83 protein-coding genes and 2 pseudogenes (1 of these 85 only partly in view) are annotated in these 85,234 nt (G+C 59.3%); 50 read left to right on the top strand and 35 right to left on the bottom strand.

Annotated features, from left to right (window positions below):
- From repC (NXC24_RS34985) to NXC24_RS34970, 4 genes are all read right to left on the bottom strand, one after another.
- Positions 1 to 1,311: a plasmid replication protein RepC gene (gene repC / locus NXC24_RS34985; protein WP_104827808.1), complete on the bottom strand. Its 1,311-nt coding sequence runs from the start codon at positions 1,309 to 1,311 to the stop codon at positions 1 to 3.
- A gap of 386 nt (positions 1,312 to 1,697) precedes the next feature.
- The gene (repB, locus tag NXC24_RS34980; protein ID WP_104827807.1) at positions 1,698 to 2,726 is read right to left on the bottom strand and encodes a plasmid partitioning protein RepB; all 1,029 of its coding nucleotides are present in this window, start codon (positions 2,724 to 2,726) and stop codon (positions 1,698 to 1,700) included.
- Entirely contained in the window at positions 2,723 to 3,946 is a 1,224-nt protein-coding gene (gene repA / locus NXC24_RS34975; protein WP_104827806.1) for a plasmid partitioning protein RepA, read from the bottom strand. The genes repB and repA overlap by 4 nt, the downstream gene beginning before the upstream one ends.
- A 333-nt stretch (positions 3,947 to 4,279) precedes the next feature.
- Positions 4,280 to 4,645, bottom strand: a complete 366-nt coding sequence (locus NXC24_RS34970) for a DUF488 family protein (protein WP_104827805.1) — start codon at positions 4,643 to 4,645, stop codon at positions 4,280 to 4,282.
- Between the two features lie 202 nt (positions 4,646 to 4,847).
- Between NXC24_RS34970 and NXC24_RS34965 the strand changes: the two genes are divergently transcribed.
- Positions 4,848 to 4,997, top strand: a complete 150-nt coding sequence (locus tag NXC24_RS34965) for an entericidin (RefSeq protein WP_104827804.1) — start codon at positions 4,848 to 4,850, stop codon at positions 4,995 to 4,997.
- 134 nt (positions 4,998 to 5,131) lie between these two features.
- Positions 5,132 to 5,848, top strand: a complete 717-nt coding sequence (locus tag NXC24_RS34960) for a hypothetical protein (RefSeq protein ID WP_104827803.1) — start codon at positions 5,132 to 5,134, stop codon at positions 5,846 to 5,848.
- Here the strand turns inward: NXC24_RS34960 and NXC24_RS34955 are convergent.
- Positions 5,786 to 6,646: a tetratricopeptide repeat protein gene (locus NXC24_RS34955; protein WP_104827802.1), complete on the bottom strand. Its 861-nt coding sequence runs from the start codon at positions 6,644 to 6,646 to the stop codon at positions 5,786 to 5,788. The two genes, NXC24_RS34960 and NXC24_RS34955, sit on opposite strands and share 63 nt — an antisense overlap.
- Before the next feature lie 220 nt (positions 6,647 to 6,866).
- Here NXC24_RS34955 and ftsZ point away from each other — a divergent pair, with 220 nt between their 5' ends.
- Positions 6,867 to 7,889: a cell division protein FtsZ gene (ftsZ, locus tag NXC24_RS34950; protein ID WP_245464136.1), complete on the top strand. Its 1,023-nt coding sequence runs from the start codon at positions 6,867 to 6,869 to the stop codon at positions 7,887 to 7,889.
- 122 nt (positions 7,890 to 8,011) lie between these two features.
- Positions 8,012 to 8,227: a hypothetical protein gene (locus NXC24_RS34945; RefSeq protein ID WP_104827801.1), complete on the top strand. Its 216-nt coding sequence runs from the start codon at positions 8,012 to 8,014 to the stop codon at positions 8,225 to 8,227.
- A 34-nt stretch (positions 8,228 to 8,261) separates the two neighbouring features.
- Here the strand turns inward: NXC24_RS34945 and NXC24_RS34940 are convergent, their stop codons facing one another.
- On the bottom strand, positions 8,262 to 8,852 hold the full coding sequence (locus NXC24_RS34940) for a YigZ family protein (RefSeq protein WP_104828001.1): 591 nt from the start codon (positions 8,850 to 8,852) through the stop codon (positions 8,262 to 8,264).
- A 316-nt stretch (positions 8,853 to 9,168) separates the two neighbouring features.
- The gene (locus NXC24_RS34930; RefSeq protein WP_104827799.1) at positions 9,169 to 9,777 is read right to left on the bottom strand and encodes a TetR-like C-terminal domain-containing protein; all 609 of its coding nucleotides are present in this window, start codon (positions 9,775 to 9,777) and stop codon (positions 9,169 to 9,171) included.
- A 110-nt stretch (positions 9,778 to 9,887) separates the two neighbouring features.
- Here NXC24_RS34930 and NXC24_RS34925 point away from each other — a divergent pair, with 110 nt between their 5' ends.
- The 4 genes and pseudogenes from NXC24_RS34925 to repC (NXC24_RS34910) form a co-directional block, all read left to right on the top strand.
- Positions 9,888 to 10,577, top strand: a complete 690-nt coding sequence (locus NXC24_RS34925; RefSeq protein ID WP_104827798.1) for a PspA/IM30 family protein — start codon at positions 9,888 to 9,890, stop codon at positions 10,575 to 10,577.
- A gap of 37 nt (positions 10,578 to 10,614) precedes the next feature.
- A complete protein-coding gene (locus NXC24_RS34920; RefSeq protein WP_104827797.1) occupies positions 10,615 to 10,896 on the top strand; it encodes a YiaA/YiaB family inner membrane protein in 282 nt (93 codons plus the stop codon).
- A gap of 90 nt (positions 10,897 to 10,986) precedes the next feature.
- A complete protein-coding gene (locus NXC24_RS34915; protein ID WP_104827796.1) occupies positions 10,987 to 14,382 on the top strand; it encodes an acyl-[ACP]--phospholipid O-acyltransferase in 3,396 nt (1,131 codons plus the stop codon).
- Between the two features lie 34 nt (positions 14,383 to 14,416).
- Positions 14,417 to 14,614: pseudogene (gene repC / locus NXC24_RS34910) on the top strand (replication initiation protein RepC); the annotation flags it as partial.
- Here repC (NXC24_RS34910) and NXC24_RS34905 read toward each other — a convergent pair.
- The 16 genes from NXC24_RS34905 to NXC24_RS34835 form a co-directional block, all read right to left on the bottom strand.
- A complete protein-coding gene (locus NXC24_RS34905; protein ID WP_104827795.1) occupies positions 14,611 to 15,495 on the bottom strand; it encodes an MBL fold metallo-hydrolase in 885 nt (294 codons plus the stop codon). The pseudogene repC (NXC24_RS34910) and the gene NXC24_RS34905 overlap by 4 nt on opposite strands.
- A gap of 202 nt (positions 15,496 to 15,697) precedes the next feature.
- On the bottom strand, positions 15,698 to 16,936 hold the full coding sequence (gene serA / locus NXC24_RS34900; RefSeq protein ID WP_104827794.1) for a phosphoglycerate dehydrogenase: 1,239 nt from the start codon (positions 16,934 to 16,936) through the stop codon (positions 15,698 to 15,700).
- Between the two features lie 261 nt (positions 16,937 to 17,197).
- On the bottom strand, positions 17,198 to 17,836 hold the full coding sequence (locus NXC24_RS34895; RefSeq protein ID WP_104827793.1) for a YcxB family protein: 639 nt from the start codon (positions 17,834 to 17,836) through the stop codon (positions 17,198 to 17,200).
- A gap of 418 nt (positions 17,837 to 18,254) precedes the next feature.
- A complete protein-coding gene (locus tag NXC24_RS34890) occupies positions 18,255 to 19,625 on the bottom strand; it encodes an MATE family efflux transporter (RefSeq protein WP_104827792.1) in 1,371 nt (456 codons plus the stop codon).
- A 92-nt stretch (positions 19,626 to 19,717) separates the two neighbouring features.
- Entirely contained in the window at positions 19,718 to 20,521 is an 804-nt protein-coding gene (locus NXC24_RS34885) for a MoaF C-terminal domain-containing protein (RefSeq protein WP_104827791.1), read from the bottom strand.
- A gap of 38 nt (positions 20,522 to 20,559) precedes the next feature.
- Positions 20,560 to 22,197 (bottom strand): ABC transporter ATP-binding protein, encoded by a 1,638-nt coding sequence (locus tag NXC24_RS34880; RefSeq protein WP_104828000.1) that lies wholly within the window; start codon positions 22,195 to 22,197, stop codon positions 20,560 to 20,562.
- Positions 22,198 to 22,217: 20 nt separating this feature from the next.
- On the bottom strand, positions 22,218 to 23,114 hold the full coding sequence (locus NXC24_RS34875; protein ID WP_158704622.1) for an SMP-30/gluconolactonase/LRE family protein: 897 nt from the start codon (positions 23,112 to 23,114) through the stop codon (positions 22,218 to 22,220).
- 11 nt (positions 23,115 to 23,125) lie between these two features.
- Positions 23,126 to 24,022 (bottom strand): SMP-30/gluconolactonase/LRE family protein, encoded by an 897-nt coding sequence (locus NXC24_RS34870; protein ID WP_158704621.1) that lies wholly within the window; start codon positions 24,020 to 24,022, stop codon positions 23,126 to 23,128.
- Positions 24,019 to 24,873, bottom strand: a complete 855-nt coding sequence (locus NXC24_RS34865) for an ABC transporter permease (RefSeq protein WP_104827788.1) — start codon at positions 24,871 to 24,873, stop codon at positions 24,019 to 24,021. Before NXC24_RS34865 ends, NXC24_RS34870 begins: the two co-directional genes overlap by 4 nt.
- Positions 24,870 to 25,886 (bottom strand): ABC transporter permease, encoded by a 1,017-nt coding sequence (locus NXC24_RS34860; protein ID WP_245464135.1) that lies wholly within the window; start codon positions 25,884 to 25,886, stop codon positions 24,870 to 24,872. Before NXC24_RS34860 ends, NXC24_RS34865 begins: the two co-directional genes overlap by 4 nt.
- A 5-nt stretch (positions 25,887 to 25,891) precedes the next feature.
- The gene (locus NXC24_RS34855) at positions 25,892 to 26,206 is read right to left on the bottom strand and encodes an isochorismatase family cysteine hydrolase (protein WP_104827787.1); all 315 of its coding nucleotides are present in this window, start codon (positions 26,204 to 26,206) and stop codon (positions 25,892 to 25,894) included.
- A 34-nt stretch (positions 26,207 to 26,240) separates the two neighbouring features.
- Positions 26,241 to 26,453, bottom strand: coding sequence for an isochorismatase family protein (locus tag NXC24_RS34850; protein WP_104827786.1), 213 nt, complete (start codon positions 26,451 to 26,453; stop codon positions 26,241 to 26,243).
- Between the two features lie 8 nt (positions 26,454 to 26,461).
- Positions 26,462 to 27,349, bottom strand: coding sequence for an SMP-30/gluconolactonase/LRE family protein (locus NXC24_RS34845; protein WP_158704620.1), 888 nt, complete (start codon positions 27,347 to 27,349; stop codon positions 26,462 to 26,464).
- Entirely contained in the window at positions 27,342 to 27,638 is a 297-nt protein-coding gene (locus tag NXC24_RS35385; protein WP_158704619.1) for a hypothetical protein, read from the bottom strand. The genes NXC24_RS34845 and NXC24_RS35385 overlap by 8 nt, the downstream gene beginning before the upstream one ends.
- Position 27,639: 1 nt before the next feature.
- Positions 27,640 to 28,416, bottom strand: a complete 777-nt coding sequence (locus tag NXC24_RS34840; RefSeq protein WP_104827784.1) for an SDR family oxidoreductase — start codon at positions 28,414 to 28,416, stop codon at positions 27,640 to 27,642.
- On the bottom strand, positions 28,413 to 29,984 hold the full coding sequence (locus NXC24_RS34835) for an ABC transporter substrate-binding protein (protein ID WP_104827998.1): 1,572 nt from the start codon (positions 29,982 to 29,984) through the stop codon (positions 28,413 to 28,415). The genes NXC24_RS34840 and NXC24_RS34835 overlap by 4 nt, the downstream gene beginning before the upstream one ends.
- A gap of 415 nt (positions 29,985 to 30,399) precedes the next feature.
- Between NXC24_RS34835 and NXC24_RS34830 the strand changes: the two genes are divergently transcribed.
- The 18 genes from NXC24_RS34830 (at position 30,400) to nuoG (ending at position 50,554) form a co-directional block, all read left to right on the top strand.
- Positions 30,400 to 31,404 carry a helix-turn-helix domain-containing protein gene (locus NXC24_RS34830; protein ID WP_158704618.1) on the top strand — a complete coding sequence of 335 codons (1,005 nt, stop codon included), beginning with the start codon at positions 30,400 to 30,402 and terminating at the stop codon, positions 31,402 to 31,404.
- 353 nt (positions 31,405 to 31,757) lie between these two features.
- Positions 31,758 to 32,840, top strand: a complete 1,083-nt coding sequence (locus NXC24_RS34825) for a substrate-binding domain-containing protein (RefSeq protein ID WP_104827782.1) — start codon at positions 31,758 to 31,760, stop codon at positions 32,838 to 32,840.
- A gap of 80 nt (positions 32,841 to 32,920) precedes the next feature.
- The gene (locus tag NXC24_RS34820) at positions 32,921 to 35,176 is read left to right on the top strand and encodes an ABC transporter permease (RefSeq protein WP_104827781.1); all 2,256 of its coding nucleotides are present in this window, start codon (positions 32,921 to 32,923) and stop codon (positions 35,174 to 35,176) included.
- Positions 35,169 to 35,951, top strand: coding sequence for an ATP-binding cassette domain-containing protein (locus NXC24_RS34815; RefSeq protein WP_104827780.1), 783 nt, complete (start codon positions 35,169 to 35,171; stop codon positions 35,949 to 35,951). The genes NXC24_RS34820 and NXC24_RS34815 overlap by 8 nt, the downstream gene beginning before the upstream one ends.
- 189 nt (positions 35,952 to 36,140) lie before the next feature.
- Positions 36,141 to 36,641, top strand: a complete 501-nt coding sequence (locus NXC24_RS34810; RefSeq protein ID WP_104827779.1) for an NADH-quinone oxidoreductase subunit J — start codon at positions 36,141 to 36,143, stop codon at positions 36,639 to 36,641.
- Entirely contained in the window at positions 36,641 to 36,943 is a 303-nt protein-coding gene (gene nuoK / locus NXC24_RS34805; protein ID WP_104827778.1) for an NADH-quinone oxidoreductase subunit NuoK, read from the top strand. Before NXC24_RS34810 ends, nuoK begins: the two co-directional genes overlap by 1 nt.
- A gap of 4 nt (positions 36,944 to 36,947) precedes the next feature.
- Positions 36,948 to 38,411: a monovalent cation/H+ antiporter subunit D family protein gene (locus NXC24_RS34800; protein ID WP_104827777.1), complete on the top strand. Its 1,464-nt coding sequence runs from the start codon at positions 36,948 to 36,950 to the stop codon at positions 38,409 to 38,411.
- Positions 38,408 to 38,662 (top strand): hypothetical protein, encoded by a 255-nt coding sequence (locus tag NXC24_RS34795; protein ID WP_104827776.1) that lies wholly within the window; start codon positions 38,408 to 38,410, stop codon positions 38,660 to 38,662. Before NXC24_RS34800 ends, NXC24_RS34795 begins: the two co-directional genes overlap by 4 nt.
- Positions 38,655 to 40,430 carry a Na(+)/H(+) antiporter subunit D gene (locus NXC24_RS34790; RefSeq protein WP_104827775.1) on the top strand — a complete coding sequence of 592 codons (1,776 nt, stop codon included), beginning with the start codon at positions 38,655 to 38,657 and terminating at the stop codon, positions 40,428 to 40,430. The genes NXC24_RS34795 and NXC24_RS34790 overlap by 8 nt, the downstream gene beginning before the upstream one ends.
- 8 nt (positions 40,431 to 40,438) lie before the next feature.
- Positions 40,439 to 41,914 (top strand): NADH-quinone oxidoreductase subunit M, encoded by a 1,476-nt coding sequence (locus NXC24_RS34785; RefSeq protein WP_104827774.1) that lies wholly within the window; start codon positions 40,439 to 40,441, stop codon positions 41,912 to 41,914.
- Positions 41,911 to 43,350 carry an NADH-quinone oxidoreductase subunit N gene (locus tag NXC24_RS34780; RefSeq protein WP_104827773.1) on the top strand — a complete coding sequence of 480 codons (1,440 nt, stop codon included), beginning with the start codon at positions 41,911 to 41,913 and terminating at the stop codon, positions 43,348 to 43,350. The genes NXC24_RS34785 and NXC24_RS34780 overlap by 4 nt, the downstream gene beginning before the upstream one ends.
- A 150-nt stretch (positions 43,351 to 43,500) precedes the next feature.
- Complete coding sequence (locus NXC24_RS34775) at positions 43,501 to 43,866, top strand: NADH-quinone oxidoreductase subunit A (protein ID WP_104827772.1); 366 nt, start codon at positions 43,501 to 43,503, stop codon at positions 43,864 to 43,866.
- The gene (locus tag NXC24_RS34770) at positions 43,854 to 44,357 is read left to right on the top strand and encodes an NADH-quinone oxidoreductase subunit B (RefSeq protein WP_104827771.1); all 504 of its coding nucleotides are present in this window, start codon (positions 43,854 to 43,856) and stop codon (positions 44,355 to 44,357) included. Before NXC24_RS34775 ends, NXC24_RS34770 begins: the two co-directional genes overlap by 13 nt.
- Positions 44,354 to 44,917 carry an NADH-quinone oxidoreductase subunit C gene (locus NXC24_RS34765; protein ID WP_104827770.1) on the top strand — a complete coding sequence of 188 codons (564 nt, stop codon included), beginning with the start codon at positions 44,354 to 44,356 and terminating at the stop codon, positions 44,915 to 44,917. The genes NXC24_RS34770 and NXC24_RS34765 overlap by 4 nt, the downstream gene beginning before the upstream one ends.
- Before the next feature lies 1 nt (position 44,918).
- Positions 44,919 to 46,133, top strand: a complete 1,215-nt coding sequence (gene nuoD, locus NXC24_RS34760) for an NADH dehydrogenase (quinone) subunit D (protein WP_104827769.1) — start codon at positions 44,919 to 44,921, stop codon at positions 46,131 to 46,133.
- 16 nt (positions 46,134 to 46,149) lie between these two features.
- Positions 46,150 to 46,662, top strand: coding sequence for an NADH-quinone oxidoreductase subunit NuoE (gene nuoE / locus NXC24_RS34755; RefSeq protein ID WP_104827768.1), 513 nt, complete (start codon positions 46,150 to 46,152; stop codon positions 46,660 to 46,662).
- Positions 46,663 to 46,664: 2 nt separating this feature from the next.
- Positions 46,665 to 47,930, top strand: a complete 1,266-nt coding sequence (nuoF, locus tag NXC24_RS34750) for an NADH-quinone oxidoreductase subunit NuoF (protein WP_104827767.1) — start codon at positions 46,665 to 46,667, stop codon at positions 47,928 to 47,930.
- A gap of 32 nt (positions 47,931 to 47,962) precedes the next feature.
- On the top strand, positions 47,963 to 50,554 hold the full coding sequence (gene nuoG / locus NXC24_RS34745) for an NADH-quinone oxidoreductase subunit NuoG (RefSeq protein ID WP_104827766.1): 2,592 nt from the start codon (positions 47,963 to 47,965) through the stop codon (positions 50,552 to 50,554).
- Positions 50,555 to 50,604: 50 nt separating this feature from the next.
- On the opposite strand, the gene NXC24_RS34740 is transcribed toward nuoG, so the two are convergent.
- Genes NXC24_RS34740 through nuoH form a run of 3 tightly spaced genes read right to left on the bottom strand, consistent with a single transcriptional unit; the run spans position 50,605 to position 52,672 of the window.
- A complete protein-coding gene (locus NXC24_RS34740; protein WP_104827765.1) occupies positions 50,605 to 51,045 on the bottom strand; it encodes a CBS domain-containing protein in 441 nt (146 codons plus the stop codon).
- Positions 51,046 to 51,088: 43 nt separating this feature from the next.
- Positions 51,089 to 51,655, bottom strand: coding sequence for an NADH-quinone oxidoreductase subunit I (locus NXC24_RS34735; RefSeq protein WP_104827764.1), 567 nt, complete (start codon positions 51,653 to 51,655; stop codon positions 51,089 to 51,091).
- A gap of 30 nt (positions 51,656 to 51,685) precedes the next feature.
- Positions 51,686 to 52,672, bottom strand: coding sequence for an NADH-quinone oxidoreductase subunit NuoH (gene nuoH, locus NXC24_RS34730; protein ID WP_104827763.1), 987 nt, complete (start codon positions 52,670 to 52,672; stop codon positions 51,686 to 51,688).
- Between the two features lie 153 nt (positions 52,673 to 52,825).
- Between nuoH and NXC24_RS34725 the strand changes: the two are divergent.
- Positions 52,826 to 53,044 (top strand): annotated as a pseudogene (locus NXC24_RS34725) (acetyl-CoA hydrolase/transferase C-terminal domain-containing protein); the annotation flags it as partial.
- Between the two features lie 82 nt (positions 53,045 to 53,126).
- On the opposite strand, the gene NXC24_RS34720 reads toward NXC24_RS34725, so the two are convergent.
- Positions 53,127 to 53,852, bottom strand: coding sequence for a GntR family transcriptional regulator (locus NXC24_RS34720; protein WP_104827762.1), 726 nt, complete (start codon positions 53,850 to 53,852; stop codon positions 53,127 to 53,129).
- Positions 53,853 to 53,976: 124 nt separating this feature from the next.
- On the opposite strand from NXC24_RS34720, the gene NXC24_RS34715 reads away from it, so the two are divergent.
- The 6 genes from NXC24_RS34715 (at position 53,977) to NXC24_RS34690 (ending at position 61,742) form a co-directional block, all read left to right on the top strand.
- Positions 53,977 to 54,915, top strand: coding sequence for an amidohydrolase family protein (locus tag NXC24_RS34715; protein WP_245464134.1), 939 nt, complete (start codon positions 53,977 to 53,979; stop codon positions 54,913 to 54,915).
- A gap of 4 nt (positions 54,916 to 54,919) precedes the next feature.
- Positions 54,920 to 55,813: a VOC family protein gene (locus tag NXC24_RS34710; protein ID WP_104827760.1), complete on the top strand. Its 894-nt coding sequence runs from the start codon at positions 54,920 to 54,922 to the stop codon at positions 55,811 to 55,813.
- A 32-nt stretch (positions 55,814 to 55,845) separates the two neighbouring features.
- The gene (locus tag NXC24_RS34705) at positions 55,846 to 57,423 is read left to right on the top strand and encodes a bifunctional 3-(3-hydroxy-phenyl)propionate/3-hydroxycinnamic acid hydroxylase (RefSeq protein WP_281060728.1); all 1,578 of its coding nucleotides are present in this window, start codon (positions 55,846 to 55,848) and stop codon (positions 57,421 to 57,423) included.
- Between the two features lie 52 nt (positions 57,424 to 57,475).
- Positions 57,476 to 58,786, top strand: a complete 1,311-nt coding sequence (locus NXC24_RS34700; protein ID WP_104827758.1) for an MFS transporter — start codon at positions 57,476 to 57,478, stop codon at positions 58,784 to 58,786.
- A gap of 44 nt (positions 58,787 to 58,830) precedes the next feature.
- Complete coding sequence (locus NXC24_RS34695) at positions 58,831 to 59,679, top strand: fumarylacetoacetate hydrolase family protein (RefSeq protein ID WP_104827757.1); 849 nt, start codon at positions 58,831 to 58,833, stop codon at positions 59,677 to 59,679.
- A 95-nt stretch (positions 59,680 to 59,774) separates the two neighbouring features.
- Complete coding sequence (locus NXC24_RS34690; RefSeq protein WP_104827756.1) at positions 59,775 to 61,742, top strand: glycoside hydrolase family 3 N-terminal domain-containing protein; 1,968 nt, start codon at positions 59,775 to 59,777, stop codon at positions 61,740 to 61,742.
- Between the two features lie 126 nt (positions 61,743 to 61,868).
- Here NXC24_RS34690 and NXC24_RS34685 read toward each other — a convergent pair whose 3' ends face one another.
- From NXC24_RS34685 to mdcA, 7 genes are read right to left on the bottom strand one after another with little or no spacing between them, the layout of a single operon-like run.
- Positions 61,869 to 62,789 (bottom strand): acyltransferase domain-containing protein, encoded by a 921-nt coding sequence (locus tag NXC24_RS34685; protein ID WP_104827755.1) that lies wholly within the window; start codon positions 62,787 to 62,789, stop codon positions 61,869 to 61,871.
- A complete protein-coding gene (gene mdcB, locus NXC24_RS34680; RefSeq protein ID WP_104827754.1) occupies positions 62,786 to 63,640 on the bottom strand; it encodes a triphosphoribosyl-dephospho-CoA synthase MdcB in 855 nt (284 codons plus the stop codon). The genes NXC24_RS34685 and mdcB overlap by 4 nt, the downstream gene beginning before the upstream one ends.
- On the bottom strand, positions 63,637 to 64,278 hold the full coding sequence (gene mdcG / locus NXC24_RS34675; RefSeq protein ID WP_104827753.1) for a malonate decarboxylase holo-[acyl-carrier-protein] synthase: 642 nt from the start codon (positions 64,276 to 64,278) through the stop codon (positions 63,637 to 63,639). Before mdcG ends, mdcB begins: the two co-directional genes overlap by 4 nt.
- On the bottom strand, positions 64,271 to 64,993 hold the full coding sequence (locus NXC24_RS34670) for a biotin-independent malonate decarboxylase subunit gamma (RefSeq protein ID WP_104827752.1): 723 nt from the start codon (positions 64,991 to 64,993) through the stop codon (positions 64,271 to 64,273). Before NXC24_RS34670 ends, mdcG begins: the two co-directional genes overlap by 8 nt.
- Entirely contained in the window at positions 64,980 to 65,891 is a 912-nt protein-coding gene (locus NXC24_RS34665) for a biotin-independent malonate decarboxylase subunit beta (RefSeq protein ID WP_104827751.1), read from the bottom strand. Before NXC24_RS34665 ends, NXC24_RS34670 begins: the two co-directional genes overlap by 14 nt.
- A complete protein-coding gene (gene mdcC, locus NXC24_RS34660) occupies positions 65,888 to 66,199 on the bottom strand; it encodes a malonate decarboxylase acyl carrier protein (RefSeq protein ID WP_104827750.1) in 312 nt (103 codons plus the stop codon). Before mdcC ends, NXC24_RS34665 begins: the two co-directional genes overlap by 4 nt.
- A gap of 10 nt (positions 66,200 to 66,209) precedes the next feature.
- The gene (gene mdcA, locus NXC24_RS34655) at positions 66,210 to 67,859 is read right to left on the bottom strand and encodes a malonate decarboxylase subunit alpha (RefSeq protein ID WP_104827749.1); all 1,650 of its coding nucleotides are present in this window, start codon (positions 67,857 to 67,859) and stop codon (positions 66,210 to 66,212) included.
- 176 nt (positions 67,860 to 68,035) lie between these two features.
- On the opposite strand from mdcA, the gene madL reads away from it, so the two are divergent.
- The 5 genes from madL to NXC24_RS35380 all read left to right on the top strand — a co-directional run bounded on the left by madL (position 68,036) and on the right by NXC24_RS35380 (position 72,511).
- Positions 68,036 to 68,458, top strand: a complete 423-nt coding sequence (madL, locus tag NXC24_RS34650) for a malonate transporter subunit MadL (protein WP_104827748.1) — start codon at positions 68,036 to 68,038, stop codon at positions 68,456 to 68,458.
- Positions 68,459 to 68,469: 11 nt separating this feature from the next.
- Positions 68,470 to 69,234, top strand: a complete 765-nt coding sequence (gene madM, locus NXC24_RS34645; protein WP_104827747.1) for a malonate transporter subunit MadM — start codon at positions 68,470 to 68,472, stop codon at positions 69,232 to 69,234.
- A 246-nt stretch (positions 69,235 to 69,480) separates the two neighbouring features.
- Positions 69,481 to 71,439, top strand: a complete 1,959-nt coding sequence (acs, locus tag NXC24_RS34640; RefSeq protein ID WP_104827746.1) for an acetate--CoA ligase — start codon at positions 69,481 to 69,483, stop codon at positions 71,437 to 71,439.
- A gap of 74 nt (positions 71,440 to 71,513) precedes the next feature.
- A complete protein-coding gene (locus NXC24_RS34635; RefSeq protein WP_104827745.1) occupies positions 71,514 to 72,182 on the top strand; it encodes a GntR family transcriptional regulator in 669 nt (222 codons plus the stop codon).
- A gap of 137 nt (positions 72,183 to 72,319) precedes the next feature.
- Positions 72,320 to 72,511 carry a hypothetical protein gene (locus NXC24_RS35380; protein ID WP_158704617.1) on the top strand — a complete coding sequence of 64 codons (192 nt, stop codon included), beginning with the start codon at positions 72,320 to 72,322 and terminating at the stop codon, positions 72,509 to 72,511.
- A gap of 41 nt (positions 72,512 to 72,552) precedes the next feature.
- Here NXC24_RS35380 and NXC24_RS34630 read toward each other — a convergent pair whose 3' ends face one another.
- The gene (locus tag NXC24_RS34630) at positions 72,553 to 73,350 is read right to left on the bottom strand and encodes an IclR family transcriptional regulator C-terminal domain-containing protein (protein WP_158704616.1); all 798 of its coding nucleotides are present in this window, start codon (positions 73,348 to 73,350) and stop codon (positions 72,553 to 72,555) included.
- 230 nt (positions 73,351 to 73,580) lie between these two features.
- On the opposite strand from NXC24_RS34630, the gene iolD reads away from it, so the two are divergent.
- The 12 genes from iolD to hisD form a co-directional block, all read left to right on the top strand.
- A complete protein-coding gene (gene iolD / locus NXC24_RS34625) occupies positions 73,581 to 75,428 on the top strand; it encodes a 3D-(3,5/4)-trihydroxycyclohexane-1,2-dione acylhydrolase (decyclizing) (RefSeq protein WP_104827743.1) in 1,848 nt (615 codons plus the stop codon).
- Between the two features lie 3 nt (positions 75,429 to 75,431).
- The gene (locus tag NXC24_RS34620; RefSeq protein WP_104827742.1) at positions 75,432 to 76,265 is read left to right on the top strand and encodes an NAD(P)-dependent oxidoreductase; all 834 of its coding nucleotides are present in this window, start codon (positions 75,432 to 75,434) and stop codon (positions 76,263 to 76,265) included.
- Between the two features lie 12 nt (positions 76,266 to 76,277).
- Positions 76,278 to 77,255 carry a hydroxyacid dehydrogenase gene (locus NXC24_RS34615; protein ID WP_104827741.1) on the top strand — a complete coding sequence of 326 codons (978 nt, stop codon included), beginning with the start codon at positions 76,278 to 76,280 and terminating at the stop codon, positions 77,253 to 77,255.
- Positions 77,245 to 78,015 carry an aldolase/citrate lyase family protein gene (locus NXC24_RS34610; RefSeq protein WP_104827740.1) on the top strand — a complete coding sequence of 257 codons (771 nt, stop codon included), beginning with the start codon at positions 77,245 to 77,247 and terminating at the stop codon, positions 78,013 to 78,015. The genes NXC24_RS34615 and NXC24_RS34610 overlap by 11 nt, the downstream gene beginning before the upstream one ends.
- A 57-nt stretch (positions 78,016 to 78,072) precedes the next feature.
- The gene (locus tag NXC24_RS34605) at positions 78,073 to 79,008 is read left to right on the top strand and encodes a sugar ABC transporter substrate-binding protein (protein WP_104827739.1); all 936 of its coding nucleotides are present in this window, start codon (positions 78,073 to 78,075) and stop codon (positions 79,006 to 79,008) included.
- Positions 79,009 to 79,065: 57 nt separating this feature from the next.
- The gene (locus NXC24_RS34600) at positions 79,066 to 80,181 is read left to right on the top strand and encodes an ABC transporter permease (RefSeq protein ID WP_104827738.1); all 1,116 of its coding nucleotides are present in this window, start codon (positions 79,066 to 79,068) and stop codon (positions 80,179 to 80,181) included.
- Positions 80,182 to 80,192: 11 nt separating this feature from the next.
- Positions 80,193 to 80,996: an ATP-binding cassette domain-containing protein gene (locus NXC24_RS34595; RefSeq protein ID WP_104827737.1), complete on the top strand. Its 804-nt coding sequence runs from the start codon at positions 80,193 to 80,195 to the stop codon at positions 80,994 to 80,996.
- A gap of 20 nt (positions 80,997 to 81,016) precedes the next feature.
- Complete coding sequence (locus NXC24_RS34590; RefSeq protein WP_104827736.1) at positions 81,017 to 82,150, top strand: Gfo/Idh/MocA family oxidoreductase; 1,134 nt, start codon at positions 81,017 to 81,019, stop codon at positions 82,148 to 82,150.
- Positions 82,150 to 83,064, top strand: a complete 915-nt coding sequence (locus NXC24_RS34585) for a TIM barrel protein (RefSeq protein ID WP_104827735.1) — start codon at positions 82,150 to 82,152, stop codon at positions 83,062 to 83,064. The genes NXC24_RS34590 and NXC24_RS34585 overlap by 1 nt, the downstream gene beginning before the upstream one ends.
- Before the next feature lie 2 nt (positions 83,065 to 83,066).
- Positions 83,067 to 83,936 (top strand): SMP-30/gluconolactonase/LRE family protein, encoded by an 870-nt coding sequence (locus tag NXC24_RS34580; RefSeq protein ID WP_104827734.1) that lies wholly within the window; start codon positions 83,067 to 83,069, stop codon positions 83,934 to 83,936.
- A 30-nt stretch (positions 83,937 to 83,966) separates the two neighbouring features.
- Positions 83,967 to 84,971 (top strand): inositol 2-dehydrogenase, encoded by a 1,005-nt coding sequence (gene iolG / locus NXC24_RS34575; protein WP_104827733.1) that lies wholly within the window; start codon positions 83,967 to 83,969, stop codon positions 84,969 to 84,971.
- A gap of 121 nt (positions 84,972 to 85,092) precedes the next feature.
- A protein-coding gene (gene hisD / locus NXC24_RS34570) for a histidinol dehydrogenase (RefSeq protein WP_104827732.1) crosses the window boundary here: on the top strand, positions 85,093 to 85,234 show its start. Its footprint extends 1,169 nt past the window's final position; 142 of the gene's 1,311 nt are visible here — the first part of the coding sequence; its start codon is at positions 85,093 to 85,095; its stop codon lies beyond the right edge, outside the window.

Raw genomic sequence — 85,234 nt, 5'->3', positions numbered from 1 at the left:
TCATGCCGCATCTCGTCCTGGCAGCCTGTGTGACCGCGCCAAAGCCATCAACATTGGGCCAATAGCGAATTCACCACATTGCGCTCTTCGCGTCAGATTGCGCAGATAACCTCCTGCCGAATTGATATGCTCTGCCCTCTGCAGCATGCAGGCGATGACGGTTGCTGCATTTTCAGGTCCCATGACGTTGCAAGCGTCCTGGTAAGCGGATGGGCTGATGCCCAACATGGTACGAATGACGATTGCCGCCGTCATGAGGTCTCGCCAGCTCTCGACCTTACCGGCGTGGCCGTATGATGCGACTTCAGGGCAAGCCTGGATCACAAGATCAAGCGGGAAAGACTTCAGCGGCTGAATAGAAGGATTACTTGGTCTTTGGGCTGTGGCCACTCGATATACGTTGCCTGTGGGTATGGAAAGGTGATGCGAACTCTCCTGGCTGTCGCACGCACCAACGGTGTCGTCCTGGGTTGCGTCTCGAGCTGGTTGCGTGCTGGAGGCCGGTTCAGATTCAAGAATGTTTTTTAAATCTGTATTCTGTATATGGCGCTCAGTTTGGGATTCGGTGGCGCTTTGTTTTTGTGTTTCTAGCTGCTTTTCCAATCGGATAAGGATTTCACCCCGCAGCATCTCCAGCTCGTCGAGCACTCCGCTTAAGTCGCCGACATGCGGCGCGCGCGGGATGGCTGCGAGGATCGACTGGAATGTCTTTTGGATCATCATCCAGTCGCCCGGGGCTTGTTCCTGCAGGGCGATCTCGATCAGCTTTGCGATGTCACGGCGGCAAATCGACAGACGTTCCTTGGTGACGCGCAGGCGCAGGCGATCGGCGACGATCCTTGCCGCATGGGCAAAGATTTCATCGGCGCGGGCGATGAGAGACGCCACGCTGAAGCCGAAGGCCTCGTCGATTTCGCCTTTCCGGTCCCGCCTTGCATAGCGTTTGCCGTTCGGGCTGTCTTTGCGGATCAGCAGACCTGCCGCCACCAGAGCAGCGAGATGGCGTCTCAATGTCGCCGGAGCAATGCCATGCGCCCGCAACGACAATTGCGCATTGGACGGAAAAACCACCAGGCCGTTTTCCTCCGACAAGGCATTTTCCGGATAAAAGCTCAAGAGTGCGTTCAATACGGCAAGGGCGCGGTCGGAAATTCCGAAAACGCTTCTGGCCTCGCAGAGAGCGCGAAACAGCTTCCACTTGTCGACGGATTTCCCGGGTTCGATATCCTTGGCGTCATACTGATTTGACAACATGCCAAGCGTCATCGACCGCCGCCCAAACGGCGTCGTTATGAAATTCGAATTGTGCATATCTTCGCCTCTGATCTCAGGCAAAGCGAATACGGCCACCGAAACGACTTCGATGCATTGACAACTGATTCGGGGGGAGCTATTGATATCTTCGCTACAAGAATGCAAAGGCTCTCGAATGGTTCGCCGTTTGGGGGCCTTTTCTTTTTGCCGTCGCTTACCTTTCTCTCTTCGTTTCAATCATGGTTTCTCGGTGTTTGACCGAGCGATTTCCGCTGATTAGCGGATACCAAACAGATCGAAGGTCGCGGCAAAAGAGCAATGATATCTTCGCTACAAGAATACAAAGGCTCTCGAATGGCTCGCCGTGAGGGCTTCATCCGTTGATAAGTTTATTCCAAATCCGCGCGGGGGCGCGGCGATAAAACCCTGTCAACTGACAGGGTTTATGAATCATCCTGTTTATCTGCGGCATCGAACTTCGCGATCAGCGCCGGTATTTCGCCTTCCAGGAAGGCTGCAAACCGGACACCTCGGTCGGTCTCTGGCATAAGCTTCAGTTCTTTCTTCGAAATCTGAAGCCTCGCCAGGGATTTGCCGCGTCCATCACGAATATCTCGACCGGGCAGGCGAGCCGCAGGAGTTTTCAACATTCCCATGGCCTGACTGAACCGCTCATTCGACATCAAGCGCAAAACCCTGTCAGATGACAGGGTCTCTCTGATCGCCCTAAGTGCATCAGGTTTCGCTTTTAACGATCCGCCGAATTCGACCCATCGCGGGCGCCCAATTTTAGGCGCCCTGCCAATGGCCTCGATGACGTCGAGAGGGACGACGCGATAGACGGAACGCATACGTGCAAGCTCTGCGTCGTCGATCCCAAGCGCTGCATAAATATCTCTCGGGCGGATGCCGGCTTCGTCCATACGCCATGCAAACAGCGCCCGTTCGATCCAGCTCAAATCCTGACGCGCAGCATTCTCGATCCCCTGAACGACAACAAGATCTCGATCAGACATGTCCAAGGTCAACGCCTTGATGGGGCGCTGAAGCTCACGGGCGGCGCGCAGGCGGCGATGGCCGTAGATCACCTGATATCGGCCTGCCAACGTCGGATGAAGGCGGACCTGGATGGGGATCTTCTGCCCATCTTCCTCGATGCTCTTCTTGAACTCCGCAAAAGACTCGTCGTTGTCGTCAGGAAGCCGGTCAGGAAAGGGCGACGGATCGATCAGATCAGTGTCGATTTCGGTCGAGCCGCCGGAGCCCGCCTCCAGCATGGCAAGAAGCCGGTCGCGTTCGTCCCTGATGTCACTGATCGCCTTATGGGTCGCGCCAATGACGCCGGCGCCCACACGGACAGGCGCCGAAGCGGACACCTGCTGCTCAACGCTGTTCTTCGTATCGGCATTGATATCGGCTGCCAGCAATCCGAAGCTTGCGGCAAGCGATGATCTTTTTGGGGACTTCGTCATCGCCTCCCCCAACTGCTTTTGATCAAATCCAGGATGGCATCGTTTACGGCATCCATTGCATCGCGGGCACGGCGATGGGTATCGCGGCCGACCTGACCCATCTCCAATTCGTACAGGCTGCGCTTGGCAAGACCTGCGGCCTCGACTGCCGTGCTTTCGATCGCCGTCGGCAAGATGACGTCGTCGCCAAAAAGATGGCGAAGCATGGCCACCACCTGCGACTGCGGCTGATCGTTCGGATCGTGGCGGGTGATGAGGTAGCGGAAAAAATCCTGCTTCAACACGGCACCGCTCTCGCCCAAAACCTGGATGAGATCTCCCATCATCAACAGGAACTGGCTCATCGACGAGACGTCCAGCATTGCCGGGTGGACAGTTACAATCATCCCCGTCGAAGCGTGAATGGCGCCAAGCGTCAGGAAACCCAGGGATGGCGGAGTGTCCAAGATCACCACATCGTAACGATGTCTGACTTCGTCCAATGCGAGCTTCAGCCGTTCGAAAAACATCCCCTCGCGACTGCCCAATCGCTGCGCCAGAATGCGAGGCGTCTCATGCTCGTATTCCATAACCTCGAGATTGCTCGGAATGAGATCGATGCCATCGAAGTAGGTTCGATGGATGATCTCTTTCATCGGCCGGCGTTCGTCGTCATACCGCAAAGCGGCATAGATGGTCTCGTTGGCTTGCACGTCGATCTCGGGCTGGAAACCGAACATCGCAGAAAGCGAGGCCTGCGGGTCGAGATCGATCGCCAGAACACGATAGCCGTGGAGCGCGAGATATTGTGCAAGGTGGACGCTGGTTGTCGTCTTGGCGCTGCCGCCTTTGAAGTTTGCGACCGCGAGCACCTGAAGATGCTCCCTGCCCTGCCGATAAGGAAGAAACCGCAATGCGTCCGAAGGCTTCTGCTCGGCAAACATGGCACGCAACTGATTGATCTGCTGCAGCGTATAGGCGCGATGGTTATTCTCTAGCCGGCTAGGAACCGGGCCGCGGCCCTCATTGGACAGCAGCTTCAGGGTCGAGTCGGGAATGGAGGTCAATTTCGAGACCTCATTCGTCATGAAATATCGCAGGCTCTTTTCCGCCTTCGGCGGATACATGCGGGTTCGCAGAGCCTGGAGCTGGTTCGAAAGCATGCCAGCATGCCGGACGATCTTCGTCGCAGCATCCTCGGAAAAAGCATTCTCCTGCTCGATTTGTTCTGTTAGCGCCATCTGTCCCTCTTGGCGGCCTACACTCGTTCTATCGGCCGCCACCCGCTAACAAAGGCCATGATTCTGTGTTTTCGTCCAGCAAAATAAGGTTAGAGCAATCCTAACGCCGTTTCCCGGCTAAGCAACGAATCACGATTCTCCCTGTTTTCTCCATCGGTTAGCCGCATTGCCCGATGAAGCGCCCATCTTGATTAGCGCTTTGGCATAAAGAGAAATGGTTGCGTTCGAGCGACCGAATTCGCCTTCGAGCCTCCAAACATTATGATGAGTCGCGACTCATTTTCGTGTCGATCGCCCGCTAACATTCTTCGTTTCCTGTTTAAACCGCGCTGGTCACGAGCCCCGATCTTCCAAGGTCTTCAGAAACTCCAGAAGCACCACTGCATGGTTGTGAACCGGATCCTTCGCGCCATACAGCAGTGTCACCGGTCCATCCTCAAAATGAAGCAATGCCTGCACCGCCGGATTCGACGCCAGTTCCTGCCGGTATCTTTCCCGTAAGTCCATGAACCGCTCCGGCCTGTGATCAAACCACTTCCGGAGCTCCGGCGATGGAGCCACTTCCTTGATCCAGTCGCTCAGTTCCGCATCTTTCTTGGATAGACCGCGTGGCCACAACCGATCGACAAGCACCCTGCGACCGTCTTCGTTCGAGGGTTCGTCATATACGCGTTTCAGTTTCAGAAGCGAATGAGCCATTCCGAAAGCCCTCGCTATTTCAGAGCCTATTGCCGATTACATAGCCCGCAACCATCACACCGGCAATCCGAGATGCTGCCATCTCCATACCCTCCACGTCCGTTGAGAATCGACCCCTATGCGAGTTTCGGATCGGCCTTCCTTGAAAAGAAAAGATGCGCGGTTAAATTGAATCCATACCATTCCATGGGGAGATTTAACGATGCTCAAAGTCTCACTCGCCACTGCAATGCTGGTCCTGTTGACGCTATCGTCTTGCGCAAACACGGTAAAGGGAATGGCGAAGGATGCAAAAGAAACCGGCCAGGCGATGGATTCGAGTACGCATCGGGTGCTGAAGGCGTCGAACTAGCCTAGTTCTCTGACGCCGGCCGCAAATTGCTCTGCGGGAACGAGCGCACGGCCGTGTATCAATGCGAAGATTCCCATGATAGCGTCCCCCAACTCGTCGGTCTTGACCGGCGGACAGCACTGGAGGCGGGCGCAATGCGTATTATTTTCCGATGTGACCCGGCTTTGGCCGAATATCTGCCGCGTCCCGTCCTTGCTCGCAGTGCGCTGCCGGACTGGCTGCGCACTATGCCCAACACCGCCTATTCGGCAATTCACGGTCGCGACGTGCGCACTTTGAAGCAGTGCCCTCCCGTGGTCGATGCGATGGCGTATGGCTTCACGATACTTTTGCCGTGCGATGTGCTTGTGGATAAGGGTGCCTTTTCCTGGAATTGGGATATTCCGTCGCCAGCCACCGAGCGACATCCTCGATCGCCGCTCAGTTTTCATACGCCTGGGCAATTGACCGGCAGCCCGTTTGAAATCGCCGGGCAGGCGGCGGTCAAATTCAACAGTTTCTGGACAATCCAGCTCGATGATGGCTGGTCGCTCTTTGCAACACATCCCATCAACCGTGCCGATCTTCCCTTTCGGCTTGTCACAGGCCTTGTGGATTCCGACCGGTTTACTGACGGCGGGATCAATTTCCCGGCAATTTGGACTGAACCTGAATTCTCGGGGATCCTGGCCCGCGGAACGCCGGTCGCACAGTGTTTTGCGGTTCCACGCAGCATGCCCGAACTTGTTTTTGAGGAGTTGGATGAGCAACGGCAGGAAGCGTATACGCAGACGGTTGCCACCGTGCTTTCAACACCGGGCGTCTACCGCAAGCGATTTCGGGCCAAGCGCGGTCGCTCCGCTAACCAATGATTGACGCAGAACCTCCTCGTCGAGCCACAGCCGACCGCACGGCGCCGAGGTAAGAGCCATGGCAATGACGCCAAACGTGGATGCGTCCAGCGCATAAGCCGTCGAGAAGGCCGCCATCGCCTCGTCCATTCTGCCCGCCTCTTGCAATACGACACCCAAGTTGACGGCCGCCTCCGGCGCATCTGCGTTCATTTCGAGCACACGTTGGTAAGCCTCGGCTGCGCCGTCCAGGTTCTGCAGATCGTGCCGCACGAGTGCTAACTCAAACCAAATTTTTGGATGGTCTTCGAGGGCAACGGCGCGTTCGAGCAGTTGCTCTGCTTCAACGAGGGCGCCACGTTCTCTCGCTAGCGAACCGAGCCGATTCAAAGCTTCCAGGGATGTCGGCTTGGCATTGAGAACCATGCTCCAAGCATCGCGTGCAGCCGACTTGTTGCCCACCTGGTCGAAAATTCGGGCTTTCTCGACAAAAATCTCCAGCCGGACTTCTAGGCTTGCCGCTTTCTCAAGCTGCATCAATGCCGCTTCCAGTTTATGCTCTGCTCGATAAATTTTACCCGCGAGAATGAGGGCGGGGGCGTTCCTTGGTTGAGCTGCAAGACTCTTCTCTATTTTTTCCCGAGCACCGGAAAAATCTTCTTCTGCAAACAGAATAGCTGCCAAAAGATGAGAGAGCGACGGGTCCGATGGAAACTGATTTAAACCGGCTTCGCAAAGCTGCTTTGCCAGCTCACGATTGCTCTCATTGAACGCCGCTATCGCGTTCGCAATGATCGCCAAACGCTCACTTTCTTTCATGCGCAAGCCATCCAGATGCTCCCGACCGCAATACCCCGTATCGCCATGACGGAGTTATCCGCCGCCGATATCGAGCCGTCAATTGTGGAATTTCATCCGCCCGATTGCGCTCAAACGGTCGGCCTTTGCCCTGTCAACGCCTTGTTGCGCTTCTACGATGAACCGCGACTCGCTGTTCGAAGCGATAAACGTGCGACCAAGATGGATGAGGGAAGTAAACATGACGGACGCCAAGAGCGGCATCTCTGGCCTAAGGCCAAACATTACTGTCATTGGCGTAGGCGGTGGCGGCGGAAACGCGATCAATAACATGATTGCTGAAAATCTGGCGGGTGTGGACTTCATCGCGGCAAACACGGACGCCCAGGTCCTCGCGACATCGAAGGCAGCTCGCCGCATCCAGCTCGGAGCAAATGTAACCGAAGGTCTCGGTGCAGGTTCGCTGCCGGAAGTTGGCCGCGCGGCTGCCGAGGAATCGATCGATGAGATCATGGATCATCTGAGCGGTTCGCACATGTGCTTCGTCACCGCCGGAATGGGCGGCGGAACGGGGACGGGTGCGGCGCCGGTGATCGCACAAGCTGCCCGTTCGGCTGGCATCCTAACCGTCGGCGTGGTCACCAAGCCGTTTTCGTTCGAGGGCAATCGCCGCATGAAGACAGCGGAGCTCGGCATCGAGGCGCTGCAGCAGGCAGCCGATACCGTCATCGTAATTCCCAATCAGAATTTGTTTCGCATAGCCGATGCAAAGACCACTTTCGCGGATGCCTTCATGACCGCCGATCGCGTGCTTTATTCCGGCGTTGGATGCATCACCGATCTCATCGTCAAGGAAGGCCTGATCAACCTTGATTTCGCTGACGTGAAATCGGTCATGCGAGGTATGGGCCGAGCTATGATGGGCACGGGCGAAGCGACCGGGGAAAACCGTGCGATGAGAGCGGCCGAGGCGGCAATCGCGAATCCGTTGCTGAACGACGTTTCAATGAGAGGTGCGAAGGGTGTTTTAGTCTCGATCTCCGGCGGCTCGGATATGACGCTCTTTGAGGTGGACGAGGCAGCGAGCCGCATTCGCGACGAAGTGGAAGGCGATGCGGAAATCGTCATCGGTGCGATCTTCGACCGCAATCTCGACGGTAGGTTCCGCCTCTCTGTTGTGGCGACCGGATTGGATGGCCGCAGAATGCTTGAACCGATGGACGCCTTTGTTCGGGATTTGGATCTGAAGCATACGCTACAGTAGCATGCGAGATTTTCGATGGGGCGGGAGAGAATTGAACGCCGAGGTGCCGGTCGGTCGCTTCGGCAGGCGACGGTCCTGCGAGGTGATGCTAGGATCAGGGCGGCAAAGATAAGGGAACTGAGATGCGCAAGTTTAACGTTATCGTCGCGAACGAAATCGAAGCTGATACCGCCGAAGAGGCCGCCCTGCTCATGTACCAGGAGCTGACGAAAGGGCAGCCACCGCTTCATTTTTCGGTCATGGATGACGCAAACTCCACTACCAGCATAACGCTGGATCGTGAAAAGGCAGATGAATTTGCCAGCATCGACCATACCGCAGACCCCGGCAACTGGTAACGAGATAGGTTCAAGAGGAGCGATCGAATTAAGATCAGTCGTCCATACGAAGCGACGAGCGCCCGTTTGTAAGATCATTTATGAGTTGTGCGACGGCTTGGACATCCTCTTGAGGCAATTGGATTGTCGCGTCGCAACCTTCGTCGGTGAAGTGCTGTTCGACAATGCGAACCTGATCGAGCGAGGCGAGGCGTGCCTTTACGAGAGCCAGATCGCTAAACTGAATTTTCGCTTGTCCGGCGATCATCGGCGTAAAAGCGATGAGCTTCGCTGCCCGCAGGCAGGCTGCGGCGCTCCCGCCATAGGCTCGCACGAGACCTCCCGTCCCAAGCAGAACGCCGCCGAACCATCTGGAAACGACCAGAATCACACGGTCAACTGACTGCCCGTCGATTGCAGCCAATATCGGCTTTCCGGCCGTACCGCTCGGCTCGCCATCATCCGAAAAGCGGTAGGCTTGTCCGATGCGCCAGGCCCAGCAATTGTGATTGGCCCCTGTTGCTGTGGCGACGGTCTGAAGAGCCAGTTTCGCGGTCTCCTCGGTATCGACCGGGATTGCGACGGCGCGAAACGTGCTCTTCTTGATGATCTGTTCGAAACTGCACTGCTCTTCAAGGCGAAACATCTTAATCCCAGCGATATGGAGTGCGGTGCTTGGTTCCAAATCCATCGCAGGAACCATGTGCAGCAACCATAGTTTCTCCATAAATGATGGAGGCGCAAATGTATCGCGATTTAAATGGGTTCTATGGAGGAGGAGGGAGCCCTCGGAAGCCGGAAAGAAAGCCTCCGCACTTGACGCCGGGTCAGCAGAAATTGCTGATGTGGGCGCTCGGACTTGAACTCCTGCTCCTATTTTTAGCCCCGATCGGCGGCGTCTCTGTTGTCAGCGCGTTGCTGTACATCGCGCGATGATCGGGCACGCCATCCCGGTCCCTGCTTTAGCCCTGCCTTGCCGCGGCTCCGGCCGCGACCGTCAGGATGAAGTCGTCGAGCTCCCGTTCCAGGCTTTCAACCGGCAGGCCGACGAACCGCCCTTCGAGGCTGATGCTGACGACGCCGTGAACGGCGCCGAACAAGGTTCGCGCACGGATGGCGCGCGCCGTCTCCGACATGGTCGGCTGCAGTTCGGCAAGCGGCTCGGCAATGATGCCCATCAAAAACATGTGCTCTTCCAGATGCCATTCGGGGCTCGGGCGATTATCCGGCGGCCGATGGTCGAAGAGCGCCTTCCATAGATTGCGATGAGCGACCGCGAACCGCAGATAACCGCGTGCGAGGTTGCGCAGGCGGTCCGTCGGCGTGTGATCCTTGACCTCCGCCAGCGTCAGCGAGGCTTCAAGCGCCTTCAGCGTCGACGAATTGACGTGAATGACGAGATCGTCGAGATCGGCAAAGACCGTATAGAGACCTCCAAGAGCGCAGCCGACATCCTGCGTGACGTCGCGTGCCCTGAGGTTGGAAAGGCCGTCGGTCGCGATGCGATTTCGCGCCGCCTCGATCAGCCGCAACCTCAGATCCTCGCGCTTTTCCAGGGTTTTTCTCGCCATTAACCATTCCAATCCGATTTTTGAACGTCGTTCAAAATTATTCTTGAACGACGTTCACGATTCTGGCATACATCATTTCATGAACATCGTTCATAAACGGGAGACGACAAATGTTCAATTCAATTCTGACGCTCATCCGCGGCCGGGCCTACGATGCGGAGCAGGCGTTCATCGATCGCAATGCCGTGCCGCTGCTTGCGCAGCAGATCCGCGACGCGGCGAGCGCCATCCAGTCGGCGCGGCGAGCAGTGGCGGTTGCCATTGCGCAGAATGAGCAGGAAAAGAGCCAGCACATGGCGATCACCGCGCGCATCGCGGATCTGGAAACCCGGGCCATTGCCGCCCTGCAGAAGGGCAGTGACGAGCTTGCCCGGGAAGCGGCAGAAGCGATTGCCCAGCTCGAGGCTGAGCGCGATGCCTCCGAGAAGGCACAGGCGCAATTCATCCAGACGATCGGTAAGCTCAAGGCAACCGTCCGCGCATCGGAAGCGCGTCTGCAGCAATTGCAGCGTGGCGAGCGGCTGGCTCGTGCCACCGAACAGACACAGAAGCTTAATGCCGTTAGCGACGCCGCCGCTGGCCTGGTTACGCTCGACGAGGCCGAGGAAACGCTTGCCCGCCTCCAGGCCTATCAAAATCGCTGCGAGATCACCGCATCGGCCATGAAGGAAATGGACGCCGCGAGCCGGCCCGAAATCGTCATCGAAAAACTCGCCAGCGCCGGCTTCGGCGCACCGCTTGGCCCCTCGGCCGATGGCGTGCTCGCCCGCCTTCGCGAACGCATGAATTCAGCAGCCTGAAACCAAACACATCAAACACATAAGAGAGGATACGATCATGAACGACAGCTTCCAGAAACACTCCCAGGCTTGGGTCAGCTTTTCCTACATCTCCTTCGGCGCCGCCGCCTTCATGCTGTTCGTCGGTCTCTACATGATGCCGATCGATCTCTGGGGCAAAGGCTATCTCGCCATGGGCATCCTGATGCTGGTGCAGACGGCGGTCAACGTGACCAAGACGATCCGCGACAATGCCGAGGCTGACAGGCTGATCCGCAAGGTAGAGGATGCCCGCACGGAAAAGCTGCTGGTTAAGTTCAATCGTGACGGTCAGGACTAAACTTTATTAACGACGCCGCAGAGTTGTATCGGCGCTCAACCTTTGCGTAATAACTCTGTGGCGTCTTGTTGGCTGAATGAGGGGTACGCCATGCAAAAGCACTTAATGAGATCGAGGAAGTTTGCGCCGCTGTTTTGGACGCAGTTCCTCACCGCTTTCAACGATAATTTTCTCAAGCAGACTCTGGTTTTTGTCATTCTAGCGGAGATGGCGACGGAGGGTGCGGCGCTGGTGACGCTTGCCGGCGGCATCTTCATCGTGCCGTTTCTGCTCTTGTCGGCGATTGCCGGCGAACTCGCCGACAAATATGACAAGGCGAAGATGGCTGAGCTTCTGAAGCGATGTGAGCTTGGCGTGGCAGCGATCTCCGTCGTCGGCATCGGCTTCTCGTCCATCTGGATACTGATGCTCGCCCTTTTCGGCTTTGGCGTCATCTCCTCGCTCTTCGGGCCGATCAAATACGGCATCCTGCCGGATCATCTGGAAAGCCGGGATCTTCCCAAGGCCAATGCCTGGATCGAGGGCGGCACTTTCATCGCCATTCTCACGGGCACCATGGTTGCGGCAGTCGCCTTCCGCGAGGGCGAGAATGTCTGGATCTTCGGCCCGATGATGATGGGGCTTTCCATCCTCTGCTGGTTTGCTGCGCGCATGATCCCCTCGACCGGTTCCAAGGCGCCGGATCTGGTCGTCGACACCAATGTCGTGCGTTCCAGCTACAGGCTCGTGAACGAACTTCGCGCCGATAGCCGCATCTGGCGCGCCTCGTTGATGAACTGCTGGTTCTGGTTCGTCGGCTCCTTCATCATGTCGATGCTGCCGGTCATGGTGACCGACATCCTCGGCGGCTCGGAAATTGTCGTCCCTGCTTATCTGGCGATCTTTGCCATCTCCGTCGCCATCGGCTCGGCCATCGCCGGCTGGATGGCTGCAGGCCGTATCGTGCTGCTGCCGGCGCCCGTCGGCATGCTGATTGTTGCGCTCTTCGGTCTCGATCTCGCCTGGAACCTGTGGGGCCTTCAGTCGACCGCCCATGCCGAAACCATTCTTGCCTTCTTTGCCGGACCGAAGACCATTCGCGTTGCCATCGACCTCGCCGGTATGGCAATCGGTGGTGCCTTCCTGGCCGTTCCGACTTTCTCGGCCATGCAGAGCTGGGCACATGAGGATCGCCGCGCCCGCGTCATCGGCGCATCGAATGTCCTGTCCGCTCTCTTTATTGCCGTTGGCTTGGCGCTTGTGGCTGTGCTGCAGGCAGTCGGGCTGTCGGTTCCGGTCATCATTCTCAGCATCTCCGTGCTTAACATCGCGATCGCCTGGGTCATGCTGAAAATGCTGCCGACCAACGCCTTCCGCGATCTCATCTCCATTATCTTCCGCGCCTTCATGCGGCTGGAAGTCGAAGGTCTTGAAAACATCCGCAAGGCCGGCCCGGCGCCGATCATCGCGCTCAACCATGTGAGCCTGCTCGACGGTGCTCTGGCGCTTGCCATCACCGAGGAAGAGCCTGTCTTTGCGATCGACTATGCCTTCGCCAAGAAATGGTGGGTGCGGCCGCTTTTGACGAAGTGCAAATTCCTGCCGCTCGACCCGACGAAGCCGATGGCGACGCGCTCGCTGATCAAGGTGATCCAGGATGGCAGCCCGGTCGGCATCTTCCCCGAGGGTCGCCTGACCGTCACCGGCACGCTGATGAAGGTCTATGACGGCGCGGCCATGGTCGCAGACAAGACCGGCGCGATGATCGTGCCCGTTCGCATCGATGGCCTGGAAAAGAGCTACGCCTCCTATCTGACCTCGAGTCACGTTCGTCGCCGTCTCTTCCCCAAGGTCAAGGTGACGATCCTTGAGCCGGTCAAGCTCGACGTTCCGGCAGAACTCAAGGGCAGGAAACGGCGCATCGCGGCCGGTGCCGCTCTCTATCAGATCATGTCGACGCTGATGTTCCGCACCGCCGACACCGACAACACCGTCCTCGGCCGCGTCATCGAAAGCGCCCATGAATATGGCGGCAAGAAGCTCGCCGTCGAAGATCCGATTGCCGGCAAGCTGTCCTATGCCAAGCTCCTGACCGGTGCTGCGGTGCTGGGCGCGAAGTTCCGGAAGATGTTCCCGAACGAGAAGACGCTCGGCGTCATGCTGCCGAACGCCAATGGCACGGCCGCGACCGTCCTCGGCGTCATGTCGGCGGGCAAGGTTCCGGCCATGCTGAATTTTACGGCCGGCGCTGCGAACATCCTGTCGGCCTGCCGGACGGCAGAGGTCAAGCATGTGCTCTGCTCACGCGCTTTCATCACCCAGGCCAAGCTCGGCCCGGTGGTCGAGGAACTCGAAAAGCACGTGACGTTCGTGTGGCTGGACGAACTGCGCACGCAGGTCACCTCGCTCGACAAGATCGTCGGCCTCGTCCGCAAGTACCGGCCGCTGGTCAAGCGCAGTGCCGATGATCCGGCCGTTATCCTCTTTACCTCCGGTTCCGAAGGTGCGCCGAAGGGCGTGGTGCTGAGCCACCGCAATATCCTATCGAACGCAGCCCAGGCGGCCTCGCGCATAGACTTCCACCCCGGCGACAAGGTGTTCAACATTCTGCCGATGTTCCATTCCTTCGGCCTGACGGCGGGCACGATCCTGCCGCTGGTTTCGGGCGTGCCGGTGTTCTTCTATCCGTCGCCGCTGCACTACCGCATCGTGCCGGAGCTGATCTACGTCTCGAACGCCACCATCGTCTTCGGCACGGATACGTTCCTGAACGGCTATGCGCGCACCGCTCATCCTTACGACCTCCGGTCGATCCGCTACATCTTCTCGGGCGCCGAGCCGGTGAAGGCGTCGACCCGCGAGGTCTATATGGAGAAATTCGGCCTGCGTATCCTGGAAGGCTATGGCGTGACCGAAGCAGCCCCAGTGATCTCGCTGAATACGCCGATGTACAACCGCACGGGAACGGTCGGCAAGATCATGCCGGGGATGGAATGGAAGCTCGATCCGGTTCCCGGCATCGACGAGGGCGGCCGTCTTCTTATTCGCGGCGCCAATGTGATGGCCGGCTACCTGCGCGCCGACAATCCCGGCGTCCTCGAGCCGCTGCGGGAGGGCTGGCACGATACCGGCGACATCGTCACCATCGATGAGGACGGTTTCGTCAAGATCCGCGGCCGTGCCAAGCGCTTTGCCAAGATTGGCGGCGAAATGATCTCGCTTGCCGCCGTGGAGACCCTTGCCGCGCAGCTCTGGCCTGGTGCTCTCAGCGTCGTATCGGCCGTGCCGGATGCGAAGAAAGGCGAGCGTCTTATCCTGCTGACCGATGCGCCGGATGCGAACCGAAGCGATTTCCTGGCATTCGCCAAATCGAAGGGCGCCACGGAAATGATGGTCCCTGCCGAAGTCACCGTCGGCAAGGTGCCGGTACTCGGCTCTGGCAAGATCGATTTCGTGACGGCGCGCGCCGTGGCGATGGAAGGACTGTCGCAGTCGCAAGCGGCGTAAGTTTCGTACCTGGGCAGCAAAGCGGTCGGTGGTTAACGCCTGCAATGCGCCCGGGCCGAAAACCGCGACCGCGGTGACGAGGGCAGGGCACATCAACAATGCGGGTGGTTATTTGCGTAACTTCACCCGCAAGGCGGAACGAGGCGAGCTTTCGCTTCGACCGATGTTGATGGTGTGTTTCAGGTTTCTGCTTAATCGAGCGGATAGGCCGACAAAAGCCTATCCGCACTAAATGAACGCAAACGTGGCTTTTCGCGCTTCGACAGCCGCGCGAAGGTTCGATTTGTGGCAGTTCTCGTAGAAGACGGCGGTCTCCGCCGGCATCGCAGCCGGGACGTTGACAAAATCCTGTAGTCGTAGGCCGGGTCGCTCGTTTAGAGCCGGATCAGCCAAGTGTTCATCAGCTAGTTCGGCGACGCGGTCGCGCAATGCTGCGAAGTAGGAAAGGTTTTCGTCCACGACGGATGGTGCGGAGGTTTGGCCGTGCGCGAGGACAACGTGATTTGCCTTCAAATCACGGATCCGCTGCAACGATGAGCAAAGCGCATGAAGGTCAGCCGGAGCTTTGCTCCAAACTTCCGGAATCGGCGTCTCGACTGCGTCGACGGCCAGGCAGACGCGAATCTCGGGAATCCACACAGACACATGGTCGGGAGCGTGCCCGGGCGTATGAATGAGCTCCAGCGTGAGGTCCCCGCCATGAAGCGCCATCTCCTCGCCAGCGAAGGTGATATTGGGTGCGATGATCTCGACATCATGGAACCGCGCGCTTTCCTGCATCTTGTCGCTGAGAGTTTGCCGGGATGACGGATCATGCAACCGCTCGAGTGCTTTGGCATGCGCGACGATCGGCACTCCGCCGCGGAGTGCCGCATTGCCCCAGAAATGATCCCAGTCCATATGGGAGTTGACGACAACGAGCGGTCGATCCTGCAAATGACCGCCAAGCAGTTCGAGTGCCCTCGCACAGAGGGCCGGGGTCGCCAGCGTATCAATCAGAACGTTGAATCTCTCGGTGCGGACGAAGACGCTGTCGACTTCGTCCGCTGCTCTGATAATGGCGATGCGATCGTCGAGATCGGGATAAGAACACAATTCAACGGTGATATCCATCAAGGGCAGCTTTCAGTGGTTTTCGGCATAAGGCCTGTCGAAAGATCGCAATGCCGCGCCAGAGCGCATGTCGCTGTTCTTCCACACCATCGGCTTTTCTTAAGTGACGGGACTCGCCCCTTGCGTGAATCTTAGCCTGATTGGGTCGCTGGCGACAAAGCTCTCTCAGAAACACCTAGAGAATGCCAATTTCCCACCGGCGTCAGTAAACCAATCGAGCTCGTATCGTCCCCGGAATCTGGCGAAGCGCGTCAAGTATGTCATCCGGCGTCTCGCCAACGTCCTCGACTTCAATGACCACGTAACCCGTTTCGCCGTGCGTCTGTAGGAACTCACCGACGATATTCAGTCCACGGGACGAAAAAATCGTATTCAGATTGTTCAGGATGCCAGGGCGATTTTCATGAACATGGATGAAACGCGTTCCATTTGGACGTGGCGGCAATTGAACCTGGGGAAAATTGACCGCGCCCAGCGTCGAGCCGACGTCGGAATACTCGACAAGCTTCCTGGAGACTTCCCTTCCAATGCGCTCCTGGGCTTCTTCGGTCGACCCGCCGATGTGCGGAGTGAGAATGACATTATCCAAACCCTGCAGCGGCGTGTCGAAGCGCTCGCTATTTGATGCCGGCTCCTTCGGGAACACATCCACAGCCGCACCCGCGAGATGTCCTTCTTTCAAAACCTTGGCAAGCGCTTCGAGATCCACCACGGTCCCGCGCGAATTGTTGATGAAAATGGCTCCCTTTTTCATCCTGCGCAGTTCGGCTTCAGTGATCATGTTTTGCGTCGAACTGGTTTCCGGAACATGCATCGTCACATAATCCGAGATTTCGAGAAGCTCGCCGAGCGTTGCCATCGACTCTGAATTGCCGTGGCGAAGCTTATCTGAAGGATCGAAATAGCGCACAATCATGCCCATGCTTTCCGCAAGGACGCTAAGCTGCGACCCAATGTTGCCGTAGCCGACGATGCCCAGCGTTTTCCCGCGCACCTCACGACTGCCTACGGCCGATTTTTCCCACCCACCTTTGTGGGCGGATGCTGAACGCGGGAAAATCTGCCTGGTCAGCATGATGATTTCGCCGATCACAAGCTCTGCAACCGAGCGCGTGTTCGAATAAGGAGCGTTGAATACGGGGATTCCGCGTCGACGCGCTGCATCCAGGTCGACCTGATTGGTCCCCACGGAAAAACAACCGACGGCGATAAGCTTTTTGGCGGATCTGAAAATTTCGTCTGTCAGATGTGTGCGTGAGCGAATTCCAATGATATGCGCATCGGCTATATGACTTTTGAGATCCTTGTCATCCAGAGCCTTCGGCAAATGCGTGAGATTGACGTAGCCGGACGACGAAAAGTAGTCCACGGCGCTCTGACTGATGCCCTCAAGCAGAAGTACGGAAATCCGATCGCGCGGAAGAGAAAGATGTCGGGTCATTTGAATTGCCTTCGATTGTCGCATTCGATTAAGCCGAGGTCGCTTGTCGGCCAGAGAAACGCACAGATATGGCAACATGCTTTAGCGACCATCCGGCGGACAGCGCAAGAACAAACTCAACCATATTTGGCGGCAAAGGACCACGCCCATGGTCGACGACTTTTGGGGAATCGGCTCATAACCGATCGAAGATGAGAAAGCACGTTCGGCGATGTTTTGCGAGCGAGCGCAAGTGTTGTCGCTGCCCGAGGCTGCGTTCCTTCAATCGGGAAGATTGGCCCGCCCGCCAGCGCCGAGTCTGGCGAGAACTGGCGGCGAGGCGATCGGACGCCCGGACCACTTCAAAATATAGTCGCGGAAATGCTGTCGTTCCTCTGCGGAAGCGAAAATGCGATCAGGCCAGACATGCGCCCATGTCTTGGACATCCAGAAATAAAAAGTGCCATTCTCTTCCTCGATCGCGCGGAGCGACGGCCACGGGCAGCTCAGCGTCTGACCGTTCGCTGTAAAGCGGATACCTTCCTGATCCACCCATGCCTCGACCGGTACGCCCGCTCCGCCATTTTTGACCAGCCCTCGACGATACATGGCGCGCAGCAGTGCGCGCGCCGGCTTGATCAGGACGACCGTTGCCAGAGCGCATAGAGCCACCGTCGCGACGACCACCAAGGCAAACCGCACCACGTTGCCGGAGCGCCAGCTATCGTAGCTTGTGATGAGAGCGACGAACAGCGCAATGAACGAGATGGCAAGCACGGAAGGCCGCAGTGGCAGTAGCTGGCGCGTCGTGTGCTGAATCGCCAGATGATCATCCAGGGTTAGTTCAAACACCTTATGGAAACCCGGCTCACGGCTTGCCGGCCAGATTTTGGGAACCGAAGTGCGGGGAATCTCAGACATAAGATGACCTATTGCAGAGTGGAGACTTCTCTTCCTGACACACATGGCCGAGGTGGATCGTGCAATGCGGGGTAGCAGAGCCGACCATCTCTTGCTCGGATTATTTCGACAAGCCCCTGGTTAAATACGCGGGCTATTTTTGTCACGGAAACCGAACCGCGAAAGTCTTAATTTTCATCAATACCTATTTAGAAACCTACAGCCGATAGACTCCCTGCCGTCTGAGTTAATATGGAAACGCGGAGTGACATGCTGATTGGCTACATGCGCGTCTCGACCGGCGAGCAGAATCTCGATCTCGCCGGCGCGATCCCTTTCCAATCCAGTCAATGAGGTTCAGGTACTCGTCACAGCCGTGGCAGCAAACAACTAATACTTGTTTGCTCCGGGCGCGGCCGTAGTTTACTCAGCCAGCCCTTCATCGAGGTCGCCGAGCAAGTATCGCGAAGCGAACGATCAGCGAAACGGCGGCAGCACCGAGACCGGCGACGAAACCAAACCATATCCCAATGCCGCCTAAGCCGAGCGGGAATGCGAGGACGTAGGCGCCGAGGAAGCCTATACCCCAATAGCTGGCGATTGCGAGTGTCATCGGCACGACCGAATCCTTCAGGCCGCGAGTGAGACCCGCCGCGACCGTTTGCAGGCCGTCGAACAGTTGAAAGGCGCCCGCAAGCGTGATGAAGGGTATTGCCAGCTCGACAACCTTCCCGGCGTCGGGCGCGGATGCATCGATGAAAAATCCCGCGAGAAGCCGTGCTTGCGAAAGCAGCAGGCTACCGCTTAGCAATGCGAATAGCGCTGCCATGGCGAGTGCGGTGATCCCGGTCCTGATGATGGCGCTGCGGTCGGCGCGGCCCGCTGCCAATCCAACTCTGACGGTTGCGGCCTGCGAGAGGCCGAGCGGGACCATGAACGCAATGGCGGCCAATTGCATGGCGACGCCATGTGCGGCGAGTTGAAGTGTGTCGATCCAGCCGATCATGACGGCTGCTACGGAAAACAGGCTCATTTCCGACAGGATCATCATGCTGATGGGTATGCCGTGGCGGAGCACTTCCGCGAGCGCTGGCCAATTCGGCGTGAGCATCTCCTTGTGAAGCGCAAATTTCCTGCACTCCGGAACAAGTGCGATGTAAATGGCGAGACAGAGTGCGAACAGCACTTCCACTGCAACGGCAACCCAGGCCACACCCTTCAGGCCGTATGTGGGAAAGCCAAAATGGCCAAGCGCAAATGTGTAGCCAAAGATCGCGTTGAAGACGACACATATGAGGTTGACGTAGAAGATGATGCGTGTCCTGCCCATGACACTCAAGAACGACTTCAGCACCATGAACGCCAATGCAGGTGCAACGCCGAAGCCCATGATCGTCAGATAGGACGCAGCCTTCGCGACCACGTCAGGCTTCTGTCCCATCCAGAGCAAGACGGGCTCGCAAAACAAAAATAACGGCAAAACCAAAACGGAATAGGCCAGCGAGGCCCATACTGCCATGCGGATAAAGCGGCGCGCGCCATCCCTGTCTCCGCGTCCAATGCCTTGGGCGACGAGCGGCAGGATTGCGATCGAAAACCCTGAGCCAAAGTACAGGATCACGAAGAAGTATTGGATCGACAGCACGATGCCGGCCAGGTCCATTGCACCCAGACGACCGACAATCATGACATCCGTCGTATTGATGGCAAGCTGCGCCAATTGTGCGCCTATGAGAGGCAGGCCGAGGCGGAGCGTTCCGGAAAAGTGCTCGCTCCAACTTTGCCGGTGCGCATTGTTTGATTGATCCATGTCTAACCGCCTCGCTCGCCGCGACGTCGGGCGACGCGCGGCTGCCCCCTTGCTGCTCTTTTGATTTCGGCAGGCGCCGTCGGCATGTTCGGCTACGGAGCGAGCGCCGCCGGTTTCACAAGCGGTTCGGGATAGTTTGTCTGGCTGAGGATCATTCCGTACGCGCCGAAGGTGAAATGGGTGATCTCGTTCGTCGCAGGATCCCGTCCGAGTGCCGCGCAGTACGAACGCAGCCCGGAAAAGTCCAGTACCATGCCAGCGGCCATGACCATCACTTTCTCGGAAAATGTGAGGAGATAGATGTCTTCCCGCAGCCTGAACATCTGGCAAGGATCGATGTCGGCCTTCGGATATTCCTCACCTTTGAGGCAGTGCCACGCGTACCATTCGGCGTTGAGGTATATATGTTCGTAAACGTCGTCCTCGCTGTAGATCCACATCGCGCGACGACCAAACAGATCGCTCGTTTGCGCAATCTTTTCCCCCTGCAGCGCCTGGTCGGCGACCCTGCCGAGAGTGACGGTCTGAATGACGGCCGGTTCATTGCCGATTTTTTCACCCACGACGTTTTGAATGAAGACGACTTCGCCGGAACGGAGATCAGCGACGACGCTCATCGATGTACGAAGATCGTCCGCATGCTGGAAGGCAATGAGAAACAGGTCATCGGCGACCCTCTGTGCTTCATAGGTTTCATTGCGCTTGACGGCCGCTCCCCGCGAGCTCCAGCGCATCTTCTCCGCATCGACGAACTCGAAAGAAAAATCCTGGCCGTTGCTCAGTTCGAGATCGATCTTTCGCCCGGCAAGCTCGGCGCTGCGCTCAGCTTTGTTGGCAGTAAAATTCGCACCAAGGCCGAGGGCATTGTCGGACTGCGGCATTACCTGTTCGTTCATCGCAATGTTCCTTTACGGGATGTGAATGTTTGGCGGGCCTATCCGGCAGTCGGCGCCGACTTTCCCCATCGTTCCTGCGAAATGGTGGAAATAGACAGCGTGTTCGCGAGCAGGGACCGGGTGTAAGGATGGCTTGGCCGTGTCAGCACATCCTCAGTCATGCCAATTTCCGCGGTCCTGCCCTTGTCCAGAACCAAAACCCGATCCGCAAGATTGCGGACGACCGCCAGATTATGGGTGACGAAAACCATCGCCAGCCCTTCCTCGTCCCGAAGCCTGGTCAAGAGATCGAGTATGGCTTCCTGTACAACGACGTCGAGAGCGGAGGTGATCTCATCGCAAACGAGGACTTTGGGCTTGCAGATCAGCGCGCGTGCTATGCAGACACGCTGACGTTCGCCACCGGAAAGGCGATCCGGCCGCAGGTTCGCTTGATCCGCGCGAAGCCCGACTTTCGACAGCACTTCAACAATGGCGTCCCGCCGCCTTCCCCGATCGCCTTCAACGAGGTCATAGGCTGCCCCGATGCTCTCGCCGACCGTCCTCCGCGGATTTAAGGCGGAAAACGGGGACTGAAAGACGTATTGCAGCTCCCGCCGCGCTTGCAGAGAACGTTGACGGGCGCGTGCTGGCAGGGCGATGCCTTCAAGCTCTACCAAACCGTTCTGTTGCACGTGCTGCCCGACGATGCTCTTCGAGAGGGTGCTTTTTCCCGAACCCGATTCGCCGACAACGGCCAGGCACTCGCCCGCATGGACATCGAAAGTGACTCCGGCCAGCACCGAGATCGTGCCGTAGTGCGCCGCAAGGTCAACGACCCTCAACACTGGTCTTGCGGACGCATCACCACCCGGCCGAATGTTCCTGTGCGGTCCGGTGAGTGCGACATCCGGGGCGGCGGCCAGGAGCTCGCGGCTATAGATATGTGCCGGCGCCTTGAAAAACGGGCCTGCCGCTTTCTCCTCCACGATCTTTCCATCGCGCATAACGACGATGCGGTCGGCTATCGCTGCGACCACAGAGAGGTCGTGCGTCACATAGAGGGCGCCGATGCCATGATCCGTGCAAAGCCGGCGCACGAGCTTCAGCACGACTGCCTGGGTCGCAACGTCAAGGCCTGTCGTCGGCTCGTCGAGCACCAGTACCGCTGGTTCCAGCAGCATGGCGATGGCTATGCCGAGACGCTGAAGCTGGCCGCCGGAAACCTGATGCGGAAAGCGGGCAAGAAATTCGTCGTGGGTGGGAAGGCCAACTTCACCGAGGATCTCGGTTGCCCGGATTCGTGCCGTCCTACGATCCCAGCCGTGACACAGGGCGACATCGATCATCTGATCGAGGATACGGATGGCCGGATTGAACGCAGAGGCCGGGTCCTGCGCAACATAGGCAATGATCTTTCCGCGAACCGATAGGAGGGATTGCGGTGTCTGAGAGAGAATATCGATCCCTTCGACGCATACGTGACCGGATGCGATCGTTGCGCCGGTGCGGGTGTGTGCCAGGAGGGCGGTGCTGACTGTCGTCTTGCCCGATCCCGATTCTCCAATCAGGCATAGGATTTCGCCGGGCGAGATCTCAAAATTGACGTTTGAGACAATTTGCCGACCGTCCTTCAGCGCGACGCAGAGATTGGTCACCTTTGCGCGGGAAGCCCTTGCTGGATCTTGGTCCGCCATCGTCAGCTCCTCTTCCACGATCATTGCAATGTGATCGCGCCGCGCGCGGTCGAAGCGCCCAGCCGTCCGGTGTGGAGCCTCAGCAGTTGGCCGACCATGTTGTCCGCATCGGCAGCCCGGAAGGCGGCGATCAAGAGACCGTCGCCGTCGAATGCGAGATGCATCGGGTGGCCAGGGACTGGATGGGATATCAGGCTGCTTCCGTCCGGGGCGACTTCATCGATCGAACTGGAACCGAAGGAAGCGATCCAAAGCGTCCCGTCCTCGCCGACGCGGATGCCGTGCGGCGTGTGGCCTTCAGGCAATTGAATGACGTCTTCGATCCTTCCGTCCTTGCGCAGGCGACGAACCCTGTCCGAATAAGCTTCCGTCCAGACGACGGCCCCATCCGCCTCGACCACAAGTCCGCAAGGGAATGTGCATCCCGTATTGACGAGAAGTTCCGCGCTGCCGTCCGGATTGATCGCGAAAATCCGGCCTTCGCCTTTCCGGTTCTCCTTCTCCCACTCCCAAATGTGGGAGTCCGCGACATAAAGCCGGCCGTCCGGTCCGAAAGCGATATCATGAGGAGAAACAAGAGGCACTCCGGCAACCTCGGTCAGGATGGTTTCGGCTTGATCCTGACCAGGCGATATCTTCTGTATGCAGGGTGCGATCTGGTCATCCGCCGCCCAGAAATTGCCGAGGACACCGCCCGTATGGGCGAGATAGAATGCGTCGTCGCTACCGCGAAGGATGGCAATCGGGCCACTTGTGACCCTGGAAATAACCTCCCGCCCACTCCGCAGCGAATAAGCGACGATCTCGCCAGTCATTACGTCGACCGTGAGGAAGCGTCCATCTTTCAGGGTGTCGCCGCCCTGCGGCATCTCACCGAAGTTCCGCTCCAGGATATGAACCGTGTTTTGATCGCTCATTTTGGTGTTCCTCATAACCTCATGAAGCCGCGCGTCATCGGCATGCCCTTGGCATCGACGCGCATGCGAAGTAAGCGGCCCGGTCGCAGCGAGTCCTCATCGCCGGGATCGACCGGCGATCCGAAATCGGTAACGTAGAGCCAGTCATCGACAAACGTGCAATTGACGGGTACGCCGCCGACTTCGATTTCCCTGAGCGTCCTGCCGTCGCGCGAAAGGACCGCGACAAGCCCTGCTTCGAACGTCGTGATCCAGAGATTTCCCTCGCTATCGATGGCAACACCCTCGGGGGTCTGGCCGGCGGGCAGGCGAGCGACGACTTCGCGTCGGCCATCGGGACGCAATCGTCCGATCACCCTCGTGTAGGATTCGAGCCAGATGATCGACCCGTCCGCTTCGCAGCCGATGCCGTTTGCGAAAACAGGTCCGAGATCAATGATCTTCTCGGCCAAGCCATCCGCGCTTACGGCGTGGATGGCGCTCGATTGTGTCGGATTGTCCGGTTCCCAGAGGCCGGAATCGGTGAAATACAACCGTCCGTCCCGTCCCCAGACCAGATCGTTGGGTGCGAAATATGGCTCGCCATTTGATGCCGAGCAAACCGACTGCACGACAGCGCCATCCGGCGAAATTCGTTGTATCGAAGGCATCTGCGGCCGCGGAAGGGCATGGCCGCCGTAATTGGCTCCACTTTGGGTGACATAGATCCAACCGTCGGAGCCGAGCGTGGAGCCGTAGGGAGCGCCACCTGTGGCGGCAAGCGTTACAACGGCTCGATCCGGATACCATACGCAAACCCGGCCGCTATCGGCCTCGACGAACAGGATACCGCCATCCCGCAAGACATCGGGACCTTCCGGATGGCCAAGGCCCTCAGCCAGAATTTCGATTTCCACGACCGCTGTCACAGCACGTCTCCGATACCGAGTATGTCGCTGACGGCATCCGTCAGTGAATTCACTGCCAGCGCGAAGAAGGCGATCATTGCGATCGGTGCGATAGTTCCCCACGGGGCGATCATCAGGCCGCTTCGGTTCTCGTTGACCATCAGGCCCCAATCGGCATTCGGCGGCTGAATGCCGAAACCGAGGAAGCTCAATCCCGCGATGATGCCGATGGACCAGGTCAGGAGCGCTCCGAATTGGACGATCAGCGGCGTTGTGACGTTGGGCAGGACTTCCTTGAGCAGAATTTTGTAGCGAGGCATCCCCACGAGCTCCGCCCAGGCGACATATTCCTGATGGATGACAGACAGCGCCACGCCGCGGCTAAGCCGCGTCACCGTCGGAAGCCAGCCTATGGCGACGACCACGACGATCAACGACGGATCGTGGCCGAGCATGGACAGAAACAATATGACGAGGACGATCAAGGGAAACGCCAGCAGAATGTCGTTAAACCAGCCAACTGCCGTGTCGACGAGCCCGCCTGCATAGGCCGCGAACAAGCCGAGGGCGGCACCGAAGACGATCGCGATGAGGCTTGCCAGCGTGGACATCCAGACAACCGACCGGCCTCCGCACAGAATTCGCGAGAATATGTCTTGCCCGAGGTAGTCGGTCCCGAGCCAGACACCGACGCCTGCCACGTCGAAGGGTATTCCGACAATATCAGATGGCTCGTGGGGTGCGAACAAAGGTCCGAGATATGCGATCGCCAGCAACAGAAACGTCGCCACAGCCGCACGGCGTACCCGCCCCGAGGCAAGCAGTTTCCGACAGAATCCGGTTCCGGTCGCGTCGTAGGATGGATTACTCATTTGCTCCACTCGATGGTTCGCAGGCGGGGTGTGAGCAGGATCGTCAGCAGATCCGCGACGATGTTGAAGATGACGACGCCGGTGGCGAAGATCAGGGTCACGGCCTGCAGGACCGGCAGGTCACGAAAGCGGACCGCATCATTCAGCAACCCTCCGAGACCGGGATAGTTGTAGATGTATTCGATGACGACAACGCCACCGAGGAGATAGCTGAGCATCAGGGCGCTTCCCTGCACCATCGGCACCAGGGCATTCGGAAGCGCATGCCGCCACACCACTCGCCGTTCGTTGATGCCGCGCAGCCGCGCCTGGACCACATATTCCGATTCAAGCGCCTCGATCATCGCGGCCCGCATTTGGCGTATGAGATAGGGCGCGGTGATCAGCACGCCGGTCAGCACGGGCAAGACGAGCTTGTAGGGATGTCCGAAGCCGTTTTGCCCCGGTGGAATCAGAGAAACGGCGGGAAAGATCTGGAAGACGAGCGTGGCGAGCGAAATCAGCAATATGGTGCCGATCACGAAATCCGGCAGCGCCATGAGGCTGAGAAAAACCAGCATTAGCGATCTGTCCACAATGCGGTTGCGCCAGACCGCCATTGCGACGCCCACAGCGATGGAAAGCGGAATGAGAATTGCCGCTGAGAAGATGAGAAGAGCCAGAGAATTGAGAAGCCGGGCTCCGATCAAGGAGACGACAGGCTGCTTTGCCGCAATCGAAACGCCAAGATCGCCCGTCAGGAGGCCGCCAAGCCAAGAGACGTATTGAACTGGCAACGGACGGTTCAGCCCGAGCTGTTCCCTCAGATTGGCCAGGAGTTCGGGTGTCGCCTGCCGGCCCAGAATGGTCTGTGCCGGATCCGAGGGCAACGCCTGGGTGGCTACAAAAATCAGAATGGAAACGACAAAAAGAACGAGGACGCCGCTCAACATCCTCCGGAACAGCCATTTGAGCTGTGCCGCTGCGTCTGAACTCGCCGGCATGCTTACGGTTCTTGCTTCGGCGTCAGACATTGGCTTCATCGCAGCGCACCAATCACCTCGTCGCAGGTCGCTATTTCGGCAAGCATGGACAGGCCGCCGCTCAATGCGATCTCGTGCATTTCAGCGCTTTGCGATGCTGTGCCATCACTGGCGATGATTACGCGATACCCGAGATCGCTCCCGTAGCGCGCGGTCGATTCGACCGAAAGATTAGTCCATGCGCCAGTCAAGACGAGGGTGTCGATCCCCATCGCCCTCAGCGTCTGGTCGAGATCGGTGCCGGCGAAAGCGCCCGCCCGCTGCTTCTCGATGACGATATCGCTAGGGCCTACCGAAAGCTCCGGCAGCATCTCCAGTCCAGGGGCGCCCGGCTGAAGATCGGGATCAGCGTGCCCTCAGGCCCCGTGGCCTGCGATGATGAATGAAGACGACGGCGACGTCTTTCTTGTTTGCTGCGTCACGCAGAGCGACAATATTGGCGACCAAATTCTGCTCGGTCGCGTGAGGTTGTGCATTTCCCTCCGGGCCGACGATGCAGACGTGCATGTCCAGAATGATCAGTGCCGTGCTGGCTGCGTCAATGTCTTGCAAACGCATGACTTTCCTCACATGTCGATCGTTGAGCGAAAAGCCGGCCAGGGGCGGGCATCGCATTGCACCGCTTGAATACGGCCGAGAAATTGTGGAGCCGGCTGGCTTTCGTCGAATGGCCCCAAGTCGGCAACGTAAAGTCGTCCGCCATGAAGTGTTCCGTTCAGCGGCAAACCACCGGTTGGAATGAAGCCGATGATTTCGCCGTTTGGCGTGATGATATCGAAGCCCGCGGCTTCCAGGGCAGCGACCCAGAAATTGCCATTCTCGTCGATTTTGAGCGACTCCGGCGTATGGCCGGGAGGCAAGGTGCAAACCTCAGCCGGCGAGCCTCCCTTTTTCATGCGCATGATCCGCCGAGTATAACATTCCGCCCAATAAACGGTCCCGTCCCCGGCAAGTGCGATTCCGCTCGGGAACACATGGCCGGTGTCGAGGATCAATTCGGCATGCCCGCGTGGCGAAATGGCAATGATGGCACCGGGTTCCGTATCTCCGTCGGGAGCCCATGTCCCTGAATCTGTCATATACAAGGATCCGTCCGGACCCCACGCCAGATCGTGAGGGGCAAGTAGAGGCCGTCCCCCCACTTCGCGGCAGATTTCCGTCACCTTGCCAGTGGACATGTCAAGGCATTCTAGTGCCGGTGGGCGTTGATGGTCGGCGCGCCAATCACCCGCCTGTCCGCCATTCTGCGTGAAATAGACCTGCAGGTCGCTTCCGAGCAGCACCGCATTTGGTCCTCCGCCGCAGCGATAAAGCTCGGACAGTCGTCCCGAGGCGCTGCACAGCATAAGACGGGACCTGTATGTTTCCGCGAAAATCACGGTGCCGTCGTCCATGACGTCAGGTCCTTGAGGATGCCCGAGCGACTCCGCAATCGTAGCCGCAAGTTCAGGCATCGACAGGCACTCCTGTTTCCATCGAAATGATTTCGACCTTGTCGTACCATTCCTCGAGCAGCGGATGGTTTTCGTCCACGGCCTCAAGCGATGCCGCGTCAGTCCACAAAACGACGTCGAGAAACGTGCCATCGGCCATCTGATAGAAGGCGTTGGAAATGAAGCCGGGTGTCTTTTCCCTCAAATCGCTGCAGAAGCGCGGGCGCATGGCCAGGATCGCGTCGGCCATGCCCTCTTTCGGGCGAATATGCACGACTTCGACCAGGCCGGTTTTCTCTGATGCTGTCATTTCATCCATCGATTACGTGGTTCATGATAGTTTGACCGCCATCCACCGTGATGGTCGATCCGGTGAGGAAGTCCGGGGCGTCCACCACCAGGAACCGGACCACTTTCGCAACTTCGTCAGGGTTAGCCGCGCGTGCCTGAGGGTTCATGACCGAGAGTGCGCCGGGGGGCAGGGATTCCACGAACTCTCCGATCATGGGCGTGTGAATCCAGCCCGGGGCGACAGAGTTCGCAACGATGCCGTCGGAGGACAGGTCGACTGCAAGGGACCGCACGAGCGCGTCGACGCCCGCTTTCGCCGCGCAATAATGCGCAAGACCCGGATCGGCGACACGCGCGCTGATCGAGGAGATGAACACCATGCGCCCATGCGTACCGGCGGCGAGAAAGGCCTTTGTCGAAGCCATGGCGATCAAGGCCGCGCCGCGAAGCACGGTGGCGTTCATGTCGTCCCAATCCTGCAACTTCATATCTTTGAAATTGGCGACATGAAGGGCAGCCGCTGCACTGACAACAGCGTCCAGACGGCCGTAAGCGCTTGCCGCGCGAACGAAAACCGCATCGACATCGGACGAGTTGGCGACGCTGCCGCTGACCGTTTCTATTTCCGCGTCGGCGACCGTGCTGAGGATGGAGTGCGCCGCCTCATCGAGTGTGCGTTGACGCCGGCCGTTGATGACAAGCCGATATCCGGCCAAGGCGAGTGACCTAGCACAAGCAAGGCCGATGCCGCTTCCGCCACCTGTCACGATCGCTACGGGCTTCCCGGTCCTCGTCATTGCTCTTCAATCCAGAGATCTGCGGACCGGTAGGTGGAGAAACCGGACACATCAGGTGCGATTCCAGCCACACCACGAGTGAAGTCGACTGAATTTTGGAAGCCCCAGATAATCGTGCCACCTTTTTGGTATTGGATTTCCTGCATACGATGGGCCATCGATGTCCGCTTTGCATCGTCTGCTTCAGCAAGCGCCTTGTAGAACAGGCCGGAGAATTCCTCGTCATTGAAATGCGAGAGATTGAGGCTCGAAGTCGGACCGTCCGCCTGCATCAGTGTGACGAAATAATTGTAGGGCGGCTGAAGGTTCGGAGAAAAGCTCCACTTTCCATACTGATCGCCATAGAATGCGGCGGAATCCACCTTGTTCAGCTTCACGTCGACGCCTGCCGATCGCGCCTGCGCAGCGTATAGTTCGGTCGAGGTGAGCACGCCGGAGCCGAGATCGCTGGTCGTCAATTCGACTTGAAGATTTTCGAATCCGGCCTGCTTGAGCAGGAACTTCGCCTTATCGGGATCGTGCTGACGCCGCGGCAAATCCTTATTGAACAAGGGGTCAAGAGGCGCATAGAGATCGTTAGCGATGCGGCCTTCGCCCAGATAGGCACCCTTAACCATGGCATCGCGATCAACGAGCAGTTTGAGTGCTTCGCGAACCCGCACATCGTCATAGGGCTTCTGGTCGACCCGCACGTTGAGTGGGATAAAGCTGACTGTCTCGCTGCGATTAATCTGGAGGCTGGTGTCCGCAGCGAGGACGCGGATCAACGGGAAGGATACGAAATCGGCCATGTTGATCTGGCCGCCCTGCAAGGCATTGATCCTTGCGGTTTCGTCGTTGAAATTGACATGCGTAATGCCGTCCACATAGGGACGTCCATCGCGCCAGTAGTTCTCGTTCCGCACCATGACGGATTGCTGGCCCGGCACAAAGCTTTGCAGTTTGAATGGACCGGTCCCGACTGGCTTTGCGAGGTCGAAGTCCGTCGGGACGATCGGCAAGGCAAGTGATGCGGCCTCCGGAAAACAAATCATGCCGGATTTGAGCTTGAAGCGCACCGTGCGCTCGTCGAGCTTCTTCGTTTCCTTCAGATCGAGCGTTGCCAGCAGACCGCCATATATGGCTCCCGTCGCCGGATCGAGGCAGCGCTGGGCACTGTAGATGACATCGTCGGCGCTCAGCGTCTTGCCGTGATGGAACTGAATTCCTTTCTTGAGACGGATTGTCCATTCGTCCAGCGTTGCGTTCGGTTCGCCCGATTCAATCAGCCACGGATCGATCGTATAAGCTGCGGAAGCCGACCATAATGTCTCGTAAAGTGCCGTGAACCGCGCGTAGTCCGCCGCCGAAAGCACCTTGAACGGATCGAGTGAATCGCCGGCGCTGCCGCCCTGAATACCGTGGATAAGCATGCCGCCGCGCTTTGGCGTTGCGGCCCGGGCCTCTGTGACAAGCGGATTTCCAAAATGATCGACGAAGGAGGTCCCGCCGGCGAGGGCAGCGCCCGCTAACGCCCCGGCTTTCAAGAAGTCGCGGCGCCCGTAATTCCCAGTCAAAAAATTCTTCATTTCCTCTCCCCCATATTATTCTCCCTCCCGGAGAATGCCGGCTCTCTGCCGGCCCTCGACTACATACGCAATGTGGCGTTGACCGCCGTTTCCTCGTCCTGCGCGCAGGACCGATGCACCGCATTTTCAAACAGCAGGCAAGCTGCCGCACAACGGCACGAGCGCGTCGGCTATGGATTGACCCGGATTTGCCTTAAATGCGGCTCGTTTCTCACGACTTGCGAGCGCGTTATTTGTCTCGCTTGCGCGTGCCGAATGGGGTTTCATTACGGCTATTTAAGACCAATCGTTTCATGTAAGCTTGGTCAAAAGTGACGGAAAATGCGGACTGTAGCGACAGATCGTGTTTTCAGTGGGCGTGTTGACCCAAATGCGGTCGCAGACCGACTGGTACGATAAACAGGATGTGCACATAATGTCGGATATCGGGGCTTTCGAAGCGGATTTGCGCAAGATGTGCGGCTACTTCGTCCTTTTGAGTGCCCGCAACAAAAAGGCTGAGGGCCAGGTATCGATCGAGATCGGCGCAGGCATCAGCTTCGTGGAGGTGTGCTCCAATCTCCAGCAGGCGTCGAGAAGTCGGCGGGAGATAAACCTCGATTTCAGAGATGATTTCTTCCTGATCATTCAGCGGGAAGGCAATGCTTTGGTAAGCCAGCATGAATTGTCTCACTGGCTGCAACCCGGGGACATGGTTCTCGTCGATAGCCTCGAACCTTCGGAATTCACCTTCTTCGGGGAATTCAACAAGCTCTGCTTTGTCATGTTGCCTCGCGGCGATGTCTTGGGCAAGGCGTTAGGCGGATCGGTGGTCGGCGGAAATTTTCTTCCACGGCTGGATCCGATCAACGGCGCGATCTCTGCAATGCTTCAGAAAATGAGGCAGACGACATCATCGGAAAACGGGCTCGATAGCCTGCTGCGTGATGCCCTTCTTAGCGTTTTGACCATCATGCTTCGCGAGACGCCAGACCGCGAGCAGGAGTACAAGAGCCCTGCGGGCAATGGCATGGATCACGCTCTCAGAATAAGCCGGCAATATATCAATAGCCGCTATCGTGATCCCGACTTCAAGATAAGGGAAATGGCAGACACGCTACGCCTGTCGATGCGGCAGGTTCAACGTAGCTTCGCCTCGTTGGGAACGACGCCGACGAAGTATTTGCTGATAAAGCGGCTTGAGCATGCGAGAAAGGAAATAGACCAGATTATCGCGGGAAGGCGGGTCGAACTCATATCCACAATTGCCTTCGAGGCCGGCTTCTCAGATCTTTCTTACTTTCAGCGAACATTCCGAAGAGCGTTCGGAAATACGCCGCGGGACTACCTCTCCGGTATCGCCGAAAGGGTTCATATCGATCTGGACGCCTCCCTCAACCATGATGGATCGGGTTCAGTTAAAGTCACATTGGTCGCGTGAGGGACCAGCGAGTTGCTGTTGGCGGCATACGAACCCAAACGAGCCTTCGCGCAGCGGCGAACTCCGCTCGGATTCTTCGGCTTGGGCTCGCCCGTCAGATCCTAAATCGGATCGGGGAACGCGGTCGGAACTGACCTGCCAGAAACTTTTCCAGGCTTGCCGACCCGTCGAATTCCGCCAAAAACGATCATCGGGTGTTTTCGGAGCGAACAAATTCGCCAATACGATGAGTTGACCGTTTACTTGCATCAGAATTGCGAAGAATATTAGCAAATGGGAAAAAGCCTTCGGCCCCATTCCCGATAAATTGCGCCCGAACGGCTTTTCTCCCTCGGTTCAAGGGAGGACCAATCATGAGGCGGATTTTGCTGTACACGGTATCGGCCGCGGCACTATCACTTGGCATCTCGCATGCATTTGCGCAGTCCGGCAGCGTCGAGAAGGCGGTTGGCGGCTACAATTTCGCTGAAGCCGCCAAGGAAGATCCCGGCACGAAGAATTTCCATTCGGCTGATGGTCATTTGACCTTCGCAATTGTAACGCACACAGCGGGCAACGGCTTTTTTGACCCTGTCTATGTCGGCGCGACCGTTGCCGGCAACATGATCGGGGCCAAGATATTGCTGCTGGGTTCGGAATCGCCCGTGGACGATCCCGCCCGCGAGATCGAGATCCTCAACCAGATCGTTCAAGATCCGACCATTGACGGGATTATCATGACGACGCCGCAGGTCGGCGCCTATAATGATATCGTCAAGGCTGCCGAAGCGGCTGGTATCCCAGTTGCCACAACCAACTCGTTCGATGCGAACCTCTTGGACCGGAGCAGCATAAGCCATACCGGTCAGGATGCGTCGGCGGCGGCAATCGGCGGTGAGGCGCTCGCAAAATGCGTGCTCGCAAGCGGAGCGACCAGCGGCTCGATTGTCCTGCCGTCCTCCACTGCGATGGGCAACATCGAGGTGAACAATCGCGTGACCGCCGCTTTCAACGCCATCGTCAAGACGCTGAAGGACGCCGGTAAGCTCGACGCCTTCAAGGTTGACGCGGGTCCGGAGAATGTCGGCATCGACACCAACCCGAACGATCCGGTCAACGCACTTGTTTCGCTTTTCGAATCCCGCGGCGACGTGGTCGGCGCCTTCACAGCCAACAACGTCTTTACGCCACCGCTCGTCAAGGCAGTGGCTCAGATGGGGCGGACCGGCAAGTTCTGCAGTTTTGGTTTCGATCTCGGCCCGGCGCAGCAGGAAGGTATTGCCGCTGGAAATCTGACCGGCTCGCTGGGACAGCAACCTTTCCTGCAGGGCTTCTGGCCTGTCATGCAGCTCTATCTGCAAATTGATCGTGGCATTGCGGCCGCCAATCTCGACACGCGAGCCCAGCTCGTGACGAAGGACACGGTCGCAAAGGTTGGCAAGCGCTTCGAAAACTAAGCCGCTCGAAGCATCTGGAGAATGCGGGAGGGCACAAGCCCTCCCGCAACGCGGGTGGCAAGGATTGGTCGGTAGAAATCATGGCGCTTACTGCGACGACATCGCTGGGCCGTGCGCCACCTCAGCTCGCTGGTGGCTGGGAGGTCGGGCTGTTGATCTTCCTTGCGTTGCTCTATCTTGGCGGCACTCTCGTCAATCCGGCGTTTTTCGGATCAACCGAAGCCCTGCATGCGCTTCTCCGTGACACTTCCCGTGTGGGGATCATCGCGGTAGGAATGACGTTTGTGATCGCCAACAGGGATCTCGATCTTTCGGTCGGATCGACATATGGCCTGGTCGCTGTCGTCTTTGCCAGACTCTTTGCCCCGAACTTTCTCGATTTCAGCGTTACGACGTCGGTGATCCTCTGTGTGCTGCTGGGCACGGCCATTGGCTTGATCAACGGCGCGTTTGTTACGATCCTGAAGGTACCTGCGTTCATAGCGACATTGACAATGCTTTTCATCGGTCGTGGCTTCGTGCTCGCGTTCACACATGGACAGGCGATCTACTATTCCGACAAGGCGAAAGACCATCCGCTGCTCTTCCACCTGGGGGAGACAAATGCTTTGGGGTTCAACAACCAGATTGCGATCTTCTTCCTCATCGCTGCCATCGGGGCCTATGTGCTTGCCGGGACCCGCTGGGGTTACGAGACTTTCGCCACCGGGGGAAACGAACAAGCGGCAGTCTATGCCGGCATTCGCACGCGCTGGGTGCGCATTCGCGCATATCTGCTCTCGTCGCTTTGCGCCACACTTGCCGCTCTCCTGTCGGCTGCGCAGGACAAGGGCGTGACGCCTCTCTACGGCGTAAGCTGGGAGCTCACCGTCATAGCATCTGTCATTATTGGTGGTGCGTCGATCCTTGGTGGGCGCGGGCGGGTCATCGGATCGTGTCTTGGCACTGCGGTCGTCGTCCTGATCGACAAGGTCTTGCGTGAAGGCTGGCCGATCACGCGGACTGTCGTTATCGACGGTGAAAGCATTGCCGTCGGCGCCAAGTTCACGCTGCCCGCGGGTGCGGTGCTGGTTTTTCTAGGTCTGCTTCTTGTTATCGCCGTGCTTGTTGAGCCTATCCTCATTCGCCGGCAGATCGCGGGCCGGCTTTGGGCGTGGCTTCGCGGTAGGCCGCCGCCGCCCGCTTATGAAATGGGTGGCGTGGCACTTGAGGGCGTCCAGACCAAGGGAGCTATGGCGACCGATACGGCACTGTCTGCGACGGGACTCGGCAAATTTCTCGCCCGACGCGACGCTCTCGCGATTATCCTCACAATCGTGTTGTGGCTGACGGGCCTTGCACTAAGGCCGGATTACTGGTGGTACCTGTCCAACACCTTTGCCATCCTGCTCAACTACACGGAGCTGGCAATCATTACAGTCGGTCTCACCTACGTCATCGCGGCCGGCGACATCGATCTCTCCGTCGGTGCGGTGCTCGCCTTGGCCGGCAGCACCGCAGCCTATTTCTTGAAGGTGCTGGGTGCCGATCCGCTCACCGCAGTTACCATGGCCTTGCTGGTGGGGATGGTCGCCGGACTCGTCAACGCCGTCGTGACAATCGGCTTCAAACTCCCCGCCTTCATAGCCACGCTCGGCATGTTTTACATTGCACGCGGCATGGCCGCCTGGTTTGTCGCCGGACAACAATTGACCGGCTGGCCGGAAGGTTACAATCTTCTTGGTCGAAAAATGAATGACGTTCTCCTCCATTTCGGCCTTACGTTGCCGCAGGGGATCATTCGCACGGTGGCTGAGGTCGTCAGCGTCCAGACGATCTGGATGTTTTTCGTCGCCATCATCGCCGGCATCGTGCTTGCCTACACACCGTTCGGGCTGAAGGTCTGTGCCGCCGGCGGCAACGTCCGTGCCGCTGCCTACGCCGGCATCAACACGAACCGGGTACGCTTCATCTCCCTTTTGCTGGCCGCGCTCTGCGCAACGATGGCCGGCATTATCAACGTCGCATACTTCCGCAGCTTCAATCCGGTCGCCGGCCAGTTCCGTGAGCTTGACGCCATAGCGTCGGTCATCATTGGCGGCGGATCAATCTTCGGCGGTTATGGCACGGTGATCGGTTCGCTGGCGGGCGCGGCTGTTATCACGCTCGTTCGGGCGCTCCTTCAGCTCAACGTTCAGGGGTTCAGCATGCCGCAGCACTGGATCAATGTCTTCATCGGCGTCATCCTCATTGTCGCGGTGCTGATCGATATATGGGTGCGCCAGGCCAATATCTTCGGACGCCTGCGAGCGCGCCTCGCAAGGCGCGCGCGAACAGAGGAAGGCATCCATGGCTGACGAGATAACACTACAGCCGATTGTGGAAATGCGAGGCGTCGAAAAGGCTTTCGGAGCTGTGCAGGCGCTCCGCAAAGTCGACCTGGTGCTCTATCCCGGGGAAATTCTTGGCCTGGTCGGTGACAACTCCGCCGGCAAATCCACTCTGATGAAAATCCTGACCGGTGCCTATCAACGGGATGCGGGTGAAATCCTTGTTGCCGGTCAAGCGGTGCACTTCAAGAGCCCGCATGAGAGCCGCGATGTCGGCATTGAAATGATCTATCAGGACTTCGCGCTTTGCGGGAACATGGACGTCGGTCAAAACATCTTTCTCGGCCGTTGGCCGCTCAAGGGCCCCTTCGTCAACCGCCGGAAGATGTATGCGGAAGCCGATGGCGTGCTGAAACGGCTCAAAGTCGACGTCAACTCCGTCTATCAAAAGGTTGAGAGCCTGTCGGGCGGCCGTCAGCAATCCGTGGCGATTGCCCGGGCGATCTCGTTCGACCCGCGCGTCGTAATTCTCGACGAGCCGACCGCCAACCTCTCCGTGATGGCGACCGAACGGCTGCTCGAAACCATGCTCGAGTTGAAGAAACAAGGCGTTGCTCAGATCATCATCTCGCACCGCCTGGTCGATATTTTCGCTGTGGGTGATCGCGTTATGGTCCTCAAGCGCGGTGAATATGTCGGCGACCGCTACATCAAAAACACTGACGAGCACGAAGTCTTGGAGATAATTGTTTCCGGCACGCGGGAGACTGCGCTGACAGCCGATGAGGCAAGAAATACCTGATCGGCCACCTTATAGACCTTCGGAGGTGTTTTCATCACATTCGGACCGGCTTGGTTGCTCCGCTAGCGACAACAATCTTGTGAAAAACCTAATACTAGGGCACAATTTGTGAATGCACCTGAAGTGCGGAGCTAACTCGAATCCGGCCATCTCGCGCCGAGTGAGAGCTCGCGTGGGAGGGTCGCGTCGATGGATCAGGGGTTCTTTCTTCTGTTCGCTACGGTGTCCGTGATCGCGGCCCTGATGGTCGTCGTGGCGCGCAATCCGGTTCACAGCGCATTGGCGCTGATGGCGTGTTTCCTGCAGGTTTCCGCAATTTTCGTCTTGCTCGGGGCGCCGTTGCTCGCGGCCATCCAGATCTTCGTCTATGTCGGCGCGATCATGGTCCTGTTCCTATTCGTGATCATGATGATTGATGTGCGCGAAGCGGTGTTGCAGCGGTTCTTGCCGGGTGGCAATCTGCCGGCTCTGGTGCTGCTCGTTCTGCTTGGCGTCGAGATGCTCGTGCTGGTTCTCCGGAGCCCGCGCTTTTTGGCCACGGAGCCCGTCGTTGCGCGTGGCGGCGATGAGATTAGGCAGCTCAGCACGACACTTTTTTCCGACTATCTTCTGCCGTTTGAAGTCGCCTCTGTCATTCTGCTGGCGGCACTGATCGGGGCTATCGTTCTGGCGCGGAAGGAGTCGAGCTGATGGTTCCGCTCTGGTGGTATATTTTGCTCGCAGTGATCCTCTTCGTGATCGGAGCAGCGGGCGTGCTGCTCAGGCGCAATATTCTGGTCGTGCTGATGTCGCTGGAACTACTGCTCAACTCGGTCAACATCAACTTCATCGCTTTTGGACGTCAATACGACGATTTCCGCGGGCAGATCTTCGCGATCTTCGTCATTGCAATTACCGCGGCGGAGGTTGCCGTCGCCCTCGGTATCCTGGTCGCCCTTGTGAGGAACAAATCCACCCTCAAGGTCGACGACGTTACCATGATGAAAGGATAGCGGCTTGGACCCGGTGATATCGATCCGGCCACTGCTTGCCGTCGCCGTCCCAGGCCTGGCGGCCCTAATAATTCTGCTTCTGAACAACCGCGAGAAACTCCGCGATATCGTATCGCCAATAGCAGCAATTGTTCTGTTTGCGATTGTCGCTTCAATGGCGCCGACGGTGCTGGCGGGCGGGACCGTCGACTTGCGCCTGTTCGAAATCTTGCCGGGGGTCGAGTTCGCTTTCCGGGCCGACGCGCTCGGCATGGTGTTCGCCACTATCTCGTCGCTTTTATGGATCGTGGCCGCATTCTATTCCATCGGCTATATGCGGCACTTGAACGAACATGCGCAGACCCGCTTCTTCGCCTGCTTCGCCACCAGCCTCGCGGCGGCTGTCGGGGGTGCCTTCGCCGCCAATCTGTTCACCTTGGTCATCTTCTACGAGGTGCTCAGCCTCGTTACCTATCCGCTTGTCTATCACCACGAGGATGAAGAGGGGTGGAGGGGTGCCCACAAATATCTCGTCTATTTGATGGGAGCCTCGAAAAGCGTCCTGCTCGCCGCGCTGGCACTGACCTACTCCATTGCGGGATCGCTCGATTTTAGGGAGGGCGGGCTGTTGGCGGGCGTCAATGCCTCGGCGGCGCTGCTGACGATCGTCTATTTCTGCTATCTCTTCGGCTTCGCCAAGGCCGCGGTGATGCCGATGCACGCCTGGCTGCCTGCCGCGATGGTGGCGCCGACGCCGGTCAGCGCGCTCTTGCATGCCGTGGCCGTGGTCAAGATGGGCGTGTTTTGCCTGCTGCGAGTGGTGTTTCATGTCTTTGGCGTCAAGTTGGTCGGGGAGCTCGGCCTCGGCATCGCCACGGCCTATCTGGTCTCGTTTACGATCCTCATGGCGTCGATCTATGCCCTGACGCGAGACGACCTTAAGGCGAGGCTCGCCTATTCGACAGTTAGCCAGCTCTCCTACATCGTGTTGGGTGCGGTTCTGCTGTCGCCGGTCGCGATGGTTGGCGGCATTATCCACATGGCTGCCCACGCATTCTCGAAGATCACACTGTTTTTCTGCGCGGGGTCGATCTATTGCGCGTCCGGTAAGCGCAACATCAGCGACATGGCGGGCATCGGCCGCAGGTTGCCATGGACGATGGGCGCATTTTTCATCGCTTCGCTGAGCATGATCGGGATACCGCCGACCGCGGGCTTCATCAGCAAGTGGTATCTGACTTTGGGGTCCGTGGAGGCAGGGCAGATCGCGTTCCTGGCCGTGCTCCTGGTGAGCTCGATCCTGAATGCTGCCTACTTCCTGCCAGTCAGCTATGCCGCCTTTTTCGGGGCGGAGGCGGAGGAAAACCCGGCGACGATCCGTGAAATCCCTATGGTCACGATCCCGCTCGTCGCGACCGCCATCCTGTCGGTGCTGATGGGCATCTTTCCCGGCTATTTCCTTACCCTGGCCGACGGAGTGGTCAAATGATCAAGCGTGTCATCGACTTCTTTGGTGACGAGGAATATGCGAGGCGCCGGCGCCGGCTATTCTATCTCGTGCTCATTCTGATCGTCGCGGCTGACTTTCTGGTCTCTCACGAACATGCCGAATATCTGTGGGACCGCCTGCCTGGCTGGTCCGCCGTCTACGGCTTCGGCTCCTGCATACTGATCATCTTCGTTTCCAAGTTTCTCGGCCATCGGGCCGGGCTGATGCGGCGCGAGGATTATTATGACTGACTTCATCCATCCGGCTTTGCTCTTCATTCTGGGCGCTCTACCGATCCCGTTCCTCAGCGGGTCGATCCGCAAGGCCTATTTGCTCGTAATCCCGGCGCTTGCGATCCTCGCCGTGCTGGCGATGCAGCCGGGTAGCTATGGCGAGATGCGGTTCATCGGGCAGGAAATCCTGATCGCGAAGGTCGACAAGCTGAGCATCGTCTTCGCTACCGTTTTCACCATCATGGCGCTGATCGGCATGGTCTATGCGCTGCACCTGACGGATGCTGGTCAGCACGTGGCGGCCTTCATCTATGTTGGCGGGGCGCTCGGCGTGGTGTTCGCCGGTGATTACCTGACCCTCTACATGTTCTGGGAGGCCATGGCATTCGCTTCCGCCTACCTGGTCTTCGCGCAGCGCGGCGGGCCGGCGATCCGGGCAGGGTTCCGGTATCTCATGGTTCATATCACCGGCGGTGTCGTTCTGCTCGGCGGCATCATTCTCCATGGTCTCGCCACCGGCTCGCTGCTCTTTGGCCCGATGGAGTGGGGGCCGATCGACGGTGGAATGGGCGTGGGCGCCTATCTGATCCTCGCCGGGTTCATCCTTAACGCAGCGGTGCCGCCACTCAATGCCTGGCTGACCGATGCCTATCCGGAAGCGACCGTCACCGGGGCGGTGTTCATGAGCGCCTTCACCACCAAGACCGCCGTCTATGCCCTGGCGCGGGCGTTTCCAGGCACCGAGCTTCTTGTTTGGCTCGGCACGGCAATGGCGCTTTACGGTGTCATCTACGCGGTGCTGGAGAACGACTGCCGCCGGCTTCTGGCCTATCATATCGTCAGCCAGGTGGGCTACATGGTGGCGGGCATCGGCATCGGGACGGAGATGGCCGTGAATGGGGCCACCAGCCACGCCTTCGCGCATATCCTCTACAAGGCCCTGCTCTTCATGGGAGCCGGCGCAGTGATCTATGTTACCGGGCGGCGCAAGCTCACCGAGCTTGGCGGCCTCTACAAGAGCATGCCGCTTACCGTGGCACTCTACATGGTCGGCGCTTTCGCGATCTCGGCGTTTCCGTTCTTCTCGGGCTTTGTGACCAAGTCGATGGTGATAGCCGCCGCTGGAGCGGATCATCGGGCGCTGGTAGTGCTGGCGCTGACGATGGCGTCGTCTGGAACGTTCCTGCACACCGGGCTCAAGCTGCCGTATTATATGTTTTTCGGCACGGATCGGAAAATCGAGGCGCGGGAGGCGCCACGCAACATGCTGGTTGCAATGGCCATGGCGGCAGTGCTCTGCATTGGGATCGGAGTGTTCCCCCAGCCGCTCTATGCGCTTCTGCCTTATCCGGTCGACTTTGAACCCTACACAGGCCTCCATGTCACTGAGAGCCTCGGCCTCTTGATGTTCACCGCCCTGGGATTTGTGCTGTTCCTCAAGGCGCTCGATCCCGAGAACACGATCAGCATCGATACTGATTGGTTCTATCGCAAGGGCGCTCGGCTCTTCATGTGGCTCGCCGAAAAACCACTGGCGCGCTACGAGAAGGCGGTGAGCGACGTGTCCGAGACCGCAGCCCTGCCCTTCCTGCATGGAGCGGCGCGATCGGGACTGCAGATCGATCTCAGCGGGGTGGATGCCGCCGTGAACGGCGTTGCTCGCTCGATTCTGCGTGGTGGCGGGGCGCTGCGGCGGCTCCAGACCGGGGTCGTCACCCATTATGCGCTGGCGATGATCGTCGGTGTGATCGCAGCTACCGTCGTCTTCGCCGTGGTGTGGCGGTAGGGGGTGCGATGGGATTCCCGCTTCTTAGCCTGATCGTATTCACGCCCGCCGCGGGTGCTGCGGTTCTGATGTTTCTGCGCGGCGATGAAGCGGCGCGCTGGACGGCGCTTACCGTCACCATTCTCGACCTTGCTCTCTGCATCGTCATGCTTGCGAACTTTGACACCACCAGCCACGCGATGCAGTTCACCGAGACGCGCCTGTGGGTGCCCGCAATCGGGATCAGCTATGCGCTTGGGATCGACGGAATCAGCGCGCTCTTCGTGTTCCTGACTGCGCTGTTGGGCTCAATCTGCGTACTCGCCTCGTGGGTCGCGATCGACCGCAAGGTTAAGGGGTTCATGGCCAGTCTCCTGGTCATGCAGGCTCTTATGCTGGGGGTGTTCTGCGCGCTCGACCTCTTCTTGTTCTACGTCTTCTGGGAGGCCATGCTGATCCCGATGTATTTGATCATCGGCGTCTGGGGCGGCGACGGCCGGATCTATGCAGCGTTCAAATTCTTCCTCTACACGCTGGCGGGCAGCCTTCTGTTCCTGATCGGTGTCATCGTGCTCTATCTCCAGGGCGGCAAGACCTTCGACATCCTTGCGCTCACAGCACAGGATTTGCCGTTCCGGCTCCAGTCCTGGCTATTCTTCGCCTTCCTGATCGCCTTCGCGGTCAAGGTGCCGATGGTCCCGCTTCATACTTGGCTGCCCGACGCTCATGTGCAGGCGCCGACGGCGGGCAGCATCATCCTTGCCGGCGTGCTCTTGAAGATGGGCGCCTATGGGTTCCTGCGGTTCTCGCTGCCGATGCTGCCGCAGGCGTCGGTGTATTATGGGCCGCTGATGCTGGGGCTTTCGGCGCTTGCGATCGTCTATGGCGGGTTGCTTGCGCTGGCGCAGGACGATCTGAAGAAGCTGGTGGCCTATTCCAGCATCAGCCACATGGGCTTCGTGACGCTGGGAATTTTTTCGCTGAACCTTCGTGGGCTCGAGGGCGGCATTCTGCAAATGTTCAATCATGGCATAACGACGGGTGCGTTGTTCCTGTTCGTCGGCCTGATCTACGAGCGAACACATACTCGCAGCATCGCGGATTATGGCGGGCTGATGAAGGTGGCGCCCGTTTACACAGCGTTTCTCGCGCTGTTCACCCTGTCATCAATGGCGCTGCCGGGAACGAATTCGTTCGTGGGCGAGTTGCTGGTGCTGTCGGGCGGGTTTGCGACCAACCTGGCGGCCGGCGCGGCCGCTGTTTTGGGCGCATTGCTGGGTGCCGCCTATCTGCTTGGCATGTATGGGAAAGTCGCGCTCGGTCCGCCCAGCGTCGGCATCCGGTTCAAGATACGCGATGTGAATGCCCGCGAAGTGGCTGCGATCTTGCCGCTCGCCGTCTTTGTTCTTTGGGTCGGGCTCTACCCGAAACCTTTTCTCAACATCATAGACGTGTCGGTAAAGCATCTGCTGGCGCACGTACACGGTGAGGGGAATGGCCAATGACCGACGCCGCGCTTTTCCAGTCGATCCTGGCGAGCATACCCGAGATCGTGGTGGTCACCGGAGCCTGCGTCCTGCTGATCCTGGGACAGTTTGTGCGAAAGGAGCAGGAATATTTCCTTGTCTGGGCTTCCGTCGTGGTCGTGCTGATCGCCGCCCTGGCGACACTCATGCTGGCGAGCGAGGTGCGGCCGGCCTATGCAGGCATGTTCATCGCCGACCGCTTCGCGGTCTTTTTCAAGTTCGTGTTCTACCTAGCCACTATCCTGACATTCCTCCTTTCACGAAAATATGCCGATATCGAAGGGATCGGCAGCAGCGAATACTATGTCCTGCTGCTCTTCGCGCTTTCGGGAATGATGATCATGGCCTCGGCGACCGATCTCCTGTCGATCTATGTGGGGCTCGAACTGATGGTGCTTTGCACCTATGTGCTGACCGGGTTCCTGCGCCAGCAGCGTCGGTCGAACGAAGCGGCGCTTAAATATGTGATCCTCGGCTCGGTCTCGACCGGGATTTTCCTTTTCGGCGTTTCCCTTGTCTATGGGCTCACCGGCACGACGCAGCTAGACGGGATGGCTGCGGCAGTGACCGGTAATCCGCTTGACCCCGGATTACTGCTGGCGGTGGTTTTCATCGTCGCGGGGCTGGTCTTCAAAGTCGGCGCGGTCCCGTTCCATATGTGGGTGCCGGACGTTTACGAAGGCGCGCCGACGACGATCACGGCTTTCATGTCGGTTGGCCCCAAGGCTGCGGGGTTCGCGGTGATCCTGCGCGTGTTCCTCAATCCGCTCGTTGCAGCCTCGAATGTTTGGATCATCGTTGCGGTCATTGCGGTGGCGACGATGGCGCTCGGCAGTTTCGTGGCGCTGGTGCAGGATAATTTCAAGCGCCTCCTGGCCTATTCCAGCATCGCCCATGCCGGGTTCGCGATTTTTGGCGTGGCGGCAGGCGGCCCGGACGGCATCGCCAGCGTGATGCTCTACCTATTGATTTATTCTTTCATGAATCTCGGCATCTTCGGCACCGTCATCATGATGCGGAATGGCGATTTTTCGGGCGAAGTCATCGAAGACTATGCGGGGTTGGCCAAGTCGCATCCGGGGCTGGCACTTCTGATGCTGCTCTATCTCTTCTCGCTGGCCGGCATTCCGCCCACGGCCGGGTTCTTCGCCAAGTTCTACGTGCTGGTCGCGCTCGTCGAGCGAGGTTTCGTCATGCTGGCGGTGATCGCAGTGCTGCTGAGCGCCGTTGCCGCCTACTTCTACATCCGCATCGTCATGGTGATCTATATGCGCGAGCCAGGGAGGGCCTTCGCCCCGGCGCTGACGCCATTGGTGCGCGCCACGCTCGCCTTCACCGCCGCCGGTACAATCGGTATCGGCCTATTTCCATCGTGGTTTCTGAGGCTTGCCCAGCATTCGGTGTTTGGCGGTTGATCAATTGGATTTGCAATGACCCGCCCGACGGAATAAACTGACAATTCAAGAAAGGATTGCCCAAGCCGCTTTCCGGAGCGACGCTTACCGGTCCAAACGAGGTCGGTTTGCCGAGGAAAGCCTCCAAGTGGGTAACCGGTGCAGTGTGCTATGACTGCAATGGAATTCTTGCCGGTTCTTTTCATGGTCGCCGGAGTCGTTCTGGTGGCGGGGCTGACGCTTTTCGTCTCCTCGCTACTGCGCCCATCCAATCCCTATCCCGCGAAGAACATGCCCTATGAATGTGGGATGGACGCGGCGGGGGAGGCGGCCGGTGGCCGTTTCAGGGTGCCGTTTTTTATTCTTGCAATCCTGCTGGTCGTCTTCGATGTCGAAGCAATGTTCCTCTTTCCCTGGGCTGTCGTCCTGAAAGAGATCGGGCTGGTCGGCTATGTCGAGATGTTCGTCTTCATGTTGCTGCTTCTTGTGGGCTTCGCCTACGCCTGGCTGAAGGGAGCGCTGGAATGGGAGGCGTAAACAATGCGATCCGCGACAGCGTGCTTTTCACAACGGCCGACAGCATTATTAGCTGGAGTCGAAGGTCGGCGCTGTGGCCCGAGACTTTCGGAATTGCCTGCTGCGCCATCGAGATGATTTCGGCGGGTTGCGCTCGCTATGATCTTGACCGCTTCGGCGTGGTGTTCCGTCCTTCGCCTCGACAGTCCGATGTGATGATCATCGCGGGTACTGTGACCCGGAAATTCGCGCCCGTCGTGCGGCGGCTTTATGACCAGATGCCGGAACCGCGCTGGGTGATCGCAATGGGTACCTGCGCTATTTCAGGCGGGGTCTACAACACCTACGCCGTGGTGCAGGGGTCGGAAACCTTCGTGCCCGTCGACGTGCATGTGCCCGGCTGTCCACCGCGGCCGGAGGCGCTGATGCATGGCTTCCTCCTGCTTCAGGAGAAGATCAAGAGGTCCCGCGCGCTGGCCGGAACGCCCCTGGACCGGGTTGCAACGTCATGAGCGTGAAGCAGCCTCTCAATCCCGCCCTGATCATGGAGCGTTTCGGAGAAGCAATCGAGGATCTCGGCGTCGCCCACGGCATTCATGCCTTTGCTGTCCCACCTGCCGCGATCGTCGAGTTCTGCCGATTCCTGAAAGAACATCCGGCGCTGCAGTTCAATTTTCTTTCGGACATCTGCGGAGTCGATCATTATCCCGAAACGCCGCGGTTCGAAGCGGTTTACCACCTCTATTCGCTATCCAACAGGTGGCGAGTTCGCATCAAATGCCGGCTTGGCGACCCACCGCAGCTTCCCTCGGTCACAGGCGTCTGGCGCACGGCCAACTGGCATGAGCGCGAGGCCTGGGACATGTATGGCATCAGGTTCGAGGGGCATCCCGACCTGCGCCGGATCTACATGTGGGAGGGCTTCGCGGGGTTTCCCCAGCGCAAGGATTTTCCCCTGCGCGGATACAAGGACAAGCTGAATCCCTTTGGTGCCGAAGGCCCGCCGCCAACGCAGCCGGACCTCGCCACCAGGGACATTCCACAGGGGGTCCGTTCTACGCCGGAAAGTTGAGATGACCGAAGTCACCGAGCTCAGCAGGCCAGAGGGCGAAGCGCTCAATACCAGGGAAGTGCTTCTCAATCTCGGCCCGCAGCACCCCAGCACTCATGGGGTTCTCAGACTCGTCCTTGAGCTGGATGGCGAGTGCGTCGAGCGCGTAGACCCGCATATCGGCTACCTCCATCGCGGGACCGAAAAGCTGGCGGAGAGCTTCACCTATACCCAGATTTTCCCGCTGACGGATCGGCTCGACTATCTCTGCCCGCCCTCGAACAATCTGGCCTTTGCACTGGCGGTGGAGAAACTCCTCGGCATAGAAGCACCGTTCAGGGCGCAGTATGTCCGCGTGATGATGGCCGAGCTGGCGCGGATATCCGGTCATCTCCTGATCACTGGCGCGTTGCCGATGGACCTCGGCGCCATGACCGCGCTCCTTTACGCCATGCGCGAACGCGAAATGATCATGGACCTGATGGAAATGATTACCGGTGCACGCATGCACACCTCCTTCTGCAGGGTCGGCGGGTTGCGCGAGGACCTGCCTGACGGCTTCCTGCCCAAGATCAGGGAGTTCTGCGACATCTTCCCGAACCGTATCCGCGACTATGAGCGGTTGCTCGAGAAAAATAGGGTGTTCCTCAAGCGCACCGAAGGAGTTGGCGTGATCTCCGCCGAGGACGCTATCGATCTCGGCTTGAGTGGCCCGAACCTGCGCGCTTCCGGAGTCGACTGGGACATCCGGCGCGACGAACCCTATGAAATTTATGACCGGCTCGATTTCAACGTCATCACCCGCAGCGAGGGCGATTGTTACGCACGCTGGAGGTGTCGGGTCGATGAGATGCGCGAAAGCATCCGGATTATCGAGCAATGCATCGAGCAGATGCCCGAGGGGCCGTTCCAGATCGACATGCCGACCATCGCCTTCCCGATGGATAAGGATCGGGTGCACTGTTCGATGGAGGCGCTCATCCAGCATTTCGACCTGTCTGCTTACGGCTTCAAGGTGCCGAAGGGCGAGGTCTATTCGGCGATCGAAGCGCCGAAGGGCGAACTCGGCTTCTACATCATCAGCGACGGGTCACCAAAGCCATTCCGCATGAAGGTGCGAGCACCCTCCTTCGTCAACCTTCAGGCACTTTTCGGGGTCACCAACGCTCGTTACCTGGCGGACATGATCGCCGTGCTGGGCAGCCTCGACCCCGTGATGGCGGAGGTGGACAAGTAGCAGGGATTTGGACGCAATGACCATGCGCGAAAAGATCGAAGAGGCGGCAGTGCGGTATCCCGACCGGCGCTCGGCGATCATGCCCGCGCTTCTGATTGCCCAGAGGGAACATGGCCATCTGCCAGGCTCTGTGTTGGAAGAGGTTGCAGACATTCTCGGGGTCGAGCGGATCTGGGTCTACGAACTGGCGACCTTCTACACCCACTTCCATACCGAGCCGGTGGGGATTTTCCACCTGCAGCTCTGCGACAATGTCTCCTGCATGCTGTGCGGATCCGAGAGCCTGCTGACGCATCTGGAAACGGTGCTGGGAATCAAAAAGGGCGACACCACCCCGGACGGGCTGTTCACGCTTTCGACCGTCGAATGCCTTGGCGCTTGTGAAATGGCTCCGACGATGCAGGTCGGCGACGACTATCACGGAAACCTCGACATCGCGCGGATCGATGCACTCTTGGACCGCCTTCGGGCGACAGCCGAGCGGGCAGCGAGCATTGAGCATGCCTCTGTGCGACCGCCGGGAGCGTAGCCATGTTCGAGCAGGTTCTACTCAAAAATGTCGGAATGCCCGAAGGCCATTTGCTCTCGACCTACGAGGCTGGCGGTGGCTACCAGGCGCTGGCAAAGGTGCTGCGCGAGTCCGCGCCCGACGAGATCGTCGAACTCGTCAAGAAGTCCAACCTGCGTGGTCGCGGCGGTGCAGGATTCCCTACGGGCATGAAATGGAGCTTCGTGCCGAAGCGGGCCGATAAGCCGAAATATCTGTGCTGCAACGCCGATGAAGGCGAACCGGGTACCTTCAAGGACCGGATCATCATGGAGCGTGACCCGCATCAGCTCATCGAGGGGCTGGCAATTAGCGCTTACGCAATTGGAGCCGAGATCGCCTATGTTTATGTTCGCGGAGAATATGTAACGGCGATACGGCGCCTGGAGCAGGCGATCGCCGAGGCTCATGAAAAGCATTATCTCGGAAGGGGCATTCTGGGGTCGGACTTCAATTTCACCGTACACATTCACGGCGGCGCAGGCGCTTATATCTGCGGCGAGGAGACTGCGATGCTCGAGTCGCTCGAGGGCAAGCGGGCTCAGCCGCGACTGAAACCGCCATTTCCCGCTGTGGCCGGGCTCTATGCCAGCCCGACCGTTATCAACAATGTCGAGACGCTGGTTTGCGTGCCGCACATTGTTATGCGAGGGCCTGATTGGTTCCGCAGCATCGGCCCGGAGAAGAGCCCCGGCCCGAAGCTCTATTGCCTCAGCGGACAGGTGCGCAAACCCGGCCTCTTCGAGTTGCCGATGGGCATCCCGCTTCGCGAACTGGTCGAGGAGCACGCCGGTGGCGCGCTGCCCGGGCGCAAGATTAAGGCGGTGATCCCCGGCGGCGTTTCTGCGCCGCTGATCCCGGAAAGGGGTCTGGACGTTGGAATGGACTTTGACTCGCTGGCGGCTGTCGGCTCGATGCTAGGCTCGGCCGGGGTGATCGTGATCGACGACTCGACCTGCGTGGTCAAGGTCGCCACCAGGATCATCGAGTTCTTCCACCATGAGTCCTGCGGCAAGTGTACCCCTTGCCGCGAGGGGCTGAACTGGGTGGTGAAGGTGCTGCGCCGGCTTGAGGCCGGGGAGGGCGCACCGGGCGACCTGGAACAGTTAAAGGCACTCTGCAAGGGCATTTTCGGCAATACGTTCTGTGCGCTCGGCGACGGCGCGGCCATGGGGCTGAGGGCGGCGCTGCAGCATTTCGAGCCTGAATTCGTCGCCCATATAGAGGAGCGGAGGTGTCCGTTTCACTGAGCAGAGCGTTGGGTGAGACGCGTGAGGAAGCCATGGTTAGCATTACGATCGACACACAAACGCTGGAAGTTGAGGCTGGCTCGACCGTGCTGCAGGCCGCCCAGCGTTTGGGCATCGATATCCCGACCTTCTGCTATCTGAAGCGCCTGCCGGCGCTGGCCTCCTGCCGCATGTGTCTGGTGGAGATCGAGGGGCTGCGGCGGCTGCAGCCGTCCTGCGCCACCGCGGTCACCGACGGCATGGTGGTACGGACGACCACGCCGCTCATTGAGGAAACGCGCTCTTCGATGCTCGACATGCTGCTCGCCAACCACCCTCTCGATTGCCCGATCTGCGACAAGGGCGGCGAATGCGAGCTTCAGAACATGGTGATGGCCTACGGGCCCCGTGAAAGTGGATTCCGCGATGAAAAGCGTGTGTTCCACTCCAAGGACATCCGCCTCAGCCCCGTGATCATCATGAACGTCAACCGCTGCATCCAGTGCCAGCGCTGCGTCCGGATGTGTGAGGAGGTCGTCGGCGCGGTCGCGCTCGGAACCGTCGAAAAAGGCATGGATACCGCCGTCACCGGTTTCGAGGGTAGCCTCGCGAGTTGCGATCAGTGCGGCAATTGCATCGAGGTCTGCCCGGTCGGCGCGCTGATGAGCTTCCCCTATCGCTATAAGGCGCGGCCCTGGGATCTGGTTGAAACCGATACTGTCTGCCCGCATTGCGGCACCGGTTGCCAGCTAACGGTGGGCACGCGCAAGGGCGAGTTCATGCGGGTGCGCTCGAAGTGGGATCAGGGGCTCAACCGCGAAACGCTCTGCGTGCGAGGACGCTTCGGTCTGGATTTCGTCTCGAGCAGAGACCGGATCAAGCGGCCGATGATCCGTCGCGATGGCGCCCTGGTCCCGGTTTCCTGGGACGAAGCAGGGGACTATCTGCGCCGGCGGTTGTCGGACGTCAAGAGTAAGGCTGCCAGCGGGCTGGCCTCGCCGCGTTTGCCGAATGAAGTGCTGTATCAGTTCCAGAAGCTGATGCGGACGGTGTTCCGGACCAACAACATTGACTGTTCGACGCGCTGGTCCACGCCCTTCGATATACTCGGCCCGTTGGCGGCAAGCTTCTACAGCCGCGCACCGCTCGAGGAAATGATCGGCAATGACTGCGTGCTGATCGTTGGCGGCAACGTCACCGAAGAGAACCCGGTTACCGAATACCTGCTGCGGGACGGCGCCCGGCGGCGACATACCGCATTGCTGATGCTTTCGGCGCGGCCATCCCGTCTGGATGCCGATGCCCGGGTGGTCGTTCGCGTTTCCCCAGGTGGAGAACCGGCGAGCCTCGCGGCGGTAGTAACCGGGCTCTTGGCAGCGGCCGACCAGACTTTGCAGCGTGACGCTTTGGCCGACATCAGCGCAAAAATTGGTAGATCGGCGGCGAGTACCGGCAATGACCGGCCGGATCACCTCGTCGAAGCCCTCAATAACGGCGGCAGCGTCAGCGTGCTCGTCAGCATTGAGCTGCTGAGATCACCCGAAGCGCGGGCGACGTTGCAACAGCTCAACAACCTGCTGCGGGTTCTCCGCCTGCTCGGCAAGAACCCTGCAATGCAGTTCCTCTTCGACCGCGCCAACCAGATGGGCGCCTGGGATATGGGGGTTTTGCCGGCGGCTCTGCCGGGGTTGCAGGCGATCCATGATGACGCGGCGCGAGCCACACTCGCACGGAGCTGGGGTACCGAAATCCCGTCTGAATCCGGCGCGGGTCTCGACGCCATGTTGGAGCTCTGCGTCAGTGGGGAGATGGGCGCACTTTACATAGCCGGAGCCGATCCTCTGATCGCTTATCCCGACAGGGATTTCGTGACCCGGGCGCTTGGCGCCGCCGATCTGCTGATCGTGCAGGACACTTTCCTTACGGATACCGCGGGTCTTGCCGAGGTCGTCCTACCCGCGGCAGGTTACGGCGAAGAAACCGGCACCTTCACCAATAATGAAGGCCGGACTCAAACGGTCCGCAAATTTCGCGAACCCGCCTTCGAGGCGCGAGGCAATCTGGCGATCTTCGACTTCGTCGCGGCGCTTCGCAACCAAGCTTTGCGGCCATCGATACAAGGCGAAATTTTTGCCGAGATTACCCAATTGGTTCCCGCCTATCAGGGGCTGACACAGGCGGGGCTTGGCGCCGATGGCGCATTCACCAAGGCAGTCCCCGCAATACCGGCCGGCGAGTTCTTCGCGTCACCACCGGCGCCGAAAGCAGCCGACCGGCTCATGCTCATCACCGGAGACTGCCTATTCCACAACGGGTATCTCTCCGAGCGCTCGGAAATCCTGAATACGGTCGCAGATGACCCTTATGTCGAGATGAGCGCGCAGGATGCCGCTCAACTCGGCCTTTCGGATCTTGATCAGGTCACCGTGCGATCTGCTCGGGGCGAGTTGACGGCGAAGCTCAAGGTCAACAGGCGCTTTCCCGAAGGGCTCGTATTCATTCCCGAAAACTACAGAGCTCTGCGCCTCAACGCATTGATGCGGCGGGGCGAATATCCATGCCCCGTCGACGTTCGAAAGGCGTACGCGACCTTCGCGATTCCCACGGTCGTCGACGGAGACGCAAAATCCAATAGCTTGCGCTGAGGGCTCCTACTGCCAGCCTGGTCCCGCGTCTCTATATCAGGCCGGCATCATCAGTGATAACCGGTTCCGGCAATATAATCATGCAGTGCCTGCTCGTTGCGCAGCGATTCATCGAGCCGGTGCTTGACCACGTCGCCGATGCTCACCACCCCGACAGGGCTGCCGCCCTCCATGACCAACACATGGCGCGTGCGTCGTTTGGTCATAAGCGCCATCACAAAGGGCAGCAAATCCTGTGTCGAACAGGTCGCCACCCTGCGGTTCATGATGTCGGCAACCCGCATCATCGGAGCCTCGGTTCCGTATTCAGCCACCGCATTGCAGCAGTCCCGCTCCGACAGCGTACCCAGGCATTCCCCCGGTTTGCGGCCGACGACCACGAAGCCGATGTTGTTTTCCCTAAACAATCGCAGGACCTCCAACATGGGCCGATCTGGCCTGATCGAGATGAGCTCGGGCGATTTGGTTTTCAAGATTTGGCAAACAAGCATCTGAGCCTCCTGTCTGCGCGCTCCGGCTTGCCCGCGGGCGCGCTCATGTTCGCCGGATATTTCGCCACCAGTTGTAACCCTGCGGATCGTTCGTCTCGACCCGAACGTCCTGTCCGGCGTTCAGGCGCGCAGCGACCACGCCGCCGCCGGTTGTCGCCTTGCCCGGCTTGCCGAGCAGATCCTCGCGTCCGATCACCAGGTCACGGGAGGAAAAACTAGAGAATTCGTACTGCTGGCCAAGCGCGATCGCATCCGCGGGGCAGGCATCCTCGCAAAGCCCGCAAAACAGGCACCGGGCCGTGTCGATCTCGAATTTTGCCGGGTGCCGATTGCCCTTCGCATCCTCGTAGGGGACGACTTCGATGCAGTCGCAGGGACAAATCCGGGCGCAGAGTTCGCAGGCCACGCATTTGATCTCACCCTCGTCGTCGCGCGTCAGGAAGTGGTGCCCACGATAACGCGAGTAGGGCAGCCATTTTTCCTTGTCAGGATATTGCATGGTTACGGATCTGGAGAACATGTAGCCGAAGGTCAAAGCCAAGCCGCCCGCCAGATCGGCGAAGAATGCCCAGCCGATCCATGTTCCAAGTCTGTCCTGTGCGCGCGACATTGTCGCCTCGCTGCGGAGCCGCCGTGGCCCCTAAAAGAAAGCGATACCACTTATGATTATGTTCGCGATCGACAGAGGAAGCAAGACTTTCCATCCGATCGCCATCAGTTGATCATAGCGGTAACGGGGGAAAGTGAAGCGGAACCACATAAACAAATAGACGACGAACGCGACCTTGAGCAGAAACCAGAGGAGTGGCGGCAAGGGGAGTAATATGCCGTTCCAGCCGCCCAAGAATAGGATCACCACCAGGACGGACACCAGCAAGACGATGGCATATTCGCTGACCATGAAGAACGCAAAGCGGATGCCGCTGTATTCGGTATGGAACCCGGCCCCTAGATCGCCTTCCGCTTCCGCCAAATCGAAGGGAATGCGCTGCGCTTCGGCCAGGCCGGCGACGAAGAACACGAAGAAGCCGATCGGTTGATAGACGATGTTCCAAACATCGGCTTGCGCTCGCACGATCTCAAGGAGACTCATGGATTGCGCCAGCATCACCACGCCGATGACCGAGAACCCCATCGGGATCTCATAGCTGATCATCTGCGCGCACGTCCTGAGACTGCCGAGGACAGCATATTTGCTGTTGGCGGCCCAGCCGCCGAAGATGACGCCATAGACCTCGATCCCGATCACCGCGAATACGAACAGGATCGCCACATTCATGTTGGAGACGTAGAGCGTGATCTTGGTGCCGAGAACCGAGACGGTTTCGCCGAACGGGATCGCGACGAACACCACAAAGGGTGGGACAAGTGCCAGTATTGGCGCCAGTTTGAACAGGAAGCGATCGGCCTCGGCAGGGATATGGTCCTCTTTGGTGAAGAGCTTGATCCCATCCGCCATCGGCTGCAGCAGCCCGTGCCACCCCACGCGCATCGGGCCCATCCGCTGCTGCATGTGCCCGGCAATCTTGCGTTCCAGCCAGGTCAGCGGCAAGGGCAGCAGTAAAAGGATCGCAATCAGAAACGCGACCTTGAAGATGATCAGGCCAAGGGCGACAATAAGTTCCATATCCGCGGCTACTTATTCACGGGTTGAAACGCGATCGGACTTCGGCTCGGCTATCAATCGAGCACGCTACGCACTTGTCACCCTACAGAATACAACGGCGAAGCACCTCACACAATTGCCGTCCACCGATGGCGCCTATGACGGCAAAAACCTGGCCCGCTCTCGCGCATTGTTCCGGCACTGACCGGGCCGGTGACTACATCGCGCAACGACATGCATATCGTCGTCACGGAATATGGATGGACGAACCTCAAGGGCAAGTCCGTGGCCGAGCGAGCAAGGGCACTGATTACGCTGGCCCGGGCAGCCCATGGGGCAGGATTTTATGCTGATACCGTGTTGAATTCACGAAGCTTTGACAGCCAGCATTGAGACGAGAAGGCCGTCGGTTCGGGTACCCTTCAAGAGCCCGGTTTTGTTATCCCGTTACCTGCCGAGCTCTTTCATGACGGGATCAGGCTACTCTGCCTCGCGGGTCAGGGCTGACTGTTTCGGCTTCAAGATCAACGCGGATGATCTCTGCCGTCTTCTCATAATGTTGCTGCAATAGCCGCTCAGCTTCAGCGGTATCTCGATCAAGCACGGCTTTCAGGATACGAGCATGCTCGTCGCTGACCTTGCGGACCCGAAAGGCCTTGCGAATTGAAAGGGCTCGATAGCGGTAAAGCCGGTCAGCAAGCTGTTCGCAAAAGCCGATCAGAGGCTTCGATCCGCAGCCGCCAATGAGAAGCGCATGAAAGGCGCGATGGAACCTTTCCCATTCCGGATTGTCTTCAAAATGGTCCGGATTGAGCGAGCGCGGAGTGCGCTCCAGCCGGTGATGCGCCACCAGAAGCGCCTCCTCCCACTCGGGCGTTGCGTTCGCCATGGATTCGCGCAGCGCCAGCCCCTCCACCCAGCAACGCGTTTTCGTCAGTTCGTGTAATTCATCCAGACTGATCGGTTTCACGAAGAAGCCGCGCTGTTCCTTTCCAATGACGAGATCCTCCGTCGTCAGGCGGTTCAGTGCCTCGCGCAATGGCGTCTGGCCGGCATCGTAATGCTCGATCAGAAAGCGCAATTGCAGCTTCCGGCCGGGCTCCAGTCGCGTTGAGAGGATGTCGGCCTTCAGCCGCTCATAGATGCTGGTTGCCAATGTCGCGGGGCTTTCGGCCCCTTTCTTCAGCAGGTTGACGTTCATGGTGCTCTCTGGCTTGCAAATCGCTTTTTATATACACGATGAAGCGTCCGCGCGAAATTTATAAATTTTTGCTTTACGCAGAAAAGTTTATACATTATGAGGGGTGCTGATGAGGGAGGATCCAATGAGCGGAGCGGAAAAGGGAGCGCCGGGCGCCTTTTCGAACGGCTGCACCTGCCGTGGCATCGATGACAAGCCATACCGCACGGTCAGCGATGCCTGCTGGGTTGCTGAAAGACGGCTGGAGGAGATGGACAGGACCGGCGTTCGGATTCAGGCACTTTCGCCCATGCCGGAACTCTTCGGCTACTGGATCGAAACAAGCGCTGCCTGCGACCTGGTCCGACACGTCAATGATTCGATCGCCGCGATTGTTACCGAAGGAGAGGGGCGCTTCGTCGGACTTGGGGGTGTTCCCCTTCAGGATATCGATCTTGCCATCCTCGAATTGCATCGCATCGTCGGCGAACTCGGCTTTCGCGGTGTCGAGATCGGCAGCAACATCAATGGTGTCACGATCGGCGATCCGCGTTTTCATCCGTTCTTTGCGGAAGCCGAGAAGTTTGGCGCCGCCGTGTTCGTACATGCGGTGCGTCCGACCGGTATGGACAGGCTGTTTGGGCCGGCTCCGCTTCAGCAGGTGCTCGGCTACCCGACCGATGTCGGATTGGCAGCCGCATCCGTGATTACCGGCGGGCTACTTCGGAAATTCCCGAAACTGCGGATCGCCTTCAGTCATGGCGGTGGCACGTTCGCTTCGCTGCTGCCGCGGCTGGAGCAAGGTTATTCGGCTTTCCCGGCCCTCAATGAGACCATGCCGGAGAGGCCCGCGGAGCAGGTACGGCGGCTCTACGTGGACTCGCTGGTCTTCGATGCGGACATGCTGCGCCGCTTGGTTTCTATTTTCGGCGAGGAGCGCGTGCTGCTCGGCACCGACTATCCCTTTAATTTCCGCGAGAACGAGCCTGTTACTCGCATCGAGGAAGCGTTCGCAGATACAGGTTTGCGCGAGCGCCTGACATTTGGGAATGCGCAAGCCTTTCTGGCTCTGGATGAGGTTTGATCCTATGACCGAATTTCCTGTTATTGCTCTGCGCAGCGTGGAACTGGGTACGCCCGATCTTGCGGCGTCGGTCGATTTCTACACCCGCGTGTGGGGGCTGGATGTCGTTGCCGGGGTGGGGAACAAGGTTTTCCTAGCGGCAACGGGCGATGATTTTCATGTGCTGGAATTGAAGCAAAGCGACCGCTCGGAATTGCGCAAGATCAGCTTTCGCGTGAGTACGCCCGAAGAATTGAGATCGCTCTTCGCAAAAACAGTTACTGCAGGCTGCGCAGTCCTGCGCGAAATCGGGCCCGCCGATGCGCCCTCTGGCGGCGAGCGTTTCGTCATCCGCGAGCCACAAGGTTCGGTTCTGGAATTTGTGTACGGTGACCACCGCAAGCAAGGGCATGTGGTCCCCAATCGGCCCGGGCGGCTTGCCCATGTGAATATCAACAGCGCTCAGATCGAGGCGCTTTCGGAATTCTACCGCGATGTTCTTGGTTTCCGCTTGACCGACCGATCGAAGCTTATGGCCTTCCTGCGTTGCAACGACGACCATCATGCGGTCGTGCTGGCTGAAGCACCGGCAAATGGGCTGAATCATGTCGCCTTCCTGATGCCCGATCTCGAATCCGTCATGCGAGGCTCGGGCCGCGTCGTCGATCACGGCTATCCGATCGGCTGGGGCGTCGGCCGGCATGGGCCGGGCGACAACGTCTTCGCCTATTTTGTCGATCCGCATGGCGTGGTGATCGAATACACCGCGGAAGTCCTGCAGGTCGATGACAGCTACCGAGCCCGAGGTCCGGAGGAATGGGTCTGGCCGCCCGGTCGGACCGACCACTGGGGCATTGCGCCTCCAAAGAGCGACGCCTGCAAGAAGGCGCAGATTTCCATCGGATTTTCCGGCGCCTGATGCGCCCAGTAGACACTTGCAGAGGCATGCCTGTGAAGAACGACAACGATATTTCAAATCATTATGACGTGCTGGTGGTCGGGTTCGGCCCGGCGGGAGCCGTGGCTGCCGGCATGCTTGGCGCACGCGGCCATTCCACGCTCGTCGTCGATCGGCTGACCGGTATTTACGACAAGCCGCGCGCCATCGCGCTCGACCACGAAATTTTGCGCCATTTCGACAATATGGGCATTGCCGACGAAGTGCTTCCCCATATCGCACCATTCACGGCATCCCAGCACTTTGGCGCTGAAGGGCAGCTCATTCGCCGTATCGATATGGTGCCCGAGCCCTATCCGCTCGGCTATACCCCCAGCATGGTGTTTACCCAGCCTCCGGTCGAGGCCGTCTTGAGGCGTCATGCGGAGAGCTTCGACTGCGTGACGATAGAGCTTGGTACGGAAATGGTCGCTCTTCAGTCGCGGTCTGATGAGGTCGTCGCAACGCTTAAGAATGCCTCCGGCGAATATCAGACGATCACCGCAAAATACGTGACCGGCTGCGATGGTGCCTGGAGCCGCGTGCGAGAATTATCCGGAATGAGGCTCGAAGATCTCGTCTTCGACGAGCCGTGGCTCGTCGTCGATGTGCAGGTGCATGAGGCTGCACTTGGTAACTTGCCGCAGACTTCGGCCCAGTTCTGCAATCCGGCGCGTCCGACCAGCTACATCATGGGGCCGAAGAACCACCGCCGGTGGGAAATCATGCTTCTGCCAGGCGAAGACCCACGCGAGATGGAAAAGCCGGAGAATGTCTGGCGGCTGCTGTCGCCCTGGTTGACGCCGGACGAGGGTAAGCTTTGGCGCGCCGCCGCCTATCGCTTTCATGCGCTGGTCGCCGACGAATGGCGACGGGGCAGGGTAATGATTGCCGGTGATGCCGCGCACCAGCAGCCGCCCTTCATCGGCCAAGGCATGTGCCAGGGCCTGCGCGACGTCTCCAATCTCGTCTGGCGGCTTGATCGCATCCTGAAGGGGCAATCTTCCGAAAAGCTGCTGGACACTTACACGGTCGAGCGCAAGCGGCATGTGCGGGCGCTGACCGGCAAGATCAAGGCGATCGGCCAGACGATCTGTGAACGCGACCCGGCGGCAGCTGCCGCACGCGACGCACGCATTCTCGCGGAGGGCGGCGGCAAACCACCCGTCCTGACCCGTCAGGAAATCGTACCGCCGATCGAGGAAGGTCTGATCGCAGCGGAAGGCACACCGGCGCGAGGATTGCTATTCCCGCAGCCGGTAATCGTCGAAGGCGCTTCTGCGCGCCTGTTGGATACCTTTACCGGACCGGAATGGCGGCTTGTTCTCGACGGCCGTCGGATCAGGGCGGGAGAGGGAGAAGCCCTGGCCGAAGCGATCGACGGGATCGTTGTGAAAGCCGTTGCGCGTCAAAACGATGATGCAGCCGATCCGTCGGCGCTTCGTGAAAAGGACGGTGTGCTTTCGGCCTGGTTCGACCGCCATGGCGCGGTCGCCGCGCTGGTGCGCCCTGATCATTATGTTTTTGGCGCCGCCAGCAACGTCGAGACGCTTCGCCAGCAGATCGCCGATCTGCGTACTCGTCTCGCCTGACAGATGCGCCCGTCAGGAATTGCAGTTTTTTGTGGGGTTCTGGGAGGAACATATGACCAAGTCAACCGCTGATACCGCCAGCAATTGGCGACCTTTTGCCGTCCTTATCCTTCTCTTTCTGTTCCAAACGCTGAACTTCTTCGACAAGCTCGTCTTCGGCCTTTCCGCCGTGTCGATCATGAAAGACCTCGGTATTTCGCCGCAGCAGTTCGGCCTGATCGGCAGCAGCTTCTTTCTCTTGTTCTCGATATCCGGCGTCCTCGTCGGCCTCTTCGTGATCGGCCGCGTTCCTGTCAAATGGATCCTTGTCATTCTTGCGGCAATCTGGTCGATCGCGCAGATCCCGATCTACTTCACCAGTTCGGTGACGGTTCTTGTCGCCTGCCGCATCCTGCTCGGCCTTGGAGAAGGACCTGGGCTGCCGACGGCATTGCATGCCTGCCACAACTGGTTCAGCCCGCAAAAGCGCAGCGTGCCGAGTGCCGTCGTGCTGCAGGGCATCAGCGTCGGCTTGCTCGCCGGCGGGCCGATCCTGACCTATGTGATCGTCAATTATGGCTGGCGTTCGGGCTTCCTTTTCTGCGGGCTGATCGGTGTCGCCTGGATCATCGCCTGGCTGCTCATCGGCGGCGAGGGACCGCATGCGGTCGCGGAGAATGAAAAAGCTCGCGTTGTTGGCGAAGAGTCCCCGATTCCGGCTCGCAAGCTCTGGCTCGACCCGACCGTGATCGGCGTCATCATCATGTCGACCATGTCTTACTGGATCGTCGGCATGTCGGCCACATGGCTGCCGCCCTTCCTGCAGCAGGGTCTCGGCTATTCGCAGACTGAGACCGGTTCGATCATCTCGGCTGTCTATATCTTTCAGTCGCCGCTGTTGCTCATCGGATCATGGATCGCGCAGCGGATGCTTCAGAAGGGTGTCAGCAAGCGTACCGCCCTCGGCAGCGCCTCGGGCTATGCATTGCTCGTCAGCGGCCTGGCGCTGATCGCCTCGGTTCATGTCAGCGGCCCGCTGCAACTGGCGCTGATCGCGATTGCTTTTGCCGCTCCGAGCCTGACGACCATCTACGGCCCAATCACACTCGGAAGCGTCGCGCCCGCCGTCCAGCGCGGCCGGCTGATCGTTGTGATCTATTCGGCAAACGCTGTCTCCGCGCTCGCATCCAACGCCGTCACCGGCATGATCGTGCAGGCCGCCGGACCCGATCATGTCGCCGCCGGCTATGCAAATGCCATGCTGTTCACCGCCGCAATCCTCATCATCGGCGCAATTTCCGCCTTCGCGCTGATCTTTCCGGATCGCACCATTGAGCGCTTCGGCAAGATGACGCGCTTCACCGATCAAATGCAGCGGGTGTGAAAGCGCCCGCCGCCAAGTCTGATCCCACTACAGGAGCAAGAACCATGAGACTGTCCACCGTCAAGATCGCCGGCCGCACGACCTGGGGCGTCGTGGAGGGCGATCGCTTCCTCGATACCGGCGTGGCTCTCGCATCGCGCTATGCCGATCTCAAATCGGCTGTGGCCGCCGGTCTTGCCGGCGTTGCCGAGGCAGCCGCTTCCGCCCCTGCCACGCCGCTTAGCCAAATCGAATGGCTGCCGGTCATTCCCAATCCCGACAAGATCCTCTGCGTCGGCTTGAACTATGAAATGCATCGCAAGGAGACGGGACGTGCGGAGGTGGAAAATCCGACGATCTTTGCTCGCTATGCCAATAGCCAGATAGGCCATCTCGGCCCGATCGTGCGTCCCAAGGTCTCGACGGAACTCGATTTCGAAGGCGAGCTGGCAGTCATTATCGGCAAGTCCGGCCGTTACATTACGCGCGATGAGGCCATGGGCTATGTCGCCGGCTATGCCTGCTACAACGATGGCAGCGTGCGCGACTTCCAGCGTCATACGCACCAGTTCACCCCGGGCAAAAACTTTCCCGACACCGGCGCTTTCGGGCCGTGGATGATGACGCCGGACGAGCTTGGTCCGCTGCCCGATCTTCGTATTCAGACGCGTCTCAATGGAACAGTCGTGCAGGACGCGACCTTCGGCCAGATGATTTTCGATATCGCCCAGCAGATTGAGTATTGCTCCAGTTTCACTCGGTTGGAGCCAGGCGACGTCATTGTCAGCGGCACGCCGGGCGGCGTTGGCGCCAAGCGCCAGCCGCCGTTGTGGATGAAGCCCGGAGATGTCGTCGAGGTGGAAGTCGACAGGCTCGGTATTCTCAGCAATCCGATCGTCGATGAGTTACGTTAGTTTTTGCTTACGGATTATATGATTGCACAATGACGCGGCGCAGTCTGCGCCCCTTCAGCTTAGGGATCGATTAGGATGCTTTTGAGAGGGATGCCATGAAATATTTCATCGCCATGTCCGTGCTCGGATCGCTGTTCGCTTCGACGGCTTTGTCGCAGGAGCAGCCGGCGCTCTCCGCCCGCATCGCCAAAACGCTGAACGTGGACGGGCTGTCGTTCAAGGATCTCGATAGCAACGGCAAACTCGACCCTTACGAGGATTGGCGGCTGCCGGCCGCTGAGCGCGCTGCCGATCTCGTCAGGCGTATGACTCTCGAGGAGAAGGCGGGCTTGATGATGCACGGCACGGCGCCTTCCGTCGGTCCCGGAGCCGGCATGGGTGTCGGTTCCCAATATGATCTCGACCGCGCTAGCGAGATGATCGACAAGCGCAAGGTCGTCACCTTCATCACCCGATTGTCTGGCGATCCTGCTGTTCTCGCCGGAGAGAACAACAAGTTGCAGGAGATCGCCGAAGCCGGCCGTCTCGGCATTCCGGCGACGATCAGTACTGATCCTCGCAATCATTTCCAATTCGTGCTCGGTGCGAGCGTTTCTGCCGGCGGCTTCTCGAAGTGGCCTGAGACTCTTGGTTTCGCGGCCATCGGCGATGCGGCGCTCGTGCGAAGGTTCGGCGACATTGCCCGCCAGGAATATCGCGCCGTCGGTATCCAGGAGGCGCTCTCTCCCCAGATCGACCTCGCAAGCGAACCCCGCTGGCCGCGCATCAACGGCACGTTCGGCGAGGATGCGCAACTTTCCAAATCCATGGCGGAAGCCTATGTCGCCGGTTTTCAGAACGGCGAGACCGGCATCAACCGCGATAGCGTCGTCGCCGTTGCTAAGCACTGGGTCGGTTATGGTGCTGCAAAGGACGGTTACGACAGTCACAACGCCTATGGCCGCCGTTCCGTTTTTCCCGGCAATAATTTCGCCGAGCATCTGATCCCCTTCGAAGGAGCGTTCAAGGCCAAGGTCGCAGGCGTGATGCCCACCTATTCGATCCTCGAGGGCGTCAACCTTGACGGCAAGCCGCTGGAACCGGTCGGAGCCGGATACAGCAAGCAGCTTCTGACCGACCTGCTGCGCGGGAAATACGGTTTCGACGGCGTCATCCTCAGCGATTGGCTTATCACCAACGATTGCAAGGGCACCTGCCTGGAAGGTGAGAAGCCGGGTGTGAAGCCAACTCTGAACGAGGAAACCTTCGGCATGCCCTGGGGTGTGGAGGACATGAGCCGTGTCGACCGGTTCGCAAAAGCCGTCAATGCCGGCGTCGATCAGTTCGGCGGCGTGACGTCCTCGGACCTTCTCGTGGAAGCGGTGAAGGATAAGAAGATCAACGAAGAGCGCATCGATCAATCCGCGACCCGGATCCTGATCCAGAAATTCGAGCAGGGCCTGTTCGAGAATCCCTATGTCGATCCGGAGAAGGCACGCTCGATCGTCGGCAATCCGACATTCGCAGCGGAAGCGACTGCCGCGCAGGCCAAGGCAATGGTGTTGCTCGACAACAAAGCCAAGCTTCTGCCGGTCCGGAGCGACAAGAAGGTGTTCCTTTATGGGGTCGATCCGAAAGTGGCAGCGGCCCGCGGCTTTACGGTCGTTGCTACGGCCCGCGAAGCTGATTTTGCGCTGGTGCGGCTGAGTGCACCCTATCAACAGCCGCATATGAACTATTTCTTCGGCTCCCGTCACCAGGAGGGCGATCTTGATTTCAAGGACGGCAATGCTGATTTCGAGGCCTTCAAAAGCGCCGCCAAGGAGGTTCCGACCATTGTCACGATCTATCTGGCGCGGCCGGCGATCCTCACCGGCCTCCGTGATCGGGCCGGTGCTATCCTTGCCAATTTCGGTGCCAGCGACGAAGCCCTGTTCGATGTGATCGAGGGTAAGCAGAAGGCGCAAGGCAAGCTGCCGTTCGAACTTCCCTCATCCATGGCCGAGGTGTTGGCGCAGAAATCCGACGTTCCGCACGACACGGCCAATCCGCTGTATCCGATCGGTTTCAGCATGCAGTACTGACATAGGGCCGTCCACTTGTCTGAATGAAATCGGTCCCAAGGGTCGTCTGCATCCGTTTCCACCGTCACTACGAGAGAGGTATCTGTGCCGCGGTCGCTTCGAGGAATCGAGGCAGAGGTCTTGATTTCAGCGAGCAGCCAGCCAGGCCCTAACACCTGCAAGACTGTGGAAGTCATCCACTGCGCGCACCATGACTGAAGGCAGGGCAACGGCTGCCATTTCCGCCAGAGCACGGCCAGGCCCCAGTTCGAGGATCGCGGTCACGCCACGTTCGGCCACGGCTTCAACCATGCCTGCCCAATCGATCCTCTCGGCCAGTTGCCGTGCCAGACCTTTTCGAGCGCGATGCGGATCGGTAACAAGGGTGGCACCACTGGCGGTCATGAGGCGGAGGATCGGGCGGTTCATGACCGCCGAGGCAAGAGCGTTGTCAAACTGTGCGACCGCACCGGCGAGCCGTGGTGTATGAGAGGCGACATGTACCATCATCGGGGCGGCACGCGCGGCACCTTCCTGCAGCGCCGCTGCGCAGAGCGCATCGATTGATCGTCTGTCACCGCCAACGATGAACAGGAGATCCGGGTTTACAATGGCGATTGCGCAGCCGAACCGGTTGGCTAGATGTTCCACGGCCGCCTCTGGCAAACCGCGCACATAGCCGAGCCCGTCATTTGGCCCGCCCGCTGCATCCATTGCCCGTGCCCGCTGATCGACAAGCCTGAGAGTATCCATGGGCGACCAGATGCCGGCCACCCCCCATGCCGCCATTTCGCCGACGCTGTAGCCGGCCACCAGCGTTTCGCTGGGCGCGCCGGTCGGGAAAAGGGCGCGAACAATCGCAAGCGCGCGCGTCACGCACAGGATCTGGCCCTCGCGGTTTGCATGCAAGGCGGCTTCGGGAGCAGTTCGGCAGAAGTCCATTGGGTGGATCCCGAGCACGGCGGTCGCGGCCTCGAATATGGGCTGCGCTTCGGGTTCCGTTGCCAGCAGCCGGAACATCTCCCGGTTCTGATGGCCTTGGCCCGAACAAAGCAGCGCAAGGGTCACAATTCCAACACCTCGGTAAATAGCGCCATGGCAAGGAGATCGGCGCACCCGCCCGGGCTGAGGTTGCGCGCGACGAACGCCTCGTGAATGGCTTTGGCATCCCAGCGCCAATTCGCCCGTCCGACCCCGCCATCCGCCAGGAAGGCGCGTGCCTTGTCGCGGGCGAAATTCAGCCCTTCAGAGCCGGCACGATAGAGCAAATTGCTGTCGTCGACCACCGCGATCAGAGCCATGCACGCATGGACCCTTGCCGCTTCCTCGTCACCCATGGCCAGACGCCGTCCTTCGGCAAGCGCCGGGCGGGCAATATCGTAGACGGACGGCATGCCGGCGGCAGCCTCCGTCCTGGCGCCGCCGACATGGTAGCGTCGCGCCACGATACTGCCGTGACTGTCATGCTCCGGCGCCTTGCCGATGATATCCTGTCCCCAACGCAGCTTGATCAGGGCACCGAGCGGTGCCTGCCAATCGCACGTTGCCGCCAAGCCGGCTGCCGCCGCCAGCAGGCCAAGACCGAAGATGGCGCCGCGATGGGTATTGACCCCTCCGGTCGCACTCCGCATTGCGCTTTCCGCCTCTATACCGACTTGGCGCAGACGATCCATGCTCGCATCCATGGCGCCCGCCTCGGCAAGCGCGATGAAGAATGGTTCCAGCGTCCGAGCGCTCAGGCGCAGGAGATCAGCGTCCATGTCGGCGTGAGCGCCGTTGTCGATGTGGCTGACCAAGCCGGGCTTGGGCCAAGTTTCCACCTCCAGAACCAGCGCTCGTGCGGCATACTGTCCGATCAGCTCGGGATCGCAATGCTCGATGGCGACAGAGCGTCGTTCAGCCAACAATGGAAACGTCATGCAAAGAGCGCCTCCCGCGCAATCAGGGCCGATCCGGTATGGGATTTAACCAGTAGCTCCGGGTTTCCCGACAGCCATTCCCGCCATTGCACGGCCGTGCCGCAAGGCGTGATCAATTCCGCGTCGATACGCATCGGCGCGCGTTCGGCAACATGGTTCAGCAAAGCCGTCGCTCGCATTGCATCTGTGCTCGAGCGACACTCGATCAAAAGATCGAGATCGGAAGTATCGATCAGATAGGAAAGGCCGGTCAGGTATTGCCAAGCCAAACTCCCGAAGCAGCGACACGAGGCATTTGCCTCCAACAGCGCGCCAATGGTCGGGCGCCATCGTGCCGGTGCCGCGGGCAGCACATCCCTCAGCAGAGGAGGAGGCGCTGTCCGTATCACGGCAGTCGGTGGGCAGGCGAGCGCAAGCCGTTTGCGCCCCATGCCCGGTGGAAGTGGCAGCCCCAAGGGTATGATATCTGTTGGATCGCTGCAGATTCGACGACGGAAAATTGTCGGTCGCCCCAATGTTGCCCATGCCAGCAGATCGGGCTCCATTTCCGCCTCGACTCGGCCTTGCAGCAGGCCGGGCCATGCCTCGGAGCGCACATAGGCGAGATCGTGACGGCGGAGGGCAGCGACATCAATCATGGAGCAAAGCCAGCCGTTCCACTTCGGCCGCAATCATGGCGGCCTTCGGCCGGCCGCCTCGATCGGCGCCCAATCTTGCGCGCAGATCACTTGAAGCAGGCTTGGCAAGAACTGCTGCGAGTTGAGCGTTCAAAGAAGCCGCTGGATCCCAAACCTCTGCTATGGCGCCGGTTGCAAGAAGATTATCGAGGCCGGGCGCGAAGACGGGGGTTGTCTCGGCCTTTTCCTTCAGCGTAGCGAGCGGCAGCTTGGTCACTCGCGCCATGGATGGCAGATCCATGACTTCAGGCCAGGCGGTGGGCAGGGCTGCGAGCGATCCGCAGGCCAGCGCGGTGGCAATGAAGGCGCCGGCAGCGCTGCCACCGTAGAGCAGGCCGACCGTGCGATGTCCGGCACGCTCTGCCTGCCATAATGCCTTCGCCAAGTGCGCCAACGCCTCGCTGAGACCAAGGAGTTCATCACGCCGGCTCATCCGTTGGCTGCCGGAGTCGACCAGGAAGAGCAGGGGCGACCTGTCCGGCCGCCGGGCGACGGAAAGGACATGCGCGGCCACGGCTAGCGCCTCATCGACGCCGGGATAGGTCTTGTCGGCTACGCCGATCAGATCGATCCGGTTTTGTTGGTCCAACCGGCCCCAGCCGGTAACAAGCCCATCCGCCTGCGTTATCTCGTAGCCGGCTGGAAAGAGTGAAGGAAGAATATCAGCGAGCTGCATCGGCACTCTCCCGATGGATATTGGCTGTGGTGAGGAAAGTCTCGATATCCCGGTCCGGTATTTCGGCGGAATGCTCAATATGCAGCCGGGCCCATATCTCGGTGGCATCACGGGCATCACCAAAACGGCGCAATCGATATTCGAGCCGCGTCTGTTCCGCTTCGAGCACCGCTTGGTCCAAGATGGCTGGCCGTTGTAGCGCGGCAATTGCACCAACCCGGAAAGCGGGGATATCGTCTTCGACGAAGACATCAACCCCGCCAATCAGGTAGCGATGCTTGCCGCCCATGGTTCGCCAGACCAAGGCTCGATCGCGGGAGTCGAATTCTTCCACGCCTTTGTTCGTCTCGATAACCTCCGGCCCGGAAACGGATAAACGCCCCTGCTCGGAGATGACGAGCGCGGAGCAGCAGCCGGCAATCAGGCTGCCGCCGCCATAGCAGCCCGCCCTGCCGCCAAGAAGGCCGATGACACGCACGCCCCCGGATCGCGCCTCCAGCACGGCGCGCATGATCTCGGAGATCGCCAGCTCGCCGGCATTGGCCTCCTGGAGGCGCACGCCACCGGTGTCGAAGAGAATGACGATATCCCGCCGCATCTTGGCCGCGGCTTGCAGCAGGCCTGTCAGCTTGGCGCCGTGAACTTCGCCAATGGCGCCGCCCATGAAGCGCCCTTCCTGGGCGGCCACCAGCACGGGGCGACTGTCGATGCGGCCGGCACCGACGATGATGCCGTCGTCGAACTGCCGAGGCAAATCGAAGAGCGCAAGGTGCGGGCTTGTCTCCCGCCATTCCGGGCCTAGGAATTCGGTGAAGCTGCCGGCATCGAGCAGATGCAGCAACCGGCCGCGGGCAGATTCTTCGTACCAGCTTCGGCGTAGCGTGCGAGGATCGTTCATTCTGGCTTCTCCATCAGCCGCACGCCCTGGGCCAGGCGCAGCGCCACCATGTCAGGTCGTGCGCCGCCATCATTGATCGTGATGCGCAGACCGCCGGCGGCAGAGCGTGCCGCGAAATCTTCGGTGACCGCCGCCCACAACTCGGCGAAACCATGAGCCGGCGTTGCGATCTCGATGACGCACCGGTCGGGCGCTTCCCGCCGTTCAAGCAATATTTCGAGGTTACCCGAAGCGACGACGCCCACCAGAGCGACGGCGCGGGTTCCGCCGGTCTGTGTCGATTTCAATTCATAGAGCAGATTTTCCATGGTATCGGCCTTACCAATTGCGGAACCGGGTGGGCGGCCTGTAGAGGCCGCCGGAGGCAAGCATCAGATCTTTGATGGAATGGGCAGCCAGCAGACTGCGATCGGCATCCAATGGATCTATTCCAAGGTCTTCGGGACGCTGGATGACTTTGCGCTGACGCAGATGCTCCACCATCTTGCGGTCCCGGGCGCGACCGACTTCGGTGTAGCCGGCCACGCCGCGGATCGCCTGCTCCCGTTCGTCCTTGTCACGGCACAACAGCAGATTGGCGATCCCCTCTTCCGTAACAATGTGGGTCACGTCGTCGCCGTAAACCATCACAGGAGCCAGATCGAGTTGCAGCTTGTCGGCCAAATCCAACGCGGCCAAACGCTCGACGAACATCGGCACCATGCCGTCGCCAAAGGTCTCGCCAATCTGAACAACCAGTTTACGTCCTCGACGCAGGGCAGGGGTGGCTGCGGCGGGGTCGGCTTCCCTGCCGGCACGCAACCAGGCTTCGCTCGGATGACGCCGACCTCGGGCGTCCGATCCCATATTGGGGGCGCCGCCGAAACCTGCGACCCTGCTGCCAGTCACGGTCGAACTGTTGCCGGAAAGGTCGATCTGCAAGGTCGAGCCGATGAACATGTCGCAGGCATAAAGTCCGGCGGTCTGGCAGAAGGCACGGTTGGAGCGCAAGGAGCCGTCGGGTCCCGTGAAAAAAATGTCAGGGCGAGCCTGCATATAGTTTTCCATGCCCACTTCGGACCCGAAGCAATGAATCTGCTCCACCCATCCTGCTTCGATGGCAGGGATCAGAGTTGGGTGAGGGTTCAGCGCCCAGTGCGTGCAGACCTTGCCCTTCAATCCCAGCCGTTCGCCATAGTTCGGCAGCAGCAGTTCGATGGCTGCGGTATTGAAGCCGATGCCATGATTGAGGCGACGCACGCCATAGGGCGCATACAGTCCCTTGATGGCCAGCATTGCCGTCAGAATTTGCGTTTCGGTAATGGCCGCGGGATCGCGCGTGAACAGCGGTTCCACATAGAAGGGGCGCTTGGCGTCCACCACGAAATGAACCTGGTCGGCAGGAATGTCGACGCGCGGCACACGCTCGACGATCTCGCCCACCTGGGCGACGACCAGTCCCTTGCCGAAGCTCGTCGCCTCGACGACCGTTGGCGTGTCTTCCGTATTCGGCCCGGTGTAGAGATTTCCGGCCTTGTCCGCGCTGACCGCGGCGATGAGGGCCACCTGTGGCGTCAGATCAATGAAGTAGCGGGCGAAGAGTTCCAGATAGGTGTGAACGGCACCCAGTTCGATCTGGCCGCCGAACATCATGCGCGCGATGCGGGCCGACTGCGGGCCGGAATAGGAAAAATCAAGCCGCCGGGCGACGCCACTTTCGAAAATGTCGAGATGCTCCGGTAAGACCACGCCCGACTGCACCATATGCAGGTCGTGTACGTTGTCGACATCGACCTTAGACAGCGCCTTGGCCAACAGGTCGGCCTGCTTCTGATTGTCGCCCTCAAGGCAAACTCGATCCCCGGGTCTCAGGATCGCTTCCAGGAAAGCTACGAGGTGCTGCGGGTCGACAAGCTTGCCGGCAGAGAAGCGCTGGCCGGCTTCTAGACGTGCCAGCCTTTCACGGCCCTTTGTGTTCCAATCTCGCATTTTCGATTGCCCTTTGTATGCGCAAGAGAGCGTTTTCGTGCGTTCACTATATATACAATTGCCAGGAACGCAATAATGTGTATTTTAATTTCGATATACGGCATCTTTGTATTCATGGGAGGAGAACAAATGTCGATCTTGTATTTCTTCGGGCACGCATATGGGGAGGATCATCCATGGTGATCTCCGGTGTCGCAATGCTTGCCCTTTGTACCCTCTTGGGGAGTATCCTCGGTGACCTCCTGGGGATGGTGCTTGGCGTAAAGGCGAATGTCGGCGGCGTCGGCATAGCCATGATCCTGCTCATCGCCACGCGGTTATGGCTGAGCAGGCGGGGTCTGTTGACGCTGCCGCTCAAACTCGGCGTCGAGTTCTGGGGCGCTCTCTATATTCCGATCGTCGTTGCCATGGCGGCTCAACAGAACGTGTTGGTGGCTGCGCGTAGCGGTCCGCTGGTGCTGATTGCCGGGATCGTGACGGTTTTCGTTTGCTTCGCGACCGTCGCGCTGATGAGCCGTCTCGGCGAGAGAGGCGAAACGATGGATGAAATCGAAGCGAGGGCCAGGGGTGAGCTTGCCACCTCCGGCAACGCGGCCTGAGGGAGGCTTTCATGGAGATCTTGAAACACGGCTTGACCGCCAACAGTCTGCTCACCGCGTTTGCGATCGTTGGATTGGTCATGTGGCTGTCGAACGCCATTTCTAAACATATCCTGTTTGGCCGCGTCCACGGCTCAGCCATTGCAATCGTTCTGGGGCTCGCGGCAGCCTTTGCCGCTGGTCTGTGGACCGGAGGCGAAAAAGGGGTTGTGGATATTCCCATCCTCAGCGGCATCGGCCTGATGGGCGGAGCCATGCTGCGCGATTTCGCCATCGTCGCCACAGCCTTTGAAGTGGACGTTGCGCAGGCGCGTAAGGCTGGTGCCGTCGGTGCACTGGCCCTTGGCCTCGGCACGCTGCTCCCGTTCATCATCGGGTCGTTGCTCGCCGTCGCTTTCGGTTACACGGATGCCGTATCCATAACGACGATCGGTGCCGGTGCCGTTACTTACATTGTGGGACCTGTGACGGGTGCCGCTCTGGGCGCAAGCTCAGCGGTGATCGCGCTGTCCATCGCGACCGGTGTTTTCAAGGCGGTCCTTGTCATGGTCGGAACCCCGATTGTCGCCAGGGCGATCGGTCTCGACAATCCCCGTAGCGCCATGGTGTTCGGTGGCCTGATGGGAACCGTCAGCGGCGTGTCGGGCGGCTTGGCGGCGACCGATCGTCGTCTCGTTCCCTATGGCGCATTGACTGCGACGTTTCATACGGGGCTGGGCTGCCTCGTCGCACCTTCGATCCTTTATCTTGCCGTACGGGCGATTGTGGGAGGCTGAAGTGGCGTGAACATGCCGGCCGGCATGCGGCTCAATGAAAGGGATTTGAGGGAGATCGAGGCGACATGGGTGCGTTTGGTGACCTAAACCATGACTTTGGGACGCAATCGCTCGATGAAGCCGCACCATGAACCTCATCCACGACTTGGGCGACAAAGATGCTGAGAGGGTGCCTATGTCGAATATTTTAGAGGCTTGATAAGGCCGCTGCGGGATCCCCCAGCGAGCCCACGGGAGGAGGAAATGATGTCGGAAAAGATTCATCCGGTGACGAAGCCGGTTCAAGCGCGCGCTTTGATCGACGCGGCGAAATATCAGAAATGGTACAAGCAAAGCGTCGAGGATCCCGACAGGTTCTGGGGCAAGCACGGCGAACGCATCGACTGGTTCAAGCCCTACACCAAGGTCAAGAACACGTCTTTCACGGGCAAGGTCTCAATCAAATGGTTCGAAGACGGACTGACCAACGTCTCTTACAATTGCATCGACCGCCACCTGAAGAAGCACGGCGATGACGTGGCCTTCATCTGGGAGGGCGACAATCCCTATATCGACAAGAAGATCACCTATAACGAGCTCTACGAGCATGTCTGCCGGCTGGCGAATGTCCTGAAGAAGCAGGGCGTCAAGAAGGGCGATCGCGTCACCATCTACGTGCCGATGATCCCCGAGGCCGCCTATGCGATGCTTGCCTGCGCCCGTATTGGCGCCGTGCACTCCGTCGTCTTCGGTGGTTTCTCCCCGGAGGCGCTGGCCGGCCGCATCATCGATTGCCAGTCGACCTTCGTCATTACCTGCGACGAGGGCCTGCGCGGTGGCAAGCCGGTGCCGCTCAAGGACAATACCGATACGGCGATCCACATTGCCGGCCGGCACTATGTCACCGTGGAAAAGGTGCTGGTCGTGCGCCGCACCGGCGGCAAGACCGGTTGGGCGCCGGGTCGCGATCTCTGGTATCACGAGGAGGTCGCCAAGGTGAAACCGGACTGCCCGCCGGCGAAGATGAAGGCGGAAGACCCGCTGTTCATCCTCTATACGTCGGGTTCGACCGGCAAGCCGAAGGGCGTGCTGCACACGACGGGCGGCTATCTTGTCTATGCGGCGATGACGCATGAATATGTCTTCGATTATCATCCCGGCGACATCTACTGGTGCACGGCCGATGTCGGCTGGGTGACCGGCCATTCCTATATCGTCTACGGGCCGCTGGCGAACGGCGCGACCTCGCTGATGTTCGAAGGCGTGCCGAATTTCCCGGATCAGGGCCGCTTCTGGGAGGTCATCGACAAGCACAAGGTCAATATCTTCTATACGGCGCCGACGGCGATCCGCTCGCTGATGGGTGCCGGCGATCAGTTCGTCAAGCGCTCGTCGCGCTCCAGCCTGCGCCTGCTCGGCACGGTCGGCGAGCCGATCAATCCGGAAGTCTGGGAATGGTACTATAACGTCGTCGGCGATGGCCGCTGCCCGATCGTCGATACCTGGTGGCAGACGGAGACCGGCGGCCACATGATCACGCCATTGCCGGGTGCGACCGACCTGAAGCCGGGTTCGGCGACGACCCCGTTCTTCGGCGTCCAGCCGCAATTGGTGGACAATGAGGGCAATCTGCTGGAAGGGGCGGCCGACGGCAATCTCGTCATCGCCGATAGCTGGCCCGGCCAGATGCGCACGGTCTACGGCGACCACGAACGCTTCATCCAGACCTATTTCTCCACCTACAAGGGCAAATATTTTACCGGCGACGGCTGCCGGCGTGACGAGGACGGCTATTATTGGATCACAGGCCGCGTCGACGACGTGCTGAACGTCTCCGGCCACCGGCTCGGCACGGCCGAAGTCGAATCGGCCCTCGTCTCGCACCAGCATGTCTCGGAAGCCGCCGTTGTCGGCTATCCACATGCGATCAAGGGGCAGGGCATCTATTGCTACGTGACGCTGATGGCGGGTCAGGAGGGTTCGGATACGTTGCGCCAGGAGCTCGTCAAACATGTTCGCGCCCAAATCGGCCCGATCGCCTCGCCCGACAAGATCCAGTTCGCCCCGGGCCTGCCGAAAACCCGCTCCGGCAAGATCATGCGCCGCATCCTGCGCAAGATCGCCGAAGACGATTTCGGCGCACTCGGCGATACCTCAACGCTGGCCGATCCCGCTGTTGTCGATGATCTGATCGCCAACCGGCAGAACAGGGCGGATGCGGCTTGATGCTTTATATTGATTGCTATCTTTCGAATTGGATGGTGTAAAACCGAACCGCCAAATCGGAAGTAAGGTTTGAAATGACTGAAATTGACGAAGCCGGATCGATCGGTCAGCGCATTAAATTAGTGCTGATGGATGAGATTTCCTCCGGCGCCATAAGGCCTGGTACGAGTCTGGACGAGGCAACGCTGAGTAGCCGCTTTGGCGCTTCTCGTACGCCGGTAAGGGAGGCTCTACGTCAGCTGGAGGCGATCGGCTTGGTTGAGATCCGCCCCCGACGCGGTGCAACGGTCCTGCCGCTGACCTTGCCGCGGCTTATGGAGATGTTCGAAGTGACTGCAGAGATGGAATGCATGTGCGTCCGTCTGGCAACTCATCGCATAACTGGCATGGAACGCGCGGTTCTGGCTGAGATTCACGAGCGTTCCGACCTTGCGGCAAAAGCGGACGACTTTGAACAATATGACAAACTCAATTTATCTTTCCACGAAACGCTGTATCGCGGCGCACATAATGAGTTTCTGTTTGATGAATTGATGCGGCTGCGTGCAAGGCTCCTGCCATTTCGCAGAACTCAGCTACGTCAGCCGAAGCGATTGGAAGCGTCATTTCATGAGCATGAGGCGATCCTGCGAGCCATGATGCGCGGTGATGCGACGGAAGCAGCTTTGATCATGCGCGAGCACATGCTGAATGCGGCCCTGGCATTGGCACGCTATATGGAAATCGGCGAGGAAGCCGAATAGAGACAATAGCTATTAAGATCGTAGAGGCCAGCTTGTCGCGAATGTCGGCGAGCAGCCGCTTCCTCGCCTCCAGCAAATCTTCCAATATCACAGCATCGACTGTCATCCCTTCAAATTCCTGCCGAAAGGTGGCTTCGATGTCCGTGATGCTTGGTGCCAGCAGTTCGTGCGACGGTCGGTGTAAAGAGGTTCTCGAAGGAAAGAACTTGCATTTCGGCGAAGCCGAACTCTTCTTCGACCTTTTTTCGCCGATGGTCCGGATCTCGACTGGATGCACGGTTTCTCTTGCCACCGGAGAGGGGCTCGACTTTGATGACGGTTGCACCTAGCTGACTTCAAGTCTAGTTTCGTTGCCGCCGCCGGGCGCCTTCTAAAGTACCGCCCAGTTTCGATCTTGGTAATCTCGCAATATGTCTTGAACCTCCCGTGCGGAACGTCGGAGCGGCGGCAGAATTCTTTCTTCCAACTCCCCAGGTGCCATCCGGTCTCGGTGAGACGCAACGCTCATCGCAGCTACGACGCGACCGCCCCTCTCGCGAAGTGGAACGGCTATCGAGATGGTGCCGTTCTCCATCTCATCGACTGCAGTTGCGAAATCGGCCTGCCGAGCCTCGCCCAGTTTCAATTTCAGGATATCGACATCCGTAATGGAGGCAGGCCCCTGTTTACGCAGAGTGACACCGTCGAGCCTTTGGTCCAATTCGTTGAAAGGTAATGAAGCAAGCAGCATCTTGCCACTGGCCGAACAGTGGGCGGGAAGGCGATCGCCGACACCCAGTCGAGACGTATAGATCCGGCGCGTGGCGTCGCGGCTGACGAACAGGATGTCGAGCCCTTCCAGCACCGAGATAGAACAAGGTTCGTTCAACTCATCGGCAAGACGCATGATGATCGAGGACGCCGCCGTCCAGACATTCGTCCGATGAAGTACGCCCCGTCCAAGCGATAGGACCTTTGGTGTGGAAGCGTATAGACCGCGCTCCTCCTTCACGTATCCCAGGCTCTCTAATGTAAGCAATATCCTTCGGGCCGCGGCGCGGCTGACATCCATCGCGCGGGCGACCTCAGTGCATGTTGCCGGAGCATCCGTTTCGGCCAGCTTTTCCAAGCAGTTCAGGCCTCTCGCGAGGGTCTGCGCGAAGTCGCGCTTTTGAATGTCATTGTCCATGAGCATCTAATCTCACGTCCTTGATATCATGTCAATGTGCGATAATCGCGCAGTTGCGCGATATGTTGACAGCGTGTTTTGAATGTGAAATATGTATCGCCATCGCTTCCGAAGACCTCCGTCGATGGACGCGAAGACAGATGAGGAGGTGATCAGTCGCAGCAGTGAATAGCGGCCAGCGGTCGCTAACGTCACGCGATCTGATTAGAGGCGCCTGAAGGAGGAAATTCATGAGTACCGTTCGGTTGACGCTCGCGCAGGCGATTGTTCGTTTTCTAATCGCGCAGAGGATCGAAGATGAGGGCGATGTCCTCCCGCTCTTCGCCGGCGTCCATGCGATCTTCGGGCATGGGAATGTGACCTGCCTCGGTTCCGCTCTCGAGGAGGTGCAGAACGAACTTCCGACCTATCGCGGCCAGAACGAGCAGTCGATGGCGCTCGCGGCAGTGGCCTATGCCCGCGCCCGTCGCCGCAAGCAGATCCATGTATGCTCGGCGTCGGTTGGTCCTGGCTCCTCGAACATGGTGACGGCCGCTGGCGTCGCGATGTCCGATCGCCTTCCGGTCCTCTTTCTGTGCGGTGACAACTTCGCCTCGCGCCTTCCGGATCCGGTTCTCCAGCAGGTCGAGCATTTCCACGATATGTCGCTGACGACCAACGACGCCTTCAAGGCGGTCTCGTCATTCTTCGATCGCATCACTCGCCCGGAGCAGATCCTCAATTCCCTGCCGCAGGCAGTTGCTCTGATGCTCGATCCGGCCGCTTGTGGTCCCGCCACCATCTCGCTTGCCCAGGATGTGCAAGGAGAGGCCTTCGACTATCCGGAATCCTTTTTCGCCGAGCGTGTGCACAAGATCCCACGTTATCCGGCCGCTGATCATCAAATCGACGCTGCTGTCCGCCTGATCAAGGAAGCAAAACGGCCGTTGATCATTGCTGGAGGTGGCGTTCATTATTCTGGCGCCACTGACGAGCTCGCAGATTTCAGCGATCGCTTCGGCATCCCGGTCGCAGAGACGATCATGGGCAGATCCGCACTTCTTCATAACCATCGGCTCAACATCGCGTCGATTGGTGTCATGGGCGGAAACGCTGGAAACAATATCGGCCAGAAGGCTGATCTGGTAATCGCGATCGGCACGAGGCTGGCGGACATGATCACCGGTTCCTGGAGCGTGTTCCGAGATCCGGATGTCAAGTTCCTGTCGCTGAATGCAAACCGCTTCGATGCCAACAAGCACATGGCGCAACCCGTCGTCGGAGATGCGAAGTTGTCGCTGGAAGCCATCACAGCGAAACTCGGTGACTGGCTTGCTCCGGCCGCTTGGGCCGACGAGGCCGTCCGGGAAAAGGAAGCCTGGGACGCCATTGTTGAACAGCGCACGGGCCGGACGAACCAGGATGTCCCGAATTATCCGCAGGTCATCGGCGCGGTTCAGCGGAATGCGAAGCCGGATGATGTGATCGTATCCGCGGCCGGCGGTCTTCCAGGCGAGCTTTATTGCACTTGGAAGTCCATCGGGGTTGGGACGTTCGAATCCGAATACGGGTTTTCCTGCATGGGTTACGAGATCGCCGGAGCCTATGGCCAGAAGATCGCAAACCCTGAGCGGGAGATCATCGCCATGCTGGGTGACGGCTCCTACATGATGTTGAACTCCGACATCTATTCATCGGTTCTCACGGGCAACAAGATTATTTGCATCGTCTGCGATAACGGCGGATTCGCCGTCATCAATCGCCTGCAGACTGGAAAAGGCGGGGCGGAATTCAACAATCTTCTCGCTTCGTCGAAACATGCCGGCGAGGTCCCGCGTATCGACTTCGCCATGCACGCCCGTTCGATGGGCGCGGAATCCGAAAACGTCACGACGATCGAAGAGCTCGAGGCGGCGATCGGTCGCGCGCGCCAGAGCGATCGTACTTACGTCATCGCGCTTCGCACGCATCCGTACGAGTGGATGGACGGCGGCTCCTGGTGGGATGTCGGGATGCCGGAGGTGACAAACCGTCACTCGATCGCCACGGCGCGTGACGCACAGGAAGCTCAACGCAAGCACCAGCGCAAGGGAGTCTGACGGATGTCAGCGCCGACCACGACCCGCGTTCTCATGACGGGATCGACGGGAAACCTCGGGCACAAGGCGACGATGGCGCTCCAATCGGTGGAGGGTGTGTCGTTGACGCGCATCGGCCGAAACGGTGGTGCTGATCCCGAGGTCATCACAGCAAACCTCGAGGTCTACGACGAAGCCTGGGTTGAACACTTCAAGGGCGTCGACACAGTTCTGCATCTAGCCGCCGACCCGCGCGCCGCCGGGGATTGGGACACCGTGTCGCCTCTCAACATCGATCTTGCGCTCAATGTCTTGCGCGCAGCGCGACATGCGGCTGTCAAGCGGTTTGTCTTTGCCAGTTCCAACTGGGTACTCGGTGGATATCGCTTCGGGAAGGATCGGCTGAATTCGGCGCTGCCGCCGCGGCCCGTCAATCCATACGGCGCTTCGAAGCTCTTCGTTGAACGCTATGGCCGCATGGTCAGTGACGAGACGGGCATGGCGTTTCTGTCGCTTCGGATCGGCTATTGCCAGCCGGGCGAGAACAAGCCCGGCCCACAGATGGCATTCGGCACATGGGGCCAGCAGATGTGGCTCGGAAATCAGGACTGGGCGCAGGCTGTCGAGAAGTCGGTTACCTCCCGGTACGAAGGTTTCCACGCGATCAACATCGTCTCTCGCAACGACGGAATGCGCTGGGACCTGGAGGAGGCTGGTCGTGTCATCGGATACGCGCCGCTTGAGCGGCATCGGCCGGAATTGAGTTTCTCAGGTTGGCTGAAGGATCGGACTGCGTGTCTTCGCGAGAAGCTCGCTCCGTCCGGTTCCTCGGTGCCGCCCTTGGGCAGGCGTTGGTGAGGGAGGACTGAATTGAAGAAGATACTTGTTGTGCAGCCGCTTCGGCCAGAAGCTCTGCGCCTGTTCGACCAGCGAACCGACGTCTCGTATGAAGTCGTTGCCGATTTTTCCAGGGACAATCTCCTGAAGCACGTCGGCGATGCCGACGCCATCACTGTCCGCGATGCCCCGCTACCGGCGGATGTCCTTGCTGCGGCACCGAACCTGAAAATCGTATCGAGGCATGGCGTCGGCTACGACAACATCCCGATCGACTACTGCACCTCGCGCGGAATTCCGGTCACCGTCGTCGGCGACGTAAACGCCATCTCCGTAGCCGAACAGACTATGTTTCTCATGCTGGCCGCGGCCAAGTCCGGCGTCCAGCTCGATGCAGCCGTCCGCCGGGGGGATTTTGCCGCACGGTCGAGACTGATCGGGATAGAGTTGCGTGGACGTACGCTCCTCGTTGTGGGCTTTGGACGCATCGGACGCGAAGTGGCGAAACGTTCCGCGAGCTTCGGCATGGATATCGTCGTCTACGATCCTTATGCCAAGCGTTCCGAAGTCGAGGGTGCCACCTTCGTGGATAGCCTCGAAGATGGCTTGGCCGCAGCAGACGTCGTCACTCTTCATATTCCTCTGTCGGATACGACGCGCAATCTCATCGACGCCGACGCCCTCAGACAGTTGAAGCGCGGCGCCATCATCATCAATACCGCTCGCGGCGGGATCATCGATGAAGACGCGCTCGGCGATGCGCTGGCGGACGGACAAGTGCGGGCGGCGGGCCTGGACACCTTCGCGACGGAGCCGCTCCCCACGACCGATCGCCTGGTCTCGGAAGAGCGGGTCGTCCTCAGCCCGCACTCGGCCGCGCTCACCGAGGAATCCCTGATCGCAATGGGCGTGATGACTGCGCGCAATGCGCTTGCAGGCATCGACGGAAACCTCGATCCGCAACTGGTGGTCAATCGATCCGTTCTGAAGGTTTCCGTCGATGCGAAATAACAACATCCGCGATGTCTGGGAACGTGGCGAAGCGGTCGTGTCCGCTTGGCTCTCGATCGGAAATGCCTACACCGCAGAAATCGCAGGATGGTCGGGATACGATTGTGTCCTCGTCGACCTTCAGCACGGCATGACAGACGTTCGGACCATGATCTCGATGCTGCAGGCGATTTCGGCAACCCCGGCAACGCCGATGGTGCGTGTTCCGTCGTGCGATCCACCAGTCATCATGAAGGCATTGGACGCGGGCGCGTTTGGGATCATCTGCCCGATGATCAACAGCGCTAGGGAAGCGGAGGCCTTTGTTGCGGCGACGCGATATCCGCCTCTTGGGAACCGCAGTTTCGGTCCAGCTCGCGGGCTTCTCTACGGCGGCGCCGACTATTTCCAGCATGCTGACAGATCGATCGTTCGCTTGGGCATGATCGAAACGCTGGAAGGCTTGAATGCACTCGACGAGATCTGTGCGGTTGATGGGCTCGATGGGATTTTCGTCGGCCCGAACGACCTGGGGCTCGCCTTGGGAAAAGGCACGCTCGGCGATCCGACGGACGAAACCGTGCGGGAAGCAATCCTGCGCTGCCTTTCGGTTGCAAGAAAACACGGCAAGCATGCTGGGATCTTTTGCCCGTCGAGCGCCGTCGCAGCGCGCCGCAGCAGCGAGGGCTTCGACTTCGTCGTTCCAAACAGCGACGCAAACCTTCTGAAATCGGCTCTCAACGCGGAGGCGAGCGGAGCGAGAGTGAATGTCCGCAAATAGGTGCGGGTAACTGATGGTGCACGGGATGCACCATCTCCATCGTGGGAGGAGAATGGCATGAAAAACTTTATGAAGATCGCGGTTCTTGCTGGCGCGGCACTGATTGGAGCTGCGACCAGCAGCTTCGCCGAGGAACGCATCATCATGATCAGCCACGGCCTTGCGAACGATCCGTACTGGAACATCGTCAAGAACGGTGGCGACATGGCCGCCAAGCAGATGGGCGTGAAGTTTGACTACGTGGCTCCGGAGACGTTCGACATGGTCCGCATGTCCGAGCTGATAACCTCGGCGGTCAACCAGAAGCCCGATGGGATCATCGTGACCATCCCGGATGCCGATGCACTGAAGGATGCCATCAAAACCGCCGTTGCGTCGGGCATTCCGGTGGTCTCGGTCAACTCGGGTGCAACTGTCGCAAAAAGCTTCGGCACTTTGATCCACATTGGTCAGGACGAATATCCGGCCGGCAAGCGTGTCGGCGAGAAGCTCAAGGAGCTTGGCCAGAAGAAGGCGATCTGCATCAACCACGAAGTCGGCAACACGGCCCTCGACGACCGTTGCCGCGGTGTGGCCGACGGTTTCGGAGGACCGGTCACTGTGTTGCCGACAACCAATGACTTCCAGGAAGTAAAGTCGAAGGTCACGGCAGCGCTGGCCAGCGATCCGCAGATCGATACCATCGTCGCGCTTAGCGCCGGCCAGGCCGGCGAACCCGCAGTTGATGCGGTTCAGACAACGGGCAACACCAAGGTAAAGGTCGTTTCTTTTGACCTTTCACCGGGCTTCCTGCAGGCCATCATCGATGGCAAGGCGTCGTTCGCGGTCGAACACCAGCCGTTCTTCCACGGCTACCTCAGCACGGTCCTTCTGACGAACTACATCCGCTACGGGCTGATGCCGACGAACGATCTGATCGAAAGCGGACCGAAGTTCATCACTGCCAAGGAAGCGCCACAGGTGCTCGAACTCGCCAAGAAATCAATCCGATAGCATGAGAGAAGGCATGGATGGTGTTGGAGCCGTCCATGCCTGATCGGGAGACGAAAAATGGTTGACATAACCAAGGCACCTCATGGTGCGAAAGACGAACGATTGATCCGCATTTCATTGATGGCATCGCTTATCCGGCGGCCTGAACTTGGGGCGCTCGCGGGCCTGATCTTTGTCTTCGTGTTTTTCCTCACGACCGCAAGCCCTCAGATGTTCACCCTGGCGGGCGTGATGAATTTCATGGCGCCTGCCTCACAGCTCGGTATTCTGGCCGTTGCTGCCGCTCTTCTCATGATCGGCGGCGAGTTCGACCTGTCGATCGGCTCGATGATCGCATTCAGCGGTATGATTTTCGGGACCGCGGTTGTCGCATGGGGGCTGCCGCTCAGCCTTGCAATCCTCATGACTCTTGCCGTGGCCGCCCTTCTGGGGATCACCAACGCCCAGATCGTCATGCGAACCGGACTGCCATCCTTCATCGTGACACTCGCCTTTCTGTTTGTACTGCGCGGCCTTTCCCTGGTGGGTCTGAAGTGGGCGACGGGCGGCGCAACTCAAATGCGCGGGATCAAGGACGCCGTCGCCGGCAGTCCCTTGGCGCCGATTTTCTCCGGAGACGCCTTTAAGGGGTTCTTCCAGTACCTCGCGGACAAGGACGTCATTTCCAAGTTTCCCAATGGCTCTCCGACGGTCCCCGGTGTTCCAGTTGAGCTCATCTGGTTCCTGGTCATCGCGCTGGCGGCCACCTATCTGCTCATCCGCACGGGATTCGGCAACTGGATCTTCGCTGCCGGCGGCGACGCCAATGCGGCTCGCAATTCCGGCGTTCCGGTGGCTCGCGTCAAGACCATCCTGTTCATCATGACCGCCTGCGCGGCGGCTTTGGTTGCCATTTTGACGGTTCTCGATGCTGGATCAACAGACGCGCGTCGCGGTTTCCAGAAGGAATTCGAAGCGATCATCGCCGCTGTCATCGGTGGCTGCCTTCTGACGGGCGGTTATGGCTCAGCGATCGGGGCGTTCTTCGGCTCCATCATCTTCGGTATGGTCCTCATCGGCCTCACCTACACGCAGATTGACCAGGACTGGTATCAGGTCTTCCTCGGCGGCATGCTTCTGCTTGCCGTTCTCTTCAACAACATCATCCGCAAACGCGTAACTGGCGAGCGTTGAGGAGAAAATCTATGTTACATCGTCAAAACTCAGACACAACGACGCCCTTCATCGAGATCAGAGATTTGGTCAAACACTTTGGAGCGGTGATCGCGCTGAATGGCGTTTCATTAAGCGTACGGGCTGGAGAGGTGCTCTGCCTTTTGGGCGACAACGGCGCAGGCAAATCTACGCTGATCAAGACGTTGTCGGGTGTTCACAAACCCACCTCCGGCGAGTTCTTGGTGGACGGCGAGCCGGTTGAATTCGGCAGTCCGCGCGACGCGCTGGATGCCGGAATCGCCACGGTCTACCAGGACCTCGCAATGATCCCGCTGATGTCGGTGAGCCGGAACTTCTTCATGGGACGCGAGCCACTGAAGCGACTGGGGCCGATTTCTTGGTTCGACCGCAAGTTCGCGGATACGGTCACCCACGACGAGATGATGAAGATCGGGATCGATGTCCGCGACCCGAACCAGGCGGTCGGTACCCTGTCGGGTGGCGAACGTCAGTGCGTCGCCATCGCCCGCGCCGTGTACTTCGGTGCGAAGGTTCTCATCCTCGATGAACCCACGTCCGCACTCGGCGTTGCGCAGACGTCGATGGTCTTGAAATACATCGATGCCGTCCGGTCGAAGGGGCTGGGAGTGATCTTCATCACCCACAACGTCCGTCATGCCTACGCGGTCGGGAACCGCTTCACTGTTCTCAACCGCGGCAAGACCGTCGGCGTTTTCAAGAAGGACGAGATCGCCATCGACGAGCTGCAGAATCTGATGGCGGGCGGCAAGGAATTACAGAGCCTCTCGGACGAGCTCGGCGGAACAATCTAGTACTACTACGGAGAAGCAAAGTGACCGTTATCAAAATAGGTCTCATCGGCGCAGGCTGGATGGGACGTGCCCATGCGGCTGCCTTTGAGAATGCGACCCGGATATTCGGGACGGAGCCTGCCACCCTGAAGATCGTGGCTGTGGCGGATGTCAACGAACCTGCCGCGAAGGGATTTGCCGAGCGGTTTGGCGTCGAGCGATATACAAGCGACTGGACAAGCATCGTCAACGATCCCGAGATCGATGTCATCGACATCACGACGCCGAACGATGCTCATCCTGAGATCGCTCTCGCGGCAATCGCGGCTGGCAAGCACATGTACTGCGAAAAGCCGATGGCGAATACGGCGGCCGAGGCGCGTGCCATGCACGAAGCCGCCAAGAAGGCCGGCGTCGTCACGCTTGTCGGGTTCAACTATCTTTGCAGCCCGATCCAGGCCTACGCCCGGCAGCTTATCGAAAACGGGGATCTGGGCGAGATCTTCCATTTCCGAGGCACATTCGACAACGACTACATGGTCGATGAGAGTTTCCCGTTTACCTGGCGGACGGACGCGACTGCCGCAGGCAAGGCGGGCGCTCTCGGCGATATGGCAAGCCATGTCCTGAGCCTCGCGCATTATCTTGTCGGTGAGGTGACGGAAGTAAGTGGCGCGCGCCAGATCCTTCATGCCAAGCGCCGCGACGCAAAAGGCGCAGAGCGCACCGTCGAAAACGACGATCTTGCGCACTTCATCTGCCGCTTCAAGAATGGCGCTTCCGGCTATCTGGAAGCGAGCCGCATCGGGACGGGTCGCAAGCTTTACCTCTCATACGAAATCCAGGGCACCAAAGGCGCGCTGTTCTTCGACCAGGAGCGCATGAATGAGCTGAACTTCTACCGTCAGACCGACGATCCGGCAGAGCGAGGCTACAAGCGCGTTCTCGTGGCTCCGCAGCATCCGGACTATGCGGCCTTCTTCGGACTTCAGGGAAATCCACTCGGTTACAATGATCTGAAGATCATCGAAGCGCGTCGGCTGATCGAGTCCGTCATCTCCGGCCAGAGCTGGATCGCGAATTTCGAGTTTGGATACACCGTCGACCGCGTGGTCGAAGCGGTTCTTGTTTCGGCCGACGAAGGCCGATGGGTGAAGACTGAGGAGATTGCCTGATGACCGCCGCATACCAGCTCGCCAATGCCCCATGCTCATGGGGCATCGATTTCGCTGACCGTCCGGAGAATCCGGCATGGACGAAAGTGCTCGACGAAGCGGCGTCGGCAGGTTTCTCCGCCATCGATCTCGGGCCAGTCGGATTTTTCCCGACAGATCCCTCCCAGCTTAAGAACGAGCTTTCGAAGAGAAATCTTCGGCTCTCGGCGGGCGGTCTCTTCGATCCGCTCACGGATGCCCGCGCGTTCGATGGCATTGTCGACAAGACGAGACGCACATGCTCGATCCTCAAGGATCTCGACGCCCCCCGGCTCGTCATCATCGACTGCGTGTCCGACGAGCGCGGCAAATACGCTGGCCGCCCCAGCGACGCTCCGCGTCTTTCGTCAGAGGATTGGAAGGCCATGATCGGCCGTATCGTCGAGCTCGCGAAGATCGCGAAGAACGAGTACGGAGTTAAATCCTACCTCCATGCCCACGCGGGCTGCTACATCGAATATGAAGATGAACTCGACCGCGCCATGTCGGACCTTCCGGAGGACTTGGTTGGCCTTTGCGTCGACACCGGGCATTCCGCCTATGCCGGGATCGACCCGATCGCCCTGATCCGGCGGTATGGCAGCCGTATCGGCCACATGCACCTCAAGAACATCGACAGGGACGTTCACGCGGCGTGCGTCGCCGACAAGACCGGATTCTTCGATGCGATCGCCCGCGGCATCTTCTGCCCATTGGGCAAGGGCGTCGTCGACTTCGTCGAAGTTCGCGATGCGCTCGATGCTATCGGCTACCGTGGGATGGCCGTTGTCGAGCAAGACGTCGATCCCACCGGCAATGCGTCGCCGCTCAGCAATGCCAGGGAAAGCCACGACTACCTCGCTTCGATCGGGATGTCGTCGTCGGACAGGGGCTGAAGATGGAAGCGTCCTGCGTCGTCGATTGCAAGAACACGCTTGGCGAGGGTTGCGTTTGGGACCCTCGCGACCGAAGTGTCTACTGGACGGATATCGCCGAGAGTAGAATCTACAAGCTCGGCGCTGATGGCGCAGTGACGGTTTTTCCGCTTCCGGAGCGGGCAGGATTCATTCTGCCTCGGAAGCATTCGGGCTTTGTGCTCGGGCTCGCAACCCGTGTGGTGATCGGCGATGCGGGATTCAGGAACTTCGAGACAGTCTCCGTCATCGAGGAGGGGCTTCCGCAGACCCGCGTCAATGACGCGGCTGTCGATCCTTTCGGCGGCGTCGTGTTCGGAACGTTCGACGAGCGGGACCGCAAGCCAGCCGCTGCTCTTTATCGCTGCGCTCCGACAGGCGAGATCACGAAACTGCTCGAAGGGATCACGATCAGCAACGGGATCGCGTTCTCGCCCTCGGGGGACGTCATGTATTTCGCCGACACGGCCGAGGGAACCATTCGCCGCTTCGAGATCAGAAGTTCGGGTTGGACGAACTTGAGGGAGCTTGCTCCCCTGGCCAATCTCGACGTCGCGGATGGCCGGCCGGATGGAGCTGTGGTCGATTCCGAAGGGTCGTATTGGAGCGCCCGGGTGTGGGGCGGCTGCCTTGCGCGGATCGGTCAGGACGGTCAGGTCCAGGAGACGGTGAAACTGCCGACCAAGGGGCCGACCTGCGTGACGCTTGGTGGCAAGGACGGACGAACCCTCTACGCGACAACATTACGCGTTATGCACACCGACGATGAACTGGAGGCAGCACCCCTCGCCGGCGGGCTTTTCGCGGTCCAGGTCAAGGTTCCAGGCGTTCCCCAACGCCTTGCCGCTCTATGAATTGGTCTTTTTAAACGAAGGAATGAGACGATGAAGTTCTGTGTTTTCGGTGCCGGCCGCATGGGCGCGCAGCACATCGCGAATGTCGCGGCCAACGAGAATGCCGTGCTCGAGTATGTGGTTGATGTCGACTTGAGTCGCGCCCAAGCGCTTGCGGCTCGTTACGGTGCGCAGGCCACCGATAATCCCCGCGTGGCTTTGAACGATCCGGCCGTCGACGCGGTCATCATCGCATCCGCGACCAACACTCACGTAGACCTGATAGTCGACGCTGCAAAAGCCGGCAAAGCTGTCCTCTGCGAAAAGCCGATTGATCTCGATATCGCCCGGGTCGATTACTGCGCGCAGCAGATCAGCGGCCTCAACGTCCCGATTATGATCGGATTCCAACGGCGCTTCGACGCTACGCACATGGCCGTGAGGAAGGCCGTTGCCGGAGGAGAGGTCGGCCAGGTCGAGGTCATCACGATCGTCAGCCGCGATCCATCTCCGCCACCCGCATCCTACATCAAGGTTTCCGGCGGCCAGTTCCACGATCAGATGATCCACGACTTCGACATGGCCCTGTGGCTCGCCGAGCCGAAGGGTTCACTCGAGATATGCGCCATGGGGAGCAATCTGGTCGATCCGGCAATCGGGGAGGCGGGTGATACCGACACTGCGCAGGTTCTGATCCGGTTTGCCAACGGCGCTTTTTGCCGCATCGATTGCAGTCGTCGGGCAACCTATGGCTATGACCAGCGCGTCGAGGTCTTCGGATCAAAGGGCATGGTGACCTCTGCCAATCTGCTCAAGACGGGGATCGAGCGGTTCGGCGCCGCCGCCACGAATGCACGCGATACGCTGTTACCGGGATTCATGGAACGCTATCTGCCGACCTACGCGACGGAACTCGATTACTTCATCGACGCGGTGTCAAACGAGCGGAAGATCGAGTCCGACTTCCAGAGCGGCCGCAAGGCGGTGCTGCTCGCCGACGCTGCGCGGAAATCGCTGAAGGAAGGAACTGTCGTCCGCCTCGACTTGGACGCCTGACATTTCGATCCGGACCAGATCCGGATCTCACATGGAATTCCGTAGCAAGGAGCTTGGATTCCCATCTGCAACAGTTCGAGCGCGGTCGCGCCAGCCAACCAATTTTCTAGGAGGTTCACCCATGACCATTCGCCACCTGAAGACAGGCAAGCCTGCCGCCGATCGCGCCGAGGACGATGCGAAGGTTCGGGCAGTTGTCGAAGCTACCCTGAAGGATATCGAGGCGCGGGGCGATGCCGCTGTGCGCGAGCTTTCCGAAAAGT

The organism is Rhizobium sp. NXC24, assembly GCF_002944315.1.
Lineage (GTDB): Bacteria > Pseudomonadota > Alphaproteobacteria > Rhizobiales > Rhizobiaceae > Rhizobium.
The sequence above is the reverse complement of the archived record's forward strand: the minus strand, read 5'-3'. Positions and strand labels throughout refer to the sequence as shown.

What these genes read in the sequence shown, in the direction of transcription:
- repC (WP_104827808.1), bottom strand. Translation starts at nt 1,311, where the DNA reads ATGCACAATTCGAATTTCATAACGACGCCGTTTGGGCGGCGGTCGATG.
- repB (WP_104827807.1), bottom strand. Translation starts at nt 2,726, where the DNA reads ATGACGAAGTCCCCAAAAAGATCATCGCTTGCCGCAAGCTTCGGATTG.
- repA (WP_104827806.1), bottom strand. Translation starts at nt 3,946, where the DNA reads ATGGCGCTAACAGAACAAATCGAGCAGGAGAATGCTTTTTCCGAGGAT.
- NXC24_RS34970 (WP_104827805.1), bottom strand. Translation starts at nt 4,645, where the DNA reads ATGGCTCATTCGCTTCTGAAACTGAAACGCGTATATGACGAACCCTCG.
- NXC24_RS34965 (WP_104827804.1), top strand. Translation starts at nt 4,848, where the DNA reads ATGCTCAAAGTCTCACTCGCCACTGCAATGCTGGTCCTGTTGACGCTA.
- NXC24_RS34960 (WP_104827803.1), top strand. Translation starts at nt 5,132, where the DNA reads ATGCGTATTATTTTCCGATGTGACCCGGCTTTGGCCGAATATCTGCCG.
- NXC24_RS34955 (WP_104827802.1), bottom strand. Translation starts at nt 6,646, where the DNA reads ATGAAAGAAAGTGAGCGTTTGGCGATCATTGCGAACGCGATAGCGGCG.
- ftsZ (WP_245464136.1), top strand. Translation starts at nt 6,867, where the DNA reads ATGACGGACGCCAAGAGCGGCATCTCTGGCCTAAGGCCAAACATTACT.
- NXC24_RS34945 (WP_104827801.1), top strand. Translation starts at nt 8,012, where the DNA reads ATGCGCAAGTTTAACGTTATCGTCGCGAACGAAATCGAAGCTGATACC.
- NXC24_RS34940 (WP_104828001.1), bottom strand. Translation starts at nt 8,852, where the DNA reads ATGTTTCGCCTTGAAGAGCAGTGCAGTTTCGAACAGATCATCAAGAAG.
- NXC24_RS34930 (WP_104827799.1), bottom strand. Translation starts at nt 9,777, where the DNA reads ATGGCGAGAAAAACCCTGGAAAAGCGCGAGGATCTGAGGTTGCGGCTG.
- NXC24_RS34925 (WP_104827798.1), top strand. Translation starts at nt 9,888, where the DNA reads ATGTTCAATTCAATTCTGACGCTCATCCGCGGCCGGGCCTACGATGCG.
- NXC24_RS34920 (WP_104827797.1), top strand. Translation starts at nt 10,615, where the DNA reads ATGAACGACAGCTTCCAGAAACACTCCCAGGCTTGGGTCAGCTTTTCC.
- NXC24_RS34915 (WP_104827796.1), top strand. Translation starts at nt 10,987, where the DNA reads ATGCAAAAGCACTTAATGAGATCGAGGAAGTTTGCGCCGCTGTTTTGG.
- NXC24_RS34905 (WP_104827795.1), bottom strand. Translation starts at nt 15,495, where the DNA reads ATGGATATCACCGTTGAATTGTGTTCTTATCCCGATCTCGACGATCGC.
- serA (WP_104827794.1), bottom strand. Translation starts at nt 16,936, where the DNA reads ATGACCCGACATCTTTCTCTTCCGCGCGATCGGATTTCCGTACTTCTG.
- NXC24_RS34895 (WP_104827793.1), bottom strand. Translation starts at nt 17,836, where the DNA reads ATGTCTGAGATTCCCCGCACTTCGGTTCCCAAAATCTGGCCGGCAAGC.
- NXC24_RS34890 (WP_104827792.1), bottom strand. Translation starts at nt 19,625, where the DNA reads ATGGATCAATCAAACAATGCGCACCGGCAAAGTTGGAGCGAGCACTTT.
- NXC24_RS34885 (WP_104827791.1), bottom strand. Translation starts at nt 20,521, where the DNA reads ATGAACGAACAGGTAATGCCGCAGTCCGACAATGCCCTCGGCCTTGGT.
- NXC24_RS34880 (WP_104828000.1), bottom strand. Translation starts at nt 22,197, where the DNA reads ATGGCGGACCAAGATCCAGCAAGGGCTTCCCGCGCAAAGGTGACCAAT.
- NXC24_RS34875 (WP_158704622.1), bottom strand. Translation starts at nt 23,114, where the DNA reads ATGAGCGATCAAAACACGGTTCATATCCTGGAGCGGAACTTCGGTGAG.
- NXC24_RS34865 (WP_104827788.1), bottom strand. Translation starts at nt 24,873, where the DNA reads ATGAGTAATCCATCCTACGACGCGACCGGAACCGGATTCTGTCGGAAA.
- NXC24_RS34860 (WP_245464135.1), bottom strand. Translation starts at nt 25,886, where the DNA reads ATGTCTGACGCCGAAGCAAGAACCGTAAGCATGCCGGCGAGTTCAGAC.
- NXC24_RS34855 (WP_104827787.1), bottom strand. Translation starts at nt 26,206, where the DNA reads ATGCTGCCGGAGCTTTCGGTAGGCCCTAGCGATATCGTCATCGAGAAG.
- NXC24_RS34850 (WP_104827786.1), bottom strand. Translation starts at nt 26,453, where the DNA reads ATGCGTTTGCAAGACATTGACGCAGCCAGCACGGCACTGATCATTCTG.
- NXC24_RS34845 (WP_158704620.1), bottom strand. Translation starts at nt 27,349, where the DNA reads ATGCCTGAACTTGCGGCTACGATTGCGGAGTCGCTCGGGCATCCTCAA.
- NXC24_RS35385 (WP_158704619.1), bottom strand. Translation starts at nt 27,638, where the DNA reads ATGACAGCATCAGAGAAAACCGGCCTGGTCGAAGTCGTGCATATTCGC.
- NXC24_RS34840 (WP_104827784.1), bottom strand. Translation starts at nt 28,416, where the DNA reads ATGACGAGGACCGGGAAGCCCGTAGCGATCGTGACAGGTGGCGGAAGC.
- NXC24_RS34835 (WP_104827998.1), bottom strand. Translation starts at nt 29,984, where the DNA reads ATGAAGAATTTTTTGACTGGGAATTACGGGCGCCGCGACTTCTTGAAA.
- NXC24_RS34830 (WP_158704618.1), top strand. Translation starts at nt 30,400, where the DNA reads ATGTCGGATATCGGGGCTTTCGAAGCGGATTTGCGCAAGATGTGCGGC.
- NXC24_RS34825 (WP_104827782.1), top strand. Translation starts at nt 31,758, where the DNA reads ATGAGGCGGATTTTGCTGTACACGGTATCGGCCGCGGCACTATCACTT.
- NXC24_RS34820 (WP_104827781.1), top strand. Translation starts at nt 32,921, where the DNA reads ATGGCGCTTACTGCGACGACATCGCTGGGCCGTGCGCCACCTCAGCTC.
- NXC24_RS34815 (WP_104827780.1), top strand. Translation starts at nt 35,169, where the DNA reads ATGGCTGACGAGATAACACTACAGCCGATTGTGGAAATGCGAGGCGTC.
- NXC24_RS34810 (WP_104827779.1), top strand. Translation starts at nt 36,141, where the DNA reads ATGGATCAGGGGTTCTTTCTTCTGTTCGCTACGGTGTCCGTGATCGCG.
- nuoK (WP_104827778.1), top strand. Translation starts at nt 36,641, where the DNA reads ATGGTTCCGCTCTGGTGGTATATTTTGCTCGCAGTGATCCTCTTCGTG.
- NXC24_RS34795 (WP_104827776.1), top strand. Translation starts at nt 38,408, where the DNA reads ATGATCAAGCGTGTCATCGACTTCTTTGGTGACGAGGAATATGCGAGG.
- NXC24_RS34790 (WP_104827775.1), top strand. Translation starts at nt 38,655, where the DNA reads ATGACTGACTTCATCCATCCGGCTTTGCTCTTCATTCTGGGCGCTCTA.
- NXC24_RS34785 (WP_104827774.1), top strand. Translation starts at nt 40,439, where the DNA reads ATGGGATTCCCGCTTCTTAGCCTGATCGTATTCACGCCCGCCGCGGGT.
- NXC24_RS34780 (WP_104827773.1), top strand. Translation starts at nt 41,911, where the DNA reads ATGACCGACGCCGCGCTTTTCCAGTCGATCCTGGCGAGCATACCCGAG.
- NXC24_RS34775 (WP_104827772.1), top strand. Translation starts at nt 43,501, where the DNA reads ATGACTGCAATGGAATTCTTGCCGGTTCTTTTCATGGTCGCCGGAGTC.
- NXC24_RS34770 (WP_104827771.1), top strand. Translation starts at nt 43,854, where the DNA reads ATGGGAGGCGTAAACAATGCGATCCGCGACAGCGTGCTTTTCACAACG.
- NXC24_RS34765 (WP_104827770.1), top strand. Translation starts at nt 44,354, where the DNA reads ATGAGCGTGAAGCAGCCTCTCAATCCCGCCCTGATCATGGAGCGTTTC.
- nuoD (WP_104827769.1), top strand. Translation starts at nt 44,919, where the DNA reads ATGACCGAAGTCACCGAGCTCAGCAGGCCAGAGGGCGAAGCGCTCAAT.
- nuoE (WP_104827768.1), top strand. Translation starts at nt 46,150, where the DNA reads ATGACCATGCGCGAAAAGATCGAAGAGGCGGCAGTGCGGTATCCCGAC.
- nuoF (WP_104827767.1), top strand. Translation starts at nt 46,665, where the DNA reads ATGTTCGAGCAGGTTCTACTCAAAAATGTCGGAATGCCCGAAGGCCAT.
- nuoG (WP_104827766.1), top strand. Translation starts at nt 47,963, where the DNA reads ATGGTTAGCATTACGATCGACACACAAACGCTGGAAGTTGAGGCTGGC.
- NXC24_RS34740 (WP_104827765.1), bottom strand. Translation starts at nt 51,045, where the DNA reads ATGCTTGTTTGCCAAATCTTGAAAACCAAATCGCCCGAGCTCATCTCG.
- NXC24_RS34735 (WP_104827764.1), bottom strand. Translation starts at nt 51,655, where the DNA reads ATGTCGCGCGCACAGGACAGACTTGGAACATGGATCGGCTGGGCATTC.
- nuoH (WP_104827763.1), bottom strand. Translation starts at nt 52,672, where the DNA reads ATGGAACTTATTGTCGCCCTTGGCCTGATCATCTTCAAGGTCGCGTTT.
- NXC24_RS34720 (WP_104827762.1), bottom strand. Translation starts at nt 53,852, where the DNA reads ATGAACGTCAACCTGCTGAAGAAAGGGGCCGAAAGCCCCGCGACATTG.
- NXC24_RS34715 (WP_245464134.1), top strand. Translation starts at nt 53,977, where the DNA reads ATGAGCGGAGCGGAAAAGGGAGCGCCGGGCGCCTTTTCGAACGGCTGC.
- NXC24_RS34710 (WP_104827760.1), top strand. Translation starts at nt 54,920, where the DNA reads ATGACCGAATTTCCTGTTATTGCTCTGCGCAGCGTGGAACTGGGTACG.
- NXC24_RS34700 (WP_104827758.1), top strand. Translation starts at nt 57,476, where the DNA reads ATGACCAAGTCAACCGCTGATACCGCCAGCAATTGGCGACCTTTTGCC.
- NXC24_RS34695 (WP_104827757.1), top strand. Translation starts at nt 58,831, where the DNA reads ATGAGACTGTCCACCGTCAAGATCGCCGGCCGCACGACCTGGGGCGTC.
- NXC24_RS34690 (WP_104827756.1), top strand. Translation starts at nt 59,775, where the DNA reads ATGAAATATTTCATCGCCATGTCCGTGCTCGGATCGCTGTTCGCTTCG.
- mdcB (WP_104827754.1), bottom strand. Translation starts at nt 63,640, where the DNA reads ATGACGTTTCCATTGTTGGCTGAACGACGCTCTGTCGCCATCGAGCAT.
- mdcG (WP_104827753.1), bottom strand. Translation starts at nt 64,278, where the DNA reads ATGATTGATGTCGCTGCCCTCCGCCGTCACGATCTCGCCTATGTGCGC.
- NXC24_RS34670 (WP_104827752.1), bottom strand. Translation starts at nt 64,993, where the DNA reads ATGCAGCTCGCTGATATTCTTCCTTCACTCTTTCCAGCCGGCTACGAG.
- NXC24_RS34665 (WP_104827751.1), bottom strand. Translation starts at nt 65,891, where the DNA reads ATGAACGATCCTCGCACGCTACGCCGAAGCTGGTACGAAGAATCTGCC.
- mdcC (WP_104827750.1), bottom strand. Translation starts at nt 66,199, where the DNA reads ATGGAAAATCTGCTCTATGAATTGAAATCGACACAGACCGGCGGAACC.
- mdcA (WP_104827749.1), bottom strand. Translation starts at nt 67,859, where the DNA reads ATGCGAGATTGGAACACAAAGGGCCGTGAAAGGCTGGCACGTCTAGAA.
- madL (WP_104827748.1), top strand. Translation starts at nt 68,036, where the DNA reads ATGGTGATCTCCGGTGTCGCAATGCTTGCCCTTTGTACCCTCTTGGGG.
- madM (WP_104827747.1), top strand. Translation starts at nt 68,470, where the DNA reads ATGGAGATCTTGAAACACGGCTTGACCGCCAACAGTCTGCTCACCGCG.
- acs (WP_104827746.1), top strand. Translation starts at nt 69,481, where the DNA reads ATGTCGGAAAAGATTCATCCGGTGACGAAGCCGGTTCAAGCGCGCGCT.
- NXC24_RS34635 (WP_104827745.1), top strand. Translation starts at nt 71,514, where the DNA reads ATGACTGAAATTGACGAAGCCGGATCGATCGGTCAGCGCATTAAATTA.
- NXC24_RS35380 (WP_158704617.1), top strand. Translation starts at nt 72,320, where the DNA reads ATGTCCGTGATGCTTGGTGCCAGCAGTTCGTGCGACGGTCGGTGTAAA.
- NXC24_RS34630 (WP_158704616.1), bottom strand. Translation starts at nt 73,350, where the DNA reads ATGGACAATGACATTCAAAAGCGCGACTTCGCGCAGACCCTCGCGAGA.
- iolD (WP_104827743.1), top strand. Translation starts at nt 73,581, where the DNA reads ATGAGTACCGTTCGGTTGACGCTCGCGCAGGCGATTGTTCGTTTTCTA.
- NXC24_RS34620 (WP_104827742.1), top strand. Translation starts at nt 75,432, where the DNA reads ATGTCAGCGCCGACCACGACCCGCGTTCTCATGACGGGATCGACGGGA.
- NXC24_RS34610 (WP_104827740.1), top strand. Translation starts at nt 77,245, where the DNA reads ATGCGAAATAACAACATCCGCGATGTCTGGGAACGTGGCGAAGCGGTC.
- NXC24_RS34605 (WP_104827739.1), top strand. Translation starts at nt 78,073, where the DNA reads ATGAAAAACTTTATGAAGATCGCGGTTCTTGCTGGCGCGGCACTGATT.
- NXC24_RS34600 (WP_104827738.1), top strand. Translation starts at nt 79,066, where the DNA reads ATGGTTGACATAACCAAGGCACCTCATGGTGCGAAAGACGAACGATTG.
- NXC24_RS34595 (WP_104827737.1), top strand. Translation starts at nt 80,193, where the DNA reads ATGTTACATCGTCAAAACTCAGACACAACGACGCCCTTCATCGAGATC.
- NXC24_RS34585 (WP_104827735.1), top strand. Translation starts at nt 82,150, where the DNA reads ATGACCGCCGCATACCAGCTCGCCAATGCCCCATGCTCATGGGGCATC.
- NXC24_RS34580 (WP_104827734.1), top strand. Translation starts at nt 83,067, where the DNA reads ATGGAAGCGTCCTGCGTCGTCGATTGCAAGAACACGCTTGGCGAGGGT.
- iolG (WP_104827733.1), top strand. Translation starts at nt 83,967, where the DNA reads ATGAAGTTCTGTGTTTTCGGTGCCGGCCGCATGGGCGCGCAGCACATC.